The sequence below is a fragment of the Agrobacterium sp. DSM 25558 genome, from assembly GCF_900100825.1.
Taxonomy (GTDB): Bacteria; Pseudomonadota; Alphaproteobacteria; order Rhizobiales; family Rhizobiaceae; genus Agrobacterium.
Genome location: NZ_FMUD01000007.1, coordinates 1 through 113,640 on the forward strand (window position 1 = coordinate 1; position 113,640 = coordinate 113,640).

Annotated in this window: 107 protein-coding genes (1 of these 107 only partly in view); 51 read left to right on the forward strand and 56 right to left on the reverse strand. The window is 57.4% G+C overall.

What is annotated here, in order from left to right; translation table 11 throughout:
• Positions 1–234 precede the first annotated feature (234 nt).
• A complete protein-coding gene (locus DSM25558_RS07830) occupies positions 235–2,067 on the forward strand; it encodes a HAMP domain-containing methyl-accepting chemotaxis protein (protein ID WP_077103503.1) in 1,833 nt (610 codons plus the stop codon).
• A gap of 15 nt (positions 2,068–2,082) precedes the next feature.
• Here DSM25558_RS07830 and DSM25558_RS07835 read toward each other — a convergent pair whose 3' ends face one another.
• Entirely contained in the window at positions 2,083–2,736 is a 654-nt protein-coding gene (locus tag DSM25558_RS07835; RefSeq protein ID WP_077103505.1) for a ribonuclease HII, read from the reverse strand.
• 288 nt (positions 2,737–3,024) lie between these two features.
• A complete protein-coding gene (locus DSM25558_RS07840) occupies positions 3,025–4,182 on the reverse strand; it encodes a PA0069 family radical SAM protein (RefSeq protein WP_077103507.1) in 1,158 nt (385 codons plus the stop codon).
• A 201-nt stretch (positions 4,183–4,383) separates the two neighbouring features.
• Between DSM25558_RS07840 and DSM25558_RS07845 the strand changes: the two genes are divergently transcribed.
• Positions 4,384–4,902, forward strand: a complete 519-nt coding sequence (locus DSM25558_RS07845; RefSeq protein ID WP_077103509.1) for a glycosyltransferase family protein — start codon at positions 4,384–4,386, stop codon at positions 4,900–4,902.
• On the opposite strand, the gene moaB is transcribed toward DSM25558_RS07845, so the two are convergent.
• From moaB to DSM25558_RS07865, 4 genes are all read right to left on the reverse strand, one after another.
• On the reverse strand, positions 4,903–5,448 hold the full coding sequence (gene moaB / locus DSM25558_RS07850; protein ID WP_077103511.1) for a molybdenum cofactor biosynthesis protein B: 546 nt from the start codon (positions 5,446–5,448) through the stop codon (positions 4,903–4,905).
• Positions 5,445–6,335, reverse strand: coding sequence for a 4-(cytidine 5'-diphospho)-2-C-methyl-D-erythritol kinase (locus tag DSM25558_RS07855; RefSeq protein WP_077103513.1), 891 nt, complete (start codon positions 6,333–6,335; stop codon positions 5,445–5,447). The genes moaB and DSM25558_RS07855 overlap by 4 nt, the downstream gene beginning before the upstream one ends.
• A gap of 6 nt (positions 6,336–6,341) precedes the next feature.
• On the reverse strand, positions 6,342–8,183 hold the full coding sequence (locus DSM25558_RS07860) for a tetratricopeptide repeat protein (RefSeq protein ID WP_077103825.1): 1,842 nt from the start codon (positions 8,181–8,183) through the stop codon (positions 6,342–6,344).
• Positions 8,184–8,444: 261 nt separating this feature from the next.
• A complete protein-coding gene (locus tag DSM25558_RS07865) occupies positions 8,445–9,461 on the reverse strand; it encodes a polyprenyl synthetase family protein (protein WP_077103827.1) in 1,017 nt (338 codons plus the stop codon).
• A gap of 116 nt (positions 9,462–9,577) precedes the next feature.
• Between DSM25558_RS07865 and DSM25558_RS07870 the strand changes: the two genes are divergently transcribed.
• The 5 genes from DSM25558_RS07870 to DSM25558_RS07890 all read left to right on the forward strand — a co-directional run bounded on the left by DSM25558_RS07870 (position 9,578) and on the right by DSM25558_RS07890 (position 12,812).
• The gene (locus DSM25558_RS07870; RefSeq protein ID WP_077103515.1) at positions 9,578–9,808 is read left to right on the forward strand and encodes a putative signal transducing protein; all 231 of its coding nucleotides are present in this window, start codon (positions 9,578–9,580) and stop codon (positions 9,806–9,808) included.
• 6 nt (positions 9,809–9,814) lie between these two features.
• The gene (locus tag DSM25558_RS07875; protein WP_077103517.1) at positions 9,815–10,630 is read left to right on the forward strand and encodes a tRNA1(Val) (adenine(37)-N6)-methyltransferase; all 816 of its coding nucleotides are present in this window, start codon (positions 9,815–9,817) and stop codon (positions 10,628–10,630) included.
• A 201-nt stretch (positions 10,631–10,831) separates the two neighbouring features.
• A complete protein-coding gene (locus DSM25558_RS07880; RefSeq protein WP_077103519.1) occupies positions 10,832–11,137 on the forward strand; it encodes a GIY-YIG nuclease family protein in 306 nt (101 codons plus the stop codon).
• A 608-nt stretch (positions 11,138–11,745) separates the two neighbouring features.
• Positions 11,746–12,603, forward strand: coding sequence for a S49 family peptidase (locus DSM25558_RS07885; protein ID WP_077103521.1), 858 nt, complete (start codon positions 11,746–11,748; stop codon positions 12,601–12,603).
• A gap of 14 nt (positions 12,604–12,617) precedes the next feature.
• On the forward strand, positions 12,618–12,812 hold the full coding sequence (locus DSM25558_RS07890) for a hypothetical protein (RefSeq protein ID WP_077103523.1): 195 nt from the start codon (positions 12,618–12,620) through the stop codon (positions 12,810–12,812).
• A gap of 20 nt (positions 12,813–12,832) precedes the next feature.
• Here DSM25558_RS07890 and DSM25558_RS07895 read toward each other — a convergent pair whose 3' ends face one another.
• The 4 genes from DSM25558_RS07895 to DSM25558_RS07910 form a co-directional block, all read right to left on the reverse strand.
• Complete coding sequence (locus tag DSM25558_RS07895) at positions 12,833–14,749, reverse strand: DUF2207 domain-containing protein (RefSeq protein ID WP_077103525.1); 1,917 nt, start codon at positions 14,747–14,749, stop codon at positions 12,833–12,835.
• 20 nt (positions 14,750–14,769) lie between these two features.
• Entirely contained in the window at positions 14,770–16,032 is a 1,263-nt protein-coding gene (locus DSM25558_RS07900) for a 3-phosphoshikimate 1-carboxyvinyltransferase (protein ID WP_077103527.1), read from the reverse strand.
• 43 nt (positions 16,033–16,075) lie between these two features.
• Positions 16,076–16,627, reverse strand: a complete 552-nt coding sequence (locus DSM25558_RS07905; protein ID WP_077103529.1) for a LemA family protein — start codon at positions 16,625–16,627, stop codon at positions 16,076–16,078.
• 87 nt (positions 16,628–16,714) lie between these two features.
• Positions 16,715–17,677, reverse strand: coding sequence for a glycine--tRNA ligase subunit alpha (locus DSM25558_RS07910; protein WP_077103531.1), 963 nt, complete (start codon positions 17,675–17,677; stop codon positions 16,715–16,717).
• A gap of 415 nt (positions 17,678–18,092) precedes the next feature.
• On the opposite strand from DSM25558_RS07910, the gene glyS reads away from it, so the two are divergent.
• Entirely contained in the window at positions 18,093–20,318 is a 2,226-nt protein-coding gene (glyS, locus tag DSM25558_RS07915) for a glycine--tRNA ligase subunit beta (RefSeq protein ID WP_077103533.1), read from the forward strand.
• A gap of 235 nt (positions 20,319–20,553) precedes the next feature.
• Complete coding sequence (locus tag DSM25558_RS07920; RefSeq protein ID WP_077103536.1) at positions 20,554–21,057, forward strand: 2-thiouracil desulfurase family protein; 504 nt, start codon at positions 20,554–20,556, stop codon at positions 21,055–21,057.
• Positions 21,058–21,120: 63 nt separating this feature from the next.
• On the opposite strand, the gene DSM25558_RS07925 is transcribed toward DSM25558_RS07920, so the two are convergent.
• The 3 genes from DSM25558_RS07925 to purD form a co-directional block, all read right to left on the reverse strand.
• Positions 21,121–22,950, reverse strand: coding sequence for a methyl-accepting chemotaxis protein (locus DSM25558_RS07925; RefSeq protein ID WP_077103538.1), 1,830 nt, complete (start codon positions 22,948–22,950; stop codon positions 21,121–21,123).
• A gap of 269 nt (positions 22,951–23,219) precedes the next feature.
• Complete coding sequence (locus DSM25558_RS07930; protein WP_077103540.1) at positions 23,220–23,687, reverse strand: plant virulence effector HPE1-like domain-containing protein; 468 nt, start codon at positions 23,685–23,687, stop codon at positions 23,220–23,222.
• Between the two features lie 99 nt (positions 23,688–23,786).
• Complete coding sequence (gene purD, locus DSM25558_RS07935) at positions 23,787–25,064, reverse strand: phosphoribosylamine--glycine ligase (protein WP_077103829.1); 1,278 nt, start codon at positions 25,062–25,064, stop codon at positions 23,787–23,789.
• A gap of 172 nt (positions 25,065–25,236) precedes the next feature.
• Here purD and DSM25558_RS07940 point away from each other — a divergent pair, with 172 nt between their 5' ends.
• The 3 genes from DSM25558_RS07940 to ubiA all read left to right on the forward strand — a co-directional run bounded on the left by DSM25558_RS07940 (position 25,237) and on the right by ubiA (position 30,205).
• A complete protein-coding gene (locus DSM25558_RS07940) occupies positions 25,237–27,549 on the forward strand; it encodes a Tex family protein (protein WP_077103542.1) in 2,313 nt (770 codons plus the stop codon).
• 378 nt (positions 27,550–27,927) lie between these two features.
• Complete coding sequence (locus tag DSM25558_RS07945) at positions 27,928–29,184, forward strand: SAM-dependent methyltransferase (RefSeq protein ID WP_077103544.1); 1,257 nt, start codon at positions 27,928–27,930, stop codon at positions 29,182–29,184.
• A 67-nt stretch (positions 29,185–29,251) separates the two neighbouring features.
• The gene (gene ubiA, locus DSM25558_RS07950) at positions 29,252–30,205 is read left to right on the forward strand and encodes a 4-hydroxybenzoate octaprenyltransferase (protein ID WP_077103546.1); all 954 of its coding nucleotides are present in this window, start codon (positions 29,252–29,254) and stop codon (positions 30,203–30,205) included.
• A 63-nt stretch (positions 30,206–30,268) separates the two neighbouring features.
• On the opposite strand, the gene DSM25558_RS07955 is transcribed toward ubiA, so the two are convergent.
• From DSM25558_RS07955 to DSM25558_RS07970, 4 genes are all read right to left on the reverse strand, one after another.
• On the reverse strand, positions 30,269–30,835 hold the full coding sequence (locus tag DSM25558_RS07955; RefSeq protein ID WP_077103548.1) for a DUF6101 family protein: 567 nt from the start codon (positions 30,833–30,835) through the stop codon (positions 30,269–30,271).
• 586 nt (positions 30,836–31,421) lie between these two features.
• A complete protein-coding gene (locus tag DSM25558_RS07960; protein ID WP_077103550.1) occupies positions 31,422–32,852 on the reverse strand; it encodes an FAD-binding oxidoreductase in 1,431 nt (476 codons plus the stop codon).
• Between the two features lie 17 nt (positions 32,853–32,869).
• Complete coding sequence (locus DSM25558_RS07965) at positions 32,870–33,847, reverse strand: L-threonylcarbamoyladenylate synthase (protein WP_077103552.1); 978 nt, start codon at positions 33,845–33,847, stop codon at positions 32,870–32,872.
• A 102-nt stretch (positions 33,848–33,949) separates the two neighbouring features.
• A complete protein-coding gene (locus tag DSM25558_RS07970; protein WP_077103554.1) occupies positions 33,950–34,558 on the reverse strand; it encodes a DUF6656 family protein in 609 nt (202 codons plus the stop codon).
• A 326-nt stretch (positions 34,559–34,884) separates the two neighbouring features.
• On the opposite strand from DSM25558_RS07970, the gene DSM25558_RS07975 reads away from it, so the two are divergent.
• The 4 genes from DSM25558_RS07975 (at position 34,885) to DSM25558_RS07990 (ending at position 38,531) form a co-directional block, all read left to right on the forward strand.
• On the forward strand, positions 34,885–36,129 hold the full coding sequence (locus tag DSM25558_RS07975) for an aromatic ring-hydroxylating oxygenase subunit alpha (RefSeq protein WP_077103831.1): 1,245 nt from the start codon (positions 34,885–34,887) through the stop codon (positions 36,127–36,129).
• 5 nt (positions 36,130–36,134) lie between these two features.
• Positions 36,135–37,214 (forward strand): FAD-binding oxidoreductase, encoded by a 1,080-nt coding sequence (locus DSM25558_RS07980; protein ID WP_077103833.1) that lies wholly within the window; start codon positions 36,135–36,137, stop codon positions 37,212–37,214.
• Between the two features lie 106 nt (positions 37,215–37,320).
• Positions 37,321–37,809 (forward strand): BA14K family protein, encoded by a 489-nt coding sequence (locus DSM25558_RS07985; RefSeq protein WP_077103556.1) that lies wholly within the window; start codon positions 37,321–37,323, stop codon positions 37,807–37,809.
• A 227-nt stretch (positions 37,810–38,036) separates the two neighbouring features.
• Complete coding sequence (locus DSM25558_RS07990) at positions 38,037–38,531, forward strand: BA14K family protein (protein ID WP_077103835.1); 495 nt, start codon at positions 38,037–38,039, stop codon at positions 38,529–38,531.
• A gap of 61 nt (positions 38,532–38,592) precedes the next feature.
• Here the strand turns inward: DSM25558_RS07990 and DSM25558_RS07995 are convergent, their stop codons facing one another.
• Positions 38,593–39,588: a transporter gene (locus DSM25558_RS07995; RefSeq protein ID WP_077103558.1), complete on the reverse strand. Its 996-nt coding sequence runs from the start codon at positions 39,586–39,588 to the stop codon at positions 38,593–38,595.
• Between the two features lie 203 nt (positions 39,589–39,791).
• Between DSM25558_RS07995 and DSM25558_RS08000 the strand changes: the two genes are divergently transcribed.
• The 3 genes from DSM25558_RS08000 (at position 39,792) to DSM25558_RS08010 (ending at position 42,751) form a co-directional block, all read left to right on the forward strand.
• Positions 39,792–41,576, forward strand: a complete 1,785-nt coding sequence (locus DSM25558_RS08000) for an acyl-CoA dehydrogenase (RefSeq protein WP_077103560.1) — start codon at positions 39,792–39,794, stop codon at positions 41,574–41,576.
• A gap of 9 nt (positions 41,577–41,585) precedes the next feature.
• Complete coding sequence (locus tag DSM25558_RS08005) at positions 41,586–42,344, forward strand: crotonase/enoyl-CoA hydratase family protein (protein ID WP_077103562.1); 759 nt, start codon at positions 41,586–41,588, stop codon at positions 42,342–42,344.
• A gap of 95 nt (positions 42,345–42,439) precedes the next feature.
• Positions 42,440–42,751, forward strand: coding sequence for a hypothetical protein (locus tag DSM25558_RS08010; RefSeq protein ID WP_077103563.1), 312 nt, complete (start codon positions 42,440–42,442; stop codon positions 42,749–42,751).
• Between the two features lie 140 nt (positions 42,752–42,891).
• On the opposite strand, the gene DSM25558_RS08015 is transcribed toward DSM25558_RS08010, so the two are convergent.
• Complete coding sequence (locus tag DSM25558_RS08015) at positions 42,892–44,142, reverse strand: class I SAM-dependent RNA methyltransferase (RefSeq protein ID WP_077103565.1); 1,251 nt, start codon at positions 44,140–44,142, stop codon at positions 42,892–42,894.
• Complete coding sequence (locus tag DSM25558_RS08020) at positions 44,139–44,891, reverse strand: TlyA family RNA methyltransferase (RefSeq protein ID WP_077103567.1); 753 nt, start codon at positions 44,889–44,891, stop codon at positions 44,139–44,141. Before DSM25558_RS08020 ends, DSM25558_RS08015 begins: the two co-directional genes overlap by 4 nt.
• A 269-nt stretch (positions 44,892–45,160) precedes the next feature.
• Here DSM25558_RS08020 and DSM25558_RS08025 point away from each other — a divergent pair, with 269 nt between their 5' ends.
• Positions 45,161–47,188 (forward strand): methyl-accepting chemotaxis protein, encoded by a 2,028-nt coding sequence (locus DSM25558_RS08025; RefSeq protein ID WP_077103569.1) that lies wholly within the window; start codon positions 45,161–45,163, stop codon positions 47,186–47,188.
• Positions 47,189–47,256: 68 nt separating this feature from the next.
• Here the strand turns inward: DSM25558_RS08025 and DSM25558_RS08030 are convergent, their stop codons facing one another.
• From DSM25558_RS08030 to DSM25558_RS08065, 8 genes are all read right to left on the reverse strand, one after another.
• Positions 47,257–48,033, reverse strand: coding sequence for a dioxygenase family protein (locus tag DSM25558_RS08030; RefSeq protein WP_077103572.1), 777 nt, complete (start codon positions 48,031–48,033; stop codon positions 47,257–47,259).
• Between the two features lie 86 nt (positions 48,034–48,119).
• Positions 48,120–50,039 (reverse strand): 1-deoxy-D-xylulose-5-phosphate synthase, encoded by a 1,920-nt coding sequence (dxs, locus tag DSM25558_RS08035; protein WP_077103573.1) that lies wholly within the window; start codon positions 50,037–50,039, stop codon positions 48,120–48,122.
• 92 nt (positions 50,040–50,131) lie between these two features.
• Positions 50,132–51,055, reverse strand: coding sequence for a pirin family protein (locus DSM25558_RS08040; RefSeq protein ID WP_077103575.1), 924 nt, complete (start codon positions 51,053–51,055; stop codon positions 50,132–50,134).
• A 253-nt stretch (positions 51,056–51,308) separates the two neighbouring features.
• Positions 51,309–51,563: an exodeoxyribonuclease VII small subunit gene (locus DSM25558_RS08045; RefSeq protein WP_042618153.1), complete on the reverse strand. Its 255-nt coding sequence runs from the start codon at positions 51,561–51,563 to the stop codon at positions 51,309–51,311.
• 2 nt (positions 51,564–51,565) lie between these two features.
• Positions 51,566–52,501 (reverse strand): histone deacetylase family protein, encoded by a 936-nt coding sequence (locus tag DSM25558_RS08050; RefSeq protein ID WP_077103577.1) that lies wholly within the window; start codon positions 52,499–52,501, stop codon positions 51,566–51,568.
• Between the two features lie 27 nt (positions 52,502–52,528).
• A complete protein-coding gene (locus DSM25558_RS08055; RefSeq protein WP_077103579.1) occupies positions 52,529–53,092 on the reverse strand; it encodes a biotin transporter BioY in 564 nt (187 codons plus the stop codon).
• A gap of 19 nt (positions 53,093–53,111) precedes the next feature.
• Positions 53,112–53,732, reverse strand: coding sequence for a CbiQ family ECF transporter T component (locus DSM25558_RS08060; protein WP_077103581.1), 621 nt, complete (start codon positions 53,730–53,732; stop codon positions 53,112–53,114).
• Positions 53,729–54,409, reverse strand: a complete 681-nt coding sequence (locus DSM25558_RS08065; protein WP_077103583.1) for an energy-coupling factor ABC transporter ATP-binding protein — start codon at positions 54,407–54,409, stop codon at positions 53,729–53,731. The genes DSM25558_RS08060 and DSM25558_RS08065 overlap by 4 nt, the downstream gene beginning before the upstream one ends.
• Before the next feature lie 111 nt (positions 54,410–54,520).
• On the opposite strand from DSM25558_RS08065, the gene DSM25558_RS08070 reads away from it, so the two are divergent.
• A complete protein-coding gene (locus tag DSM25558_RS08070; RefSeq protein WP_077103584.1) occupies positions 54,521–55,711 on the forward strand; it encodes a winged helix-turn-helix domain-containing protein in 1,191 nt (396 codons plus the stop codon).
• Between the two features lie 5 nt (positions 55,712–55,716).
• Here DSM25558_RS08070 and DSM25558_RS08075 read toward each other — a convergent pair whose 3' ends face one another.
• A complete protein-coding gene (locus tag DSM25558_RS08075; protein ID WP_077103837.1) occupies positions 55,717–56,256 on the reverse strand; it encodes a TetR/AcrR family transcriptional regulator in 540 nt (179 codons plus the stop codon).
• Between the two features lie 164 nt (positions 56,257–56,420).
• On the opposite strand from DSM25558_RS08075, the gene DSM25558_RS08080 reads away from it, so the two are divergent.
• Positions 56,421–57,275, forward strand: coding sequence for an alpha/beta fold hydrolase (locus DSM25558_RS08080; protein WP_077103586.1), 855 nt, complete (start codon positions 56,421–56,423; stop codon positions 57,273–57,275).
• A gap of 47 nt (positions 57,276–57,322) precedes the next feature.
• Here the strand turns inward: DSM25558_RS08080 and ribB are convergent, their stop codons facing one another.
• The 3 genes from ribB to DSM25558_RS08095 form a co-directional block, all read right to left on the reverse strand.
• Positions 57,323–58,423 carry a 3,4-dihydroxy-2-butanone-4-phosphate synthase gene (gene ribB, locus DSM25558_RS08085; RefSeq protein WP_077103588.1) on the reverse strand — a complete coding sequence of 367 codons (1,101 nt, stop codon included), beginning with the start codon at positions 58,421–58,423 and terminating at the stop codon, positions 57,323–57,325.
• Positions 58,424–58,437: 14 nt separating this feature from the next.
• Positions 58,438–59,535: a chorismate synthase gene (gene aroC / locus DSM25558_RS08090; protein ID WP_077103839.1), complete on the reverse strand. Its 1,098-nt coding sequence runs from the start codon at positions 59,533–59,535 to the stop codon at positions 58,438–58,440.
• 172 nt (positions 59,536–59,707) lie between these two features.
• The gene (locus DSM25558_RS08095; RefSeq protein ID WP_077103590.1) at positions 59,708–62,857 is read right to left on the reverse strand and encodes a bifunctional diguanylate cyclase/phosphodiesterase; all 3,150 of its coding nucleotides are present in this window, start codon (positions 62,855–62,857) and stop codon (positions 59,708–59,710) included.
• A gap of 284 nt (positions 62,858–63,141) precedes the next feature.
• On the opposite strand from DSM25558_RS08095, the gene DSM25558_RS08100 reads away from it, so the two are divergent.
• Positions 63,142–63,402, forward strand: coding sequence for a DUF1344 domain-containing protein (locus tag DSM25558_RS08100; RefSeq protein WP_077103841.1), 261 nt, complete (start codon positions 63,142–63,144; stop codon positions 63,400–63,402).
• Between the two features lie 3 nt (positions 63,403–63,405).
• On the opposite strand, the gene DSM25558_RS08105 is transcribed toward DSM25558_RS08100, so the two are convergent.
• The 4 genes from DSM25558_RS08105 to DSM25558_RS08120 all read right to left on the reverse strand — a co-directional run bounded on the left by DSM25558_RS08105 (position 63,406) and on the right by DSM25558_RS08120 (position 66,818).
• Positions 63,406–64,008 carry a histidine phosphatase family protein gene (locus DSM25558_RS08105; protein ID WP_077103591.1) on the reverse strand — a complete coding sequence of 201 codons (603 nt, stop codon included), beginning with the start codon at positions 64,006–64,008 and terminating at the stop codon, positions 63,406–63,408.
• Between the two features lie 113 nt (positions 64,009–64,121).
• Positions 64,122–64,940 carry an enoyl-ACP reductase FabI gene (fabI, locus tag DSM25558_RS08110; RefSeq protein WP_077103593.1) on the reverse strand — a complete coding sequence of 273 codons (819 nt, stop codon included), beginning with the start codon at positions 64,938–64,940 and terminating at the stop codon, positions 64,122–64,124.
• Positions 64,941–65,103: 163 nt separating this feature from the next.
• Entirely contained in the window at positions 65,104–66,195 is a 1,092-nt protein-coding gene (locus tag DSM25558_RS08115) for a DnaJ C-terminal domain-containing protein (RefSeq protein WP_077103595.1), read from the reverse strand.
• A gap of 218 nt (positions 66,196–66,413) precedes the next feature.
• Entirely contained in the window at positions 66,414–66,818 is a 405-nt protein-coding gene (locus tag DSM25558_RS08120; protein ID WP_244554141.1) for an RT0821/Lpp0805 family surface protein, read from the reverse strand.
• A gap of 102 nt (positions 66,819–66,920) precedes the next feature.
• Here DSM25558_RS08120 and pdxH point away from each other — a divergent pair, with 102 nt between their 5' ends.
• Both pdxH and DSM25558_RS08130 read left to right on the forward strand, forming a co-directional pair.
• The gene (gene pdxH / locus DSM25558_RS08125) at positions 66,921–67,541 is read left to right on the forward strand and encodes a pyridoxamine 5'-phosphate oxidase (protein ID WP_077103598.1); all 621 of its coding nucleotides are present in this window, start codon (positions 66,921–66,923) and stop codon (positions 67,539–67,541) included.
• A 91-nt stretch (positions 67,542–67,632) separates the two neighbouring features.
• Positions 67,633–67,938, forward strand: coding sequence for a pyrophosphohydrolase domain-containing protein (locus DSM25558_RS08130; RefSeq protein WP_077103600.1), 306 nt, complete (start codon positions 67,633–67,635; stop codon positions 67,936–67,938).
• Positions 67,939–67,950: 12 nt separating this feature from the next.
• Here the strand turns inward: DSM25558_RS08130 and DSM25558_RS08135 are convergent, their stop codons facing one another.
• From DSM25558_RS08135 to DSM25558_RS08150, 4 genes are all read right to left on the reverse strand, one after another.
• A complete protein-coding gene (locus DSM25558_RS08135; RefSeq protein WP_077103602.1) occupies positions 67,951–68,616 on the reverse strand; it encodes an HAD family hydrolase in 666 nt (221 codons plus the stop codon).
• 6 nt (positions 68,617–68,622) lie between these two features.
• The gene (locus tag DSM25558_RS08140) at positions 68,623–69,060 is read right to left on the reverse strand and encodes a bleomycin resistance protein (protein WP_077103604.1); all 438 of its coding nucleotides are present in this window, start codon (positions 69,058–69,060) and stop codon (positions 68,623–68,625) included.
• A gap of 103 nt (positions 69,061–69,163) precedes the next feature.
• The gene (tldD, locus tag DSM25558_RS08145; RefSeq protein ID WP_077103605.1) at positions 69,164–70,579 is read right to left on the reverse strand and encodes a metalloprotease TldD; all 1,416 of its coding nucleotides are present in this window, start codon (positions 70,577–70,579) and stop codon (positions 69,164–69,166) included.
• A 65-nt stretch (positions 70,580–70,644) separates the two neighbouring features.
• Entirely contained in the window at positions 70,645–71,187 is a 543-nt protein-coding gene (locus DSM25558_RS08150; RefSeq protein WP_077103607.1) for an invasion associated locus B family protein, read from the reverse strand.
• Positions 71,188–71,581: 394 nt separating this feature from the next.
• Between DSM25558_RS08150 and coxB the strand changes: the two genes are divergently transcribed.
• The 12 genes from coxB to DSM25558_RS08205 all read left to right on the forward strand — a co-directional run bounded on the left by coxB (position 71,582) and on the right by DSM25558_RS08205 (position 81,032).
• Positions 71,582–72,388, forward strand: a complete 807-nt coding sequence (gene coxB / locus DSM25558_RS08155) for a cytochrome c oxidase subunit II (RefSeq protein WP_246670349.1) — start codon at positions 71,582–71,584, stop codon at positions 72,386–72,388.
• Between the two features lie 17 nt (positions 72,389–72,405).
• Complete coding sequence (ctaD, locus tag DSM25558_RS08160) at positions 72,406–74,100, forward strand: cytochrome c oxidase subunit I (RefSeq protein ID WP_077103609.1); 1,695 nt, start codon at positions 72,406–72,408, stop codon at positions 74,098–74,100.
• A gap of 119 nt (positions 74,101–74,219) precedes the next feature.
• Positions 74,220–75,173, forward strand: coding sequence for a heme o synthase (locus tag DSM25558_RS08165; RefSeq protein WP_077103611.1), 954 nt, complete (start codon positions 74,220–74,222; stop codon positions 75,171–75,173).
• Positions 75,173–75,304: a hypothetical protein gene (locus DSM25558_RS29640; protein WP_045231343.1), complete on the forward strand. Its 132-nt coding sequence runs from the start codon at positions 75,173–75,175 to the stop codon at positions 75,302–75,304. Before DSM25558_RS08165 ends, DSM25558_RS29640 begins: the two co-directional genes overlap by 1 nt.
• A gap of 27 nt (positions 75,305–75,331) precedes the next feature.
• Positions 75,332–75,934, forward strand: a complete 603-nt coding sequence (locus DSM25558_RS08170) for a cytochrome c oxidase assembly protein (protein ID WP_077103613.1) — start codon at positions 75,332–75,334, stop codon at positions 75,932–75,934.
• Between the two features lie 101 nt (positions 75,935–76,035).
• Complete coding sequence (locus DSM25558_RS08175; protein ID WP_077103615.1) at positions 76,036–76,911, forward strand: cytochrome c oxidase subunit 3; 876 nt, start codon at positions 76,036–76,038, stop codon at positions 76,909–76,911.
• A gap of 85 nt (positions 76,912–76,996) precedes the next feature.
• Positions 76,997–77,380, forward strand: coding sequence for a DUF983 domain-containing protein (locus tag DSM25558_RS08180; protein WP_077103845.1), 384 nt, complete (start codon positions 76,997–76,999; stop codon positions 77,378–77,380).
• Positions 77,349–78,125, forward strand: coding sequence for an SURF1 family protein (locus DSM25558_RS08185; RefSeq protein ID WP_077103617.1), 777 nt, complete (start codon positions 77,349–77,351; stop codon positions 78,123–78,125). Before DSM25558_RS08180 ends, DSM25558_RS08185 begins: the two co-directional genes overlap by 32 nt.
• A gap of 26 nt (positions 78,126–78,151) precedes the next feature.
• Positions 78,152–79,198, forward strand: a complete 1,047-nt coding sequence (gene ispH, locus DSM25558_RS08190; RefSeq protein ID WP_077103619.1) for a 4-hydroxy-3-methylbut-2-enyl diphosphate reductase — start codon at positions 78,152–78,154, stop codon at positions 79,196–79,198.
• A gap of 36 nt (positions 79,199–79,234) precedes the next feature.
• On the forward strand, positions 79,235–80,203 hold the full coding sequence (locus DSM25558_RS08195) for a homoserine kinase (protein ID WP_077103621.1): 969 nt from the start codon (positions 79,235–79,237) through the stop codon (positions 80,201–80,203).
• The gene (gene rnhA, locus DSM25558_RS08200) at positions 80,200–80,640 is read left to right on the forward strand and encodes a ribonuclease HI (protein ID WP_067651561.1); all 441 of its coding nucleotides are present in this window, start codon (positions 80,200–80,202) and stop codon (positions 80,638–80,640) included. Before DSM25558_RS08195 ends, rnhA begins: the two co-directional genes overlap by 4 nt.
• 83 nt (positions 80,641–80,723) lie before the next feature.
• Positions 80,724–81,032 (forward strand): Dabb family protein, encoded by a 309-nt coding sequence (locus DSM25558_RS08205; RefSeq protein ID WP_077103623.1) that lies wholly within the window; start codon positions 80,724–80,726, stop codon positions 81,030–81,032.
• Positions 81,033–81,073: 41 nt separating this feature from the next.
• On the opposite strand, the gene DSM25558_RS08210 is transcribed toward DSM25558_RS08205, so the two are convergent.
• From DSM25558_RS08210 to DSM25558_RS08230, 5 genes are all read right to left on the reverse strand, one after another.
• Positions 81,074–81,970 (reverse strand): metal ABC transporter substrate-binding protein, encoded by an 897-nt coding sequence (locus DSM25558_RS08210; protein ID WP_077103625.1) that lies wholly within the window; start codon positions 81,968–81,970, stop codon positions 81,074–81,076.
• Positions 81,971–81,986: 16 nt separating this feature from the next.
• Positions 81,987–82,859: a metal ABC transporter permease gene (locus tag DSM25558_RS08215; protein WP_077103627.1), complete on the reverse strand. Its 873-nt coding sequence runs from the start codon at positions 82,857–82,859 to the stop codon at positions 81,987–81,989.
• Positions 82,856–83,599, reverse strand: coding sequence for a metal ABC transporter ATP-binding protein (locus tag DSM25558_RS08220; protein WP_077103629.1), 744 nt, complete (start codon positions 83,597–83,599; stop codon positions 82,856–82,858). The genes DSM25558_RS08215 and DSM25558_RS08220 overlap by 4 nt, the downstream gene beginning before the upstream one ends.
• A gap of 300 nt (positions 83,600–83,899) precedes the next feature.
• On the reverse strand, positions 83,900–84,385 hold the full coding sequence (locus tag DSM25558_RS08225) for a peroxiredoxin (RefSeq protein ID WP_077103846.1): 486 nt from the start codon (positions 84,383–84,385) through the stop codon (positions 83,900–83,902).
• Positions 84,386–84,463: 78 nt separating this feature from the next.
• Positions 84,464–85,312, reverse strand: a complete 849-nt coding sequence (locus DSM25558_RS08230) for a protein-disulfide reductase DsbD domain-containing protein (RefSeq protein WP_077103631.1) — start codon at positions 85,310–85,312, stop codon at positions 84,464–84,466.
• Between the two features lie 159 nt (positions 85,313–85,471).
• Between DSM25558_RS08230 and DSM25558_RS08235 the strand changes: the two genes are divergently transcribed.
• The 3 genes from DSM25558_RS08235 to DSM25558_RS08245 all read left to right on the forward strand — a co-directional run bounded on the left by DSM25558_RS08235 (position 85,472) and on the right by DSM25558_RS08245 (position 87,642).
• Complete coding sequence (locus tag DSM25558_RS08235) at positions 85,472–86,077, forward strand: YqgE/AlgH family protein (RefSeq protein ID WP_103584884.1); 606 nt, start codon at positions 85,472–85,474, stop codon at positions 86,075–86,077.
• A gap of 94 nt (positions 86,078–86,171) precedes the next feature.
• Positions 86,172–86,363 carry a CsbD family protein gene (locus tag DSM25558_RS08240; protein ID WP_077103633.1) on the forward strand — a complete coding sequence of 64 codons (192 nt, stop codon included), beginning with the start codon at positions 86,172–86,174 and terminating at the stop codon, positions 86,361–86,363.
• A 142-nt stretch (positions 86,364–86,505) separates the two neighbouring features.
• Positions 86,506–87,642, forward strand: coding sequence for a zinc-binding metallopeptidase family protein (locus tag DSM25558_RS08245; RefSeq protein WP_083716363.1), 1,137 nt, complete (start codon positions 86,506–86,508; stop codon positions 87,640–87,642).
• On the opposite strand, the gene DSM25558_RS08250 is transcribed toward DSM25558_RS08245, so the two are convergent.
• The 4 genes from DSM25558_RS08250 to thrC are packed head-to-tail and all read right to left on the reverse strand — an operon-like array spanning position 87,621 to position 93,893.
• Positions 87,621–90,533 carry an EAL domain-containing protein gene (locus tag DSM25558_RS08250; RefSeq protein WP_077103635.1) on the reverse strand — a complete coding sequence of 971 codons (2,913 nt, stop codon included), beginning with the start codon at positions 90,531–90,533 and terminating at the stop codon, positions 87,621–87,623. The two genes, DSM25558_RS08245 and DSM25558_RS08250, sit on opposite strands and share 22 nt — an antisense overlap.
• Before the next feature lie 5 nt (positions 90,534–90,538).
• Positions 90,539–91,129, reverse strand: coding sequence for a GNAT family N-acetyltransferase (locus DSM25558_RS08255; protein WP_077103637.1), 591 nt, complete (start codon positions 91,127–91,129; stop codon positions 90,539–90,541).
• Positions 91,130–91,177: 48 nt separating this feature from the next.
• Positions 91,178–92,476, reverse strand: a complete 1,299-nt coding sequence (locus DSM25558_RS08260; RefSeq protein ID WP_077103639.1) for a M16 family metallopeptidase — start codon at positions 92,474–92,476, stop codon at positions 91,178–91,180.
• A 16-nt stretch (positions 92,477–92,492) separates the two neighbouring features.
• Positions 92,493–93,893: a threonine synthase gene (thrC, locus tag DSM25558_RS08265; RefSeq protein ID WP_077103641.1), complete on the reverse strand. Its 1,401-nt coding sequence runs from the start codon at positions 93,891–93,893 to the stop codon at positions 92,493–92,495.
• Between the two features lie 229 nt (positions 93,894–94,122).
• Here thrC and DSM25558_RS08270 point away from each other — a divergent pair, with 229 nt between their 5' ends.
• Positions 94,123–94,668 carry a PilZ domain-containing protein gene (locus DSM25558_RS08270; RefSeq protein ID WP_153366661.1) on the forward strand — a complete coding sequence of 182 codons (546 nt, stop codon included), beginning with the start codon at positions 94,123–94,125 and terminating at the stop codon, positions 94,666–94,668.
• 24 nt (positions 94,669–94,692) lie between these two features.
• Here the strand turns inward: DSM25558_RS08270 and DSM25558_RS08275 are convergent, their stop codons facing one another.
• From DSM25558_RS08275 to DSM25558_RS08285, 3 genes are all read right to left on the reverse strand, one after another.
• A complete protein-coding gene (locus DSM25558_RS08275; RefSeq protein ID WP_077103643.1) occupies positions 94,693–95,007 on the reverse strand; it encodes a BrnA antitoxin family protein in 315 nt (104 codons plus the stop codon).
• Entirely contained in the window at positions 94,992–95,267 is a 276-nt protein-coding gene (locus tag DSM25558_RS08280; RefSeq protein WP_077103645.1) for a BrnT family toxin, read from the reverse strand. Before DSM25558_RS08280 ends, DSM25558_RS08275 begins: the two co-directional genes overlap by 16 nt.
• Before the next feature lie 71 nt (positions 95,268–95,338).
• A complete protein-coding gene (locus tag DSM25558_RS08285; RefSeq protein WP_077103647.1) occupies positions 95,339–96,028 on the reverse strand; it encodes an HAD family hydrolase in 690 nt (229 codons plus the stop codon).
• A 146-nt stretch (positions 96,029–96,174) separates the two neighbouring features.
• On the opposite strand from DSM25558_RS08285, the gene DSM25558_RS08290 reads away from it, so the two are divergent.
• The 3 genes from DSM25558_RS08290 (at position 96,175) to DSM25558_RS08300 (ending at position 98,058) form a co-directional block, all read left to right on the forward strand.
• Positions 96,175–96,855 carry a GntR family transcriptional regulator gene (locus tag DSM25558_RS08290; protein ID WP_077103649.1) on the forward strand — a complete coding sequence of 227 codons (681 nt, stop codon included), beginning with the start codon at positions 96,175–96,177 and terminating at the stop codon, positions 96,853–96,855.
• A gap of 181 nt (positions 96,856–97,036) precedes the next feature.
• Positions 97,037–97,615 (forward strand): biotin transporter BioY, encoded by a 579-nt coding sequence (locus DSM25558_RS08295; protein WP_077103651.1) that lies wholly within the window; start codon positions 97,037–97,039, stop codon positions 97,613–97,615.
• Entirely contained in the window at positions 97,612–98,058 is a 447-nt protein-coding gene (locus tag DSM25558_RS08300; RefSeq protein ID WP_077103653.1) for a DUF1284 domain-containing protein, read from the forward strand. Before DSM25558_RS08295 ends, DSM25558_RS08300 begins: the two co-directional genes overlap by 4 nt.
• On the opposite strand, the gene DSM25558_RS08305 is transcribed toward DSM25558_RS08300, so the two are convergent.
• Positions 98,048–99,133 (reverse strand): hypothetical protein, encoded by a 1,086-nt coding sequence (locus tag DSM25558_RS08305; RefSeq protein ID WP_077103655.1) that lies wholly within the window; start codon positions 99,131–99,133, stop codon positions 98,048–98,050. The genes DSM25558_RS08300 and DSM25558_RS08305 overlap by 11 nt on opposite strands.
• 201 nt (positions 99,134–99,334) lie before the next feature.
• Between DSM25558_RS08305 and DSM25558_RS08310 the strand changes: the two genes are divergently transcribed.
• A complete protein-coding gene (locus DSM25558_RS08310; RefSeq protein WP_077103656.1) occupies positions 99,335–100,480 on the forward strand; it encodes a site-specific DNA-methyltransferase in 1,146 nt (381 codons plus the stop codon).
• Between the two features lie 407 nt (positions 100,481–100,887).
• Here the strand turns inward: DSM25558_RS08310 and DSM25558_RS08315 are convergent, their stop codons facing one another.
• A complete protein-coding gene (locus DSM25558_RS08315; protein ID WP_077103658.1) occupies positions 100,888–101,499 on the reverse strand; it encodes an HAD family hydrolase in 612 nt (203 codons plus the stop codon).
• Positions 101,500–101,551: 52 nt separating this feature from the next.
• A complete protein-coding gene (gene mutY / locus DSM25558_RS08320) occupies positions 101,552–102,655 on the reverse strand; it encodes an A/G-specific adenine glycosylase (RefSeq protein WP_077103660.1) in 1,104 nt (367 codons plus the stop codon).
• Between the two features lie 80 nt (positions 102,656–102,735).
• Here mutY and DSM25558_RS08325 point away from each other — a divergent pair, with 80 nt between their 5' ends.
• The 5 genes from DSM25558_RS08325 (at position 102,736) to ppdK (ending at position 112,971) form a co-directional block, all read left to right on the forward strand.
• Positions 102,736–103,245 (forward strand): DUF721 domain-containing protein, encoded by a 510-nt coding sequence (locus DSM25558_RS08325; protein WP_077103662.1) that lies wholly within the window; start codon positions 102,736–102,738, stop codon positions 103,243–103,245.
• Between the two features lie 137 nt (positions 103,246–103,382).
• Positions 103,383–104,063 (forward strand): DsbA family protein, encoded by a 681-nt coding sequence (locus tag DSM25558_RS08330; protein ID WP_077103664.1) that lies wholly within the window; start codon positions 103,383–103,385, stop codon positions 104,061–104,063.
• A 261-nt stretch (positions 104,064–104,324) separates the two neighbouring features.
• Complete coding sequence (smc, locus tag DSM25558_RS08335; RefSeq protein ID WP_077103666.1) at positions 104,325–107,789, forward strand: chromosome segregation protein SMC; 3,465 nt, start codon at positions 104,325–104,327, stop codon at positions 107,787–107,789.
• Positions 107,790–108,145: 356 nt separating this feature from the next.
• Positions 108,146–110,050: a HAMP domain-containing methyl-accepting chemotaxis protein gene (locus DSM25558_RS08340; RefSeq protein ID WP_077103853.1), complete on the forward strand. Its 1,905-nt coding sequence runs from the start codon at positions 108,146–108,148 to the stop codon at positions 110,048–110,050.
• Positions 110,051–110,244: 194 nt separating this feature from the next.
• Positions 110,245–112,971 (forward strand): pyruvate, phosphate dikinase, encoded by a 2,727-nt coding sequence (gene ppdK / locus DSM25558_RS08345; protein ID WP_077103668.1) that lies wholly within the window; start codon positions 110,245–110,247, stop codon positions 112,969–112,971.
• Between the two features lie 8 nt (positions 112,972–112,979).
• Here ppdK and DSM25558_RS08350 read toward each other — a convergent pair whose 3' ends face one another.
• Positions 112,980–113,249 carry a hypothetical protein gene (locus DSM25558_RS08350; RefSeq protein ID WP_077103670.1) on the reverse strand — a complete coding sequence of 90 codons (270 nt, stop codon included), beginning with the start codon at positions 113,247–113,249 and terminating at the stop codon, positions 112,980–112,982.
• Between the two features lie 245 nt (positions 113,250–113,494).
• On the opposite strand from DSM25558_RS08350, the gene DSM25558_RS08355 reads away from it, so the two are divergent.
• Positions 113,495–113,640, forward strand: partial view of a DUF1499 domain-containing protein gene (locus DSM25558_RS08355; protein ID WP_077103672.1) — the 5' end (the start) only. The gene runs 775 nt beyond the window's last position; only the first 146 of its 921 coding nucleotides appear in the window; it begins with the start codon at positions 113,495–113,497; the stop codon falls past the right edge of the window.

Genomic DNA, 113,640 nt, shown 5'->3' on the forward strand with positions numbered 1-113,640 from the left:
CTATAGTTGTATTAATGGATACATAATATAGCTTTACAAATTTAATAAATTTTAAACTATAGTAATAGATCATATCTATTAGAGTATGGGTCGAAATATATTGGCCGTGAGCAAGTTTCTTCAATGTCTTGCGGCTGAGAGCCAATTTCAATCTCCATACATATTATGCATGCAGCAATTTATATCTGAAAATACAATTTGGCGGTTGGAATATTCCGCATCGGGAGGTCATTCATGAAGATATCCATAGGTGTTGTTCTAGCCGGTCTGTCGGGTATCATGTTGCTCGTCGCAGGCGTGCAGGGAAGTTTCTCTATTTCCTCGCTTAACCAGATCAGAAGCGGCATCGACACCATCGTCGGTGATCGCGTTCCGGCTTTCATTCTGCTGGGTAAGGTCAGTGCGGAAGTCAGCAATGTCCGTGATGCGCAGGCCTCCATCGTGAGCGCGACGCCCGATAGCTGGCCGCAATTTGAAACGCAGATGCAAAAAGCCCGCACCGCATTGGATGCTGACTTTCGTCAGTACCAGGAATACATCGTGGACGAAGCAGACCGCAGGCTCTTCTTGGATTTCAGCGAAAAGTGGCGGGTCGCGGATGGCCGCTGGAACGATGTGAAGACATTGCTGACAAGCGGCAAAATCGACAAGGCAAGGTCCAGCTTTGTCGGTGAAGCACTGACAGCCTTTAACGATGCCAAGACTGTTCTCCAAAGCGCCGTTGACGATATGGAGAGCGACGTCCGGAATGAAGGGGCGTCAACGACTGATATTGCGGAGACCGCTGCCGAACTCAACTATATTTCCCTTGCTGCCGCCCTCGCCATCGGTGCGGCTGCCGCGCTCTTTGGAAATTTCCATCTCGCAAGACCGCTGGTGCGGATGACGAATGTCATGCGACGCCTGTCGGACGGTGACTCGGATATCGTCGTTCCCGCACGCGGACGAAAAGATGAAATCGGTGCCATGGCCGAAGCCGTGGAAATATTCCGCCTCGCTGCCATCGAAAATAAGCGTCTCGGGGCGCTGGCCGAGACTGATCGCACGCGGGCTGAGGTCGAGCGACTGGCTGCACAGCAGAAGGCTGAAGCCGATGCAGATGAACGATTGAGAGCTGCAACGTCTGGACTGGCGGATGGGTTAAAGCGTCTGGCATCTGGCGATCTGGCTTTTCAGATCAACGACGTCTTTGCGCCGGATTTCGAAACTCTGCGACACGACTTCAACCGTTCGCTGAAGCAGCTGGGTGCCACACTGTCTGAAATCTCGCATTCCATCGATACCATGAATGATGGAACCCGTGAGATTGCCCACGGCTCCGTGGACCTTTCGAAGCGCACGGAGCAGCAGGCCGCAACGCTTGAAGAGACGGCTGCTGCGCTTGATGAGATAACGGTGAACGTCGCCAGCTCCACCAAGCGTGTCCATGAGGCAAGAGGGGCCGCGACGGAAGCAAACCGCGCCGCCAAACTATCGGGAGACGTAGTGGCCACCGCAGTGGATGCCATGCAGCGTATCGAGCAATCATCCGGGCAGATTTCCAACATCATCGTGGTGATCGACGAGATTGCGTTCCAAACCAATCTTCTGGCACTGAACGCGGGTGTCGAGGCAGCGCGTGCGGGTGAGGCGGGCAAAGGCTTCGCGGTCGTCGCACAAGAGGTGCGCGAACTCGCCCAACGTTCGGCAAAGGCCGCCAAGGAGATCAAGGAACTCATCAGCAAGTCATCGGTGGAGGTTGAAAATGGTGTCAAGCTCGTGCAGCAGACGGGCGAAGCGCTGAAAACCATCGAAAGCCATGTCACCGTGATGAACGAACACATGGGAGCGATTGCGACCTCCGCTCAGGAGCAGGCGACAGGCCTTGCGGAACTGAACACCGCCGTCAACCAGATGGACCAGACGACTCAGCAGAATGCTGCGATGGTCGAAGAAACGACATCTGCAACATCGGCGCTTGCCAGCGAAAGCGATAAGCTGCGCACCTTGCTGCAAAAATTCCAGCTCGTCGCACAGGGATCGCACGGGCGGGATAACGGTGCCTACGAGATGCGGCGCGCCAGCTAAGTCTGGGCCTTCCCGTCACTCTGTCCGCATGGGCCTAAAGCTCATGCGGTGCAGCGGGCAGGGGCCATTGGCCTCGATGGCACGCAGATGCGTCGGTGTGCCATATCCCACATGGGCTTCGAAACCATAGGCCGGGTGAATCAATCCGGCCCTTTCCATCATCCGGTCTCTGGTGACCTTGGCGATGATGGAGGCGGCGGCAATGGAGACGGAACGACCGTCACCCTTGATAACAGCCTTCGCATCACACAAAAGACCCGGAGGAATATCGCGTCCATCGGCCAGTACGAGGGCAGGTGTTAGGTGAAGTCCGAGCACGGCACGACGCATGGCATCCAGGCTAGCCCGCAATATGTTCATGCGGTCGATCAGGACTGGACCGGATGAGGCGACAGACACGATGGATGTTTCCAGGATTTTCTCGAACAGAACCTCTCTTCGGGCTTTGGAAAGCTTTTTCGAATCATTCAGTCCCTCAGGAATATTCTCAGGATCGAGAATGACAGCAGCGGCAACCACAGGACCGGCCAATGGCCCACGTCCTGCTTCATCCGTGCCAGCCACCGGCCACTGACCGCGTTTCCTGGCCTCACGTTCCAGACTGAAATCCGGGCCGGTATCGATCATGTCAAAAAGTGCAGGAGAATCGGATGCTGTGCGTTGCTTCATGCGGCGGAAACTCGCACAGGCAACCGATCTCCCGCAAGCCCCCGGTCGCAGGGCGTTCGCAACAGCCACGGGGCGGAGGCCGTTACATGAGGTCTTATGACCTCTGGCTCTTTAAATTGGGGCAAAAGAGCAAAACGCATGCGAGGCGGCAGATTACCGGGGGCATAATCCGTAGCGCAGGGCATAGACGCTACGGATATTCTTGAAACATCAGCCCTCATGGCATGATGCCTTTTTCGTATTCCAGTCAGTCGCGACTGTTCGGGTCGAACAAACTGGTAGGGCTCGTCAAAGCAATGAAAGCTGCACGCCTGCACCTCCCGGAGCGATGAACAGATCATCGCGAAGGTGGATTCCGCGGCGGATCAGGCCAAGCCTTTTCGTTGCCATCTCGAAGCGGCGGCCAATCTGCCAGGCATAGGGTCCGGCCCCTTTCATCCGCTTTCCGAATTCGGCGTCATAATCCTTGCCATCGCGCATGGAGCGCACCAGTGACATGACATGCTGGTAGCGATGCGGATAGCTGCGCAGCAACCATTCGCGAAACAGCGGACTGACTTCCAGTGGCAGACGCAACAGTACATAGGACGCCTCTGTCGCACCGGCTGCCTTTCCAGCCTCCAACACCCGCTCGATCTCGTGGTCGTTAAGGGCCGGAATGACCGGAGCCATCATCACGGCAACCGGAATACCAGCCTCCGTCAGTGTCTTGATCGCTTCCAACCGTTTGGTGGGTGTCGATGCGCGCGGCTCCATGCTGCGAGCGAGCTTGCGATCCAGTGTCGTCACCGAAATACCCACCTTCACCAGCCCCTTGGCGGCCATGGGCGCAAGAATGTCGATGTCGCGGGTGATCAGCCCGGATTTGGTGACGATGGCGACGGGATGCTCGGCCTTTGCCAGCACTTCGAGGATCTGCCGCATGATGCGCCATTCCCGCTCGATCGGCTGATAAGGATCGGTATTGGTGCCGATGGCAATCACCCGCGCCTTGTACCCCGGCTTGCCCAGTTCCCGTTCCAGAAGCTTTGCGGCATCCGGCTTGGCAAATAGCTTCGCCTCGAAATCCAGACCAGCAGACAGGCCCATATAGCTATGGCTTGGCCTTGCGAAACAATAGATGCAGCCATGCTCGCAGCCGCGATAGGGGTTTATGGAGCGGTCGAAGGGAATGTCGGGTGAATCGTTACGGGTAATGATGGTGCGGGGTTTTTCCACCTGCACTTCGGTGCGAAACTCCGGCAGTTCCTCAATGATCTGCCAGCCATCATCGACAGGCTCGTGCTGCAAAGTCTCAAAGCGTCCACCGGGATTGATGCCCGCGCCACGTCCACGACGTCGGTCGATCTCAATCCGCAGGCCCGATGCATCGGCCAGCGCATTGGCGATATCTGGCGTATGGCCCGGCTGAAAAGCAGCCTGCCCGGAAAGCACATGTTGTCTCATCTGGATGCTCCTGACCGGCATGAACCGGCTTGGTGGATGCATCGATTCTTAAACCACGAATGAGAACATTACAAGAACAAAATGTCGAAACGCGCGATAGCTATTTCTTTTGCATTGCGGTAGGAATTTTATCGATGAAATGTTGTGGCGGCGCAGGCTTTGCTATTTTATCGATCATAGGGATCACAAGCAGATAGACATATGCTGACAGTCATCATGGAATGCCGGGATCAGGAGCCGGAGCTTGCTCATACCCTTTCCACGCTCGTTTCGGGTGCCGTGGAGGGGCTGATCAGTGACGTCATCGTGTTGGATCACGCCTCCAGCGACGGCTCGGAGCGTGTGGCTGAAGCCGCTGGCTGCCGGTTTTATACGGAATGGGACATCAGAGATATCATCGCCTCGGCACGCGGCGAGTGGATATTGATGATGGAGCCGGGCAGCCGCCCGCAAAGCGGCTGGATCGCTGACATCAGCGAATATACGGCGCTTGGTAAGATGCCGGCACGCTTTGCTCCCTCGCGCCACTACCGCCCATCGTTTCTGTCGCGTTTCATACGGCGTAGGCCGCCGCTGGAATATGGCCTGCTGTTAGCCAAGCAGGAAGCGCTGTCGATCGCCAAGTCCGGCATGCCGCTCGATCATTTCCCCAAATCGCAGAAAACCCGTCGCCTCAGCGCCGAGCTCATACCCTCATGGGTGCTGCGCGCGGCGCGGTAGTTAGCCTTGCGCCTTGCCGCGCTTCAGGTGCTCGTCCAGACGCGGCATGATTTCCACGAAATTGCAGGGCATGTGGCGGTAATCCAGCTGCGCCTTCAAGATTCCGTCCCATGCATCCTTGCAGGCACCGGGAGAGCCGGGCAGCACGAAAATGAAGGTAGAGTTGGCAAGTCCAGCCGTTGCGCGCGACTGGATGGTGGACGTGTTGATCTTGTCATAGGAGATGCGGTGGAAAACGGCAGAAAAGCCATCCATGCGCTTCTCGAACAGAGGCTCCAGCGCGTCCGGCGTCACGTCCCGCCCGGTAAAGCCGGTGCCGCCGGTGGTGATGACGACGTCTATCTCGTCGGATAGCGTCCAGTCCCGCACCTGTGCCTGAATGGCTGCCGTGTCATCCGCCACGATGGCGCGGTCCACCAGAAGATGACCAGCCTCGGTAATGCGAGCGACAAGGGTATCGCCGGATTTGTCGTCTGCCATCGTGCGGGTGTCGGAGACGGTCAGAACCGCAATGCCGACGGGAATAAATGCTCTTTCAACAGTCATCTCAAAGGTCCGCCCATGGTTTTCGTTGCCTGAACATACCAGCCGGGACGGTATTGGCGAAGCGTGTTGGCCGCAGTTTCAGCATCCTGCACCGTCGCGAAAAGCCCGAAACAGGTCGCACCGGAACCGGACATACGCACCAGTTCAGCACCGGCCTGTAACAGCAGGTCAGATGCCTCGCCGATTTCGGTCAAAACCGCCCGCGCTGGCGGCTCGAGATCATTGCGGCTTTTGCCGATAAAGGCCATCCATGGTGCATCGCCACGTTCTTCCAAAGTAGGATTCTTCTTGCTCGTCAGGCGCTTGAAAATCTCCGGTGTCGAGACACCTTTTAGTGGATTGACGAGAACGAGGTTCAGCACCGGCATGTCATGGAGCATTTCGATGTCTTCACCAATGCCGCGTGCAATCAGCGGCTGACTGGCAAGGCACATCGGCACATCGGCCCCCAGTTTAAGGGCGATCTCAGCGAGTTTTCCGGGTGCTAATGCGATGTTCCAGTGGCGACACAGACCACGCAAAGTGGCAGCCGCATCCGCCGATCCACCACCGATTCCCGATGAAACGGGCAGATTTTTCTCAAGATGAATGGCAACCGGCCGAAATTCGGGCCCGGATGCCTGACGCAGCAAATCCCGCGCCTTGAGCACCAGATTGTCTCCGGCATCGCTTTGCATGAGAGTGTGGGAGAATGGTCCGGAGATGGAAAAACGATCTTCCAGCGCGTCTTCAATGTGAACGACGTCGCCCACTTCAGTAAACGTCACCAGCATTTCGAGCAGATGATACCCATCTGCCCGCTGACCTGTCACATGCAGTGCGAGATTGATTTTGGCAGGAGCGGCCTCTGTCGTTTCGACCGCTCCTATAGGCTTATGCGAGAGCATAACGCCTCAGGATTTCTTATCCGGGGCAGGGGCCGGTGCCGCGGGTGGCTGTGGTGTGGCCTGATCCTTCTTGGCGGTGTTCTGCGCGTCTTTTTCCAGCGGCGGCAGACCGTTGGCGATCTTTTCCTTCACCTTGGCCTTATCCACATCGTCGCTATCGCCGATCAGCGCCCGGTTCCACTGATAGACCGCTTCGATCTTGCGGCCCACACGCCAATAGGCGTCGCCCAGATGATCGTTGATGGTCGGGTCGCCAGCGCGCAACTCGATAGCCCGCTCCAGTTCCGTCACTGATTCATCGAATGCGCCGAGGCGGAAATGCGCCCAGCCAAGCGAATCGACGATGTAGCCATCATTCGGACGAAGCTCGACGGCACGGCGGATCATGTCGATCCCCTCATCGAGGTTCATATTCTTGTCCACCCAGGAATAGCCCAGATAATTCAGGACCTGGGGCTGCTCAGGGTTGAGTTCCAACGCCCGTTTGAAGTTGGGTTCCGCCTTGTCCCACTGCTTCAGGCGCTCATAGGCAATGGCACGCTGAAAAAAGATGGTCCAATCGGTCTTCTTCGGCACGGCACCGATGACCTCGACGGCCTTGTCATAATTTGCAGCCATGGCTGCGTAGTCCTTGGCATCGGACAAGACCGAGCCGTAGGCAAGGTAGGAGCGAATGTCGGTTGGATCGGAGTCGAGCAATGATTTGAGGTGCTTGCGCGCCTCTTCCACCTTGTCCGTCTGCGCCAGCGTCAGGCCAAGCTGCAATTCGGAGATGCGGTGCATCGGCGAATCCGCCGGCACTTCGCGGTAGAACGCAATGGCGCGGTCCGGCTGCTTCTGCGCTTCGGCAAGACCACCGAGCAGGATCAGCGTATCGGCGCTTTTCGGATCGAGCGCACGCGATGTCTGAAGGTAAAGGGTGACGATTTCTTCCGCGCCTTCGCGGTTTAGAGCGCCAGCGATGGAGAACATCACGGATGCCGCACCTTCTTCAGCAGTTTCAACCTGCTGATCGGGCTTTTCACCCTTTTCGATGCTCTGGCGCAAAGCCTTCAGCGGCGCATAGTTTGGCGCGAATGTATCGCCAACGGCAATGGTGTCCAGCGCCTTCTGCTTGTTGCCAGCCTTGGCCTCCAGCCGGGCCAATGCCATCACGGCGCGCATGTAAGTATCAGTCGCGGTCGCACCACCTTCGCGGTCCGCCACGGCATCGTTCAGGCTTTTGCGGGCAGCTTCGGTGTTACCCGTAACCAGCGCGATGGCACCGGCGTGGTATTTCTGGAAGATCGAAATCCAGCCTGGTCCCTTCATACCGTTGACGAGAGCCAGGGCTTCCTTGCCTTTGCCAGCACCGGCACGCGCCCATGCGGTCAGCAGCGTGTTGACCATGCGGTCCAGATCGTTGGGGCCGGTATATTTCAGGATTTTTTCCGCAGCGGAAAATTCCTTGTGCTTGATGGCAGCCAGAGCACGAATGATGGTGGTCACGCGCTCTACGGACGAATCGTCCTTTAGCGAATCAGCAATCTTCGCACCGGCTTCGAAATCACCACTCAGCAACTGTGCGATCATCAGGCGCTGACGAATTTCCACATTGGCCGTGTCGAATTCCAGGGCTTTTTGGTAGAGCGTGATGGCGGTGGCGAAATCCTGATCCACATCGGCTGTGCGGGCTGCCAGAAACGCGCCGGAGAAAGTGTTGACCTTTGCGGGGTCGAAAGTCACCGTTTCCTGAGCCTTTTCGGCAGGTTTCGTCTCGGCAAAGGCGGCGGTTGGGCCAGCGCTTATGGAGAGTACGGCAATGAAGGCCGCGCCACAGAGAAGACGAAATGCTGGTTTGCGCCGCATAAAGGAACCTTTGCTTTTGTGCATATGCACCGAAATTTCCGCTGCCGCCTTACAGTTCGGCGCAAGCGGATGCACCTTGACGCTGTAATGCTTGAACTGGATTGTCCTGCCCGAACCGAAACGATTCAGGCGATGACGCACCACGTCACGACAGAATGGCTTTTTTGAAGCAAGCCCGCAAGAAATTCTGCGCCTGATATTCGATTTGTGAGATGTTGGCATCGCGAAATGGATGAATGGTTTCGCGACGCCTGAAAGCCTTCAATTCACCCGGTCGATGCAGAAGTCGATTACTTCCATCAGCGCGTTTTTCCAAGGGCTCTGCGGCAGAGGTGCCAGCGCATCACGGGCAATGGTGCCGTAATGGTTGGCGCGCGTAATGGTATCCGCAAGACCATTATACTTCCTGATGAGGCCGAGTGCCGTCTCCAGATTTTCATCAGTGCTCTCGCCGTTTTCAATCGCCCGCTTCCAGAAAGCGCGCTCTTCCACCGTGCCGCGACGATAGGACAGGATAACGGGAAGCGTGATTTTGCCTTCGCGGAAATCGTCGCCGGTGTTCTTGCCCAGATCGGCGGACTTGCCGCCATAATCCAGCACATCATCCACCAGCTGGAAGGCAAGGCCAAGATTCATGCCGTAGGATTTCAGCGCGCTGCGGGTCGCCTTGTCGGTTTTGGCAACGATGGGGCCGACTTCGGCGGCGGCGGCAAACAGCGCTGCGGTCTTGGCGCGAATGACCTGAAGGTAGTCGTCTTCGGTCGTTTCCATGTTCTTGGCGACGGAAAGCTGAAGAACTTCGCCCTCGGCAATGACGGAGGCCGCTGTGGACAGCACATCCAGTGCATCCAGCGAGCCGACTTCCACCATCATCCGGAAGGCCTGGCCGAGAAGAAAGTCACCGACCAAAACGCTGGCCTGATTGCCCCAGATGGTGCGGGCCGTGGATTTACCGCGGCGCAGATCACTCTCATCCACCACGTCGTCATGCAGCAGGGTGGCGGTGTGCATGAACTCGACGCTGGTCGCCAGCTTGATGTGGTGGTCGCCCCTGTAATCGAACATTGCGGCGGATGCGAGGGTCAGCATGGGGCGTAGACGTTTTCCACCCGATGAGATCAGGTGGTTGGCCACTTCGGGTATCATCTGGACATCTGAACCGGCCTTGGAAAGAATAAGCTGGTTAACCCTTTCCATGTCAGGAAGGGTCAGGTCGACAAGCGGCTTGACGGATGCGAGTTTGTTTTTGCTTTCTTCAAGCGGTATGACGACGCCCAACGGTCCGGACTCCTGTTCACTATTGGGGCCGACAATAGAAAGCGTCGATGGAAGCGGCAAGGGGCGAATTGCCTCACACCGTTCAAAAAGATGGGATTTAGGGTGGAAACTGACCTATGCGTGAACTGATCCGTACAAACAATGCCGTTCTTCTGTCCTTCTCGGAGAGCCTGATGAAAGACGCCGGCATCCACTGCCTCATCGCCGATCAAGGCATGAGCATTCTTGAAGGTTCGCTCGGGCTTCTTCCCCGCCGTTTTCTGGTCGAGGAAGAGCGCGGCGACGAGGCACGCCGCATTCTGACCGATGCCGGGCTTGCCGACGAGCTTCGCGACGAAAAGGCTTGAAAACCCATGGCAGCCACCGTTTCCGAAACAGTCGATGCGTTTCATCGCGGTCGCTTTCAGATTTTACAGCCAAAGGGCAGGGGCCACAGGGCAGGCATGGATGCCATGCTGCTGGCCTCTCTCGTAGCCGATGACGCGCCGTGTCGTGTTGCCGACCTGGGTGCCGGTGCCGGTGCCGCAGGGATGGCGGTGGCGTCACGTCTTTCAAAAGCTGACGTCACGCTGTTTGAGTTTTCGCCGGAAATGGTCGATTTTGCGCAGCGAAGCCTACTGCTTTCGGCGAACGCTATTTTTGCAAATCGTATCCGCGTCCAACAGGCGGATGTCACCCTGCGCGCCAATGCCCGCAGGGAAGCAGGGCTACTCGACAACCATTTCCACCACGTCATCATGAACCCACCCTATAACGACGCAGGCGACCGCAAAACGCCCGATGCGTTAAAAGCCGCAGCCCATGCCATGACGGACGATCTGTTCGAAAACTGGCTGAGAACCGCCGCCGCCATCATGGTGCCAGGTGGTCAACTCTCCCTGATCACCCGCCCTCAATCCATAGCCGACATCATCACCGCCTGCGGTCGCCGCTTCGGCGGCCTGGAAATCACCCTCATCCACCCAAGGGCCGGCGAAGACGCAGTGCGAATGCTCGTCACCGCCATCAAGGGCTCCCGAGCACGCCTCACTTTCCGCGCGCCGCTGACCATGCACGTAGATGAGAGCCACGCCTTTTTGTCGGTGGTGGATGATTTGAGCAATGGGCGGGTGGGGTATGGACGGAATGATGCAAGCACGCCAGGCAAGCGGCAGCTAGCCTCATCCTGAGTTCCGTAGCCTAGCCGCGGAGTAGCATCCGCAGTTGTGTCCTAAGAGGCAGGGCTCGACGGTAGCAGCCCTCATCCTGAGGCGCGGAGGCAAAGCCGGAGCCTCGAAGGACGAGGGTTGCGGGCTATCCACTTCAATCGTTGCAAATACCCATAGTTTTCAGTGTTGAAATGGTTTTGCAGACACAGCAAAATTCTCGCTATGGAAGTAACCGTATATATCGTTCGTTGCTGCGATGGATCATATTATACCGGGCTGACCAAGCAGTCCGTTGAAGCCCGCGTGTGGGAACACAATGCCGGTATCTATGATGGTTATACCTCGAAACGACGCCCGGTTGAACTGGTGTTTACTGAGACCTCCGACCGCATTGTCGATGCCATCGAGCGTGAGCGCCAGATCAAAGGCTGGTCTCGGCGCAAGAAGGAAGCTTTGATCGCGATGGCCTATGAGTCTCTGCCGGAGCTTTCGCGCAGGGGACCGGCGGTCGCTAAGCAATCATCTTAAAACAGTGGCCGCCCCCGATGGTTCGAGGCTCCGCCCTTCGGGCTGCGCACCTCACCATGAGGGCGGAGAGACGTTGCGGCACCCGACCGCCCCAGTCCTTCGAGGCCCCTGCGGGGCACTTCCTCCTTCAGCAAGCTCAGGATAATGGGTGAGGGCTTCTACCGTGGCGTAACGACTACTTAAGTCGACGGAAACTCATGTAATAAACATCAACATGAAGCCGAGCCACAGACTCAACGCAGCAATCCTCATCCTGAGGTGCGGAGGCGAAGCCGGAGCCTCGAAGGACGAGGATTGCGGGCAAGCAGTATGGGCGGAGAGACGCTGCTTCATCTCAGTCAGCGGTGTCGTAACGCTAGTACTCAGCTGATGCGAGTTCGACGGTAGTAACCCTCATCCATCATCCTGAGCTTGCCGAAGGAGAGGTGCCCCCGCAGGGGCCTCGAAGGACGAGGGTTACGGGAGGTAGTGCATTGGTACACGCATTCCTCACATCGGTGAGGCGCGTGTTACCCAGCCACCCCTCACCAAATTATCACCACGCCCACCATTGTCTTTACCCCCGCCATACCCACATCGGTTCACATAGGAATGACGATGAGGATAAGATGGCTGGATTTTTGAAGCGACTGGTGCCGAAGCGGTTTCGTAAGACGGAGCTGATCATTCCGGTCGTGCGCATGCACGGCGCCATTATGGCAGGCGGCAGTCAGTTTCGTCCGGCGCTCAATCTGGCGTCTTACGCGCCGTTGCTGGACAAGGCTTTCGGCATGAAGGAAGCGCCCGTCGTCGCCATTACGCTGAATTCGCCCGGTGGTTCGCCGGTTCAGTCGCGGATGATTTATAACCGTATCCGCCAGCTGGCCGAGGAAAAGAACAAAAAAGTCCTGATCTTCGTGGAAGATGTGGCGGCATCCGGCGGTTACATGATTGCGCTGGCGGGCGATGAGATCATTGCCGACCCGACCTCTATCGTCGGCTCCATCGGCGTCGTCTCCGGCGGCTTCGGCTTTCCAGAAATGCTGAAGAAGATTGGTGTCGAGCGCCGCGTCTATACCGCAGGACAGAACAAGGCCATTCTTGATCCCTTCCAGCCGGAAAAGGAGGGCGATATCGAATATCTGAGGTCGCTTCAGCTGGAAATCCACAATGTTTTCATCGACATGGTCAAGCTGCGCCGCGGTTCAAAGCTGAAGGACGATCCGGCGCTCTTCTCCGGTCTGTTCTGGACCGGTATGCGCGGTCTTGATCTTGGCCTCATCGATGGTCTTGGTGATATGCGCGATGTCTTGCGCCGTCGTTACGGCGATAAGGTCAAGCTTCAGCTTGTCAGCGGTGCACGCAATTTCTTCGGCAAGAAATTGCCGGGCGTCGATCTGTATGCCCAGTCAATCGCCGCATCCGCCGCTTCGGGGCTTGCGGAAGTGGCGGAAGAAAAGGCATTGTGGGCGCGTTACGGATTTTGATGGACAAACGATAGATGGCCCAATTGATAACGCTCGCCCTGCTCATGTTCGGGGCGATCATTCTTTACAAACGCTTTGTCGGCGATGCGAAAAAACTGTCCGAGAAAACCAAACGGCAGGAAAAAGAGCGCGAGACCGGTGCCACCGGCACGCTGATCAAAGACCCGACGACCGGCGAATACCGCGTCAAGAAGGAAGACGAGGTCTAATCAGACCTCAATTGGCTGGCCTACCAGCCACCGCCTCCACCACCCCCGCCGCCAGACCCAGACGAACCGCCGCCGCCGGAAAAACTCGATGAAGACGAGCTTACCGGTGCCGGTATCGTTGAGGCGATGGTCGATGCCATGGTGGAAGAGAAGCCGCCGATGCGGGTTCCGAAATTGCTGTAGTTACCGCTGTACCATCCAGGCGAATATTCTCCCGCTTTGGCATTCGCCAGCCACGTTTCGAACGTCTCGCTCCAGGGTTTCTCGACGCCTAGCGCCACCGCGTAGGGCAGCAGGGTTTCGAAATGCTGCGGCGACATCTGCGGCGCGCCCTGCATGTTCATCCGGTCTTTTTCAGCAACCGTCAGGTAGAGGCGCAGTCCTTCGATTCCGTCCATAAGCTTGCGCCCCAGCGGTGTGGGCGCGCCCATCAGCATCAGGAACACGAGGTTGGTGGCGATGATACCGGCGACGGACATGATGGCTGGCAAATGCAGCGCCTCTAGCGCTTCCAGCGAGAAGATACTGATCGCACCACCAATACCGGAAATCAGCATGGACCCCACCAGCGCAAGAACGATGATCATCCCCATACGCTTGAGCAGAGAGCCGCCACGCGTCAACGATTTCCCGAAGACAAGTGAAAAAATCGTTCCGACGAAGGACAGGATGCCGATAACGAACATCGCAACGAGGGCTTCAGGTTCGAAATTGCCGAACACGACAACGCCGAAGATGACAATGATGGACAGGACAAAACCCAGCGTGATGAAGCCGGCATTGGCATGGTAATATTTACCGCTGTGCTCCGACTCGATTGCTTTGCGAAAAGCATTGCCGAGCGACACGACCCGTGAGCCATTTTCCTTGTTGATCTCGAATGCCGTGCCCGGTTGATCAACCGTATTGATCAGCGATGCCTCACCCGCCTGTAACTTGCCCTCGATTGGCTTTTTGGTGCGGCGAATGATGAGGGAATTTTTCAAATCCTCCAGCACGACATAGCCTTTGACCGCAAGGTTGAGCGATGCGGCGGAAAACGCCGTCCAGCCACTATCCGAAAACCCGTGATTATCGACGTAGTTGACGAGCGCAGGCGACAATCCCTCCGGCGCATCCCAGCGCGGCACGATAATGCCTTTGGCGGGATCGCGGCCAACGGCTGACCAGGCCCGGTAATAATAAAACAGGATGAGAATGAAACCGGAAACGCCCAGCACCGAGCCCAGATGGTCCTGCAACCACCAGCTCCGCGCCTGCGCAGCCGTCGGCGCGTCGATCGCGCCCTTCGGCAGTTTCACCGCAATCGTCATGCCCTCGCCCTGATAAAAGGGGCGAGTGGAGGCGAAGAAGACCTCGTTGCCCTCGGTCATGATGCGGGCATCCTTGCCGGTCGCGCCAAGCTTTCCGGTAAACACAGCGGTGTCGGTGGGTGACACGTTTTCAGGCAGGGAAACGGTTGCCGAGATGTCGCGCATGGGAAACTGCCAGCCATTGCCGGTCACGTTCCAGGTCAGTTCGTCATAGGTGTCGAAATAGCGGATTTGCCGGTTGGTGGTGTAAGTGATCTGGAAAACATGATCGCCGGTCTGCAAAAACCGGTCGGCGTTGCCGGTATAGATGCGAATGCCGCCATCAATGCTTTCGGTACGCCAATCTTCCGCCGAGCCATCCCGCTCCACCGACAGAACCTTGAAGCCGACCTTGGTGCGGCTGCCGTTCTTGTCCAGCGCATAGAGCGGGAAATCCCGAAAAATACCGCGCTTGATCCTGTTGCCTTCGGAACGAGCCGTGATCGTTTCCGTCACCGTCAGCTCACCGCTTTTGGCGACATCCACCACCGAATGATAGGAGCTGATGAACTCTTCAGCCGCAACCGGCAGGGCCGCGAGCATGAAGACGAAAAGTGCGAGACATCTGGCAGCAATGGTCTTCACGGTCGGCGCGCTCCCTAAAATCAATCCTGTCCGGTTTCGCTGTAATCCACACCTAGTGAAGCCAGCGCCTTCCAGTAACCCGGATAGGTCTTGCCCACGCAAGACGGGTTCTGAATGGCGATGCCGCCGGTCTTCAGGCCTGCCAGCGCAAAACTCATGGCAATGCGGTGATCGTGGAACGTGTCGATGGAAGCAGATACCGTCTGCCCCGCAAGGTCAGGATCAGCATGCACGATGAGGTCGTCTCCGTCTTCCTCGGCCAGCCCTTCGCGGATCGCGTTGAGGCCAAGCGACAGCGCACGAATGCGGTCGCATTCCTTTACCCGCAGATTGGCAATGCCCACGAAGCGCACCGGCGTTGTGTTGTAAGCGGCCAGCACCGCAATCGTCGGAATGGCGTCCTGCATCTGGCTGCCATCGATTTCGGCAGGAAGGTTCGGAAACTGCGCCATGACCGCATAGGCCTTGGCATCCGGCTGGGTGAACTTGTCGGATGGCGTGCCGATATCGATCTGGCCGCCCGTCAGCAGTTCCGCACCCCATAGATAGGTTGCCGCAGAGGCATCCGGTTCGATGTGGAAATCGGTGGCCTTGTAGCCTGTCGGGTGCACGCGCCAGATGGTGTTGCTGACCCGCTCCACCGTCGCGCCGAAAGCTTCCATGGCAGACACGGTCAGGTCGATATAGCCCTTGGCGCCGATATCCTCTCCCGCCAGAATGATGTCCAGCGGCTGTGCGCCGCAGGGTGCGGCCATGAGAAGAGCTGAGACATACTGGCTGGACAGATTGGCATCGATGGTGACGCTGTCCTTGGTGAAGCCCTGACCATTGCCCTTCACCGTCACCGGCGGGCAACCCGTTGCCGCTTTCGCTTCGATGCCCAGCGCGTTCAGCGCCTCCACCAACGGCAGAATAGGCCGCTTGCGCATATGCTCATCGCCATCGACAACCACAGTACCATCCACGGAAGCAACTGCCGCGGTCAGAAACCGTGTTGCCGTTCCCGCGTTGCCGAGGAAAAGCGGCTTGTTGGGTGCGGTCAATACGCCGCTGCTTTCCACCACGAAGCTCGTCGCATCCGGCTCGGTCACATCAACGCCCATGGCGCGCAAAGCGTCTGCCATATAGAGCGTATCATCGCTTTTCAGCGCGCCGGTGAGAAGGCTGCGGCCCTTGGCAAGACCCGCCAGCAGCAACACGCGGTTGGTGATGGATTTGGAGCCGGGCGGCTCCACCTTGCCGGAAAGCGAATGGTTGGGCGGGGTGATGGTCAGTTCGATCATGGCGTTATCGTTTTCTCAACCAGCCAGATGCCGGTTTTTAGTATCAGAATTTCACGGAAGGAACGGCGCGGTCCGCCTCGTTGGTGATCTCGAAAAACGGAGCTTTGATAAAGCCGAAATTGCGCGCGACGAGGTTGGAGGGAAAGCTCTCGACTTTGACGTTCAGATCCCGCGCTGACCCGTTATAATAGCGGCGCGACATCTGGATTTCACCTTCGATGGTTTCCAGCGATTTCTGCAATTCCAGAAAGCCCTGATTGGCCTTGAGGTCCGGGTAGGCTTCCGCCAGCGCAAACAGCTTACCCAGCGCTTGGCTCAACAATCCCTCGGCCTGCGCACGCCCCTCGACATCACCAGCGGGCACGGCTTGAGCGCGATTGCGCATGGCAACCACTTCCTCAAACGTGCTTTTCTCGTGAGCGGCATAACCCTTCACGGTCTCGATGAGGTTGGGAATAAGATCGGCGCGGCGCTTCAGCTGCACATCGATACCGGACCACGCTTCCTCCGTCATCTGCCGCGCTGAGACGAGGCCGTTATAGATGAAGACGACATAAACCGCGATTGCCGCGATGATTGCCAGTGCGATAAACATGTCCCAGTCCCCCTCATGAAACCCTATGTGCAAGGCGGGACGATAGTCGTTCCGCCCGGCCATGTCATCGCCTGTCGAAAAAAGTCGTCAGGCCGCCTTGTTCCAGTTCGCGCCGCCAGCATCCGTCATCAAAAACGCTTCGCCGCATGCCTTGGACAATGTGCGAACGCGCAGGATGTAGCTCTGCCGCTCGGTCACGGAAATCACGCCGCGCGCGTCCAGAAGGTTGAAGACGTGGGATGCCTTGATGCACTGGTCATAGGCTGGAAACACGCATTTGTGCAGCATCTGGTTGGCATTCTCGCCCGGCGCTCCCGCCGCCAGCAGCGCCTGGCATTCCTTTTCCGCATCGATGAAGTGGCGGTGCAGCATGGCGGTGTCGGCATATTCGAAGTTGTGGCGGGAATATTCCTGCTCGGCCTGCAAAAACACATCGCCATAGGAAATCTTCTCGTCGCCTTCGCGGCCGTTATAGTTCAGGTCGTAAACATTATCGACGCCCTGCACATACATGGCCAGACGCTCCAGACCATAGGTCAACTCCCCCGCAACGGGAGAGCATTCAATGCCGCAGACCTGCTGGAAATAGGTAAACTGCGACACTTCCATGCCATCACACCAGCACTCCCAGCCCAGACCCCAGGCACCCAGTGTCGGGCTTTCCCAGTCATCTTCCACAAAGCGTACGTCATGCAGCAATGGGTCGAGACCGATTGCCTTCAGCGAACCCAGATAGAGTTCCTGCAAATTGGACGGGTTCGGTTTGAGAATGACCTGATACTGGTAATAATGCTGCATGCGATTGGGGTTTTCGCCGTAGCGCCCATCGGATGGACGGCGCGACGGCTGCACATAGGCGGCCTTCCATGGCTTCGGCCCCAACGCTCGCAGTGTTGTCGCCGGGTGAAACGTCCCCGCGCCCACTTCCATATCGTAAGGCTGCAACACCGCGCAGCCCTTGTCGGCCCAGTAATTGTGCAGCGTCAGGATCAGCGCCTGAAAGGAACGCTTCGGGTTCATATGGTCTGGAACGTCGGTCATTGCAGTCATCACGGTTAAAAGAGGGCAGGTAGGTTTAACCTACATCGGTTGCGGACAGGTGCCATGGGTAGGGGCTACGGGTCAAGAACTTCTGTGCGGGGGAGGGGTGCCTTGCGGCGGACAACGATAGCAACCCTCATCCATCATCCTGAGCCTGTCGAAGGAGAGGTGCCCCGCAGGGGCCTCGAAGGACGAGGGTAGCGGGATGAGACCACAGAGTGCGCGGCGGATGCTTCGAGGCTTTGTCCTTCGGCCAAAGCACCTCAGCATGAGGGCGGTGGGCGTGGCAGCCACGAAGACAACGGGTATAAGCCACACCCGCAAACGCCAACAGCAGAACCCCACCCGATATTAACAATTGTGCACCAGCCCCAAATTTTGCTAGCAGAGGCCAACCGAAAATCCATCAGACCGGAAAATAGATATGCCTGATCTTCTGCTCGAACTTCGCTCCGAGGAAATCCCCGCCCGCATGCAGCGCAAGGCGGCGGGTGATCTGAAGAAGCTTGTTACCGATGCGCTGGTGGAAGCAGGCCTGACCTATGAGGGCGCGCGCGAATACTGGACGCCGCGCCGTCTGACGCTGGATATTCGCGGTCTCAATGCGCGCTCCGCCGATGTGCGCGAAGAAAAGAAAGGCCCACGCACCGACGCCAACGAAAAGGCCATCGAGGGCTTTTTGCGCGGTGCCGGTCTGTCGTCCGTCTCGGAAGCGCAGGTCGTCAACGATCCGAAGAAGGGTGATTTCTATATCGCCATCATCAACAAGCCGGGCCGTCCGGCGGAAGATATCATTGCGGATGTGATGCCCGGCATTATCAGGGGTTTCCCGTGGCCGAAATCCATGCGCTCCGGCTCGGCTTCCATGCCGAAGGGTTCCAGCTATGGCGGCATCGAGGGCAAGGGGTCGGAAAGCCTGCGCTGGGTGCGTCCGCTGCAATCCATCGTCTGCCTCTTCGGCCCCGAACATGACGAGGCGAAGATCATTCCCTTCGAGATTGACGGCATCGTTGCATCCAACATCACCTATGGCCACCGTTTCCACGCACCGGATGCCATCACCGTGCGCCGGTTCGAGGATTATTCCGCCAATCTGGAAAAGGCCAAGGTCATTCTGGATGCCGAGCGCCGCAAGGACATCATTCTGCACGACGCCAAGGATCTGGCCTTCGCGAACGGTCTCGATCTCGTGGAAGACGAGGGCCTGCTGGAAGAGGTCTCCGGCCTGGTGGAGTGGCCGCAGGTGCTGATTGGCACATTCGAGGAGGATTACCTCGAAATCCCCGCCGAAATCATCCGCCTCACCATCAAGACCAACCAGAAGTGTTTCGTCACCCGCCCACAAGGTGCGACCGAAGGCCTCTCCAACCGCTTCATTCTGGTCTCTAACATCGAGGCGAAAGATGGCGGCAAGGAAATCATGCACGGCAATGGTAAGGTCGTGCGCGCGCGTCTATCCGACGCCAAGCATTTCTGGACCCGCGACCAGGGCGACCTGCCGGACCTGGAAACGCTCAAAGATTCCGCTGCGAAGTTCGACCTCGACCTGAAAAAGCCGCTGGACCAGCGCATGGCCAAGCTGGATGCGCTGAACGTGACCTTCCACGCCAAGCTCGGCACGCAGGGTGAGCGCGTTGCTCGAATCCGTGAACTGGCCAAGCAGCTTGCCCCGGTTATCGGTGCCGATGCCGCCCTCGTGGACCGCGCCGTGGTTCTGGCCAAGGCCGACCTGCGCACTGAGGCGGTTGGTGAATTCCCCGAATTGCAGGGCCTGATGGGCCGCAAATATGCGACGCTGCAAGGCGAAAACGAAAGCGTCGCCGCCGCCATCGAAGACCACTGGAAGCCCAATGGTCCTTCTGACCGTCTGCCAGAAGATAAGGTTGGTCTGACCGTAGCACTCGCCGACAAGCTCGACACATTGGTCGGCTTCTGGGCCATCGACGAAAAGCCGACGGGTTCGAAAGATCCGTTCGCGCTGCGTCGTGCTGCGCTGGGTGTGGTCCGGATGATTTTGGAGCGGAATGTTCGTGTTCGCTTGGCTAAAGACGTTTTCGCGGCGGCTTATAATAAAGAAATTTATTCTTCTGAGGCACAAACGGAAGAAGAGATTGCAGAAAGAATTTATAAGCCTGATCTGCTTGCATTCTTCCACGACCGCCTGAAAGTCTACCTCCGTGATCTCGGCGCGCGCTACGATCTCATCGAAGCCGTTCTCACGCCCGAGACCGACGATCTCCTCATGGTCGCCCGCCGCGTCGAAGCGCTGACGGCCTTCGTGACGGATCAGGATGGCATCAACCTTCTGGCCGGCACCAAGCGCGCCACCCAGCTTTTGGCTGCGGAAGAAAAGAAGGGCACCGTGGTGGCTGACAGCGTCTCGGAAGAGTTGCTGAAGCTCGACGCCGAAAAGGCGCTCTACGCTGCCATCAAGACCGCCTCTGCCGGTGCCGCCAAGGCGGTTGAGGCGGAAGACTTCCGCTCCGCCATGCAGGCGCTGTCTACGCTTCGCGCGCCAGTCGATAAATTCTTCGAAGACGTGCTCGTCAACGATGAAGACAACGCCATCCGCGCCAACCGTCTGGCTTTGCTCAAGGCCATTCGTGAGGCGACGGGAACGGTTGCGGATTTTTCGAAGATCAGTGGGTGAGGTGGACAGGGGGCGTAGAGTGCGCGGTTTACCCCCCTCTTTCCTGCCGGACATCTCCCCCACAGGTGGGGAGATCGACTCGCAGATAGCCCTCGACCATCTTTAGCGTTGACCATCTTGAGCGTTGTGGAGATGATCTGTGATGACGGTGCGGATGAACCATCGAGCTTGCGCCCAGCTAATCTCCCCACCTGTGGGGGAGATGCCCGGCAGGGCAGAGGGGGGCTAGCCACGCATGAAAACATTCAACGACCAACCCTCCAAAATCCTCATCAGCGCCTGCCTGCTCGGCCATGCCGTCCGTTATGACGGCAAAGGCAAGCCGCTTGCTCATCCTGCCATCGAGCGCTGGAAAACCGAAAGCAGGCTGGTTACGATCTGTCCGGAGATGGCGGGTGGCATGGCTGTTCCGCGTCCACCTGCGGAAATAGAGAAGGGTGCGTCTGGTCTCGATGTGCTGGAAGGCCGCGCTCGCGTTTTCGAAATTACCGGTGGTGATGTCACGACACAATTTATCGCCGGGGCTCAAAAGGCGCTGGCATTCGCTCAAGCCAATGATTGCGCCTATGCCCTGCTGATCGACGGCAGCCCCTCCTGCGGATCGGTTGCGATTTATGATGGCTCCTTTTCGGGCCGCAAACATGCGGGAAGCGGGGTCACCGCAGCATTGCTTCAACAGGCCGGTATCGCGGTCTACTCCGACCACCAGATCGATGATCTCGCCAGCCTTCTCAACTAATTCATAAAAAAAGCCGGAGATGTCTCCCCGGCGTTTTCCTGTGTTTCATGATGTCTGCGCGGTTCAGCTCGCGCGGCGCATGTCCTGTGCCATGCCGTGCAGGCTGCCGTTCTGGGAGCCGGAAACACGGAAGGTGCGGATGAGGTTGAGCAACTCTTCGGTATCGACGGAGAGCGATTCTGCCGATGCTGTAGTTTCTTCGGCCATGGCGGCATTGTGCTGCGTTGCCAGATCCAGCTGGTTCACCGAGGACGAGATGGAGCGCAGGGTCGTGTCCTGTTCGGATGCCGAATGCGCGATCTTGCCGACGATTTCGTTGGCCGATTTGATCTGGTCGGAGATGCGCTTGAGCGCTTCGCCAGCCTCGCCAACAAGGCGAACGCCGTTCTGCACCTGGGTGGAGGAGCGGGCGATCTGGTCCTTGATTTCCTTGGCGGCAGCCGCGGAGCGCTGGGCCAGTTCGCGAACTTCCTGGGCAACCACGGCAAAACCCTTGCCGGATTCACCGGCACGTGCGGCCTCGACACCGGCATTCAGCGCCAGAAGGTTGGTCTGGAAGGCAATTTCGTCGATCACGCCGATGATCTTGGAAATTTCGGCAGAAGACTGCTCGATACCTGTCATCGCGCCGATGGCCTCTTCCACCACGCGGTCGCTGCGGGTGGCTTCGGTGCTGACGGCACCCACGCGCTTTGCGGCTTCATGCGCGCCGTCTGCGGTCTGGCGCACGGCAACGGTCAACTCGTCAAGGGCGGCAGAGGTCTCTTCCAGATTGGCAGCCTGACGTTCGGTGCGCTGCGAAAGCTCGCTGGACGCCTTGCGGATTTCATCCTTGGAACCGCCAATGTCGATACCCTTGGAATTGACCCGCGCCATGGCGGCATCCAGATGCGCCAGCGCTTCGTTGAAGTTGTCGCGCAGATCTGCATAGCGAGTGCCAAGGTCGCGGCAGCGAACGGTCAGATCGCCCTGTGCCAGTTTTTCCAAGGCTTCGCCGATAGTGGCCACCACGCGTGCCTGAAGTTCGGCTTCGCCGCGCTGGGTGTCCAGGTTGGCCTGGCGCTCCGAGTTCATCTGTTCCTGCTGTTCGTCCTGATGGCGCTGCATCGCGTGGCGCTCCCGGACTTTTTCCTGCAGAGCCTTCGTCGCATTGGCCATCATGCCGATTTCGTTTTTCATGCCCGTATGGGGAACGGTCAGGTCGATGTTTTCATTGGCGACTTCGCCCAGCGCCTTGTGAATATCATTGAGCGGCTTGGAAATTCCGCGAATGACGAGATAGGCGGCAATGAGGCCCAGAACGAAGACGAACAGCCCGATGGACAGCGCCTTGACGATGGTGGAACGCACCTGCGCCTGAAGGTCATCGACATAGACGCCGGTCACGACAGCCACCTGCCATGGCTCGAATGCCATCGTGTAGGAACTCTTTCGGAAATTGTCGCCCTCAAAGCCCGGCTTTGGACCGTAGAAGCTGGCTTCACCGCCACCTGCGCGGGCAAGCCGCACCAGTTCGTCGCGGTAAGCGAAGCCCTGGCTGTCCGTCTTGCCCTTCAAGCTTTGTCCAACGCGCTTGGCTTCCGGATGGAACACTACCTTCACGTCGTAATCATAGCCGAATATATAGCCATCCGGTACGTAACGCATGGCCGAAACCGTTTCGAACGCCTGGGCCATGGCCTGTTCGTGGGTCAGCGTGCCAGCCTTTTCCTTGTCGTAGAAAGACTGGAAAATGGCAATGGACGACTGCACCTGTGTGCGCAGCATGTTGTAACGTTCCTGATAGATCGCATCGACGGACGATTTGATCTGGACGTAGGTGGCCAGCGTAAAGGCTGCCATCAGCGCAACCACCAGCAGGATGAGTTGGCGGGAAATCGGCAAGTTCTTCATGAGTGCTCACAGAGGTACTGCTCCGCAGCTGAACGGCGACGGGCGATTGAAATGCATTTTCAGAAGGAGCGCATGATGCGCGATACATGTGCACTCATCGCACGGCCTAATAAAGTCATAGCTTTATAAATTTGAATAAATATTTAAGTTTCAGCCAATGAAAGTGATCTGCAAGAATTATTGTAGGATTTATATCTTGCAGCGCTGCTGTTCTCTATCGTCGGTTGCTTGCGAGGATGAAGAGTAACTCGAGAACGCAGCGGTAAGCCTTATTGCGACTGTCGCAACATTACACCGTCAAGCACCAGCGGGGCAGACATATTCGCCGTTAACGGTGGCGCAACGTCTTTTTCAACGACATTCTCAATCGCCGACGTCTTCACCAGCGTATCGATCGTGGGTGTTTTTTCGGCACCTGCCGTTGCGGCGTCCTCAGCGGGAAGCCAGGCCGGATTGTTACTGACATAGGTGACAGGCGAACCGCCGAGCCACGCTTCCGTGCGCACAATCTGTTTCTTGCCGTTCACATCACGAATGGAAATATCTTGCGTGCCCGGTGTGAGAGAAGGGGCAATATTCGCGGTTTTCACCTTTGCTTTGAACGGTGGACACGCCTCGCATAAAACGGATACGACGCTGTCGTTGCCGGTGCGATTTCCCTTAATGACTTCGATGGACGAGGCCATGGCAGAACCGCTTGCGAGTACAATCGCTATTGTCAGCAAAGTCCTGCCCATGAAAACACCCGTTTCGTCGCTTGAATACAGGTGCAGTTTTACCGAAACTTCCTTTCCAAGCGGTCAGGAATTTTGGTAAATATTGAACGAAATCCGGCGTTAGCGACTTTGCTTTTCGCGGGCCACGGCCTGCCAGCCAATATCGCTGCGGCTGAAACCATTGTCCCACTTTACCTCTTTGGCGAGGGCATAGGCGCGGCTCTGCGCCTCGGTCACGGTCTTGCCGAACGCCGTCACGTTCAGCACCCGCCCACCGGTGGCGACAAGCTGGCCGTCCTTCAGCGCCGTGCCTGCATGAAACACCTTAGCGTCTTCACGCGCTTCGGGAATATGGTCAATCGGCGTGTTCTTGTCGTAGGATGCGGGATAACCCTTGGAGGCCAGAACCACGGTCAGTGCAGCATCGTCGCGCCACTCGGCCGTGACCTGAGCCAGCGTGCCGGTGGCTGTGGCATAGAGAATGGGCAGCAGGTCGCTTTTCAGGCGCATCATCAGCACCTGGCATTCGGGGTCACCGAAGCGGACGTTGTATTCGATCAGTTCCGGGCCTTTTTTCGTAATCATCAGACCAGCAAAAAACACGCCGGAAAACGGATTGCCGTCCTTCGCCATGCCCTTGATCGTCGGCTCGATGATTTCCTTCATGGTCCGTTCGACCATCTCATGCGTCATGACCGGGGCAGGTGAGTAAGCACCCATGCCGCCCGTATTGGGGCCGGTGTCGCCATCGCTAACGCGCTTGTGGTCCTGCGCGGTGGCCAGCGCCAGTGCCGTTTTGCCATCGGAGAGGCAGAAGAAGCTGGCTTCCTCGCCATCAAGAAAAGCTTCCACCACGACTTCAGCACCGGCGGCGCCGAAAGCACCATCGAAACAATCATCTATGGCAGAAAGTGCTTCGGCCTCGGTCATCGCAACCGTCACGCCTTTGCCGGCAGCGAGACCATCAGCCTTGATGACGATAGGCGCGCCCTGTTGGCGCACATATTCTTTGGCTGGCTCGGCAGCTTTGAAGCGCTGGTAAGCACCGGTCGGGATATCGTAACGGGCGCACAGATCCTTGGTGAAACCCTTGGATCCCTCCAGCTGCGCTGCCGCCTTGGAAGGGCCGAAGGTGGCGATGCCAGCCGCGCGCAGATCATCCGCGAGACCAGCAACCAGCGGTGCCTCCGGGCCGACGATGACGAATTCGATGTCGTTTTCTTTGGCAAAGGCAATGACGGCGGCGTGGTCTTCGACATCGAGCGTCACAAGCGTCGCATGTTCGGCAATGCCGGGATTGCCGGGGGCGGCAAAAAGCTGGGTGAGGCGGGGGGACTGGACGATTTTCCACGCCAGTGCATGTTCGCGTCCGCCGGAACCGATCAACAGAACTTTCATGGTCGACACCCCTGTCATCTCGCGTTTTATCGTGTTGTTGGGGCGTTAAGGGCCAAGGGCTGAAAGGTCAAGCGCGGCGCATGCTTTTCTGTGGAATCGCGGAACCTTCTTGTTGTCATGCCATAATCAGTATCTATGTTCGGGCAGATTTCAAAACAGTTCAGAGAACCTTATGTCCGCAGATAATGCCCGCCTTGCTCCCCTTATTGCTTCCGAGATCAACGCCCGTGCCGAACAGGTGACTGCGGCGATTGCGCTTCTGGATGAAGGCGCAACCGTCCCATTTATATCGCGCTACCGTAAGGAAGTGACCGGCGGTCTTGACGATACGCAGCTTCGCACGCTGGCGGAACGGCTGTCCTATCTGCGCGAACTGAATGCACGCCGGGCGTCGATCACCGAATCCATCAATGGTCAGGGCAATATGACCGATGAGTTGTTGCGCAAGATCGTCTCAGCCACGACGAAGGCCGAACTCGAAGACCTTTATCTTCCCTATAAACCTAAGCGCCGCACCCGCGCCGAAATTGCCCGCGAGCGTGGCCTTGGACCGCTGGCGCAAGCGATCTGGGACAACCGCAGCGCTGACCCAGCCGCTTTGGCGCAGGCTTATGTTCAGGGTGAAGTGGCAGATGTGAAGGCAGCGCTCGAGGGCGCGCGTGACATCGTGGCCGAAGCCATGACTGAGAATGCCGATCTGCTGGGCCGTCTGCGTGATTACATGCGCCGCAACGCCACCTTCCGCGCCAAGGTCGTTGAGGGAAAGCAGGCGACAGGCGAAAAATTCTCCGACTATTTCGACCATTCCGAAAAATGGGCGACGGTGCCGGGCCACCGCGCCTTGGCCATGCTGCGCGGCTGGAACGAGGAAGTTCTGACGCTGACCATCGATGTCGATGCGGATGACCCGTCGCCGGTCAAACCGGCGCAGCGCACTATTGCCAGCGCCTTCGATATCCGCAGTGGCGGTCTGGCGGATGCATGGTTGATGGAGGTCGCGGGCTGGACGTGGCGCGTAAAGCTTTCGATGTCGCTGTCGCTCGACCTGATGCGCGAATTGCGCGAGCGTTCGGAAGAAGAGGCGATCCACGTCTTTGCTCGTAACCTCAAGGATCTGCTGCTGGCGGCCCCCGCCGGTTCGCGCGCGACCATGGGTCTCGATCCCGGCATCCGCACCGGCGTCAAGGTCGCCATCATCGATGGCACCGGCAAATTGCTGGAAACAACCACTGTCTATCCGTTCCCGCCGAAGAACGACATTCGCGGAACGCAGGCGGAGCTTGCGAGCCTCATCAAGAAACACAATGTCGAGCTGATTTCCATCGGCAACGGCACCGGCAGCCGCGAGACGGAACGGCTGGTGGCAGACATGCTGGGGCAACTGACCGGCGCAAAGCCCACCAAGGTCATCGTGTCGGAAGCGGGCGCGTCGATCTATTCGGCCTCGGCCAGTGCCGCCGCGGAATTCCCGAACCTCGACGTAACCTTGCGTGGCGCGGTTTCCATTGCCCGCCGTCTGCAAGACCCGCTGGCGGAATTGGTGAAGATCGAACCGAAATCCATCGGCGTCGGCCAGTACCAGCACGATGTCGATCAGGGCAAGCTGTCGCGCTCGCTGGATGCTGTCGTGGAAGACGCGGTGAATGCGGTCGGTGTCGATCTCAACACGGCATCCGCCCCGCTTCTCTCGCGCGTTTCCGGCCTTGGAGCCTCCATTGCCGACGCTATCGTGTTGCATCGTGACCAGACGGGACCCTTCGCCAGCCGCAAGGAACTGCTGAAAGTACCGCGCTTGGGGCAGCGCACATTTGAACAGTGCGCAGGCTTTTTGCGCATTCCCAACGGCAAGGAGCCGCTGGATTCATCTTCCGTGCACCCGGAAGCTTACGGCGTGGCCAAGAAGATCGTCGCCGCCTGCGGTCGTGATCTGCGTTCTGTCATGGGCGATAGTGCCGCGCTAAAATCGTTGGACCCGAAACAGTTCATCGATGAGCAATTCGGCCTGCCGACCGTCAAGGACATTATCGCCGAACTGGAAAAGCCGGGCCGCGACCCGCGCCCGAGCTTCAAGACCGCAACCTTTGCCGATGGCGTGGATGAAATCACCGACCTGAAACCCGGAATGTTGCTGGAAGGCACGGTCACGAATGTTGCCGCTTTCGGCGCTTTCGTGGATATCGGCGTGCATCAGGATGGCCTCGTCCACGTCTCGCAGCTTGCAGACCGCTTCATCAAGGATCCGCATGAGGTGGTAAAGGCCGGTGATGTGGTGAAGGTGCGTGTGGTGGAAGTGGACGTGAAACGCAAACGCATTGGCCTGACCATGCGCAAGGATGGCGGCGAGGCCGCACCCCAGCCGATGCGCGAAAAGGGCAACGCCAATGCTATGCGCCATGCCAGTGCCAAACCGCAGCCGCGCAATGAAACCGCGCAACCCGGCGGTGCATTGGCCGCGGCTTTGGCTGAGGCGATGAAGAAACGGTGAGTGGTGAAACGTTTTTGATGTTTCGGTGTGCGTATTCCGGTGGTTGGTTTTAGACGGCGGTGTGTGGGGCTTACCCCCCTCTGTCCTGCCGGACATCTCCCCCACAAGGAGGGAGATCGGCTAGACGCCTGCTCACCTTTCCGCAGCCTTCAAGATGGCCGAGCGGTTTCTACGAGTCGATCTCCCCACCTGTGGGGGAGATGTCCGGCAGGGCAGAGGGGGGTAAGCCACACCCACCGCCGTTCCCACTCTATCAAACCCAAAAAACCAATCTGAAATCATTCAATATTTTTGAAAATAGAGTGGCTTGAAACTTTGTATGAAAGGGATAGCTTAATTCCAAATTGATAAGTGAGACTTAGCTTATTAGGGGATGAAATGGCCTCGTCTTTGCATGCTTTACTTGGAAAAATAGTCAAAACCGGCAATCTGGTCGTTACCGGCCCGGGAGGGCTGCATGTTTACGGCGATGGTACCGGGAAACCGGTTGCCCTCAACTTCACCGATGATGCGGCGATGGATGAAATTGCCGCCGATCCGGCGCTGAAGCTGGCGGAAATGTTCATGGAAGGGCGCATGGCTGTCGTTGAAGGCGACATCTATGACTTTCTGGCGTTGATCAAAAGCAACACGCTGAGTGAAGCGCTGACGATCGGCATGATCTGGCGCGGCATGGCGCGGATTATTGCAGCCCGCATCAAGATGCATCTGCCGGTCAATCACAACAAGGACAACGTCGCCCACCATTACGATCTGAGCGCCAAGCTGTTCGATCTGTTTCTGGACGAAGACTGGCAATATTCCTGCGCCTACTTCAATCCGCCGGGCATCAGTCTCTATGAAGCGCAGGTTGCCAAGAAGCGGCACATTGCCGCAAAACTGATGCCACAGCCGGGACAGCGGGTGCTGGAAATCGGTTCCGGCTGGGGCGGAATGGCCATGTATCTGGCCGAAAGCGCGGATGTGGACGTCACCGGCATTACGCTCAGCGAGGAACAATTGAGGGTTTCGCGCGACCGGGCGCAAAAGCGCGGGCTGGCGGATAAGCTGCGTTTCGAATTGCAGGATTATCGCTATCTGTCTGCCGCGCGACCTTTCGACCGCATCGTTTCGGTCGGCATGTTCGAACATGTCGGCCCGACGCACTACCGGGAATATTTCACCAAGGCGGCGGAGTTGCTGGACGATAACGGCGTGATGGTGATGCACTCCATAGGCCAACCCTATCCGGCGCTGGCGACCAATCCCTTTATCGAAAAATATATTTTCCCCGGCGGTTATATTCCCTCGCTGGCGGAGGTTCTGCCCGCGGTGGAAAAGTCAGGCTTGCTGGTGCGCGACATCGAGATCCTGCCGATGCATTATGCTCACACACTGCGCAAATGGCGGGAGCGTTTCGTCGCCAACAAGGCAGAAGCCATCGCGATCTACGATGAGCGCTTCTTCCGCATGTGGGAGTTTTATCTGGCCGGGTCGGAAATGGCGTTTACGCACGAGAATTTCTATATTTTTCAGATACAGCTGACAAAACGCGGGAATGTAGTGTCAGACAATCGCGATTACATCGCAAAGAACGAAGCGCGATTGCTGGACTTCGAAAAGACACGACCGCCTTTGGAAAAAGTTCTGTTTTGATAGGGTAGGTCACTGTGCCGAGGTCTTTTGCTTGACGCTTCGTAAATGCCAAGCGTAGAACGCTGGCATGGTTGACCAAGGTGATCTTTCCGGCCGCGTTTCCGACGCGCCATCCAACAATTGGGTCTATCGGATATTGCCGAGGACCCTTTGGCCCTATGCGCAACTGGCCCGTTGGGACCGCCCCATCGGCTGGGAATTGCTGATGTGGCCGTGCTTCTGGTCAGCGGCGATGGCGGCCAATGCGGCGCAGCATCTCGGCACGTTCTCCTGGGGCCTTCTGCTCTTCCATCTCTTCCTGTTTTTTGCCGGTTCGGTTGCCATGCGCGGCGCGGGCTGCACCTATAATGATCTCGTCGACCACGAGATCGACATGGCGGTGGCGCGCACCCGCTCGCGTCCTCTGCCGTCGGGCCGGGTCAGCCGCAAACAGGCGAAAATCTTTATCGTCATCCAAGCAATGGTCGGACTTGCGGTGCTGTTGTGCTTCAACGGATTTGCGATTGTCGTTGGCCTGTCATCGCTGATCTTCGTGGCAATCTATCCCTTCGCCAAGCGCTTCACCAACTGGCCGCAGTTTTTTCTCGGCCTTGCCTTTTCATGGGGCGCGCTGATGGGCTGGGCGGGTCAATTTGGGTCGCTGTCCGTCTCGCCGGTGCTGCTTTACGTCGGCGCGATTACCTGGACGATCGGTTATGATACGATTTACGCCCATCAGGACAGGGAAGATGACACGGCCGTCGGCATAGGCTCCACCGCGCTGTTGTTCGGAGATAAGACACATGGCTGGCTGATTGGTCTTTATGGCACAGCTCTCGCCTTCATCTTTCTGGCTTTCCTGACAGCGGGCGTTAACTGGACTGGCTACCTAGGTCTGGTCATCGCGGCATTTTTGCTGTTCCGGCAGGTGAAGGTGCTGGATATCAACAATGTGGAACAGTGCCTCGCTCTGTTCAAATCCAACAATCGCGTCGGCGTGCTGATCTTCGCTGGCCTGCTAGTCCCTTTGCTTGTTCGCTGATACGATAAACCCGGCTGCGTTTTTCAACGCGCCGGGTTTTGCCGTTTATCCGCAGGTGGTGGATCAGCTGCGGGCGATGATTTCCTTGCCCTGAATACGCATGGTCAGGCCCAGCGAACCGGTGCTGCGACGCACGAGGAAGCGTGGGCGGCGGTCTGCAAAATAGGAGTGGCGGCGGCGCGGGCGAGTGGCCTTGGTGCTGATATGGCCGAGATGATCTTCCAGCGGGCGGGCGATGCCATCAGCTTCCACCATCAACATGGGAATGCGATACTTTTCCGACCAGCTGCGCCAATCGGCAGCGATGTCGCACAGATCATGCGCCACCAGCAGCGGAATGCAGAGGTCTGGATCGTCGTGGTGAAGTTCGAGCGTAACGGTAACCTGTCCGTCACCATGGTCGATGGCGCGGGCGGCAACGCCCTTGAAGGCGCGTGCCGGAAGGGCAAAGGACAGCGGAAGACCGCTGGAATGGAGAACCTTGCGGAGAACCGCGCCGCGCTCGTCGAGCGTGATAGCCACATCGGCTGAACCTTTGTCCTTGCCGTAGGTGATCTGCTGCGGAAACCGCGTAGGGTCTAGCCGGAGTGTTGCGCCTGCCCATTCGGGCTTCAGAACAGTGTTGGTCATATCATGCTATCCTTGTTTTACCTGAGAGCCGTTTCATGGTCTCGTCCGGGACTTTTCGTCCTCTGATAGGGAGAAGATAGCGGCCGCATCTTCGTGACAGCTTAAAAATCGAGGTTAAGAAAACTTTGCATTCCCAAATGGTTAGCAAAACGCAGACCGATAGGGTTTCGAATTCCTGAATTGGCACGTGCGCCATTGCGCAAGCGTTTGTGCCAACATCACATTTCCGGATCGTATGAATTCGGAGAAAACACGCTGGCTGTCCCCGCGCGTATCGCCTTGAAGACAGCTTGCGCAGGGCAAGTTGCTCCGGACAATTGCCAAAGGTGCGAAAACCAAAAATGGGTGGGGATTACGCTTGTATGCAGCGTTCTAGATATGTTGGACGTCACTGTTGGCTGTCTTCTCCCCGCCGGGGAGAAGGTCGCGGCAGCGGGATGAGGGGGCAAGGGCATACGGGTGCGGAAAGCTTGCCCCCTCATCCGACCCTCCTGAGTTTATCGAAGGGGGGCCACCTTCTCCCCGACGGGGAGAAGAAAAACGCGGCACCGTTGTACCATCTCGGTACCGCTGATTCGCAGAATCCCTACATTTTAACGACTTTGCCCGGGTTCATCACACCCGCCGGGTCGAAGGCTGTCTTGATTCGGCGCATCAGTTCCATTTCGATACCGGGGCGGATGGCGGCCAGCTCGTCACGCTTTAACTGACCGATACCGTGCTCGGCAGAAATCGAGCCGCCATGCGACAGCACGATGCCGTGGACGATGTGGTTGATCTCGCGCCAGCGGCCGATGAACTCTGCCTTGTCGGCACCAACGGGCTGGGAAATGTTGTAATGGATATTGCCATCGCCGAGATGGCCGAAGGCGCAGATGCGCGCGCCGGGCATGGCTTGCAGAACACCGGCCTCTGCTTCCGCCATGAATTCCGGAATTTTTGAAACCGGTACGGACACGTCGTGCTTGATGGAACCGCCCTCCGGCTTTTGCGCATCCGACATGCTCTCGCGCATGTGCCACAGGGCCTGACGCTGCGCTTCAGAGGACGCGATGACCGCATCCTTCACGATGCCAGCCTCGAAGCCTTGCTCCAGCAGGGTCTCGATCATTGTCTGCGCTGTCTCTGCCGTATCGGAGGTCGAGACATCGATTAGCGCATACCACGGGTGCGGCGTTTCCAAGGGGTCGCGGACGCCGGGGATGTGCTTTGCGGTGAACTCGATGCCGATGCGGGGCATTAGTTCGAAGCCGGTCAGAGCTGCGCCGCAGAGTGTCGATGCGCGGTCGAACAGGGTTAAGGCGTCTGCAGGCGAGTTGAGACCGGCAAAGGCGACTTGGTGCCCCCTCGGCTTGGGAAACAGTTTTAGCACCGCGCCGGTGATGATACCAAGCGTGCCTTCGGAACCGATGAACAGATCACGCAGATCGTAACCCGTATTGTCTTTCTTCAGCCGACGAAGACCGTTCCAGATTTCGCCAGTCGGCAAAACGACCTCAAGCCCAAGGCAAAGCTGGCGCATATTGCCATAGGCCAGAACGGCGGTGCCGCCCGCATTGGTGGCAAGGTTTCCGCCGATGCGACAGGAGCCTTGTGAACCCAGCGACAGCGGAAACATCCGCTCCACCTTGTCAGCTGCTTGATGGACGGTATCGAGAATGCAGCCACCATCCACGACGATGACATTGGCGACGGGATCGATATCGCGCACACGGCTCATCCGTTCCAGAGAAAGAATGAGATCGCTGGCATCGCTGCGCGGCGTCTGCCCGCCCACGAGGCCGGTGTTACCGGTTTGTGGCACGATGGCCGTACCGGTTTCGCTGGCGAGGGTCATGATGGCAGAAACCTCTTCCGTCGATGCCGGCTTCAACAGCAGAGGTGAGGCACCTTTATACAGGCCGCGATTTTCCACCAGATGCGGGGCAAGATCGGCCTGATCGCGCACGGCATTCTTTTCACCGACGATGGTGACGAAACGCTGGATCAGATCATCGGGCAGAGCAATCGTCGTCATGTAGTCCTCGTGGTGAGTCAGGGGCGGGGGGCAGCGGCGCGCGCCAGCCGATCGTTGATGGCTTCACCTAGCCCTGTTGCCGGGATGGGCGCGATGGCGATGCTAACAGCACCGCTGGCATCGGCGGTTTTCAGGTGATCGAAAAGATTGGTTGCCGCTTCCGCAAGATCGCTGGTTGCGCTGAGATTGAGAACGATTGCGGCGTTCTCTTCACCAGCGACGCGCTCGCCACCGAAGCGGATCAGCGCTTCACCCTTTTCCACGGATACCGCATTCAACCGCACGGATGCACCGGGCGCATAATGGGAGGCCAGCATGCCGGGTGCCTCGATGGCGGCAGATGCCTTTTCTGAGCGGATGAGCTTGAGGCCGATGACCTGTTCAATATCGTCTGCAACGAGCCCGCCGGGCCGCAACAAGCGCACGGTGCCATCACCGTTGACCTTGACGATAGTCGATTCCACGCCAACCGGTGCCGAGCCGCCATCCAAGATAAGGCTGACCTTCTCACCCAGATCCGCCTCCACATGGGCAGCACTTGTGGAACTGATCTTGCCGGAACTGTTGGCGCTGGGGGCGGCGAGTGGTTTGCCGAAGGTGGCGATCAGGTCGCTGGCAAAGCCCTTGGGAATGCGGATGCCGACAGTATCGAGACCAGCTGTCGCCAGCGCATGGATCGTGCTTCCGGGCTTCAATGGTAGAATGAGCGTGAGTGGCCCGGGCCAGAAAGCTTCTGCCAATTTGCGCGAGATGGAGTCGAAAATCGCATAATCTTCCGCCATCGCGATGCTGGCCATATGGCAGATGAGCGGGTTGAACTGCGGGCGGCCCTTGGTTTCGTATATGCGGGCAACGGCAGCGGGGTTCGTCGCATCGGCTGCAAGGCCATAGACCGTTTCGGTAGGAATGGCGACGGGATGGCCGGACGACAGGACATCGACAGCCTCGCGGAGAGCCGTTTCCCGGTCCTGTTCGATGTGAATATGACGCGCCATGAATGCTGCACCTTATGAGGCGCGCCGCTGACAAGCGCCGCACAGTTTTGCGCGACTGCTTTAGAGCTTTTCAGCTTGCTTGGAAAGCCGTTTACTCCGGACTCAGAGCGTGCGGATCAACTTGCGCATTTCGTTGGAGCGGGTGCCGAGCATCAACACGTTCTTGAGTGCGATCTTCGGATCGTGTGTGCGAAAAAGCAGGCCATCGCGGTGCATGGTCTTGTCGATCTGCACGGTTTTGTCACCGTTCATATCCATCGCGACCGCGAAATACATGCGGGAATGGCGCGGGTCGATATTTTCGAAGAACTGCTCGTCTCCGCACAATTCCGAAAAGAAGTTGGCGAAGTAGAACGACCACATGACCTGCTTTCGCAAGTCGAAACTGGTGCGTGATGCCGTGACGTGACAATAGCCCAGATGCGGGCTTGCCTCGATGGTGCGGTGGAACACCATCTGTGGAAAGTAAATGGAACGGTGAAAGGAGTTGAGCCGCGAATGGGTCATCTCACCGGCGGTCTGAAGCTTGCGACCGGTCATTTCGGCGACTTGGTCATGTGTCAGATAGCGCGGTTCGCGAGGAACCCACTTCTCCTCATAACGGGCAATTTTACCGGTGCGCAGAAAATCCGAATGGGCCGTTTTCGAGCGTGGGGGTGCCGCCATACGTGCATTCGCATCGAAGTAGCGGATTGGCGTTCCCTTCTGCATCGGGTGAGCTCCTGTTGCCGATCCACAGGTTTTTACCGCAAGGGGGTTAAGATTCCCTTGTCGTGCGGTAGCGGATGTTAAGGATTGGCTGCACCGGCGTTTGTGTCATATTGCGACTGCTTCTCCCGGAAACGGAAGAATAAGCCGCTGTTTTCGAAACAAAATTAGAAACTATTGCATTTATGCGGCATGTCGCAAATTGTCGCCAATGCGGAAGCCGATGTCGCTGTATGTGGTGCTGAAGATCGGCGTGAATGGTTAGATCATTCCAGCTAAACGCGGAAAGATGCTTTGGAAGCGCACCGCGACTTTTCGAGGACATGGCCATGGATTTGCGTGAAACCGTATTGCGCCAACTGAAAAACCGTCGTGAAGGCTTCACGCTGGACCAGCCTTTCTATGTGGACCAGGACTATTTCCAGCTGGATATGGAAAACATCTGGTACCGCGATTGGTTGTTCGTGGCGCATGATTGCGAAGTGCCGAAGACCGGCACCTATCTCACGGTCCAGATTGGCGATTACTCGGTCGTCATCGTGCGCGGCAAGGACGGCACCATCCGTGCCTTCCATAATTCCTGTCGCCACCGTGGATCACGCGTCTGCACCAGCCAGAAGGGTCAATCCGCTCGCCTCGTCTGTCCATACCACCAGTGGACCTATGATCTGGATGGCAAGCTTCTGTTTGCGCGCCATATGGGGGATGACTTCAACAAGGAAAACTTCGGCCTGAAGCCGATCGCCTGTGAGACCGTCGCCGGTTACGTATTCATCTGTCTGGCGCAGCAGCCGCTGGACTTTGCGCCGGTGCGTGCCGAAATCGAAGCCTATATGGCACCGCACCGCATCTGGGAGGCCAAGGTCGCCCATGAAAGCACCATCATCGAAAAAGGCAACTGGAAGCTGGTGTGGGAGAACAATCGCGAGTGCTACCACTGCGCCGCCAACCACCCGGAACTCTGCCGCACCTACCCTGAAAATCCGAGTGTGACCGGTACCGATGGTGGTGCGAGCGACCCGGAAATCGGCGGCCACTGGGCGCGCTGCGAAGCCGCCGGTCTGCCCAGCCGCTTCAAGATCGACCCCAAGGGCCAGTTCCGCGTGGCGCGCATGCCGCTGATCGGCGAGGCCGAGAGCTATACCATGTCCGGCAAGCGTGCCGTGCGTCGTCCGCTCTCGGATGATGTGACCATCGACCATATCGGTGCACTGCTTCTGTTCCATTACCCCACGACCTGGAACCACTTCCTTGGCGACCACCTGATTTCCTTCCGCGTGCTGCCGCTGGGTCCGCAAGAAACGCAGGTCACAACCAAATGGCTGGTGCACAAGGATGCCGTGGAAGGCGTGGATTACGATCTCGAAGACCTGACCCATGTCTGGAACGAGACCAACGATCAGGATCGCCGTATCGTTGAGGAAAACGCTTTCGGCATTCGCTCGCCTGCCTATGAGCCCGGCCCCTATTCGATGGAGGATGAGGGCGGCGTCATGCAGTTCGTCAACTGGTATGCCGATTTCATGATCGACCGTCTTTCGGGCGATAAACAAAAACTCTCGGCTGTCGCATGACCGCGATGAACATGAAGACGACATACAAGCATATTGATGAAATGAAGCCGTGGAGCGACAAGCTTCACATGCTGGAATGCATTTCGGTGACGCCCGAAACGCCTGACGTGATGACATTCCTGTTTCGCTCCGAAGGCCCGAACTGGTTCCGCTATCTGCCAGGCCAGTTCGTGACGCTGGAACTGCCGGTGGGCCCAGAACCGCTGTTTCGCACCTATACGCTGTCATCAAGCCCATCGCGCCCCTATGCGCTCGCCGTCACCGTCAAGGCGCAGGCCACCAGTGTCGGCACGCGCTGGATGTTCAACAACCTCAAGCCGGGCATGCGCATCCGCGCGCTCGGGCCGCTGGGGGACTTCTCCTATGTGCGCCATCCGGGCGAAAAATATCTGTTCATTTCGGCTGGCTCCGGCGTAACGCCGATGATGTCGATGGTGCGCGATATGAGCGACCGCGCACCGCAAAGCGATATTTCCTTCATCAACTGCTCGCGCTCCCCCTCCGACATCGTGTTCCGGCACGAGCTGGAATATCTCGCACGCTTCATGCCCAACCTGTCGCTCGGTTTCATTGTCGAGAACTGCGGTCGCACCGATCTCTGGTCGGGCCTGAAGGGCATGGTGGACAAGGCAAAGATCGCGCTGCTCTCACATGATTTCATGGATCGTACCGTGTTCTGCTGCGGGCCGGAGCCGTTCATGGCGGCGATCCGCTCCATGCTGGATGCCTCGGACTTCGACATGGCGCGCTACCATCAGGAGAGCTTCTCCCCGGCCATGCCTGTTGCCGTCGGCGAAAGCGATTTGCCCGATGAAGGCGAAGTGCTGACGAAAATCGGTTTCACGCTATCCGGCAAGGATGTGCCATGTCAGCCGGGCCAGACGATTCTGATGACGGCGCGTGCCGCTGGCGTGCGCATCGGGGCTGCCTGCGAATCCGGCATATGCGGAACCTGCCGTGTTCTGAAATTGTCCGGTGAAGTCGAGATGAACCATAATGGCGGTATTCTCGATGAAGATATCGAGGAAGGCTATATCCTCGCCTGCTGCTCACGTCCTTTGACGGATGTACAAGTAGAGGCCTGATTATACTTGGTTTCATTTTGCACAATGGAACCAAAATCGAATTTTCCCGTTAGTTGGTCATCGAAGCGCGGTCTCAACGCGTAATGTCATAAAACGGAGGAAACTCATGCTGAATTTGCGCAAGACCAGTGTTGCGACAGCTTTTATCATGCTTTTGACGAGCTTTACGCCGTCTCAGGCATTCCAGGTCCCACTTCCAATGCCAAAGCCTGTCCAGTCGACGACCACAACGACAGACAACGTCGTGCAGGTGCAGTATGACGGACGTCGCATCTACCGCGACCGCAATTTCCGCAATCGGGATTTCCGTAATCGCGACCGCGATTACCGCCGCCCATCCTACCGTCAGGGCTATTACAATGGCCACCGAGGCTATCGTGACCGTCGTCCTGGATACCGCCAGCACAACGGCATGTGGTTCCCGCTAGCCGCGTTTGCGACAGGTGCAATCATCGGCGGTGCCATGTCGCAGGGCCGTCCAGCCTACGGCAGCAGCCACCAGCAGGCATGTGCAAGCCGTTACCGTTCGTACCGCGCTTCCGATAACACATATCAGCCAAACAATGGTCCGCGCAGACAGTGCGTGACCAATTAATCAATGATTTTAGAAGAGCCCGGCAGATGTCGGGCTTTTCCTATTGTATTTATTGAGACGCCATCAAGTGACTGTGAACTCACTGTTAATGCTGGGTTCAGCTAGCCATTTATAATCTGAGTTACATATAAATGAGCCCGCAGCTTGTGGGCTGGAATGCCAAGACAAGAAAAATCGTTATTCACAATGCGCCGGCAGAGTACCCGGTCGTGGATGGAGGAAATCAGATGCAAAATTATGTGAAAACCCTTTGGGCTGCCGGGTTCTCGGCGTTGATCGCCGCAGGATCTGTCGTGCCAGCGCAGGCAATGCCGATCTCCGTTGCGCCGCCAGCAGTCGAGAAGGCCGACAACGGCGTCGTGAACGTGCAGTACTGGCGTGATCGTGGTTACAGACGCGACTACGGCGGCGGCTATTATCGCGGCCATCGTGGCTATCGCGACTACCGTCCCGGTTATCGCCATCACAATGGTTACTGGTTCCCGCTGGCCGCTTTCGGTGCAGGTGCCATCATCGGTGGTGCGCTTGCACAGCCGCGTGAAGTCTATCGCCCTGTGCCTGAATACCGTCCGCGTCCTGTTTATCGAGCAGCACCGCGTGCCGGTCTGAGCCAGAGCCACGTCAACTGGTGCTTCGGCCGTTATCGCTCTTACGATGCGTATAGCAACACGTTCCAGCCTTACAACGGCCCACGTCAGGCCTGCTATTCGCCTTACGGCTGATGGACTGACACTTTTGAAATGAGAAACGCCGTCCGGCTCCATCCGGGCGGCGTTTTTGCGTCTAGAGAATACCGGCGCGGCGCAACACGACCCAGGCAAAAAGGATCGATGCGACGATGAAGCTGGCAGCGTAGATCGTACCGCTCGTGCCTTCGGTAAAGGGAAGGGATCCGGTGTTCATCCCGAAAAAGCCCGTGACCAGCGTGGGGGGCAAGAGAAAAGCCGTCATCAGCGACAATATGTAGAGGTGGCGGTTCGTCTCCGACGAGAGTTTCGAGTCCACTTCCTCATGCAGAAGCCTTGCACGGTCCTGTAGCGCATAGACGTCGTGATCGACCGCCTCGAGTCTGCCTGTCAGTCGGGCAGCGACATCCTCGAAACCTGCAGGCATATCCTCTTCGTCGGCAGCAGATGCCCTGCGCATCAGTGTCAAAACCGTGCGCAAATGCCGGTGAAGACGCACCACTGTGCGCCGGACCGGGGCCAGCCGTCGACGCTCATCGCGCGGCGTGCTGTCATAGACGATATCCTCGATGGCGTTCAGCTCTTCTGTCGTTTCCATGACCAGCGTGATCAGAGTACGCTGAAACTCCGCGACCAGTCCTTCAAACACATGGGAAGGCGTTGAATAGCGTTTCGGGTTCTTGTCGATATTGGCACGAAGACGGTCGATGGAGCGCAAGGGTTGCAGGCGCGTGGTAATAATGTAGCGCTCACTGAGCGCGAAATGCAGCCAGCCGATGTCGCGGGTTTCCTGGTCGAATTCCCGCTGGAAATCCACCAGCGTCCCGTAAATCGCACCTTCATCGACAACAATGGATGGGTGCGTTTCGTGGGTCGTCAGACTGGCTTTCACGCTCTCGTCAAGGCCCGGCATCGTTTCCAAGAATCCGACAACACGGGTATCGGCAAGATTGAGATGCAGCCAGAAAAAGCCGTCGTCTGCCTGTAGTTCCGTCAACTCGACCTCAGGCGGTAGCCGGATGCAATTTCCATTGCCCGATTGGAAGCGGTAAGCCCAGACGAGACCGGGAATGGCAGGGTGAGGAATGTCCATGGCGTGTTCCTGAAGCGGCATTCGCGGCGGGCAGCGGTGCTACGTCCCGCTTTTGCGACGACGTCATGCTGATCAGAGTTTTGTGACAGTTTGATTACAATCAACTGATCCGCCAACCGGATTTTTCAAATTGACGTTTACGTAAAAATCAATTAGCCCCGAAGGCTATCGCATTGCAAGCTGACGCTTCGGGAGGAGGCAGGATGTATATCGCACCGGTAGACGATATCGCTTTTACGCTGAAACATGTGGCAGGTCTGAAAGCCGCGCTCGAACAAGGCGCGTTCGGTGATCTCGATGAAGACACCGTCGATGCCATTCTGCACGAAGCCGGTCGTTTCGCCACGGATGAGGTCGCGCCGCTCGCCGAGATTGGCGACAAGCAAGGTTCCAAGCTGGTGGATGGCGCAGTGCGCACCCCGGATGGCTGGGCCGGTCTTTATCGCCGCTGGGCGGAAGGCGGCTGGAACGGCCTGACTGCACCGGAAGAATTCGGCGGGCAGGCCCTGCCACATCTCTTGAATGTCGCGGCACTGGAAATGTGGAATTCCGGTTCTATGGCCTTTGCGCTTTGCCCTACGCTCACCATGGGTGCGGTGGAAGCCGTTGCCAAACACGGCAGCGACGACCTCAAGGCAACCTATCTGGAAAAGCTGGTGTCTGGCGTCTGGACCGGTACGATGAACCTGACCGAACCGCAGGCTGGTTCTGACCTTGCTGCCCTGAAGAGCCGGGCGGAACGCACTGGTGATGGCAGCTACCGGATTTTCGGCCAGAAGATTTACATCACCTGGGGTGAACACGACGCAGCTGACAATATCATCCACCTCGTGCTGGCCCGCCTGCCGGATGCGCCTGCCGGAACACGCGGCATCTCGCTGTTTCTGGTGCCGAAATTCCTGCCCGATGAAGTGGGCAATCCGGGCGAACGCAACGATCTCTTCTGTCACGCGCTGGAACACAAGCTCGGCATTCATGGCTCTCCAACCTGCACGATGATTTTCGGTGATGGTCGTTACGGCACTGAGAAGGGCGCGATCGGCTGGATTGTCGGTGAGGAGAACAAGGGCTTAGCCTGCATGTTCACCATGATGAACAATGCCCGTCTGGCCGTCGGCATGCAGGGTGTCGCGATCTGCGAAGCGGCGACGCAAAAGGCGATTGCCTATGCCAAGGAGCGCACGCAAGGCAAGGCACCCGGCACCAAGGCCACGGGCATGAGCCCGATTATCGAGCACCCCGATATCGCCAGAACACTTCTGACGATGAAAGCGCTGACGCAAGGTTCGCGCGCCATTTCGTTTTCTTGCGCTCACGCCATCGACATGAGCCACGCCAAGACTGATGCGACGGACCGGAAATTCTGGCAGGAGCGTGCGGCCCTTCTGACGCCGATTGCCAAATCTTTCTCCACGGATGCCGGTGTGGATGTGGCCTCGCTCGGCATTCAGGTGCATGGCGGTATGGGCTTCATTGAGGAAACCGGAGCGGCCCGCTACCTGCGCGACGCCCGTATTGCGCCGATCTATGAAGGCACCAACGGCATTCAGGCCATCGACCTCGTCACCCGCAAGCTGCCGCTCTCCGAAGGCGCACAGGTGCGCGGCTTCATTGCAGAGCTAAAAGAGCAGGCCGAGGCAGTGAGAGCGTCGAACACACCGGAGCTTGGCGAAACCGCGCGTTATCTAGACCAGAGCATCACCGATCTTGAAGAGGCAACCGAGTGGCTGCTGGATGCCCTGGCAAAGGGCGAAACATCAGCCGCGCTCGCCGGTGCGACGCCGTACCAGCGGTTGTTCGGACTGGCGCTAACGGGTACCTATCTCGCCAAGGGTGCTCTGGCATCGGTTGACGACGGGCAGGGCGCAAACCGCACGGCCCTTTGCCGTTTCACTGCCGAAAACCTTCTGGCGGAAACATCCACCTTGAAGGACCGTGTGATTGCTGGTGCCGCGAGCCTTGAAGCGGCCCGTGCCGTGCTGGGTTAAGGAGTTCCCATGTCTGCCGATCATATTCTCTTGGAACGTCCGCAAGCGGCACCCGGTGTGCAGGTCATTCGCTTCAACCGCCCGGATAAGAAGAACGCCATCACGGATTCGATGTATCGCACCATGATAGAGGCGTTGCAGGCGGCAGATGCGGATGGTGATATCCGGGCCATCGCCTTTCTCGGTTCTAACGGCTGCTTTTCGGCAGGCAACGACATGGCCGATTTCATGGCCTTTGCCATGTCCGGCGGCAAGGGAAGACTGGCAGCAGGAGATTTTCTGCATGCGCTGGTCGGCGTCGGCAAACCCATCGTTTCCGGCGTCGATGGTTTGGCCATCGGCATCGGTACGACGCTGAACCTGCATTGCGACCTGACGGTCGCCTCCAGACGCAGCCTGTTCAAGACGCCCTTCGTGGATCTGGCGTTGGTACCGGAAGCGGCGTCCAGCCTGCTCGTGCCGCGCATCATGGGTCATCAGCGAGCCTTTGCACTGCTGGCGGCAGGAGAGGGATTTTCGGCGGAACAGGCTCTTCAGGCCGGTTTGATCTGGAAGGTTGTTTCCGAAGCCGATGTCGAAACGGAAACCTTGAAGATCGCTACGTCGCTGGCATCCAAACCACCACAGGCACTGAAGATCGCCCGAGATCTCTTGCGTGGTGACGGAGCGGAGGTGCGCGAGCGCATCGACGCGGAAATCGTTCATTTTGCGGCTCAATTGCAAAGTGCGGAGGCCAGAGCAGCCTTCGAGGCGTTCATGCGTCGTTAAGCGTGGCGGGTGAAAACTGGCAACCTTTACGGAACCGGAAGAGATGGCGGATATTCCTTGTCTGATATCGTCCATCTCGTGAGAAAGCCGCCACCATGCGCAATATCGTTTTCGCAATGCTCGCCTTCATGCCCATCTCCAGCGTGGCGGAGGCGGCAAATTTCCAGCCGCCGCAGCCAGCGCAGAGCGATGTCATCGAAGTTCAGAATTACAACAGTCAGGCCGGTCAATCCAACCGAAACAACAACTCAGACCGTCGCCGTCCGCGCTTCGTCTGCGTGGTAACGCCACCCGATAGCGCCAATCGCTCGCGCCCTTACGTCTGCCCGGTGCAGCAGGGCCGCGTTGGCGGTCGCTGCCGTTGTGATGGTGTGACTGGTAATGGCAATATCGATACGGCCTGGTGAGGATAGCGAGTTCCCTCATTCCTGTCCTTGTGACAGGAATCCAGTCGCCGCGCGTCTGCGCGGCGGGAAGAGTCTTTTCAGCCCAACGACTTGGGCTGGCTGGATTCCTGTGACAAGCACAGGAATGAGGGAGAAATAGCTTACTTCTCCAGCGTCGCAACCGCTTCCACATGCGGCGACCATAGAAACTGGTCGATCGGCGTAACCTTGGTGATGCGGTAGCCGCCCTCGACCAGAATGGCGAGGTCACGCGCCAGAGACAGCGGGTTGCAGCTGACGGCAACGATCTTCTTGACGCTGCTCTTTGCCAGTTCCTTGCACTGAGCTTCGGCTCCCGCGCGAGGCGGATCGAAGACGACGGCGTCGTAGTTCTTCAGTTCCTTGGCGGTCAGCGCATGGCGGAAGAGGTCGCGTTTTTCAATGGTGACCGGCTTCAAACCTTGCGTGTTGCGCGCCGCAAGATCCAGCGCTTTCAGCGCCTTGTCTTCGGCTTCCACCGCATGCACCTTGCCAAGACGTGCCAGCCGCAGGGCAAATGTGCCGGACCCGCAGAACAAGTCGGCAATGCGCTTGGATTTACCCACATGCGCCAGCACCAGTTCGGCCATGGCATCTTCGGCCGGTTTGGTGGCCTGCGCGAAACCGCCGGACGGTGGCGAAATCATCACGCCGTCGAAATCGATCAGCGGCTTTTGCGGCTCGATCAGAATTTCACCAGCAATCGAAACACGCGCAATGGCGCGTGTGGCCAGCGTGATTTCCGTCGCCGTTCTGCGCTGCTTGTCGGTTGGCGCTTTGATGCCTTCGAAGGAAATATCGAGCCCGGTCCGCGTTTCTATGACGGTGATGCGGAACGGCTCGGCATTCGAGACGAGCGGCAGCCCGATGGCACGGATGGCGTCCAAACGCGAGACGATGCCGTCCGACGCGATGGGACATTCCTCAATGGCGACGATGTGGTGGCTGCCTGCCTGGCTGAAACCTAAAAGCAGGCCTTTTTCCGTTTTGCGCGCGGAAAAGACAACGCGGCGTCTGTCTCCGGGGCGACAGTGCACCAACCCGTCGACCTCGGCGTCCAGCCCCTTGGATTTCAAGGCTGCAATGACAAGACTGCGCTTGAAGACGTGATAGGGTTCATCCGCCATATGCTGCAACGAGCAGCCGCCGCAGGTACCGTTCTTACCATCGGGGCCGAAGTGACGGCACGCAGGCTCGCGCCGTTCCGGTGCCGCCTCGGCAATCGACATGATCGTGCCCACGTCCTTGACACGTGCGATGGTCACGGTCTCTCCGGGCAGTGCGAAGGGCACATAGACAGTGCCGTCAGGACAGTGGGCGATGCCGTCTCCCTGGGCGCCAAGGCTTTGTATCTTCACGGTCTGGGCTGTCATGGCTTTCTGCCTCCGAGAAGAAATTCCTCGTTGCCGTCACCACCCGCAATCGGCGAGGGAATGAGGCCGAGGCTGACCCAACCCATGTCTTCCACCAGCCAGCGCTCAAGCTCTGCGGCGACGGCCGGTGCCGTCTCTGGGTCTTTTAGTAGCCCGGCTTTGCTGATCGCGTCGCGCCCGGCTTCGAATTGCGGCTTCACCAGCAATACGGCGAACGCTCCAGCCTCGGCCAGTTCTAGCGCAGGTGCCAGTGCCAGCTTGAGCGAGATAAATGACACGTCCGATACGATGAAGCCGATCGGCCTGTTGTCGATATCGTCGCTGGTCAGGAAGCGGGCATTGAAACCCTCGATGCTGGTGACGCGCCTGTCGTTTTCAATGCGCGGATGAATCTGGCCGTGGCCGACATCGATCGAGGTGACGTGAGACGCACCGCGCTTCAGCAACACTTCGGTGAAGCCGCCCGTTGACGCGCCGACATCAAGACATTCGCGATTGCGCGGGTCCAGCTCAAAATGGTCGAGTGCCGCGACCAGTTTCAAGGCCGCGCGCGATACGTAATCCTGCGCGGGATCGCTGATCTCGAAGACGACATTTCCGGGAAATGTCAGACTGGGCTTGGTGACGACCTTGCCGTTGACGCGTACGGTGCCGCGCGCGACGGCATCACGTGCACGAGAGCGGCTGGCGAACAGGCCGCGGGATACCAGAAGCTGGTCCAGCCGGTGATTTTCAGATGAATTAGACATGGCCGTTTCAATGACTGCCAAACGCCCTGAGCGCAAGCATTTTATGCGTTTGAGCCGACAGTACAAGGCGAGCGCGCCAAATGAATATGCAGCATATATAATAGATCTTGGGAAACTTAAGCGAAAATAAACGGCTTTATTGCATTCTGCGGCACAGTTGAGTTGATCTCACCCCTTCTGCCATGATGGCGGCCCCCGGATCATAATGTGTGATGTCGCAGACTGCTTTCCTATGCAGTCGCACCTGAAGCGTGTCGAAAGAGCCCTCGATGTCTTTGAAGAATCTCCCTATTAACCTCAAGCTGGTTGCCACTTTCGTTGCATTGATGGGTGTCTGCCTCGTAGCATCGGCGGTCGTCTTTCTGCAAACGATTGAAGCCAAGAGCTTGTCGGAACAGCAGACAAACACCGCCAGGATCATGTCGGCAGTCGATGACGCGAAGGCTGCGATGCTGGAGCAGGCGGTCAACCAGCGTGGCTTCCTGCTGTTTCGCAGCGACAGCACATATAATGATGTGTTTGCCCAGCGCGATCTGATGTTGAAAAAACTGGATGAGGCTCGCGGCCTGGCCGTCGGTCAGTCGGAAATCCTGAAGTCCATCGACGACATGCAGGCGACCGCGACCGTGTTCTACACGCAGTTGGCGCAGCCACAGATGGCAGCCCGCAAGAACACCGAGGCACCGATTTCAGACGTCATCGAGATTGGACGCAATCAGGCCAAGGGTCAACTGGATGGCTTCCGCGCTGCGGCTGCCAAAATCAAGGAACAGCTGTCGACCGCTTCCGCAAACCAGGTTGCTGCACAGTCTGCCGCTCATACCAATCTTGAACTCGCCCTCTTGGTTGGCGGTGCTGCCGCTGGCGTTGTTGCCGTGCTGCTGATCTGGGCGCTGTCTCGCGCCATCGTCTCTCCGATTGTCGGCATGACGGACGCGATGAGCCGCCTTGCCGGTGGCGACACGACCGTTGAGGTTCCCGCACTCGACCGCGGCGATGAAGTCGGCAAGATGGCGAAGGCCGTTCTGGTCTTCAAGGAAGCCGGTATCGAAAAGTCCCGCCTCGCGGACGAAAGCGACCGTTTGCGTTCATCGACGGAAGCAGACCGCCGCCGCAACGAAACGGAGAAGGAACGCGCCGACGCGGAACAGACCTTTGCCAGCGAAGAACTGGCGAAAGGTTTGCAGTCTCTCGCCGACGGCAATCTGGTCTATCGCATCGAAACACCATTTGCGGAATCCATGGAGCCGCTGCGCATCAACTTCAACAACTCGCTGGACAAGCTTCAGGAAGCGCTTCGCAACGTTGGCGAAAATGCCTCTGCCATCAACGCCGGCGCGTCTGAAATGCTGTCTTCCGCAGACGACCTTTCCCGCCGCACCGAACAGCAGGCAGCGTCCATCGAAGAGACGGCCGCTGCCCTAGAGCAGGTTACGACGACTGTCCGTGACAGTGCAAAGGGCGCAGAAGAGGCAAGCGCTCTGGTTCAGCGCGCTCGCACCGGTGCAGAAAACTCCGGCATCGTCGTTCGCAAGGCAGTTTCTGCCATGCAGGAAATCGAAAAGTCGTCCGGTGAGATTACCAATATCATCGGCGTTATCGATGACATCGCGTTCCAGACGAACCTTCTGGCCTTGAACGCCGGTGTCGAAGCCGCGCGTGCCGGTGAAGCGGGTAAGGGCTTTGCGGTTGTCGCACAGGAAGTGCGTGAGCTGGCACAGCGGTCTGCCAATGCCGCCAAGGAAATCAAGGCTCTGATCGGCGCATCCAGCGCGCAGGTCGAAAACGGCGTGAACCTGGTGGGCGAAACCGGCAAGGCTTTGCAGGCAATCATTGCCGAAGTCGAGGAAATCAACTCGCACGTCGCGACGATCGTTACCGCCGCCCGCGAACAGGCAACCGGCTTGCAGGAAATCAACACGGCCGTCAACACGATGGACCAAGGCACGCAGCAGAACGCCGCAATGGTGGAAGAACAGACTGCCGCCAGCCACGCTTTGGCACGGGAAGCCGAAAGCCTGAACGAACTGATCGGTCAGTTCAATCTCGGTGGCGGTGCGCGCTCTGCGACGGCGTTCAAGCCGGCACAGCAAAGCGTACCACGGTCAGCCTCTGTACCAGCACCAAAGCCGAACTATTCTGCGCCCGCTCGCCCAGCGGCAAAGATCGCGCAGCCTACCGCGCGTCCAGTCTCGTCGCCAGCGCGTGCGCTTGGCCAGAGCCTGGCGAAAGCCTTCTCACCCAGGACCGAGGCTGTCGCCGCCAAACCGGTAGCTCAGGATTGGGAAGAGTTTTGAGATCAGTCACAGTCTGACATGCACAACCCGCCGGAGCGATCCGGCGGGTTTTCTTTTGTGGCGCAGTCCTAAGATGAAAGCCCGATGGTGATCGTCGCGGACAGGACGCCGCTTTCGAGCTTCTCGAAATCGAAAATATGGTCCGTCGCATCGACTGGGATGATGTTATCGTCACTATTAGCGGTGTCGCGCCGTGGTCTGCCGACATAATCCGGATGCTGGCCATAGACGATATCGCTCAGCGTATCGTCAAAATAAAGCTGGCTGACGAGCAGTTCTTTGCCATCTACCAAGATGCGGCAATGAATGTGAGGCGCGCGACCGCGATACCAGCCTGGATAAGCGGTCAGGAACGTTGCCTGACCATCCGCCTTGGTCAGTTGCCGCCCGCGAAAGGCAAGGCCGCTGAGGGCTTCCGCGTCATTCGCCGTGCACATGTCGGCAGCTTCGCGGCCGGAATAGATGCCGCGGTGGTCAGTATGCCAGATTTCAACGTCCGCATTCTCTATCGGCCGACAATCGGCGCTATGGACAATTCTGACCGCCATGCGCATGGGAAGACCAGACTTACCTTCGGAAACATCTTCTCGCTGCGGCACGTTATTGACGTGGCATGGGCCAACCGTTTGGGCTGCGGTGACGATGCAATTCGGACTGCTTCGAAACACCGGCGGCGGTAGTGTCGCCATGTCGATCGCCTTGGTTCCACCGTGGAGAAAATCGGTTCCCTTCCAGTCGAACTGACGGGCGGCAATGGCTTTATGCTGGCGAGGCCACAGCGATACGCCCGCTGCTGACGCGGCGATAATAACGCCTCCTCCAAGAATAACAGTTCTTCTTTTCATCAATTTTTCCACTCTACAAAATGCTTGTTTGTAGAGGGCGGAAAAGGAAATCCAAGTTAAATCTTGTCCATGCGCGCACGCGGCGGCTAAACGGCGTAACCCACGCCCGCCTGTTTCTGGCCGAGTGCGTTGAATACGGTGGACACGATACCCGCCCGATCAAGACCAGCATTGGCATACATGATTTCCGGCTTGGCCTGCTCAACCCACTGATCGGGAAGCGTCAGGGTGCGGACTTTCAGGCCCGTGTCGAGCAGACCGGCACTGGCCATGAAATGCAGCACATGCGCACCGAAGCCGCCTGCCGAGCCTTCTTCGATGGTAATGAGCACTTCGTGGTGGCTGGCCAGTTGGCGAATGAGATCGAGGTCTAGCGGCTTGGCAAAACGTGCATCTGCAACCGTGGTGGAAAGGCCAGCCGCATCCAGATCTTCCGCCGCAGCAAGGCATTCCGCAAGGCGCGTGCCGAAGGAGAGCAGTGCGATTTTTGTGCCTTCCTTGACGATGCGGCCCTTGCCGATTTCCAGAATTTCGCCGCGCACAGGCATCTCGATGCCAACACCTTCACCACGTGGATACCGGAAGGAAATCGGACCTTCGTCATAGGCAGCAGCTGTGCGCACCATATGTTTCAGCTCCGCCTCGTCCGCTGCCGCCATCACCACCATGCCGGGCAGGGTGGCGAGGAAAGTCGTGTCGAAAGAGCCCGAGTGGGTAGGGCCATCAGCACCAACAAAACCAGCGCGGTCTATCGGAAAGCGCACCGGCAGGCTCTGAATGGCCACATCGTGCACCAGCTGGTCGTAACCGCGTTGCAGGAAGGTAGAATAGAGCGCACAGAACGGCTTGTAACCATCGGCAGCAAGGCCAGCGGCAAAGGTCACGGCATGCTGTTCGGCAATGCCGACATCGAAGCTGCGTGTGGGAAAGAGCTCGGCGAGCTTATCCAACCCCGTGCCGTTCGGCATGGCGGCGCTGACGCCGACGATCTTGTCGTCAAGCGTCGCTTCCTGGATCAGTGCTTCGGCAAAGACGCTGGTATAGCTCGGTGCATTCGGCTTGGCTTTCGCCTGCGCACCGGTGATGACATCGAATTTGTTGACGCCGTGATACTTGTCGGCAGCGGCTTCGGCGGGTGCATATCCCTTGCCCTTCTGCGTCACGACATGAATGAGCACCGGGCCCTTCTGGTTGTCGCGCACATTGCGCAAAACGGGGAGCAGATGGTCGAAGGAATGACCATCGATAGGGCCAATATGGTAGAAACCCAGCTCTTCGAACAACGTGCCACCGGTGACATAGCCCCGTGCGTGGGTCACGGCGCGGGTGATAGCGCGGTCGATGGTCTTGCCGAGATAGGCTGTCAGCTTCTTGCCGAAATCACGGAAGCCCATATAGGTCCGGCCCGACGCCAGACGCGCGAGATAGGCACTCATGGCGCCGGTTGGTGGCGCAATCGACATGTCGTTATCGTTGAGAATGACGATAAGGCGGGCATCCAGCGCACCGGCATTGTTCAGCGCCTCGAACGCCATACCGGCAGACATGGAACCATCACCGATGACGGAAATGACCTTGCGGTTGCTGCCATCCAGTTCCGCTGCCACGGCCATTCCGAGACCGGCGGAAATGGAGGTGGAGGAATGGCCAGCGCCGAAATCGTCATATTCGCTTTCGGCGCGGCGGGTGAAGCCGGAAAGGCCACCTTCCTGCCGCAGCGTACGGATGCGATCGCGACGACCGGTCAGAATCTTGTGCGGGTAGCACTGGTGCCCGACATCGAAAATCAACCGGTCTTCCGGGGTGTTGAACACCTTGTGGATGGCAATCGTCAGTTCCACCACACCGAGACCCGCACCCAGATGCCCGCCGGTTGTGGACACGGCGTCGATCATCTCATCGCGCAGCTCCCTGGCCAGTTGCGGCAGGTCACGATCCTCGATGGACTTGAGATCGGATGGGAATTTCACCCGGTCAAGCAATGGTGTCTCTGGCATTCCGGTCAATCGTTAGGCCTTCGTATTTTGGTGTTCGATCTGCCGCTTCCAGATGGTGTGCATTCTGGTCTTCGACAAGACTAAAATCGTTTTAACGAATTTCAACCCTGCGGCAAAGGGACAAACTCCTCTTCATCCCCCGGTACAATGTCGAAGCGTCCAGTTCTCCACTCTTCCTTGGCTTTTTCTATGCGTTCTTTTGATGACGACACGAAATTCCACCAGATATATCGCTTGGAATTCAGCGCCGCGCCTCCGAAAATCATGATGTGGCAGCCGGCGATGCCACCCTTCAACGTAATATCATCACCAGCGCGAAACACGATCAGTTGATCGGCGGCAAACACATCTCCCGCCACTTCCAGGCAGCCGGAGAGAATGTAGATTGCCCGTTCCTCATGATCGGCTGCGAAGGGGAATTTGACACCCGCACCCAGCGTCAGGTCGACGTAAAGCGTATCCGTGAACGTCTTTACCGGCGACGATGCGCCAGCAAAGGAGCCGATGACGACACGGCCCGATGCACCTTTCACATCGACGACAGGCATTGCGTCCCGCCCGGTGTGGGAAAAATCCGGCGCGATCTCTTCCTTGTTATCGGGCAAGGCAAGCCATGTTTGCAGGCCAGACATGGACAGCGGATGACCACGCAGGTTCTCCGGCGTCCGTTCCGAATGGACAATGCCGCGCCCCGCCGTCATCAAGTTTATGTCGCCAGGACGGATGGTGAGTTCGGTGCCGAGACTATCACGATGCTTGATTTCACCATCGAAAAGATAAGTCACGGTAGACAGCCCGATATGCGGATGCGGCTTGACGTCCAGCGCTTCCCCGGCTTTGAGGATTGCCGGTCCCATGCGGTCGAAAAAAATGAACGGCCCGACCAGTCGCCTATCCCGCGTCGGCAGGGCGCGCCTCACGGCAAATCCGCCGATATCGCTGGAGCGCGGAATGATCAGGTTCTCGATGGCATCGCAGGCAAAGGCATCACCCGCGGCGGGGTCATTTCCGGGAAAAAACGACATGGCAAATCTCCTGCGTGACTGGCCGGTAGATTAGCACGATTTGGGGGACTGTTGAGGGTTCTCTTATGAACGCTGTGTTCTGATTTTGCGGGAGGAGAGAGGGGCGAAGTCTGCATTATCCTTCGCCGTCACCCTCGGGCTTGTCCCGAGGGTCTAACGAACCCCAACATCAAACGTGGTTAGATCCTCGGGACAAGCCCGAGGATGACGACGGTACGGGGTGAGACCGGCGGTCGTTCAAAGGGAGCTACGCCTATTCGCCGTCCAACGGCTCCACGCCGACCGGCTTGCCCGCGCGATCCAGACGAATTTTCTCGATGCGCTTTTCGGCAGCCGTCAGCAGGGTTTCACAATGTTTTTTCAGGGCTTCGCCGCGCTCGTAAATGGCGATGGATTCGTCCAGTGCCACATCGCCGCGTTCCAGACGGGCGACAATGCTTTCCAGCTCGGCGACAGCCTTTTCGAAAGAATAACCGCTGACATCGGCTGTGTTGGCATTTTCCGTCATGTTCAACCCTTCATCATTCTCAAAATATGCATGGCTGCCGATTCCGCCAGCCCTTCCAGATCATAACCGCCTTCAAGCAGGCTGACGACCCGGTTGGCAGCAAATTTGTCGGCCATGTCAAGAATTCGCCCCGTTGCCCAATCGAAATCATCACCCACCAGATTGATCTGCGCCAGGGGATCGCGGTGGTGCGCATCGAAACCCGCCGAGATGATGATGAGGTCGGGCGAGAAATCGGCAAGCGCTGGCAGCACGCGGGACTTGAACGCCTCACGAAAATGATCGCTGCCGGTGTTGGGAGACAGCGGGGCATTGACGACGTTGTTCTTGATGCCGGTTTCTTTTTTATCGCCGCTCCACGGGTAAAGCGGCATCTGGTGTGTGGAGCAGAACAGGACCGAAGTGTCGTTCCAGAAAATATCCTGCGTGCCGTTGCCGTGGTGGACATCCCAATCAACGATCGCAACACGTTCCGCCCCATGCACCTTCTGCGCATGACGGGCCGCGATGGCGGCATTGTTGAACAGGCAAAAGCCCATGGCCTTTTCGGTCTCGGCATGGTGGCCAGGCGGGCGGCTGGCGACGAAGACATTGTCGGCGGCTCCCGAAAACACGTCATCCACTGCCGCCATGGCAGCGCCGATGCCGGTCAGCGCCGCTTGCAGGCTTTTGGGTGAGGCATAGGTATCTGCCTCGATGCGGTTGATCTCGCCGTCTTCCTCCGGAATCTGTCGCATGATCGAAATCAGATGGCTCTCTGGATGCGCCAGCAACACCGAATCTTCGTTGGCTTGTGGTGCTTCTTTCCGCTCCAGCCGCTCGAAATTCGGATGTTCCAGCGCAATGTTGAGCGACCGCAGCCGGTCAGGCCGCTCCGGGTGCCCTGCAGGCGTTATGTGTTCCAGGAATATCGGGTGCTCGTAAAGCCGTGTGGCCATGGCGGTGACTCCTGAAAAGCGGCAGCGTTACGCGCGCTGCGGCAACAGTGGATAACCGGCCATCACGGCGCGGCCAGCCAATGCGGCCAGAACGGCCTTGAGGACATCGCCCGGAATGAAGGCCATGGAGCCGACAAAGGCCTTCTGAAAACCGATGCCAGCTGCAAAGCCCAGATAGGTTATGCCGAACACATACAGAACGATCACACCACCGGCAACGCTGGCCAGAAAGAAGCCCAAGCCCTGTGCCAGAGCCGATTGATCCCTGTTGACCAAACGCTCGGACAAATAGCCCGTGGTAAAGACGGCAGCAATCCAGCCGATCAGGAAGCCGGTGGTCGGCGTGTAGAAAATGGAAAGACCACCGCGACCGCCCGATAGCACCGGCAGGCCGATGGCGGCGATAAGGATTGTGAGAAGAACCGCCAGCGTGCCACGCTTCGTACCCAGCACCACACCGGCCAGCATGACACCGAGCGACTGGGCCGTGATAGGCACCGGAATGAACCCAAGCGGGATGGGCGGCAACAGGCCAAGCGCGATGATGATGGCTGAAAACAGCGAGATCAGAACGAGGTCACGGGTTTTCATTCTCAATAGGCTCCCATCTTTAAATATCAGGAGATGAGGTTTGGCCTCTGAAACCGCGCGCGTCAATGGCATCCGCAATCGCGTCGGCATCCTTCAACGTCATAATGATCAGCGGAACCAATATCGTATGCAGCCTTGTCTTCATTCCGCGGGCGCGGTGCGCATCGCGCAACGTCTCGTAGCGGTTGATGACTTCAGGCACGAAACGCACGACAAGCCCAACCGCCAAGCCGACATCGGCGGCCTTGGCGAGCCCCAGCTTTTCCAGCGGACGCAGCGCAAAAGCGATTTCATCCATGAACTGAGAAATGCTGACACTTGCCGTAATCGCCGTCGCCAGCAGCGTCAGGGCCGTCAAACGCAAAAGAGCAATTGCCGCATCCGCTGCCGAAATTAGCAGAAAACTGAAAGCTGCGATGATGGCAATGGTCAGCAGAACAGGCCGCAGCCGCGCAACGATTTCCCGAAAGCCCAGGTGCGTCTGCCACAGCACCAACCCCGCCATCGAAACGGCGGCGAGGAGGATAAGCGGATCGCGCGTAAGAAACAGGCCGATGCTGAACAGGGCTAGGCTCGCCAGCTTGATGCGGGGCGATAGCTGGTAAAGCCAACTGCTTCCTTCGACATGCAGGCTTTTCATGTCAGTGCCAGCTCTCGGTAAAGCTGGATGGCCTCGGCAGGGGATGCATTGGCATGAAGCCTGTTCTGATGGAACAGAAGCACGCGGTCAAAGCTTTCCAGCAGGGGAAGATCGTGGGTAATGACGATCAAACCCTGCTCCAGCCCCGCCATGGTCCGTTCCACCAGCGCACGGTTCTTCAGGTCCAGCTGGTTGGTCGGCTCGTCCATGATGAGAATTTTCGGGTTGGTGATGGTCAGCGCGGCAAGGGCCGAGAGCTGCAACTCACCACCGGAAAGCTCATGCGCACGACGTTTTGCCAGATGCTGGATATCGAAGCGCTGCAAGGTGGCGTCCACTGCCGCATCGATGGCGGCCTTACTCAGCCCCTTGTTTTTCAGGCCGAACGCAATGTCATCGCGGATGATGGGCAGGATGATCTGGTTTTGTGGGTTCTGGAAGATGAAGCCGACATCCTTCAAGACATCGGACGCATCTTTGACCGTATCCAGCCCGTTGACGCTGACATGGCCACTCGTCGGTTTCGTCAAGCCGTTGATCATCCGCGCGAAGGTCGTTTTGCCCGAACCATTGAGACCGATAATCCCGATGCGTCGTTGGTTAAGCGTCAGCGTAAGAGGCTCGACCGCCGCTCTACCCTCAAACGCCACCCCCGCATCGTTAAAACGAATATCCACTGCCAGTCCCCAAATGCTCTCGCTGTTCCTATAAACGCAGGAGAGGGCAAACGAAACAAGGAACAAAAAAAGAACATTGATTTTTCAGTCTCGCAACCATAGGCTTTTGCCATGGCGATTCTGATTTCGAACGAAGCAGCACGACGTATCTTCCTGGCGCGACAGGGTCTATCCGCATCGCCCAGCCGTGCCATGGGCAAGGCCGATTTGTTGAAACTGATCACGGATATCGGCTTCGTACAGTTGGATAGCATCGCCACTGTAGAGCGGGCGCACCACCAGATCATCTTTTCCCGCAACCAGACCTACAAGCGCCAGCACCTCACGGAGCTGCTGGAGAAGGACCGGGCGCTGTTCGAGCACTGGACGCATGATGCCTCGATCCTGCCAGCGACCTTCTACCCCTATTGGAAACACCGTTTCCGCCGCCGGGAGCCCGTTATTCTGGAACGCTGGCGCAAGTGGCAGGGGGAGGGGTTCGATGCGGACTTCGAGGAGACCTATCGTCGCATTGCCGAAAACGGCCCTGTCATGTCACGGGATATGAAGGCGGAGGGCCATCAGTCCGGCGGCTGGTGGAACTGGCATCCATCGAAGACCGCGCTTGAATATCTCTGGCACACCGGCAAACTGGCGGTGGCTGGCCGCATGAACTTTCAGAAGGTCTATGATCTCGCAGAACGGGTCATTCCGGCTGAACATCACGATAAAGAGGTTCACCACGACGAGTTCGTCGACTGGGCCTGCCGCGAAGCACTGACGCGGCTGGGCTTTGCGACGTCGGGCGAAATCTCCGCCTTCTTCGACATCGTCACGCCGCAGGAAGCCAAGCAATGGGTAACTGATCATCGCGATGAGCTCTGCGAAGTCTCGCTTGCCTCTTCGGATGGTGCCAAGGAGCGTGTCTCGTATGCCTTCGAAGGGTTCGCGGGCGAGGCGGAATCGGAGATCGAGCCACCCAACCGCATCCGCGTGCTCAGCCCGTTCGATCCCCTGCTGCGCAACCGCGCGCGTACCGAACGCCTGTTCGGCTTCTATTATCGCATCGAAGTCTTCGTGCCGGAGCCGAAGCGGCAATATGGCTATTACGTCTTCCCGCTTCTGGAAGGGGACAAACTGATAGGTCGCATCGATATGAAGGCGGAGCGTAAAGGTGGAACGCTGGATGTAAAGCGCCTGTGGCTTGAAAAGGACGTGCGTACGTCTTCGGGGAGGCTTGCAAAGCTCGATGCAGAATTGAACCGGCTGGCGAAATTTACCGGTGTCGAGACTGTACGGTATCTGGATGGTTGGCTGGGTTAAATCATCTAGTCGCGCACCGCAGCCATGACCGCGTCTACGGCCCGTTCCATCGCGCCGGGATCATCGAACACGGCGAGAAGCAACGTCGCTCCTTCGAGGCGGACAAGGGCATCCGTGGCTGTGATGGATGCAATGTCACGTGGCATCGCCTTTTCCAATATGTCGGTCATCCGATCCCGGTGAGCCTGGAAGAAATTCCGTACGGCTTCCTTGGCCATCGGCGTGTCGTCACCCACGCCATAGGCCAGATGAAATCCCACGCAACGCTTGCGGTCCGTCAGGCTGTCGGCAATCGCCCGGACGACCGCCTTGTAGGCCGTGTACCAATCTGAACCGTCGATATCCGGCTGGGTAAAGGTCTCATCCAGCGTCAAGCTGAGAACCTCCGGAACGAGCGCTTCCTTGTTGGGAAATCGCATATAGAGCGAGGCTTTTCGCAGGCCGACTTTGTCCGCCAGATCCTGCATCGACGCGCCGACATAGCCCTTTTCCCGAAATAGCTCACGCGCCTCCCGGATGATCTTTTCTCTGCTTACTTTTGTCATGCGGTACCCACCTCCATCCAAGTCTTCGTCGCAAAGTACGGCGAGCGTTCGAACCATATCAAATATTTTCCCTATTTACAAACGACCGATCGGTAGTATTTTGATCTCGACAAACGAGCTATGGGCTCGTCTCGATGTCAACAAAAACGATTTTGGAGGTCACGATGACCATCATTTACAAAACCCAGACAGTCGGCGACGTGGAGGTGTTTTACCGCGAGGCGGGTGCGAAAGACGCGCCGGTTCTGTTGCTCCTGCACGGGTTTCCTTCGTCAAGCCACATGTTTCGGGAGCTTATTCCGATGCTCGCGGAGCGCTACCGCGTCATCGCCCCTGATTTGCCCGGGTTCGGATACACCAAGGCCCCGGCGCGTGGCACATTCGACTACACCTTCGACAATCTGGCCAAGGTCATCGACGACTTCACCGAGGCGCTGTCGCTGAAAACCTACGCGCTCTATGTGTTCGATTATGGTGCGCCGACCGGATATCGTCTGGCCACCGCACATCCTGAAAGAGTGACGGCGATCATCAGCCAGAACGGCAATGCCTATACGGATGGGTTCAGCGACGAGTGGGGTGCCTGGGAGACCTACTGGCGCAATCCGAGCGAGGAAACCCGTGAGGCTTGCCGCGCTTCGTTATCGGCGGATGTGATTGAAAATTGGCAATACCGGACCGGCACGAACCCGCGCCGGTTGGGCCCTGATGGCTATATGCTCGATATCGCGCTGATGGCGCGGTCAGGTGCCGACGATATCCAGCTCGATCTCATTTTGGATTATCGCACAAATCTGGAACGCTATCCTGAGTTTCAAGCCTATTTCCGCAAACACCAGCCACCGCTTCTCGCGGTATGGGGCCGTCACGATCCCGCGTTCATCCCCGCCGGTGCACTGGCGTATAAACGCGATCTGCCAAATGCCGAAATTCATTTGCTGGATACGGGGCATTTCGCGCTGGAAACCCATTGCGCCGAGATTGCCCAGATCATCAGAAGCTTCTTAAGCGCTCTATGATCTCTCGACACCCCGCGCTTTTTTGCGGGGTGTCCAACACATGGAGATCACCCGATATCCGTCGAGCTGATCTGAATGCCAAAACCCTCTAGCCCGACATAGTGGCGTTCGCGAGAACTCAGCAGCTTGATCGAGCTAATACCGAGTTCCTTGAGAATCTGTGCGCCGAGGCCGATTTCCAGCCATTCGTCGTCGCGTGTTCGGGCTTGGGCGTGCGCTTCTTCCGGGTCGCGGGATTTCCTGCGTCCGGCCACCTGTCCAACGCCGACCGAGCCTTCGCGCAGATAGATGATGACACCGCGACCTTCGGCTGCGATCTTTTCCATGTAATGCTGCACGGGCTGCTTCTTGCCGAAGATGTCGTCGGCCACGTTTTCCGGATGCAGGCGCACGGGAATATCGACGCCATCGCGGATATCGCCGAAAATCACCGCCATGTGCTGCATCGGGTCCCAGGGCAGGGAATAGGTCTGCGCCTTTGCGGGGCCGAAAGGCGTTTCAAGCGTAAACTCGCTTTCCTTTTCGACCAGCGTTTCCTTCCGCTGGCGATAGGCGATAAGGTCCGCAACGGACACCTGCTTCATGCCGTGCGTCTCGGCAAAGGCCGAAACCTGCGGACCGCGCATGACGGTGCCGTCGTCATTCACCAGCTCGCTGATAACGCCGATGAGCGGCAGGCCTGCCAGCTTGCACAGATCGACAGCCGCTTCCGTATGGCCGGAGCGCATCAACACGCCGCCTTCGCGCGACACCAGCGGAAAGATATGGCCAGGGCGGGTAAAATCTGCGGCACCCGCATTGGGGTTGGCGAGGTTGCGAACCGTCACATTGCGGTCGCTGGCGGAAATGCCTGTGGTCGTGCCGTGTTTGAAGTCTACGGAAACGGTAAAAGCGGTGGTATGGGCGCTATCGTTTTCCGCGACCATGGCGTTGAGGTTAAGGCGCTTTGCCTCTTCCCGTGGCATGGGCGCGCAGACGATGCCGGACGTATGGCGCACGATGAAGGCCATCTTTTCCGGCGTGCAATGCACCGCGGCAACGATCAAATCGCCTTCGTTTTCGCGATCGTCATCATCCATGACAACAACGATCTCACCGGCCTCGAAGGCCCTGATAGCTTCAACGACACGCTTTTGATCATATGTCATGGTGGTTTGTGTTCCTATTTCAGGCGACCGGTCTGGCCGCGGTCTCTCAGATAATGGTCGGCAACCGTGCAGGCCACCATCGCTTCGCCAATCGGCACGGCCCGAATGCCGACGCAGGGGTCGTGTCGGCCCTTGGTGCGCACATCGACATTGTTGCCATCGGTATCGATGGATTGACGTTCCGTCAGAATGGATGACGTCGGCTTGATCGCAAAACGCGCGACGATAGGCTGGCCCGTTGCAATGCCGCCCAGAATGCCGCCGGAATGATTGGAGAGGAAAATCGGCTTACCGTCATTGCCCATCCGCATTTCATCGGCATTTTCCTCGCCGGTCAGTTCAGCGGCAGCAAAACCTTCGCCGATTTCCACGCCCTTGACGGCGTTGATGGACATGAGGTTGGAGGCGATGTCCTGATCGAGCTTGGCATAGATGGGTGCGCCGATACCGGCAGGTACGCCTTCTGCTACGACTTCAACGACAGCGCCGATGGAAGATCCGGCCTTGCGAATACCGTCCAGATACTCTTCCCAGACCGGAACCATCTCGGCATCCGGGCAGAAAAACGGGTTCTGATCGACCTGGTTCCAATCCCAGTTGGCACGGTTGATCTTGTGTTTGCCGATCTGGACGAGGGCACCACGAACATCGAGGCTCGGCACCACTTTGCGGGCCAGCGCACCGGCGGCAACACGTGCCGCCGTCTCACGCGCCGAAGAACGACCGCCGCCGCGATAATCGCGAATGCCGTATTTCAGATCATAGGTAAAGTCGGCATGACCGGGGCGGAAGCTTTTGGCGATTTCGCCGTAATCCTTGGAGCGCTGGTCTGTGTTTTCGATCATCATCGACACCGGTGTGCCGGTGGTGATCATCGTCTCGCCGTCCGCATCCATCATCACGCCGGAGAGAACCTTGACGATGTCGTCTTCGCGGCGCTGGGTTACGAAGCGGCTCTGGCCAGGCTTGCGCTTGTCCATCCACTGCTGAACTTCTGCAAGCGTGAAGCGGATGCCGGGAGGGCAACCATCAATGACGCAGCCGAGCGCTGGACCATGGCTTTCGCCCCAGGTGGAAACACGAAAAAGATAACCGAAGGTATTATGCGACATGTGATCAGACCGAGCGAGCGGCATTCCGCTTGAGGAACGCATTTCTAAAAAGAGGCGGGTTTTTCATAGTGCAAAAGGCACGGAAGGCAAAAGCCTTTCTTTTGCCAATTCCGTTCCCGCCGTGGCGTGTTTCTCAAAAATATCGGTGGGCTGGGATGACACGTCGTGATCGTCACGAAACTTTCAGCCATCTCTCACCACCCGCGAAATCCGAAAATTCCTCTGGGGGGAGCGGTCTGGAAAAAGCGTAACCCTGAAGCATATCGCAACCTATCTGTCGCAGAAGAGCGGCGTGATCATGCGTTTCGACGCCTTCGGCAATGGTCTCGACACCCAACGATCGGGCGATATCCACGATGGAGCGGACAAGCGAGCGTTCCTGCGGTGAGGTGAGGATGGGCATGACCAGTTGGCGGTCGATCTTCAGCCGCTTTGGCTTCAGGCGCAGAAGGCTGATGATCGATGTGTGGCCGGTGCCGAAGTCATCGATTTCGATGTCGATGCCCAGAGCCTTGATGCGTTCGATGTTGCTGGTCGCGATATCTTCGTTCTCATCGAGGAAAATCGCCTCCACCAGTTCGAAGGTGATTTCACCTGGCTTGATGGCAAGCTGTTTGAGACTGTCTATCAGGTGATCGTCGTGCAGGCGTCGGACTGAGACGTTCACGGAAATGCGCGGCACATCGATGCCCTTCATGCGCCAGATTTCCTTGTCTTGCAGTGCATGTTGCAGAACAATCTGGTCTATCATCGATACAACATTGATTTCCTCGGCAATTTTCAGGAACTTGTCCGGGGTGAGAATGCCCCTGACAGGATGACGCCACCGGACCAGCGCTTCCACGCCGGTCAATGCGAGTGTGTTGGCGCAGAATTGCGGCTGATACCAGGCTTCGAATTCACCTCTCTCAAGTCCAGCCAGAATTTCGTCCGCCGTTCGTTTGTGGTTGACGATTTCGGCCTGGAGGTTCTGCGTGAAGAACTCGAAGCGGTTCCGGCCCGTCGCCTTGGCGCGGTAAAGCGCAAGATCCGCGTTGATGAGCGTCCGTCGAGCATCGGCGGAGCCGACGTCTGCAAATGCAATGCCGATGGAGACGCCGCAGCGGCAGGTAAAGCCATCGAAATCGAAGGGATAGCTGAAATCCGAGATGATTTTGGCCGCGATCGACTTGATGTTGTCCTTGTCGTTCAGTTGGCGGATCAGGATCACGAACTCGTCACCGCCGATACGCGCGACGACATCTCCCTCCCGCACGTTCTGGGTCAATATTTGGGCTGCATGGATCAGAACCGCGTCACCGGCGGCGTGTCCCAAAGTGTCGTTGATCTGCTTGAAGCGATCCAGATCGAGATGGAGAATGGCAAAACGCTTGCGCTCTCCTGATGATGGCGATGACAGAGCGTCCAGCTCCTGATCGAGCTTGCGGCGGTTTGCAAGGCCGGTGAGGGGATCGTGAAGCGCGTTGTGCTCGATACGGGTTTTTGCCTGTTCCAGCTCTGTGTTTCTCGCTTCGGCCTCATCCTTGGCGGAGCTGAGCTGTTCCGAAAGCAGAACGTCGGCGGTAACATCGAAAGCGATGCCGACGATCTTTCTGGTTCCATCGCGGTTTTCGTGAAGGCGACCGACCGCCTTTACATAACGAATGCTGCCATCGGCCAAGACGACACGGTGGGTCGAAATGCGATTAGGGTCGTTAGGGTCTCTAAGCCTGTTGATGAGCGCGCTGGGTCTTTCGTCGGGATGGAGACAGTTCAGGTAATCATCCCGTGTAACATGCCGCTCCGGCTCGGGCGGTAGCCCGTATAGCTCGCACATACGCTCATTCCAGACCGCGCTGGAATAGTCATCCGCTGCTTCCCATATGCCGCAATTGTAGGATTCCAATGCGAGTTTCAGGCGTCCGGAAAGCTCCTCCAACTCATGTTCGCGGCTTGAAAGCTCATGCAGAGCGAGCTCGAGTTCCGCGTTCTTGATGTCGCTGTTGTCTTTCGCCTCGCGCAGCTTTTGCGCCATGATCATGTCGGATGTGACGTCCCACAAAATGCCGGTGGTCTGATGCGATCCATCCGGCTTGATGTAGCTGGAACCGGCAGAACGCAGATAGCGCACGGTTCCACCCGGCAAGGCCACCCTGTAGACCTCCGAGGAGGTCTGTTGACCGGAAGAACAGTTGAAGAAGAACCGCGCCGCTTTTGAGCGATCTTCGATTACGAGGGCCGTCAACCACTCGGTCAGCAACGGTCGTTGTTCCTGCATCGGAAACCCGTGCAGGCTTGCTGCACGCTCATCCAGATAGCAGCGAGACGTGTCGTTCTCGATTTCCCATATGCCGATACTGGAAGAGTCCATTGCCAGTTTGAAGCGCTGTGAGAGTTCGAGAAGCTTCGTCTCACGAAGGCGAAGGGTTTTGATATTGCGATTGCGCTCCGACAGCAGCAGCGCCGCCACGATGATTGGCAGCAGCATGGAAATTGCCGCGATCGCAAGCGTCGTGCGCAAAGACCTGTAATAGGGCTTCACCGCATCCCATCCAGACGCGGGTGTCGCCCGGATCTCCCAACGGGAACCGGGTAAATCCACAGACTTGACCAAGGGGTTTTCGTGCAACGGCTCCAAAACCTGGCCCACGATCTCATTGGTCACCGTGTCGCGGATTTCGAACCTGATATCGCCCGACTTACCCTCAAGCGGCGCAAGCGTATCATAGCCGATTGTGTGCAGAAGCTTTCGCCTGTCGACCACGGCCAGAACCAGTTCGTCCTTTTCCGCATTGGTGGCCGTTGCGGGCGGCATCGTGACGATGACCAAGATGGTTCCGCCTGCCGCAGGCTCGAAAATCTGCGCCTCTGGCAGGCGCTCATTCGCGGGAAGGGCAGCGAGTTTGGCCAGTCGTTCGCTCAACATTGCGTTGATCTGTCCCGCGGGAAAGTCAGCCGCAGATTGCGACGTGTAAAGTTTCTCGAGCTGGAAATCGCGCGCAAAGCCAATGGCGATGAAATGATGGGATTGCTGCAACTGGTAATCGGCGATCTTGTCCAGTTCCGTCTGCGCACCCTCTGACGTGAAAGTCGCGTAGTGACCCAGGGACGTCAACGTCGAGACATCGTTGCTCAAGCGCATGACGAGGCTGTCGTGTAAAACGTCGAGCGCATATTTGGCGTGCGTTTCTAGGTCTTCGCGGAGAGATACGGCACTTCGGTGATCGATAAGGTTGAAGGCACCAAGCATGATCCCGGCCATCGCCATAGCCAGCAGGGCGGCAACGATCCTTCGTTTCACGATTTCGTTAAGGCGTTCCCCAATATTAGCCCAAACACTCACGCAATTTATCCTTCGGCAGTATCGAATTTTTCTCTGCTATACAGCTTAAAATACAATATATTCTGAATGCCAGAATATAGTTTTTGTTTTAAATTGTTCTAATTTAACAAGTGCGCGGATTGCACGTGTCTGAAGAGAAAGCGTCTCTAAAGGCTTGATTAAAAGTTAAAATCCATTCATCAATTGGATCGAAAATGTCATGGTTGCGGGCGAATTCCGCCACATTCGGGAGGCAAATCTTGTCGCATATGAAGTTCTTCAGCACCTTTAAGAAAGCCATAGCGATGCGTTTGATGATTGCCGCACTTTTGGCCACAGCCGGTCTGTTTGCTCCCTTTAATGCATTCGCGCAAAGCGTGGATGTCGAGTCGACAATCAGCAAGGTTGACGTCAAAGGGCTGTCGATCACACTGGCCGACGGCAAGAATTACAAGGTGCCGGAAGAGTTCAACTTCGATGGCCTGCAGGCCGGGGTCAAGGTCGTGGTGTTCTACACCGAAGTGGATGGCAAGCGTGTCGTGGATGATCTTGAGGTCATCCAGTAGCGATCACGCTGAGGGATCGATCCACTCAACGGTGCCTTTTTCCGTTTCCACTCTCAATATACGATCCTGCGGAATGGCGATTTCCGCAGCCACATCCTTGTCCACACCGGATACGAGGCGGAACATCGACCGGATGACCCCGCCATGGCAGACGCAGACCGTCGGGCGATCGACCGAAGCCAGCCATGCTCCAATACGCCATGAAAGAATTTCATAGCTTTCGGCATCATGCCCCGGCGGAATGAAATCCCATTTCGTCGCTTTGCGGGCTTTTACTTTTTCGGGTTCGGTCATCTTCAATTCGGGAAGCGTTTGTCCTTCCCAGTCACCGAAGGAAATCTCCACAAGGCGTTCATCCGTGCGGTAGGCTGTTGGCTCCAGTCCCATAGCCCCGCGCAACAGTTCCATTGTTTCGCGGGTGCGGCCCAGTGGACTGGCGATATAGTCGAAATCGTTGAGGGTGGGCCCAAGAATGCGGGATAGGATCTTGCCGTTTTCGGTCGCTTGCGAACGACCGAAGTCATTGAGGGGAATATCCTTTTGACCTTGCAGTCTGCGGATTGCATTCCAGTCTGTCTGTCCGTGACGGATAACATAGACCAGCAATGCGCAACCCCTGTCTTATTCTTTCAACGATGCACCTGAGATAGGGCATGTCGCCTGTGATTGGCATATCTCGCGCAAAACTGCCGTACACGTTTGCGCGAGATATCGTTATGTCAGTCTTTTACAACGGAGATGTCGGGAGCGTCCACCGACTTCATCCCGATCACATGATAACCGGAATCGACGTGGTGCACTTCACCCGTAACACCCGTTGATAGATCGGAGAGGAGGTACAGTGCGGACTTGCCGACTTCTTCGATGGAAACGGTGCGCTTCAGCGGCGCGTTATATTCATTCCACTTGAGAATATAGCGGAAATCACCAATGCCGGAAGCGGCAAGCGTCTTGATCGGGCCTGCCGAAACAGCGTTGACGCGAATACCACGATTGCCAAGATCTACGGCCAGATAGCGTACGCTGGCTTCAAGCGCAGCCTTTGCGACACCCATGACGTTATAGTTCGGCATGACTTTTTCAGCGCCGTAGTAGGTCAGAGTTAGAATTGCGCCACCATCGTTCATCACCGGCTCGGCGCGTTTTGCAACGGCGGCCAGCGAGTAAACCGAAATATCCATGGTGCGGTTGAAATTCTCACGACTGGTGTCGAGGTAACGGCCTGTCAACTCGTCCTTGTCGGAGAAGGCGATGGCGTGAACGACGAAGTCGATCTTGCCCCAATGCGCCTCGATGTTTGCAAAAACACCATCGATCGTTCCAAGGTCGGTCACATCGCAGTGTCCAGCCATAAACGCGCCCAGTTCCTGAGCCAACGGTTCCACACGCTTCTTGAGAGCGTCACCCTGCCAGGTGAAAGCAAGCTCAGCACCGGCATCGGCACACGCCTTTGCAATGCCCCAGGCGATGGAGCGATTGTTTGCGATGCCCATAATGAGGCCACGCTTGCCAGCCATGAGGCCAGATGTCTGAGCCATTGTTTGCTCCCTATCCTTAAATCGAACTTGCCTATGGCATAGGCAGAACGCCTGTTCAAGCAGGGCTGCATCATCTCATGTTAGGGAACGTAACAATGGGTGCGTTGTTCACGGCTTTCGCGGTGACCGAACCGAAAAGCCGCTCAGAAACTTTGTCGTGGTCTTAGAGATAGAGCCCTTCACGCATATGGCGCATGAGATCCATCACCTTCGCATCCGGCGTATCCAGCAGAATGATGCGCAGTTCCACGACAAAATCGCCGTATCCGCCAGATCCGTCCTTCAATCCCTTGCCGTCCACACGGACGGCACGATCAGAACCCGACCATGCGGGGACCGTGACTTTCAACTCGCCATGCGGTGATTGGACAGTGGCTTCGCAACCGAGCACAGCGTCCGCCAATGAAATCGGGAAAGTGGTGTGGATATCGAAATTGCGGATGGAGAATGTATCGTCCCGCGACGCCAGAAGCGTGACCACGAGATCGCCACGGGCGGATTCGGGTAGTTTCAACCCCTGACCCTTCAACCGAACCACATGACCGTCGGTCATACCAGGCTCCAGTTGGAAGCGAACTTCCCGCTCTTCCGGCATACCGATCGTCACCCACTTCTGCTCGATAAGATCGGAAACGGTGACGATGGCCTCGGCGGTAATATCGGGAGCCTTGTCTGGAACAACAGTCGTGCCGCGTATGCGGCGCAAAAGGGCACTGAAGAAGCTGCTGGCCTGCGCTGCACGCGCTTCCATCTTCTCACTCTGTGCTGTCGCCTGTTCCTCTTCGGACATGTTGGCATTGTCGGAAGCAGCACCGGGCTTGGCCGCTGCGACTTTGGCTTTTGCGTCCGCGCCGAAGATACGCTCCAGCATATCTTCGGCGGATTCCGGCTTGGCGCTCTCTGGCTGTGGTTCGGCTTTGCTGGCGCGTGATTGCGCCTTGGCGAGCTCTTCCATTAGCTTTTCTGCAGCCTTGGCGCGTTGCGCGGCTTCTCTGGCGGCGGCGCGCTGTTGCATGATGGTCTGGTCGCGTTTTTTGGTTTCCGCCACGCGCCGAGCCTGATCATAAAGCCCGCGCTTTTGCGGATCCTTCAGCAGGTCATAGGCCTGGCCAATCTCGGCAAAACGCGCGGTCGCGTCAGGGTCTGTCTGGTTGTGATCAGGATGCACGGCTTTCGCCTGCGAGCGCCAGGCTGCTTTTATTTCATCTGATCCGGCATCTCTTTGAACGCCGAGAATAGAGTAAGGATCACGCATCCGAACCTCCAATCATCCCAGTCGGTTCAGGCCGTATTCTTTCGTCATGAAAAGCCTGCAACACGAAAACCACCCGTCTTGAACGTGCATGCAGTCTTTGCGTTGCATCGTTCGTTTGAAATCGGATTTGACTGTCGCAAGAAGTTGCTAATCAGACCTTTACAGCAGGCGTCGCAATGCATGTCGCGACAACTGTAATGGTAGACAGGGTAAATGCTTTATTTCTGGCTGAAGCGGGTCATCAACCATTCGCCGGTCTCAGAGAGACAAGCTTGGCCGCTATAGCTGGCAACGCCTTCGAAGGAATGGCGTGTGGTATCGAAGTCGCGGCATACGAAACCGGTGTTTCTGTCTTCGCGTATCGCGGTCACGACGCCTGCGCTGCCTGTCGCTGCATTGGCCCAAGGCAGGGGGGAGTCTGAAATTTTGGCGAGATCGGCAGAGGTAACAGCATTGCGGATCGTCGCATCATCTGAAAGTGTCTGTGTGGTCTGCTGGTTGGGCACGGAGGCGGTGGACAGGGACTTGTCGACCTTTTCTCCGCCAAACAGGTCGAGACTGACGCAACCTGTCAACATGACGAGCATGCATGCAGTGGCGGAAACATCCACGACTGACGACAAGAAGCTCTTTGTTCGACTGTTCGACTTTGCTATGACGATCACCATCTCTAGACCAGAACACATCTCTGGTACGCAAATCAGCTCAGGAGCATTTAATTCAATATGTCGGAAAGTGGGTTAACATCCAGTGACTTTACAGAGGAAAATCAACCTTTCGCACTTTTTGCGGATTGGTTGCGTGATGCGACGGCCTCTGAAATCAACGATCCAAACGCCGTGGCGCTCGCCTCGGTGGACGAAGACGGCATGCCCAGCGTCCGCATGGTTCTGCTGAAACATGCCGATGAGCGAGGCTTTGTTTTCTACACGAATTTCGAAAGCCGCAAGGGCATTGAGCTGCTTGGCCAGCACAAAGGTGCCATGTGCTTTCACTGGAAAAGCCTGCGTCGGCAGGTGCGAATTCGAGGTTCCGTCGAAGTCGTCAGTGATCATGAAGCGGATGAATATTACGCATCGCGTCCACGCGGAAGCCGCATCGGTGCCTGGGCCTCCAAGCAGTCGCGCCCGCTCGAAAGCCGGTTTGCGCTGGAAAAAGCCGTGGCCACCTACACTGCGAAATACGCGATCGGCGACATTCCCCGCCCACCGCATTGGTCTGGTTTCCGCATCCAGCCTCTGACCATAGAGTTTTGGCAGGACGGCAAGTTCCGTCTGCACGACCGCGTCGAATTTCGTCGCGAAACGCCTGAAGGTGAATGGTCGAAGGTGCGGATGTATCCTTGAGGGCATCCATGCGGCATGTCGAATGCCGCATGGCTCCTGTCGACACGACCGGGGAATCATGGTGAATTGCGCATGAACAAAGGAGGAACGAATGCTTTCTCAACTCATGTTGCAATTTGAACAGGCCTCACAAAAATATGCGAACGAAAATGGTATCGAGCGAGACCCGGACTGGTACGTGCTCAAGCTTCAGGAAGAGGTGGGAGAGGTTACCCAGGCCTGGAACAGGTTGAGCGGTCGCGGGCGCAGCAAAGGCAAAACGCAAGAGGAAATGCGCCAGGACCTTTCAGACGAAACGGCCGATTTGTTGGGTCATGTGCTGCTGCTTGCGCACAATAGCGGCCTCGACCTTGAAGCGTCGATCAAGCGCAAATGGCGTTTCGAGCCGGGCGTTTAGTTTAAAACGAAATTACGCAGATTTTAGAAGTTTTGCGACATCAAAAAGGCTGTCGCAGATCGCCACGCATTTTTCTCGCATCGCATCCGTTGCAGGCGCGACATCCGGCACCATCACGGTCTGTGTGCCCGCACTCCATGCGGACTGGACACCGTGATAGGAGTCTTCCAGCGACAGGCAATCCTCCGGCACAAACCCTAAACGTTTGGCGGCGGTCAGATAGGGAAGGGGAGACGGTTTCGGCTCGGCATAGTCTCCACGTGCCAGAATATGATCGAACCGTGGTGTGAGATCGAAAGCCCCCAAATGGCGGTTGACGGATTCGTGGCCGGACGAAGTGGCAATGGCGCGGGGTATTTGCAGTTCATCCAGCAGATCGAGAATTTCGATAACGCCGGCTTTCAGCGCCACGCCATCGGCCATCTGGATCGCCAAATGTCGAAGCCACGCCTCTCGAAATGCCTCCATCGGAAAATCATCACCATATTCTGAGCGAATGGTTGCAGTGATAACGTCCCACGGACTGCCGCAAACGCGTTGATACACTTCCACTGCCATGCCGTGCCCGCCCTCATCCGAGGCGGCCAGAAACGAATCCCGGTAGTGTTTTTCGCTTTCGATCAGAACTCCGTCCATGTCGAAAATGACGGCTTTTGGCCTGCGCAGAAGTTGAGCCATTTCTGTTTAGCCGAACCGGAACTGGCGTTCGCCAAGGCTTTCGAAGGGTCGGATCAGGTAGCCATCGGGGTCAGCGACGATGAATTGTCGGTTGCCGACTTCAGTTTCGCCCTTGCGATACCATTTTTCTTCCATCGGCAGAAACAACTCCACACCCGCCCGTGTCAGCCTGTCGAGAATGGGCTCCAGTGACGGAACAGCCAGTTGCAGGTTCATGCCGCGTCCATAGGGATAATCCACCGGCGCATTTTCCTGCTCGAATGTTCGCCCCGCTCCAACCTGATCGATCATCAACTGCGCATCCCCCAGCGCCAGATAGGTAAACCCTTCCTCCGGTCGCTCATAGACCACATGAAAGCCGATCAGATCGCAATAAAACATGCGGCTCTTCGGCCAATCGCTGACGGCAAGTTCGGGAACGAGAGCGTTCGCTGTAAAGGTCATGATGTCCTTAGGTTAAAGTGGATCGTGCTAAACCGAATAGTCCCAGCAACTGTCAGAGATGACAAACACTTTGTTTCAAAGACGTTGAAACACTCTGGCGGTATCAGGCCTTCGTTCCCCCAACGGTAATCTGATCCATACGCAGATGCGGCTGGCCGACGCCGACCGGTACCCACTGGCCTGCCTTGCCGCAATTGCCGATGCCGGTATCGAGCTTCATGTCGTTGCCGATCATCGTCACGCGTTTCATCGCATCCGGACCATTGCCGATCAGCATGGCACCCTTGACCGGCGCGCCGATCTTGCCGTTCTCGATGAGATAGGCTTCCGTGCAGCCGAAGACGAATTTACCCGAGGTTATATCCACCTGACCGCCGCCGAAGGAGACTGCGTAGATGCCCTTCTTGACCGACGCGATGATTTCTTCCGGCGTCTTGTCGCCACCCAGCATATAGGTGTTGGTCATGCGCGGCATTGGCACGTGCGAATAGCCTTGGCGGCGTCCGTTGCCGGTGGCTTTCATGCCCATCAGCCGCGCATTCTGCCGGTCCTGCATGTAGCCGACCAGCTTGCCGTTTTCGATCAGCACATTATAGGCGGAAGGCGTGCCTTCGTCGTCCACCGTCAGTGAGCCGCGACGATTGTCGATGGTGCCGTCATCCACCACGGTCACGCCAGGTGCTGCGACCATTTCACCCAGAAGTCCTGCGAAAGCAGAGGTTTTCTTGCGGTTGAAATCGCCTTCCAGCCCGTGGCCGACAGCTTCATGCAACATCACGCCCGGCCAACCGGCACCCAGCACCACATCCATGGTGCCAGCGGGGGCATCGATGGCTGTGAGGTTCACCAGCGCCTGCCGCAACGCCTCATCTGCACCGCGCTGCCAGTTTTCCGTGGTGATGAAGTCGCCAAAACCGACGCGTCCGCCAATACCGTAGGAACCGCTTTCCTGGCGGTCGCCTTCACCGGCAATCACCGAAATATTGATGCGGGTCATCGGGCGGATGTCACTGACGCGATGACCATCGGCGCGCAGAATGTCCACGATCTGCCAACTGGCGGCAACACTTGCCGTAACCTGCCGAACCTTCGGGTCCTTGTCGCGAAGGTAGGCATCGATTTCGGTCAGAAGCTTGACCTTCTCCTCGAAGGTCGGTGCACCAATCGGGTTTTCGTCGCCATAAAGCTTCTTGTTGGTGCGCTGCGGGGCGGCTGCATAGGAGCCGGAATAGCCTTTCGTAACAGCGCCGACGGCATCGGATGCGCGCTTCAGAGCAGCCAGAGAGAGCTCGCCCGCATGGGCATAACCCACCGTTTCGCCTGCTACGGCGCGCAGGCCGAAGCCCTGATCCGTATTGAAGCTGCCGCCCTTCAGGCGGCCATTGTCGAACGTCAGTGATTCCGCTTGCGCGTGTTCAACGAACAATTCACCATCGTCAGCACCCGAAAGCGCATCGGCAATCTGGGCGCGCAACTGTCCTTCATCGCAATCGAAAAGGGTCAAAAGGTCTTGGGTCATCGCGGGCTCCAGTCGTGGCTGTTAACAGCGCATTTAAGTGCTGGAGCCCAACGGCGCAAGATTGATCAGGGAAGCGTGTCGTAGCCTTCGGCAAAGCCGCGCAGTTCGATTGGAATGCCGACGCGGTCCTGATCAACTGATTCACGCAGCGCGAACACCGCGTTTTTACCGGCGCGCAGAACCTTCAACAATTCGTCATCGATATCCACTTCCACGTAGCAGCCTTCGGAGAAGCAGCGTGTGAAATAGGCCCGACCGATATTGTTATTGTCGATGTAGAGCTCCATCCCGTCTTTCAGCAGAACGCCGAGCGGAGCGAGAATACGAAGAATCCGGGATTTGCGGTCCGCAGTTTTCAAGATGACCACGGAAAGACCGACTTCCGGACGGTCGTCCGCAATCACGTTCTGCATCAGAGCGCACTGCTCTCCGGAAGCGCCGGCAGGTTTGTCACAGATGACCGACCACGCGCCATGCGTCGATTTAGGCGTCCCCGGCTGCTGCGGCTGACCCGGCACCGGCTGCTGCTGCGCAAAACCCGCAGCGGGAACGATAATGGAAAGACCGGCGGCGATAAAAAAAGCGCGCGCAATCGGAGACAGACGCATGGATACCTCAGGATTCGAATCAGTGCGGCTATTTTGACGTCCCGACCGGGAAATGAAAGAGCCAGCCACCTCAATTCCAAGCGAGTGCGGCCAAAATAGGACTTTGCAGCATGCGGCGCTGCACGAATGCAGCTTCTGAGGCTTCGATACGTGCCGACCGGGAGGCGGGATAGCCTTAAAAATCGGACCAATGCCAACCAAGGCGATATTGCGGCGAAAGGCAAACTATGATTTGAGTCATAAGTATAAGCATGGATTCTGCGTTTGAGATTGATCATGATCAAACGCGTGAGGGAGAGGTACCGTGACTAACAGAATTTACGCAAGCTTGGTGGGCATAATCTGTCTGCTCACGGCTGTCGGCGCTCGCGCCGACCAGCCGAGGGAATGGCAGATGGGATTGCAGGAGGCGGCAACGCCCATCATGCATGAAATTCGCTGGTTCGAACAATATACGCTTTGGTTTATCGTTCCGGTCACGCTGTTCGTGCTCGCATTGTTGATTATCGTGGCGGTTAAGTTCCGCGCATCGAAAAATCCGGTCGCATCCAAGACCAGCCATAACACGGCCATCGAAATCGTCTGGACGCTCGCTCCGGTTCTGATCCTGATGTTTCTGGCATTTCCATCGTTCAATCTGCTCAACGCGCAGCTGACGCAGCCGGAAAATCCGGATTTGACGCTGAAGGCAACGGCGACGCAGTGGCAGTGGAACTATGAGTACACGGCCGCGCAAGGCGCTGAGCCACTGGCTTTCGACAGCTACCTTCTGAAGGACGTCGACCGCGCAGCCGCTGGCAAGAATGACAAGGCTGTTTATCCACGCCTTCTGGCCGTCGATAACGAAATGGTCGTTCCTGTCGGTAAAACCGTGCGCCTGCTGGTCACATCAGCGCCGACGGATGTCATTCACGCTTTCGCGATGCCAGCTTTCGGCGTCAAGATCGATGCCGTTCCTGGCCGTTTGAACGAGACATGGTTCAAGCCTGAAAAGGAAGGCCTTTATTATGGTCAGTGCTCCGAGCTTTGCGGCAAGGACCACGCCTACATGCCAATCGCCATACGGGTGGTTTCCGAAGAGCAATATAAAACCTGGTTCGCCGCTGCCGCCTCAGATTTGAGCGGTGCGAACCGGGCGCTCATGGCCTCGGTGGATGGTGCGTCTAGTACTGTTCAGGTCGCCGAAAACGAAACCAAATAACGTAAGGAGTGAGGACAATGGCTGGACATTCCACACACGACGATCATCACTCTGTCGAGCGCGAAGCGCACCATGATGATCACGCGCACCATGCGCATACACCGAGCTTCGCTCAGCGCTGGCTCTTTTCGACGAACCACAAGGATATCGGTACGCTCTATCTGATCTTCGCGATCATTGCAGGCATCATCGGCGGCGGCCTTTCGGTCGTCATGCGTATGGAGCTTCAGGAGCCCGGCATTCAGATTTTCCACGGCCTCGCAGCCATGGTCTATGGTTTTGAGGGCGATGCCGCCATTGATGGTGGCAAGCACATGTACAATGTGTTCACCACTGCGCATGCGCTGATCATGATCTTCTTCATGGTCATGCCTGCCATGATCGGCGGCTTCGCCAACTGGATGGTGCCGATCATGATCGGTGCGCCTGACATGGCGTTCCCGCGCCTCAACAACATTTCGTTCTGGCTGATCGTACCGGCTTTCATCCTTCTGCTTCTGTCGCTCTTCGTTGAAGGACCGGCTGGTGCTTATGGTGTCGGCGGGGGCTGGACCATGTATCCGCCGCTCTCTACCAGCGGCATGCCTGGGCCTGCGGTGGATCTGGCGATCTTTGCGCTTCACATCGCCGGTGCGTCTTCCATTCTCGGTGCTATCAACTTCATCACCACGATTCTGAACATGCGCGCGCCGGGCATGACCCTGCACAAGATGCCGCTGTTTGCCTGGTCGGTTCTGGTCACGGCATTCCTGCTGCTCTTGTCTCTGCCAGTTCTGGCGGGTGGCATCACCATGCTTCTGACAGACCGCAACTTCGGTACGTCCTTCTTCGCGCCTGAAGGCGGCGGCGACCCGATCCTGTACCAGCACCTGTTCTGGTTCTTCGGTCACCCGGAAGTTTACATTCTGATCCTGCCCGGCTTCGGCATCATCAGCCACATCATTTCGACCTTCTCGAAAAAGCCGATCTTCGGTTATCTCGGAATGGCTTACGCCATGGTCGCCATCGGTGCGGTCGGCTTCATCGTGTGGGCACACCACATGTATACGGTCGGTCTGTCGCTGGAAGCGCAGCGTTACTTCGTTTTCGCAACCATGGTCATCGCGGTTCCGACGGGTATCAAGATTTTCTCCTGGATCGCGACGATGTGGGGCGGCTCGCTGACCTTCACGACACCGATGATCTGGGCGATTGGCTTCATCTTCCTCTTCACCGTCGGTGGCGTAACGGGCGTACAGCTGGCCAATGCCGGTCTCGACCGTTCGCTGCATGACACCTATTATGTGGTCGCACATTTCCATTACGTGCTGTCGCTGGGTGCTGTGTTTGCAATCTTTGCCGGCTGGTACTACTGGTTCCCGAAGATCACCGGCTACATGTACAGCCAGAAAATCGGCAATCTGCACTTCTGGGTCATGTTCGTCGGTGTCAACCTGATCTTCTTCCCACAGCACTTCCTCGGACTTGCCGGTATGCCGCGCCGCTATATCGACTATCCCGATGCCTTTGCTGGCTGGAACTATGTTTCCTCCATCGGTTCGTATATCTCGGCCGTTGCCGTCCTCATTTTCCTCGGCGGCGTATGGGAAGCTTTCGCCAAGAAGCGTGTGGCTGGCGACAATCCATGGGGTGAAGGTGCGACGACGCTGGAGTGGCAGCTGTCTTCGCCGCCGCCATATCACCAGTGGGAACAGCTTCCCCGGATCCGCTGAGGCATTTTGTCAGAGCGTCTATCTCGACTGAACATGATAGATGTCAGTTTCACGCTCAGACAAAAGACGTAAAAGGAGCGCCGCATATATGCGCGGCGTTTCCTATGAAAGCAGGAAAAATGACTGTTATCGACAATCGCGACACGCTGGACATTGATAGCTTCACGCTATCAGAGGCGAGTGCGCGCGATTATTTCGAGTTGCTGAAACCCCGCGTCATGTCGCTGGTAGTGTTCACCGGTTTTGCTGGCCTCGTTCTGGCACCCGGCAGCATCAACCCGTTTTTGGCATTGGTTTCCATCCTCTGCATCGCAGTGGGTGCCGGTGCCTCCGGCGCACTGAATATGTGGTATGACGCCGATATCGACGCGATCATGACACGGACCGCCAAGCGGCCAATACCTTCGGGACGCATTCAGCCGGGTGAAGCGCTTGCTTTCGGTCTGATACTGTCCGTGTTTTCGGTCGCCATTCTTGGTTTGGCCGTGAACTGGTTTGCCGCTGGCCTGCTGGCTTTCACGATTTTCTTCTATGCCGTGGTTTACACGATGTGGCTGAAGCGTTCGACGCCGCAAAATATCGTCATCGGCGGTGCGGCTGGCGCGTTTCCACCCATGCTTGGCTGGGCCTGCGTCACCGGTGGTGTGTCGCTTGACAGCACCATCCTGTTCCTCATCATCTTTCTTTGGACGCCAGCGCATTTCTGGGCTCTCGCGCTCTTCAAGATGCGCGATTATGGTTCGGTCGGCATTCCCATGATGCCGAATGTTGCCGGTGAACGCTCCACCAAGAACCAGATGATTGCCTACGCCGTCCTGACCGCTTTCGTTGCAGTGGCGCCGTACTTTACCGGACTTGCCGGTCTTGGTTATGGTATATTTGCAGCCGTTCTCAGCATCATTTTTATCTACTGTTCCATCTCGGTCCGCCGTATGCCTGACGGAGATGAGCGGATGGTGCAGGCGAAAAAGATGTTTGCCTATTCGGTCTTCTATCTGTTCGCGATTTTCTCCGGCCTTCTGGCCGATCATGTCGCGCCGTCGTTTCTGACATTGATCCAAGGGGCTGCGTGATGGAAACGATCAAGCTGAACGATGCGCAGAAACGCTCGCGCCGAGGTCGAAACATCGCTCTCGGCGTCGTGTTGGCGGCGCTGGTGGTTCTTTTCTACATCATCACCATCATAAAAATCGGCGGCTTCTGAGCCCCGGGCGACAAGAGGGGGAGGGATATGACAGCAACAGGAACATCCACGAAGAAAACGAGCAACAGTTCGATTCTTGTGCTGTGTCTGGTTTTTGTCTGCGGCATGGTCGGCATGGCCTATGCCTCGGTCCCGCTGTATCGACTGTTCTGTCAGGTCACCGGCTATAACGGTACGACACAACGCGTCGAGCAATATTCGGATGTCATTCTCGACAAGACGATGAAGGTGACATTCGATTCCAACACCTCCAACGGTTTGAACTGGGATTTCCAGCCGGTTAACAAATCCGTGGAGCCGAAAATCGGCGAAACGGTGCAGGTCATGTTCCGGGCGACCAATCGTTCTCCGGTGGCGACCACCGGAAGTGCGGTCTTCAACGTGACGCCAATGGAAGCGGGTGCCTATTTCAACAAGGTGCAATGTTTCTGTTTCACGGAAACGACTTTGCAACCGGGTCAGACGCTTGAAATGCCGGTCGTTTTCTTCATCGATCCGGAGATCGTCAAGGCTCGGGAAACGAAGAACATCCATACACTGACACTGTCCTACACATTTTATCCGTCGAAGACGGAAAAACCGGTTGCGTCCTTGCCGGTAAAGACTGAACGTGACGAAACGAAACTATGAGAGAGGGAGGTGCGACCGGTTCCGGTCGCGCTGCATGAGTGGCCTTTTAACAGGTGCCGCTTTATTGAATGACTAGGGAAGAGCCTGCGGGGATCGTTCACATGGCAGACACACATCAGAAGAAACATGACTACCATATCATAGACCCCAGCCCGTGGCCGCTTTTAGCCTCGGTCGGTGCGTTCTTCCTTGCCTTCGGCGGCATCTGTTACATCAGATATCTGAATGGCGGTTCGTTCAAGCTGTTCGGTCTGGAATGGGCCAACCCATGGCTGTTCTATGTCGGTCTGGCCATCATCCTTTACGTGATGTACGCCTGGTGGGCAGATACGGTGAAGGAAGGGCATGAGGGCCACCACACCCGCGTCGTGGCGTTGCACCTGCGCTATGGCATGATCATGTTCATCGCGTCCGAAGTCATGTTCTTCGTTGCATGGTTCTGGGCCTATTTCGATGCCAGCCTCTATCCACACGAGGCCATTCAGGCGTCACGCCTTGCATTCACCGGCGGGCAATGGCCACCAAAGGGCATCGAAGTTCTCGATCCCTGGCATCTGCCGCTCTACAACACCGTCATCCTGCTGCTGTCGGGCACCTGCGTAACATGGGCGCACCACGCGCTGCTGCACAATGACCGCAAGGGCTTGATTTCCGGTCTGGCTTTGACTGTCGCACTCGGTGCATTCTTCTCCTTCGTGCAGGTCTATGAGTACATGCACGCGCCGTTCGACTTTAAGAATTCCATCTATGGCGCGACCTTCTTCATGTCGACAGGCTTCCACGGCTTCCACGTTTTCGTCGGAACGGTGTTCCTGCTGATCTGCCTGCTGCGCGCCATCAAGGGCGATTTCACGCCCAAGAACCACTTCGGTTTCGAGGCCGCCGCCTGGTACTGGCATTTCGTTGACGTCGTCTGGCTGTTCCTGTTCTTCGCTATCTACGTCTGGGGCGGCTGGGGCGCGCCTTTGGCGGGTTAAGCCTGACGCATTGGTTTTGAAAAGGGCGGCGCGTGCCGCCCTTTGCTTTTCTGACGTCCCGGAGCAGAGTGAAAACGAGACGACGATGCAAGATGATGAAACGCTTTATCCACCTGTCGATCCCGTGAAAGTGGGCTTGCGCGGCTGTTGTCCGCGATGCGGCCACGGTCGGCTTTTCGATGGTTTCCTGACGCTGAAACCTCGGTGCAGCGCCTGCGGTCTGGACTATGCCTTTGCCGATGCGGGGGAGGGGCCTGCGGTTTTCGTCATGCTGATCGTCGGTTTTCTCATCATCGGCATGGCGCTGTGGCTCGATGCCCGTTTTGCACCGCCCGTCTGGGTGCATGCGTTGATCTGGATACCTGCTGCGATTATCATCTCTCTGGTTTTGCTGAAGAAGATGAAGGGCATCATGATCGCCTTGCAATATCGCAACAATGCACGCGAAGGCAGCCTTGATCGTGACTGATACCAAGACCACCACATCCAGCCAGCGAAACCTCTGGTTTGCCGCTCCTTTCGTGCTTCTGGTTCTCGTCCTTCTGCTGGCGCTCGGCACATGGCAGGTGAAACGCCTGTACTGGAAAGAAGCCCTGATGGCGGATATCGAGCAACGCATTCATGCTGCTCCCGTTCCGCTTTCAGATATCGAGAGATTGGCGGCATCTGGCGGCGATATCGAGTATCGCACCGTTGCGCTGTCGGGCACGTTCGACCACACGAAAGAACAGCATTTTTTCGCGACGTTTCAGGGCCAGAGCGGATATTACATCTACACGCCTCTGCGCCTTGGCGATGGCCGCACGATTTTCGTCAATCGCGGTTTCGTGCTTTACGACATGAAAGACCAGGCAAAACGGACGGCGGGCGACGTTTCCGGTGTCGTTTCTATCGAAGGGCTGGCGCGGGCTCGTCTGGCGGCCAAGCCGTCCAGCCTGTTGCCAGACAATGACCGCGCGAAGAATATCTATTACTGGAAAGACCTGACCGCGATGACCGACAGCGCGGGTATCGAGCCCGGGAAAGTCCTGCCATTCTTCGTGGATGCCAACGACGCACCCAATCCCGGCGGTTGGCCGAAGGGCGGGGTGACGTTGATCGATCTGCCGAATAATCACCTTCAATATGCGATAACATGGTACGGATTGGCGCTCGCCCTTGTCATCGTTGCAGGTTTTGCCTATGTCCGGGGCGTAAGAAATTCCAGAGAATGAAGCACCGGGAGGCTGAAGGAGAAGGAATGAATATCGCCGTTTCCAAACCGCCTCTGACGATCAGGCTCTGCGGGCCGCGCGGCTTCTGCGCCGGTGTCGACCGCGCCATCCAGATCGTCGTTCTGGCTTTGAAGGCCTATGGTGCCCCCGTCTATGTTCGCCATGAGATCGTCCACAACCGCTATGTGGTCGAAGGCCTCGAAGCCAAGGGCGCGATTTTCGTTGAGGAACTGAACGAAATCCCCGCTGAGCATCGCCAGCAGCCTGTGGTCTTTTCCGCCCATGGCGTGCCGAAATCCGTGCCGGAGGACGCACAGTCCCGCAATCTTTTCTATCTGGATGCGACATGCCCGCTGGTGTCCAAGGTCCATAAACAGGCCATGCGCCACCAGCGCCTCGGCCGCCACGTCGTCCTCATCGGCCATGCCGGCCACCCGGAAGTCATCGGCACCATGGGGCAATTGCCCGAAGGTGCGGTATCTTTGGTCGAAACGGTTGAGGATGCAGCCCGATACGAACCTGCGGACACGCAAAATCTGGGCTTCGTGACGCAGACGACCCTGTCTGTGGATGACACGGCTGGCGTTATCGCCAAGCTTCAGGAACGCTTTCCGGCCATGCAAGCACCGGCAGCGGACAGCATCTGCTATGCCACCACCAACCGTCAGGATGCCGTCAAGCAGGCGGCACCCGGCTGTGACCTGTTCATCGTCGTCGGCGCGCCGAACTCCTCCAATTCCAAACGTCTTGTCGAAGTCGCGTTGCGTGCAGGTGCCAAGCGGTCCGTGCTGGTTCAGCGCGCCGCTGAAATCGACTGGGACCAGATTGGTGACGTGCAGACAGTCGGTCTTTCCGCGGGTGCGTCTGCGCCGGAAGTCATCGTTGACGAGATCATCCAGGCTTTCAAGGCTCGTTTCGAGACCACACTCGATCTGGCTATCACGGTTGAAGAGACCGAGCATTTTCTGGTGAACCGCGAACTGCGTGAGATCGAGCTGACCACGCAGGACATGGCCTTCGTCAATGGCACCGCAAGTGACGCTCTGCCGCCGAAGCCAGCGTCCGGCTTTTGATTGTAAACACTTCCGCATTCTTCAAGAGATCAGACATTGGCAGTTTATACAGATATCAGCGAAGACGATCTGAAGCATTTTCTCGGGCAATATGACGTCGGAGAGCTGACGTCCTATAAGGGCATTGCCGAGGGCGTGGAAAACACCAATTTCCTGCTTCATACGACCAAGGACCCGCTGATCCTGACGCTCTATGAGAAGCGCGTGGAGAAGTCGGACCTGCCGTTTTTCTTAGGCTTGAAGCAGCATTTGTTTGCAAAAGGCCTGTCCTGCCCCTTGCCGCTCCCCCGTCACGACGGTGAATTGCTGGGCGAACTGTCGCAGCGGCCTGCCGCTCTGATTTCGTTTCTGGAAGGCATGTGGCTGCGCAAGCCGGAAGCCAAACACTGCCGGGAAGTGGGCAAGGCTCTGGCCGCCATGCATCTGGCCGGGGAAGGGTTCGAGCTGAAACGTCCCAACGCTCTGTCAGTCGAGGGATGGAAGGATCTCTGGGATAAATCCGAAGCCCGCGCCGATGAGGTCGAGGCTGGTTTGCAACAGGAAATCCGTGCCGATATCGATTTTCTCGCTGCCAACTGGCCGCAGGATTTGCCCGCAGGCGTCATCCATGCCGATCTGTTTCAGGACAACGTCTTTTTCCTGGGTGACGAGCTATCAGGCCTCATCGACTTCTACTTCGCGTGCAACGACCTGCTGGCCTATGACGTCTCCATCTGCCTTAACGCGTGGTGCTTCGAGAAAGATGGCTCCTACAATGTCACCAAGGGCAAAGCTCTTCTGGAAGGCTACCAGTCCGTGCGGCCAATGAGCGATGCGGAGCTTAATGCCTTACCGCTTCTGGCGCGGGGCTCGGCGCTGCGCTTCTTCCTCACGCGTCTCTATGACTGGCTGACGACGCCGGAAGGCGCGCTGGTCGTCAAGAAAGATCCGCTGGAATATTTGCGCAAGCTGCGCTTCCACCGCGCCATTGGCCACTTTACCGAATATGGGCTGGTGGAGCGATGAAGCACGTCGAGATTTATACCGATGGTGCCTGTTCCGGCAATCCCGGGCCGGGCGGCTGGGGCGCTGTTCTGCGCTATGGCGAAACGGAAAAGGAACTGTGCGGCGGCGAGGCGGAAACGACCAACAATCGCATGGAACTGATGGCAGCCATATCATCGCTCAACGCGCTGAAATCCCCTTGTGAAGTCGATCTCTACACTGATAGCGCCTATGTGAAGGACGGAATTACCAAGTGGATTTTCGGCTGGAAGAAAAAAGGCTGGAAGACCGCTGACAACAAGCCGGTCAAGAATGTGGAGCTGTGGCAGGCGCTGGAACTGGCGCGCGAGCGCCACAAGGTGACTTTGCACTGGGTCAAGGGCCATGCGGGCCACCCGGAAAATGAACGCGCCGACGAACTTGCCCGCAAAGGCATGGAGCCTTTCAAACGGCGGTAACAGACAGGTGCTTTACTGGGGTTTGCGGATTGCGCTTCCCGGCCTATCTTCACCAAAAAACATAAAGCAGAAGAGGGACACCCATGATCTTACATTGTGTTTTCGTGCGCTTCAAATCCGCGACCGCGACGGCGGAAAAACAGGCGATCTATGAAGCCATCACGGCGCTGAAAGATGTCATTCCCGGTATCATCGACGTGAAATGCGGACAGAATGTTTCATCCGAGGGTCTGAACGGCAATTTTCTGGACGGCTTTATCGTAACGCTGGAAAGCCTGGAAGCACGCGATGAATATCTCGCTCACCCCCAGCACGTCGACGTCGGCGAACGCCTGATCGGGCTGACCGACGGCGGCGCGGCGGGCCTTTTGGTTTTCGATATGTCAGTCTAAGAGATGACTGCGGCGGTAAGCCGCCGCAGTCATCGCATCCATCAGCTTGATTTGCTGATGGCGGCAGCTATCTGCTCAACATTGTAGCGGAACATCTTCTCATAGGTCGAAGCAGGGTCCTTGGCCTTGGAAAGCGCTTCGACATACAATTCGCCGCCCGGCTCTGCGCCAGTGGCCTTGGCAACCTGCTTCACCAAACGCGGATCATTCGAGTTCTCGAAGAAATATGTCTTCACATGCTCGGCCTTGATCTGCTCGATCAGCTTGCCGACATCTCCGGCAGAGGCCTCGGTCTCGGTGGACACGCCCAGCGGTGACAGGAACGTCACCTTGTATTCCCGCCCGAAATAGCCGAATGCGTCATGGCTCGTCAGCACCTTGCGGCGATCTTCTGGAATGGCATCGAACTTCGCATGCGCGAAGGCGTCAAGGCCTTCCAGCGTCTTGAGATAGGCCTCGGCATTTGCCTTGAAATCTGCCTTGTCGGCCGGGTCTGCGGCAGAAAGCGCCGTTTCGATGTTCTTGACCCAGATTTTAACATTGAGCGGGCTGTTCCACACATGCGGATCGGTCACGGTCTTTCCGCCTTCGTCCATCTCTCGCGTCTTGATACCATCGGAAACCGTCACGGGTGTTCCCTTGTAGCCAGACGCCGAAATCAGCCGGTCCATCCATCCTTCGAGGCCCAGCCCGCTAACGAAAACGACGTCTGCCGCCTTCAGGCTTTTGGCATCGGCGGGCGAAGGCTCGAATTCATGTGGGTCGCCATCCGGCTTGACGAGGCTGGTTACGGTCACATGCTTGCCGCCCACCTGCTTAACGACATCGGCAAGCACGGTGAAGGAAGCGACGGCCTTCAGTTCTGCCGCAGATACGGGAGCCGAGAAGGCGATAAGGGCAGAGATGGCAGCAGAGAAAAGTAAAGTGCGAGATAACATTGGCACGTCTCCAGATTTAGCCCTTCAAATGCGGGCGGGTGAAATAGCGGCCTGCAAGTCCTGCCGGTGCTGCCACGATGGACAGCCCGTAGAGGCAGGTTGCAGCCATGATGATGGTTGGGCCTGAAGCGAGTTCGAAATGGTATGAGACGACAAGGCCGACATAGCCGGAGATGGCGGCGCTCACAGCGGCAACCACCAGCATAGAGGGAAGATTGCGCGTCCATAATTGCGCAATGGCCGCCGGTAGCATCATCAACCCCACCGCCATCAGCGTGCCGAGCGCCTGAAAGCTGGCTACCAGATTGATGACGACAAGCACCAAAAAGATGACGTGATAGACCGGACCCCGCCCGCCCACGGCTCTCAGAAAGCCGGGATCGAAGCATTCGGTTACCAACGGGCGATAGATGAGGGCGAGGACGACGAGTGTCAGCGAGGTGATGGCGCCGATCTGGTAGAGCGCTGGCGCGTCGATGGCGAGGATGGTGCCGAACAGCACATGCAGAAGATCGACATTCGACCCGTGCAGGGAAACGATAAGAACCCCAAGCGCCAGTGAAGCCAGATAGAAACTCGCAAAGCTCGCATCTTCCTGCAACGGCGTAATGCGACTGACAATACCCGAGAGCAGCGCCACCGAAAGTCCGGCGACAAGTCCGCCGACGCCCATGGCGGTCAGCGATAGTGAACCGGCGATGAGATAGCCGATGGCCGCGCCCGGCAGAATGGCATGGCTAAGCGCATCTCCCATCAGGCTCATGCGCCGCAACATCAGAAAAACGCCAATCGGGCTGGCACCGGCTGCAAGGCAGAAACAGGCAATCAGCGCGCGCCGCATAAAGCCGTAGTCCTGAAACGGCGCAAGGAAAATGTCATAGGCGGTCATGCTGCTGGCTCACATACATCGCTGGTGTCATCCCAACGTTCGGCCATGATACGGGCGCGCAACAGATTGACGGGCGACATGACCTGATGTGTCGGCCCCCATGCGATGAGTTCGCGCGCGATCAGCAGAGTCTCTGGAAAATGAGCACGCACCTGCTCGAAGTCATGCAACACGGCAACCACCGTGCGGCCCTCAGCATGCCAATGCGTGACGATATCCAGAAGGTCGCGCGTCGTGCGCGCATCGATGGCGGTAAAGGGTTCATCCAGCAGAATGACGCTGGCATCCTGCATCAGCAGGCGGGCGAACAGAACACGCTGGAACTGCCCGGCAGACAGCGCGCCTATAGACCTGTTTTCGAAACCAGAAAGGCCAACCGTTGCTAGCGCCTCTTCCGCCCGCTTTTCATCTTTTTGGGTGACGCTGCCAAATGCACCGGCGGTCTTCCATGTGCCGAGTAACACCGTTTCCAAAACAGAAATCGGGAAACGCCGGTTGATGTCTGTCGCTTGCGGAAGATAGCCAAATTCTGCGCGCTTGAGCGCGTGATCGACAGACCCCTGTGAGGCTCTAATGTCCCCGATGATCGCCTTCAGCAGCGTCGATTTGCCAGCGCCGTTTGGGCCAGCAATTGCCGTCAGGCTTCCCTTGGCAAAACTGCCAGAGATGTGGTGCACCGCCGGGTGGCGGTCGTAAGCCACCGTCAGATTATCGATTGTCAGCACCGCAGCATTGCTCATGGCAACACCACAGCCCAGTGGATGGCGAGCCAGAGCGGAACGAGAATGACAAGCGCGATGGTGAGGCGTGTAGATATGGATTGTTGCAGGAGGCGGCGAAAAGAGAAGGCATGCAGCATTTGGATGCTCACAATAATGTTATACAATTACGGTAATAGTATAACAATTGCGGCGGAAGAATGGCGTGAGAATGGGATTGGCAGAGGAGGATTATGCTGCTCAACGGCATGCGTGGCGCGTCACGAAGAGCGAGTGGCAGTCAATCCTGGGCTCTACGCCCAGGATTACATCAAGAGCAGATTAAAGTTGCTCGATCATCGTCGCAGCGGACGAAACCGTTGCCTGGCCGGGATTTTCTTCAACGTTCAGCGACTTGACCACGCCGTCTTCCACCAGCATGGAGTAACGCTTGGAGCGCACGCCGAGGCTGCCAGCGGAAAGGTCGGCATCGAGGCCGAGCGCCTTGGTGAAGGATGCATCCCAGTCTGCCAGGAAATGAATTTTGCCCTGTCCGCCGGACGATTGCGCCCACGCGCCCATGACGTGCCAGTCATTGACGGCGATAACGGCGATGTCGTCGACGCCGCGCGCAAGAATGGTGTCGCGGTTTTCGAGATAGCCGGGAAGGTGGTTCAGCGAGCATGTGGGTGTGAACGCGCCGGGTACAGCGAACACAACGACCTTCTTGCCGTTGAAAAGAGCGTCTGTCGTTGTTTCAACCGGGCCGTCAGCCGTCTTTTCCTTGAAGGTCGCGGATGGAAGTTTGTCGCCGATCTTGATGGTCATGATGTCGCTCCTGTGGCAATGATCCGGCGCGACTATAGAGGATGATTTCGCAATGTCGCCAGCGAATTTCATCGTCCTTCACTGCGGAAAATCAAGCGGAGCTTCCATCACCTTCTCACCGGATTTCACCAGAATGGTCCAGCGCTGACCCTTGGGATTATAGGACTTCGGAAGTCCTTTTATGTTCATGTAGAAAGACAGCTTGCGCTTGTCGCGCACCATGTTCTGCGGCTCGAAATAGGCGTAGCCGGAAGGGCCGGCAACGAAGATTTCGGTCTCCTTCGGCGCATCCTCCGGTAACCGCAGCTCAACGCCGAGCAAGGTCTTGTCGGGCGTGATGTGAAAACTCTGCACCCGAAAATCGTCGTTGGCCGGTTCCGGCAGGGTCAAATTTGCGGTTTCCACGGCCTGCGTTTCTTCTTCCGTGGCCGCTTTTCCGTGATCCTTGCGGATGTCGAAATTGGCTTCGAATGGAATGCAGATATTCAGGCAGACACCGATGAAAGCCGTCAGCCGCGCTTTGTCTTCATCGGAGCCGGGCTGAGACTGCAATGTGAAGGGCAGGCTGACCGGCGTGTCATAACCGATGTCGCTGATCTCGTCGTTTTTGATGAGCTTGGGTACCGGAAACGCCAGAGAGGTCAGGGTTGCGCCACTGGAGGGGTCGAGCTTGATCTTGGGCGGAATACCGGCTTCACCAGGCTCGCGCCAGTAGGTAATCCAGCCGGGCTTGAGCTCGATCTGCAAAACCGCGTAGATGCGGCCAGTGGCGTCGGCAGGCTTGCTGACGACGCGCATGCGCCCGCCTTCGCTCGTTTCCCAGTTCGTTACATCGGCCTGTGCGAGCTTGGGGGGAGATGCCAATGCGAGCGTGAGAGCGAACAATGGCAGGGATGCGCGTAAGAAAAGAAAGAGCGTAGCGTTCATGTCTTCGGTCTAGCCTAACATCTATCAGGGGGCCAGTTGCGATTTTCACCCCTTCATCATTTTCGGTTGATTGATCGGCCTCTATGTCGCATCCTTCGCCTATGACCAACCCTTATGCCGTACCTCTTTCCACGAGAATATAGCAGACCGGAGGCGCCAGTGACCTTTTCGACCCTGATGGACAAAAAAGAGCGTGGCTTTCTGGATGGCCATTTTCTCATCGCCATGCCGGGACTAGAGGGTGGTTCGTTCGAGCGCTCCGTGGTCTATATTTGCGCCCATTCCGATGCGGGTGCCATCGGCTTCATCATCAACCGCGCCCAGCAGATCACCTTTACCGATGTGCTGCTGCATCTGAAGATGATGGATCAGAACGACGCCATTATGCTACCTGACCGCACCCGCGAATTTCCCATTCAATGCGGCGGGCCTGTCGAGTCCGGCCGGGGTTTCGTGCTGCATTCGGATGATTACAGCAGCGAGTCCAGCATCCCTGTTAGCGACGATATTTCCCTGACGTCGACGCTCGATATCGTGCGCGCCATTTCCGGCGGACGGGGGCCGGACAAGGCAACCATGCTGCTGGGTTATGCCGGCTGGGGACCGGGACAGCTTGAAAACGAGATGGTCAACAATGGCTGGCTCAACTGCCCCGCATCCGAAGAGCTGATCTTCGATCGCTTCCTCGACAACAAATACGAGCGCGCCCTTGGTTTGATGGGTGTGGACCCACGAATGTTGTCGGCGCAGGCGGGTCATGCTTGAGAGACTTAAATTTTAGCGGAACTAAAATTTGATCCTGACGTTTTTACCTCGGTCGCCAGCGCCACGTCTGGTTAAAAAACTAGGGAGAAATATCATGGGTAGCACATCCGATAAAGTCGCTGGCAAGGCCAACGAAATTGCAGGCAAGGTCAAGCAGGGCGTAGGCAAGGCAACCGACAACGACAGCTTGCGCGCCGAAGGTGCAGCGCAGGAAACCAAGGGCAAGATCCAGACCACGACTGGTAAAGCCAAGGACGCCGTCAAGGGTGCGGTAGACCGAGCCTAATCTGTCTGCCAATCAGCAAAGTTGCTGACAGCAGTGAAATCAAAGCGCATGTGTTCTTGAAACACATGCGCTTTTTTATCTGTCATCTTACATTTCCCCTCAGCTCAGAGCCGATTTTGCGGTTCGTTTCCAGGAGCGATACATGCGCCTATTTTCATGCGCTGCTTGCGGTCAGCCCGTTCATTTTGACAATCGCTCATGTGTCAAATGCGGTCACCGTCTGGTCTTTGTGCCTCAGACGCTTTCCATGGAAGCGATTGAGCCTGCAGGTGATCCGAACTGGTCGCTGGTGGCGCACCCGGAACGCCAGGTCCGGTTTTGTGCCAACGAAGTCAACGACATCTGCAACTGGTCTGTGCCAGCAGAAAGCAACAGCAATTTTTGTCCGGCTTGCAGCCATAACAGGCTGGTGCCAGATGCTTCGACCGAAGAGGGAATCGAACAATGGCGCAGGCTGAGCCAAGCCCAGCGACACCTGTTCTACTCCATGCTGCGCTTGAAGCTGCCGCATCCCAACCGCGACGTTGATCCACAAGGCGGTCTCGTCTTCGACTTTCTGGTGGATGAAGTGGCACCGGATGGCTCCATCATTCCGGCCATGACCGGTCACGACGAAGGCCTGATCGCTATCCGTGCTGCCGAGTCTGATGATGCGACGCGCGAGCAGATCAAGAGCAACATGAATGAGCCCTACCGCACTATGCTCGGCCATTTCCGCCATGAGGTCGGTCACTTCATCTGGAACAAGCTGGTGCGCGACGCAGACCGGCTGGAAGCGTGCCGCGCCGTGTTTGGCGATGAGCGCGAGGACTACGGTGAAGCGCTAAAGCGCAATTACGAGCAGGGACCACGCCTCGGTTGGCAGGAAACATTCATCAGTTCCTACGCCTCAGTCCATCCGTGGGAAGATTTCGCTGAGTGCTTTGCCCACTATCTGCACATTGTCGATACGCTGGAAACCGCACACGCATTCGGCATCGCCATCGAGCCCGAGGGACATCAGGAGCTGGAAACGGATGTCGCCTTCGAGCCATACAGCGCAAGAAGCGCGCAGCAATTGGTCGATGCGTGGATCCCTCTGACGGTTGCTCTCAACTCGATGCAGCGAAGCATGGGCGAGGCGGATCTCTATCCCTTCGTGCTGGCCCCCGCAGTCGTGGAAAAGCTGGAATTCATGCACAAGCTATTGCACGACAAAATTCCAGCGAACCAGCAGACCGATTGGCAGCAGGGGTTTCAGCAGCAGGCGCATCAGGATCAGGCCCTTTTGACCACCTGAAAACGCTCCCGGAGAAGCCTTAGCGCTGCATCAGGCGTATCAGGCGTACCGAATAGGAAGCTTTGCCCGTAATGACAATTCATGCGGGCAAGCTCCGCCGCATCTTCCGGTGTTTCGATACCTTCGGCAACCACCTGCATTTCCAAGGCACGTGCCATTGCAATGATGGAACGTAAAAGCACATTGCGCTTGTCGCTGGTGTTGGCGACCAGCGCCTTGTCCAGCTTGATCGTGTCGAACGGGAAGCGTGTCAGATAGGCGAGCGAGGAATAACCCGTTCCGAAATCATCCAGTGCAAGGCTTAGGCCGGTTTCCTTGAGCTTGGCGAGAACGAGCCGCGCCTGTTCCGGATTTTCCATGACGACGGATTCGGTCAGTTCCAGCTTCAATTGTTTCGGGTTGCAGCGGGTCCGCTGTAACATGCTGCGCACATCGGTATAAAGCTCGTTATTCAGAAGCTGTGCGCTGGAAATATTCACAGAGATGAAGATCGGCAGCTTGTCGATGGCGTGTTGCCAGTCCATCAGATCCGTCGCCGCCCGTTCCAGAGCGAACATTCCCAAAGGCTCGATCAAGCCGGAAGCTTCCGCCACCGGGATAAATTCGCTCGGCGGAATGGTGCCGCGCTTGGGATGTTCCCACCGCATCAGCGCTTCGAAGCCTGCCAGATCGCCATTATCAAGCTTGATGATGGGCTGGTAGGCAAGCGACAGTTCCTTGCGCTCGATGGCGCGGCGCAGATCGCTTTCCATTTGCAGACGGTCGGTACCGGATGTGCGGAAGGCCGGGCGGAACGGCTCCACACGGTTGCCGCCAGCGCGCTTGGCGCGGTACATGGCAAGCTCGGCATCGCTGAGCAGGCCAGCGGCATTTTCCTGTTGATCGATCCACGAGACGAGGCCGATGGAAGCCGTCAGAATGATTTCGCGATTGGCGAAGTTGATCGGCACCATGATGGCTTTGTTCACGGCATCGGCAAAATCCGCTACGCGCTGCGGGTCTCGCTCCGAAACCAATATCAGTCCGAATTCGTCACCCGAAAGGCGCGCCAAGGTGTCTTGCGGCTTCAGAAGACGACGCAGACGGCGTGTGAGCGCGATCAGAATATTGTCACCGGCGGCAATGCCCAGCGTGTCATTGACCAGCTTGTAACGATCGATATCGATCGCCATCACCGTCGGGCGGACCGTTTCACCCTCGGGTGCGAGGTTAAGAACCGATTGCAGGCGGTCGAGGAAAACCTGGCGGTTTGGCAAGCCGGTCAGATTGTCGCTCAGCGCATCCTGCAACAGCCGCTCGATGGAGTTTTTCTGTTCGGTAATATCGGTGATCGTGCCGACGCAGCGAATGATTTCACCGTTCGAGCCAAGCACTGGCCGCGCCCGAATTTGCAGCCAGTGGAAATGCCCGTCTTCGGCGCGAATACGGAATTCGTGGTTGAGACGTCCTTTGCGATGGTCCAGCAGAACGTCCAGCGTCGCCTTGAAGCGGTCGCGGTCATCAGGGTGCAGGCGCGGGATCCAGTTTCTAGCCGCGCCATGCATGGTGCCGGGATGAAGCCCAAGCTTGACCGAAACATCGGGCGTCGTGACGATGCGGTCGCGCGTTACGTCCCAGTCCCACACAGTATCGCCGCTGCCGGTCAGAGCCAGCGATTGCCGCTCCAGATCGGAAAACAGTCCTTGCTGGTAGGCGCTACCTGCAAAGGCGTGTTGGATAACCGTAAAGCCGATCAGTAGGACGATCAGCACCAGACCGCCACCAAGGGCTGGCTGGACAATGTCGTTGTCCAACTGTCCGGTGACCGTCAGCCAGCTTCCAAACAGCCAGACGATGATCAGCGCCCAAGACGGCACGAGCAGGATGGCGCGGTCATAGCGGTTGAAGCCGAGATAGATGATCAGCACGATACCGGCGGTCGCCGTCAGTGCAAACGACAGGCGGGCGATGCCCGAAGCGATGGACGGATCATAGATCGCTACGCCGAACAATGCTCCAAGGCCGATGATCCATGCGAATGTCGCGTAACCCAGATGCGCATGCCACCGGTTCAAGTTCAGGTAAGTGAACAGGAAGACCACGAAACTGGAAGCGAGCGCCACTTCGGCACCCGCGCGCCATATTCGCTCGTCGCTGGAGGTAACGGTGATCAGCTTTTCCAGAAATCCGAAGTCGACGCAGATATAGGCCAGAACCGCCCAGGACAGCGCCGCCGACGCGGGTAGGACAGAGGTGCCTTTGACGACGAAGAGAATGGTCAGAAGAACCGCCAGCAGGCCGGCAATGCCCAGAACAATGCCACGATAGAGCGTAAACGCGTTGATCGTGTCCTTGTAGGCCTCGGGTTCCCAGAGGTAGATTTGCGGCAATTGCGGCGTCGACAGTTCCGCCACGAAGGTGATCACCGCGCCGGGATTGAGCGTGATGCGAAACACGTCCGCGTCGGCGCTTGGTTGCCGGTCCAGCGCAAAACCTTCACTGGGGGTAATGGCAATTATGCGTTGGGAGCCTAGATCCGGCCAGAAAATTTTCGAGTTTACCAGCCGAAAATGCGGCGCGACGATCACGCGTTCCAGCTGCTCTTCGGACACATTGGCGAGTGCAAACACCGCCCAATCGCCCTGATGCGCGGGAGAGGAGGCACGCACCTCGATACGACGACGAATACCATCGGGACCGGGGGCGGTGGAAACCTGAAAAGCCTCGCCCTGATTGGCGTAGATATCCGTTGTTGCGGTCAAATCCAACGCTGTATCGTCGCGAGAAATCTTGACCGGCTCAAACGCATGCGCTTGTGCGGTAAACAGCACGAATAAAAACAGCAGAGGCGTAAAGCGCGCTGCGGCCACAAGACGTCCAACGAGGCGCGACGCAAGGCTAATATATTTCATCTATCCTACTGCGTCCCGGCGGGATTTTGCTTATCGGAAATGAGGGAGAACATGACGTGGTCCCGCCAATTGCCGTTTATTTTCAGATATTCCCGCAAGAGACCTTCCCGCTGAAATCCGGCATTTTCAAGCAGCCGTATGCTTTTGAAGTTTTCTGGAATACAGGCTGCCTCAATACGGTGCAACTGAAGTCCGTCGAAGATGTAGGGTATTACCAGCTTTAATGCGGCAGACATATGGCCTTGGGCCGCGTAAGCCTCACCTATCCAGTATCCAATCATGCAGCTTTGCGCGGCACCGCGCCTGATATAACCGATGGTGATGCCGCCCAGCAGCGTTCCATCCCGGGTAAAGAGCAGCAGCGATATCGCCATGCCCGAGGAAAATTCCTGGCCGTTGCGGGTCACGCGCACGCGAAACGAACTCTCGGTCAACTCGTCGGCGCGCCATGTCGGCTCCCATGACTGGAGGAATTGCCTGCTTTCCGACCGCAGCTTGTACCACTGCCTGTAGTCGGAATAGCGCGGCAATCTCAGCAGATATTGGGCGTTACGAAGTTCCGGTGTATCGCTGTTGCGGGAAAGAAAACGCAGCATGTAAGGTCAGACCTCATCCCCACTTGCCGCGGACATATGCCCTTGCCGTCAGCCGTTAGCCTGTATTTTGGTGGATGGCGTTGCCGAAAGCTCAGCCGTAATGTCCGAAAGCGGCAGCAGGTTTTCCAGCGGGCCGATGGCGGACAATGTTGGAACTGTATCGAAAAACAGGCGGCCTGCAAGATCGGTTAGACGTTCTGTCGTGATATCACCCAGACGCTGCATCATCTCGTCATTGGGAATAGGGCGGCCATACAACATCATCTGACGGGCGATCTGCCCGGCACGCGCCGCGGGGCTCTCCTGACCCATCAAAAGCTGAGCACGGATTTGTGCCCGGGCGCGGTCAATTTCTTCCTGATGGATGGTCTGCGACGATTTGCGAAGCTCATCGAGAATGACGGGAACCAGTTCCGCCAGGTCGTTGCTGCCGGTCGCGGCATGAATGCCGAAAATGCCGGTATCGGAAAAGCCCCAATGGAACGCATAGACCGAATAGCAAAGGCCGCGAAATTCACGGACTTCCTGAAACAGCCGAGAAGACATGCCGCCGCCCAAGATATTGGCGAGGATCTGCGAGCAATAGAAATCACGGGCGTGATAGGCCTTGCCTTCGAAGCCCAGCAGGACCTGCGCATCCATCAGATCACGCGTCTCGCGAATTTCGCCGCCGGTATAGATCGCTTTTTCCATAACGGGGGTCGCGACCGGAAGCTGCGGCAGACCGGCGAAACGCTCTTCAACCTGCTTGACGAAGCTTTCGTGATCCACAGCACCTGCGGCCACCACGAACATGCGGTCGGTGGTGTAGTTGCGTGCCAGATAGTGGCGAATTTGGCCTGTCGAGAAGGACTGCACCGTATCGGGCGTACCCAGAATAGGGCGACCGATGGTCTGGTCACGATAGGCGACACCGGAAAAATTATCGAAGAGAACGTCGTCTGGCGTATCAGTCGCAGCACCGATTTCCTGCAGGATGACGTTCTTTTCACGCTCCAGTTCCGCCTCGTCAAAGGCGGACTCCGTCAGGATATCGGCGAGGATATCAACTGCCAGCGGAACATGATCTTTCAGAACACGGGCGTAATAGGACGTGGTTTCGGTGGATGTCGCGGCGTTGACTTCGCCGCCGACATTCTCGATTTGCTCGGCAATTTGCCGCGCAGTGCGACGGGCAGTGCCCTTGAACGCCATATGTTCGAGAAGATGCGCGATGCCATGCTCGTCATCGGTCTCGTTGCGGGAACCGGATTTGATCCAGACCCCGAGAGCGACGCTTTCAAGGTGAGGCATTCTTTCGGTAACAACCGTCAACCCGGAGGAAAGCCGGGTTACATTCACACTCATATCAAGTCTTTCCGCGTCACTCACCCTTGGCGCGAGCATGTTTGCCGATGAATGTTTCTACGGCGTCCAGCTCAGCATTCAGGATATCGAAACGCTCCTCCCGGTTCATCAGATCAGCAAGCCATACTGGAAGCGCTGGATCGATTTCGCAAGCGGATTTTACAGCTGCAGGAAATTTCGCCGGATGCGCAGTGGACAAAGTGACCATTGGAGTGTTTGATTTTTCGTGCTTTTTCGCCACGAAAACAGCAGAGGCCGTGTGTGGATCAAGCAGGTAGCCACTTTCCGCCAACGTATCGCGAATGGTCGCAGCAACCTGTTTTTCCGTAGCGCGGCCTGCGCGGAAATCGCGCTTGATGAACTTCATCGCCTTGTCGGAAATATCGAAAGCGCCAGATTGTTTCAGGCCATCCATGGAGCGTTTGACGGCACCAGCATCACGATCATAGGCTTCGAACAGAAGCCTCTCGAAGTTGGATGAAATCTGAATATCCATGGACGGCGACGTGGTGGCGTGAACGCCGCGCATTTCGTAACGACCGGTCTTCAGGGTTCGCGCCAGAATGTCGTTGTCATTGGTGGCAATCACCAGCTTGTCGATGGGCAGGCCCATCTGCTTGGCAACGTAACCTGCGAAAATGTCGCCGAAATTGCCTGTGGGGACAGTGAAGGACACCTTCCGGTCAGGACCACCCAGCGAAAGCGCTGCCGTAAAGTAATAGACGACCTGCGCCATGATGCGCGCCCAGTTGATGGAGTTCACGCCCGACAGCTTGACGCTATCGCGGAACTTGCCGTCGTTGAACATCTCTTTGACGAGGGTCTGGCAGTCATCGAAATTGCCGTGAACGGCAATCGCATGCACGTTGGATGCCGTCGAGCTGGTCATCTGGCGCTGCTGCACCGGCGAAACCTTGCCATGTGGGAACAGAATGAAAATATCGGTCCGCTCACGGCCCGCAAAGGCATCGATGGCAGCGCCACCGGTATCACCCGATGTTGCGCCGACGATGGTGGCGCGTTCGTTGCGCTCTGTCAGCGTGTAGTCCATCAGGCGGGCGATAAGCTGCATCGCCACGTCCTTGAAGGCGAGCGTCGTGCCGTGGAAAAGTTCCAGAATGAACGAATTGGGGCCGGTCTGCACCAAGGGAACGACGGCCGGGTGGCGGAACGTGGCGTAGGCATCATCGATCATCGCGCGGAATGCATCGGACGGAATCTCGCCGCCGGTAAAGCGGTAGAGAACCTCGAAGGCGACTTCCTGATAGGTTTTTCCGCGAAGCGCGCGAATTTCTTTTTTCGACATGTTCGGCCATTTGCGGGGAACGTAAAGTCCACCGTCACGCGCCAGACCCGCCAGAAGCGCGTCGGAAAAACCAAGAGATGGGGCGCTGCCCCTGGTCGATACATATTCCACGAGATAGTCCCTTATCGTCGGCGTCGTCTGCGCTGGAAGCCCGTGTTTGGCAGCGTTGTGAAGGATTTTGCAAATTTAGAGCAAATCCGAACGCAACCAATCGATTTTTTCCAGCGCCGCTGCTATAGACCATCGCCGACGGGCATGAAAGGCCAATAAACGGGTTCTACGGTCCTATATCGGTGTAGTTTTTGAAGGGTTGAACAGAGTGACAGGGAATATTTTGCGTTTGTCCGCCGCCATATCGCTTCTGGCTGTGATCAGCGGTTGCAACTCTTCCAATCCATCGGACTCGATGGCGGTGAATGCACCGACCGCTGAGGCTGTGTCACCGGTTGTTCAGGCGAATTGCCCGGGCATCACGATTCTCGACTCCAACGCCGTACACCGCGTTTACGCCGGTGGTGGGAGCGATCCGACGAAGCTCGTCTATCAGGCATCGCTTTCCGATACGACGCGTTCCTGCAGCATGAGCAACGACACGTTGACTGTGAATGTGCTGGCGCAGGGCCGCCTTGTTCCCGGCCCGCTCTCCAAGCCCGGCCGCATCAACCTTCCTATCCGCGTGACGGTGAAGGACGGCAACGGCGAAATCTTCTCGCAGGTCACGAATTTCCCTGTCGATCTTCCAGCAGGCGATGCGGGCACGCAATTCATCTTCAACAACCCCAACGTTGCCATTCCCAACGGACCCGGCGGCGCATCGCGCCAGACCAATGTTTTCATCTCGTTTGATGAGGGCGGTGCTGGCACGAAGAAGGGTCGGCGCGGGTAGGGTAGCCAGGATGTTTGCTTGGCTCTAGAGCCCTGCGGCTTTGCGTAGGGCTTCGTTCATGCGGCCCTGCCAGCCTTTTCCGCTTTGACGAAACCTGGCAATAACGTCCTCATCCAGACGCAACGTGATTTGTCTCTTCGGGTTTTCCAGCGCAGGGCGTCCGCGGGACACGCGCTGTTCGTCCATGGCCTTGAAAAATTCTGCGGGTAAAACCTCTGCAGCAGGTCGCGCACGCTTTAGCTCAGCTTCAGGGATTTCGGGAAAGTCTACGGCGTCCCAATCGGCTTCGCTATATCCACGTCCGGCTTGGAAGGTCTTTGCTTTTAAGGTCTTGGCCAAGGCAGCCTCCTTCGTTCCTTTTCGCTCGCCTGCCGGAAGCTTACAATGGAGATCGCTTCCGCCCCGAGCGTCGCAAAGATGACTGCAGCGGTTCCCTCGCGGAAATATCCTACCGCCTTGAAGCGCCGCTGGTTTCGCTCACTGACCAGGCTTTCTTCAACGATGGCATTTCCCCAATCAAACTCGCCGATATCGGCAAAGTCAAAACCATGCTTGTCGATATTGGCGAGTCGCTTTGGCTCGTCCCAGATAATCTTCATGAATTAATGTAGCTACATTTATTAAAATATCAATGTCGTTACTCAAATCAGGAAAATATCTGCATGGCAACTCAAGCCACCCCAGCCCATTCCGACAGCGCTTCGATCGTCGCAGGCAAGTCCTGCATCCGGGCGATCACGGTTTCCGCACCAGCATCCGTCAGGCGATCCGCGTGGCTGGGGTAGGTGTGGGATGCGCCGGTAAAGCCGATGACGCGCATGCCTGCGGCGCGTGCGCCTTTTATGCCGTGAACGGAATCTTCGATCACCACAACGCGGTCCGGTGAGACGTTGAACTGTTTCGCGCCATGCAGGAAGATATCAGGCTTCGGCTTGACGCGGTCAGCTCCCAGATCCTTGGCGGAATAGATATGGCCTTCGAAGTAAGGCTTCAGGCCAACCTTGGTCAGCATCATCTCCAGACGGGCGCTGGAGGAGTTGGAGCAGATGCAGCGTGGCAGGGTCAGGCGCGACAGTGCTGTCTTGACGCCTTCGATCACCTTCACGTCACGCTCGAGCCGCGCATCCAGAAGTTTTTCGGATTTTTCCAGCAGCGATGCGGATAGGGGAATGCTCGCTTCGCGCTCGACTTCGAGAAGAATGTTCTTCCACGTCATGCCGGAGAAGCGCTCGCCCATTTCCTCGGTCGAGATGGGGTAGCCGGCATCCGTCAGCAGGCGAGCTTCAACCTGGGCGGCGATGATTTCGGAATCGACGAGAACGCCGTCGCAGTCGAAAATGATGAGGTCAAAGCCGCTCATGGGCTCTCCTTAGCGATTGGGTATGGAGGAAACGGTTGATACGGAAATATTCGGGCGCTTTTAGACCATGTGGACCATAAGCTCAACCGATGCCATTGCAGACGAGCCTTGCTCGACAAGTTTCGTGCCGCGCTTTATGTCATGCCATGGCCAAAACTCCGAAAACCAAACCCGAAGACACTATCGCCGCAAAAATCAGCCGAACCCTGGCAGACCGTATCGTGCGTGGGGAACTCGCCCCCGGCGAGCGGCTGCGGCAGGATCATGTCGCCGAGGAGTTTGGTGCCTCGCATGTTCCGGTTCGCGAGGCGTTTCGTCGTCTGGAGGCGCAGGGGCTTGCCGTCAGTATTCCGCGCCGCGGTGTGCGGGTGGCCGATTTCGGCTTGCCCGATGTGCAGGAAGTTGCCGAGATGCGGGCGGCACTGGAAGTGCTGGCGCTGCGCCACGCCATTCCTAATATGACGCCAGCCATTCTGGACGAAGCGGAAGCGGCAACGCTGGCGGGTGACAGGGCCATGGATGTGCGCCAATGGGAGGAAGCCAACCGTCGCTTTCACCGGCTTATCACCGCGCCATGCGCCATGCCGCGATTGATGGAAGCGATCGACGGACTGCATGCGGCGAGCGCGCGTTTTCTGTTTTCGGCGTGGCGGGCAGGATGGGAACGGCGCACCGACACCGACCACCGCGCCATTATCGATGCCCTGCGTGGCGACCGCGCGGAGGAGGCGGTGCGCATTCTGGATGGGCATGTGCAGTGGATTGGCCGCACGGCAATCCGGACCTCGACTGGCCTGACCCGCGACGCCTTCGTTATCGTCGGATAAATTATAGATAATTTTAAATAGCACTAAGCTGCTGATTTAATAAGATTTATGTGAAGTCTATCCACATGGTGTGATTATCCGTGAATAAATTTTGATACCCGTCTCTGGCTTCCCATGGGTTTTTCGTTATCAATCATGCCGTCTTTATAGGAATTATCTATAATTTGAAAAGGAAGACACTATGACGGCTCAGATTCGCAACGCTCCCTCCGGTTTTCTCGATCTCTCATCAAAATCCTTTGTCCAGCAGGCCCTATTCGTGGTTGCTGGAACGTTGGTCTTGGCATTGGCCTCGAAACTCTCAGTCCCGATGATCCCGGTTCCGATTACCATGCAGACTTTCGCTGTCACGATGATCGGCGCGCTCTATGGCTGGCGGCTCGGGACGTTGACAGTGCTTGCATGGTTCGGTGAAGCCATGCTCGGCCTGCCGGTTCTTGCTGGCGGTTCATCCGGTCTTACACCCTTTGTCGGGCCGACCGCCGGTTACCTCGTTTCCTTCCCCATCATGGTGGCGCTTGTGGGCTTCATGACGGAAAAGGGTATCAACGGTCATCGTCCGGTTGGCAGTTTCCTGCTGCATCTCTCCGCAAATGCGTTGGGTCTCACTCTCGGTTGGGCATGGCTCGCAGGTCTGTTGGGTGCTGAAAAAGCCTGGATCGCGGGCGTTGCGCCTTTCATTTTGGGTGCCGTTGTGAAATCCGCTCTTGCCGCTGCCGTTCTCAAAGTCGTCGCGCTACGTGCAGAAGCCTCTAAATGACGGTTCGTCTCAGGGCACATCATTTGCTCTGCATGCTGACCTATGTCGGCAAAGGTTATACGCCCGGCTTCACAGTCAATTACGACCGTGTGGCCGAGCGGTTGAATGGCGGAGAAGAGATTGAAATCGTATCCGGACCGGACGACATCTGCGCACCCCTGCTGGGCGATGATGCCGCACACTGCTTCAAGGAGAGTGTGAATAGACGGGACGCAAACGCCTTGGCCGTCGTGGCAGAGTGGCTTGGCGAAACGCCTAAAACTGGCGACCGCATCAAGCCGGATAAAGCCTTCATCGATAAGCTTCGGTCCGGTTTCCAACAGGGCCATCTGAGAAAGGCATGTTCGGGCTGCGAATGGACGAGCCTCTGTGACCGCATCTCTGAATCCAATTTCTGCGGCGTAAAAATCGCGCCGCAGATGGCTTCCAAGGTTATTCGGTGATGTTCAGTTCGGTACGTTCAGCGGCGGTTACCGTTGCGTTGACTTCCTTCGGTTCACGCTTGGATTTATCGTCATAGGTAACTTTCACCACGTAATTGCCTGGACGCAGGGTTTCCTGATGCTTGGTGTCGTAGCGCCCTGAAATTTCCTTCTGGGTTCCCTGAATGTCCTTGGTCGTTTCGAGAATGTCGATGCGCTGTGCATCCGGCGCGGAAACAGCCAAAACGCCAGCGTTCAGATTGACGGTCAGGTTCGTGCGCTGTCCGGCGGTCACGGTAAAGGGTGTGTCGACACTAACCTGTCCCAGCCGCGCACGCATGATGAAGTTGCCGGCGGGCATCTGCATCATCTTGCCTACACCGTAGGTGCCGGTCAGGGTTTCACGCGTGCCATCCAGCGTTTCGTCAGGGGAAAGGGTCTCGAAGCGGATATTGTCTGTTTCCACCGCGCGGCCACCTTCTTTGTAGACCGCGTTGGTGACCACGACACCGCTTGGAATGATGATATCGTGGCTGATGGTCTCACCCGCCTTGACGGTAATCTTTTCTTGCGCACGGGCAGGGCCAATCCGGCCCTCCAGTGTCAATTCACCGGCAGGCACGAAGATTTGCTTTGATCCATAAATGCTGTCGCTGAAGCCGGCACCGTGTTTTACCTCGACCCGTGCAAGCGGCTCGGCTTCCTTGCTGTCTTCGCTACGCTTAGGCACGATGGTCAGTTGCGCCGCATTGAAATCAACCTTCACCTCCGCAACAGCACCGTCTTTCACATCGACGGGTACCTCGCGGCTGATATTGCCGAGGGCAGCCACCGCCACATATTTGCCGACCGGTATTTTCTCTTCGAATGTCGCGTCGTAGGCGCCACCGACATTCTCATCGCTCCGTCCGCCGATGCTGTCGGCCTTGTAGAAATCCCAACGCACCTTGTCGCTGTTGCCCAGAGAAGGTCCACCCTGAACGAGGACTGCATCCGTCTTGACGTTGATCTGCGGTTTGATAACCGGTGGTTTCGCTTCCTGTGAAAAAGCAGTCGTCGCGAAAAGCGTGGAAACGATAATCAGTGAAACGCGCATCTAGTATTTACCCCTGCAACCCATACCCTTGGCTCCATCTGCTAGATGGCGCGCAAAATTCCGAAATCACAACGATAATCATATGCATCTTGTTCCACCGACTGTTTTTTTTGATTTTTCTGCCACGCGTTCAGCCTTTGATAACCATCTTCGGTAACCATAGCGTCAGTTCAGTCGAGTAAGCGTATGGAGCGAGTACCTATGGCATCAGTGTTTCCGCTGGCCGATTTTCGGCACGCCGGTTTTGATCTTGCAGGTGAAAGCGATGCCTGGAAAGACAGTATCATAAAGGGCGATTGCGTTGCCGCTCTCGAGGCTCTGCCCAGCCAGTCAATCGATGCGATCTTTGCCGATCCACCGTATAATCTTCAGCTGGGTGGCACGCTTCACCGTCCGGACCAGTCGCTGGTCGATGCTGTCGATAATGATTGGGACCAGTTCGCATCTTTCGAAGCTTACGATGCCTTTACCCGCGCCTGGCTTCTGGCCTGCCGCCGCGTGCTGAAGCCCAATGGCACCATCTGGGTTATCGGCTCGTATCACAATATCTACCGCGTCGGCTCCATTCTTCAGGACATGAATTTCTGGATTCTGAACGACATCGTCTGGCGCAAGACCAACCCGATGCCGAACTTCAAGGGGCGCCGGTTCCAGAACGCGCATGAAACCATGATCTGGGCCAGCCGCGATGCAAAGGCGAAAGGCTACACCTTCAATTACGAAGCGTTGAAAGCCTCCAACGATGACGTTCAGATGCGTTCCGACTGGCTGTTTCCCATTTGCAGCGGCGGAGAGCGACTGAAGGGCGACGACGGCAAGAAGGTCCACCCAACCCAGAAGCCGGAAGCACTGCTTGCCCGCATCATCATGGCCTCCACAAAGCCAGGCGATGTCGTGCTCGACCCCTTCTTCGGCTCCGGCACGACAGGTGCAGTTGCCAAGCGTCTCGGCCGTCACTTCGTCGGCATCGAGCGTGAGCAGGACTATATCGACGCCGCCTCTGCACGCATCGCCGCCGTCGAGCCTCTGGGCAAGGCGGAACTCACCGTCATGACTGGCAAGAAGGCCGAGCCGCGTGTTGCCTTCAACGTGCTTCTCGAAAGCGGTCTGGTTCGCCCCGGTCAGGTCCTGACGGATGCGAAACGCCGTTACAGCGCCATCATCCGTGCGGACGGGACCATTGCCTCTGCCGGTACCGCCGGTTCCATTCATCGTCTTGGTGCAAAGGTGCAGGGACTGGATGCCTGCAATGGCTGGACGTTCTGGCACTATGAAGATGGTGAGGCTTTGAAGCCGATCGACGATCTGAGAACGCTGATCCGTAATGAAATGGCAAAGGCTGGATAAAGCGATCCACCGCTTTGCCCTTGTCAACACAAAGGCGGTCTTGCCGCCCCACATACTTCATCCGGTTTTAGTACCTTCAGTCCCGGGTGAAGAGTAACAGACGCCCGGCGTTCCCTGAACGTCGGGCGTCTGTGTATTCGTTATTAATCATAGCAGAATTTTCTTAAATATATCAATTGCATGGCAAGCCTGGAGCAAGTATGGCTCTGTAGCTGTGTGTCCAAGGGAGCCACAGCAAGCCGCCAACGGGTCTGGCCGGAAATCAGAATTGATTTTCGGCAAAACATGATTCGCAAATAACGAAGGCGGCAACTTTCCCGGATATGAGATTTACAAATCTGGTCGCTTGCGACCAGACTGGTGCAGGTAGAAGACCGCCATTTTCGCCTGCACCAGCCATTCTCATCTTACATGGCGATGCCATATGTGGCCAAATCGGCTCTCAATTTCTCCGCACCGGTAAAATGCACCGCCTGCCACCCGGCAGCTTTCGCCCCTTCTACATTCGGCAGCGAATCGTCGATGAAAATGCTGCTGGCAGGGTCGAGGTCAAAGGTCTGCGCATGCAATTCATAAATGGCCACATCGGGCTTGATCAGACCGACATTGCCCGAAACCGTTACGCCGCGAGACAGCGTCAGGAACGGGTACATTTTCTGCGCTTCGCGAAACGTATCGGAGGCGAAATTGGTGAGCATCGTCACGTCGTGACCGGATGCGATCAGGTCTTTCAGAATGTCGACCGAATCATCATAGGAATGCGACACCATTTCATGCCAGTGCAGGCGAAAGGCGCGGATCGTCTTTTCGTGGTCGGGGTGATCCTGCAAAAGCAGCGCTTCGGCCTCATCCCAAGTCCGTCCACGATCCTGCTCCAGGTTCCACTCATGGGTGCAGACGTTTTCGAAGAACCATACCCGCTCGTCAGCGTCGGGGATCAATCGGCTGTAGGGAATGTTTGGGTCGTAATGGATCAGAACCTTGCCAATGTCGAAAACGATGTGATTGATCTTTGTCATCAATTTTTCCTGCTACTTTCTTGCATAAGCATCGGGTTATCCGAAAACCGCGTCACACTTTTCGGCCCGGTGCTTTGAAGGCCGAAGGAATAGCCTGAGAGATGGCTTTTTTCATCACCGTTGGCAGAGCCTGAGCTTCAAGATTTGTGACTGGCTCCCACCATTCGTCATTAGCACCGGGTTGCACGCGTCCTGAAACTTTACCCCGGAAAATGGAAAGCCGAAGTTCGAAATGCGTGAACACATGCACGATAGTGCCTGCCGGTTCCCACTCCGCGTCGAAGGGCGCATGCTCCGTGCCGGTTCCGCCATCGATGCGGGCCGTCCATGCCGTGGTCGGCACCTCCGTCATGCCGCCGAGAAGCCCGGTTTCGATACGGCGGCGAAGCAGAATTTCACCTTTGTCATTTACCGCAACGAAGGCCGCGCCGACGCGCACCGGCTTCTCCTTCTTGGCCGCCTTCATCGGAAAGCGTTCCGGTTCATCCTGCGCCAGGGCCAGACAGTGGCTGTTGAACGGACAGAGCGCGCAGGCCGGGCGCTTTGGTGAGCAGATCGTCGCCCCAAGGTCCATCATGGCTTGTGCGAAATCACCGGGTCGGTTCGCAGGGGTGATCTCCGCCACCTTCGCCCGCATCACACCCTTGGAGCCGGGTAGGGGAGCGTCGATGCAAAACAGGCGGGAAATCACTCGCTCCACATTGCCATCCAACACCGCCGCCTGCCGGTTGAAGGCAATGGCGGCGATGGCTGCCGCGGTATAATCGCCAATGCCCGGCAGGCTTTTCAAACCCTCTTCGGTATCGGGAAACACACCGCCGTGCGCGTTGGCGACGGCTTCGGCGCATTTCTTCAGGTTGCGTGCACGGGCATAATATCCAAGCCCGGCCCACGCAGCCATCACGTCATCGCTGGGTGCCGCCGCCAAATCTTCGACGTTCGGCCAAAGGGCCAGAAACTTGGCGAAATAAGGTTTTACCGCCTGCACAGTGGTCTGCTGCAGCATCACTTCCGACAGCCAGACATGGTATGGATTGGCCCGCAATCCCCTGGCCGTCATGGGCGGCGACGTGCGCCACGGCAGGTCGCGGTGGTGCCGGTCGTACCACGCCAGCAGCATATCCGCATAAGGCGGGTGTTCGATTTTATGAAGCATGGTTTGCTGTGGCCCTCGTATTGCGCCTATACTTGGTTCATCCGCTTGCGCCGATCAAGCCACCAGTTCACGAGTAGAGAATGAAAAAGCCCCGCAAAGGCGTTATCCAGATTGCCGAAATCGCAAACGGCATTATCGATCCGGTTCTGGCAAAACGGGCCGGTATCAGCACCGCCTTGCTCGGTTCGTGGGACGAAATTGCAGGTGCCGACTTTGCCGATTGTACCCGCCCGGAAAAAATCACATGGCCGCGCCGTGATGAGGGGCCGGACCGTGGCGGATATCAGGCGGGCGTTCTGACCATTGCGTGTGAAGGCGCGCGCGCGCTGTTTCTGACCCACGCACAGGGCGAGTTGATTGCGCGTATCAATGGATTTTTCGGCTTTCCGGCGGTTCGGCAGATCAGGATCGTTCAGAAACCGGTATCGCAAACGCTCAATCGCCGCCCCAAGCCGCAGCCCTTGCGTGGCGAGGCTGCAAAGCGCCTGGAAGGCATGATGGACGGCATTGAAAGCGAGGCTTTGCGCAAGGCCGTGGAGCGCCTTGGAACCGCTGTTTTGCAAAAGCGTGTTCGTCGCGGCACGATTTGACGCAGCCTAAAGACGCACACTGTCCTTGACTGGTCACAATTCTTTGACAAGAAGAAAAGAAATGGCCGCTTGTTCTCAACAGGTGGCCGCTATATCGCAATTGTAGACAATTTCAGTCTTTCACAAACAGGTGCTTGATGCATTTTCCCGAATTCAATATCACCCGCCGCAATCTTCTTGGTGGTGTCGCCCTTGCCGCAGTTGCCGCCGCCTTGCCATTTGCATTGACGCCGGGTGTCGCCCTTGCGCAGGATTTGCCGGAATCTTCCGGTAATGTCGATATGGCCGCCGTCATGAAACCCGGCCCGCTTCCAGACCGTGGTCTTGGAGACGTGAATGCACCGGTAAAGATCGTCGAATACATGTCCATGACATGCCCGCACTGCGCGAATTTCCATAATAAGACGTTCGATGAAATCAAAAAGAAGTACATCGATACGGGCAAAGTTTATTTCGTGATCCGTGAGTTCCCGTTCGATCCGCGCGCTGCGGCTGCCTTCATGCTGGCCCGTTGCGCACCTGAACAGCAGTACTACCCGTTCGTTTCCATGCTGTTCAAACAGCAGCAAAGCTGGGCAACGGCACAGGACGCACGTGCTGCTTTGCTGCAAATGTCGAAAATGGCCGGTTTTTCACAGGAGACATTCGAGGCCTGCTTGACGAACCAGAAGCTTCTGGATGATGTGAACGCAACGATGCAACGCGGTGCGACGGAATTCGGCGTCAACTCGACCCCGACCTTCATCATCAACGGAAAGCGCTACGCTGGAGACATGTCTGTTGAAAACATGTCGGCTCTTGTCGACAGCCTGCTGTAAATCCTTCCGTTTCGATATGACGGGCGGCCCTAATAGGCTGCCCTCATTCCTGTGCCTGTCACAGGAATCCGGTGCGCCCAAGTCCTTGGGCGCGAAAGACTCTTCTCTTAAAGAATATGGTTCATTCACGGCGCAGACGCACCGTGGCTGGACTCCTGTGGCATCCTCGGACTTGATCCGGGGAACAGGAATGAGGGCGGCGGGGATCACCGCTTTCCAGCCCAATAGGCCCATTTCTCTCTTGGAAAAGGGTACGGCAGCATGAAGTTCAACAAGCTGCGCCTACTCGGCTTCAAATCTTTCGTGGAGCCTTCCGAATTCATCATCGAGCCGGGACTGACGGGCGTCGTCGGCCCCAACGGCTGCGGCAAGTCCAACCTTGTCGAAGCGCTTCGCTGGGTCATGGGCGAAAACTCCTATAAGAACATGCGCGCATCCGGCATGGATGACGTCATCTTCTCCGGCTCCGGCAATCGCCCCGCCCGCAACACCGCCGAAGTCGGGCTCTACCTCGACAATTCCGACCGCACGGCGCCTGCAGCCTTCAACGATGCCGACGAAATTCAGGTCACGCGCCGTATCGAACGCGAAAACGGCTCGGTTTACCGCATCAATGGCAAGGAAGCCCGCGCCAAGGATGTGCAGCTTCTGTTTGCCGATGCCTCCACCGGCGCACGTTCGCCCTCCATGGTGGGGCAGGGACGTATCGGTGAACTCATCAACGCCAAGCCGCAGGCACGTCGACAGTTGCTGGAAGAGGCGGCGGGCATTTCCGGCCTGCATTCGCGCCGGCATGAGGCGGAATTGCGCCTGCGCGCCGCCGAAACCAACCTGGAGCGGCTGGAAGATGTCACGGCGCAACTGGAAAGCCAGATCGAAAGCCTGAAACGGCAGGCGCGGCAGGCCAACCGCTTCAAGATGCTGTCGGCGGATATCCGCGCCCGCGAGGCGACCTTGCTGCACATCCGCTGGGTGGAGGCCAAGCAGGCCGAAGGTGAGGCGGAAAGCGCGCTCAATCAGGCAACCAACGTGGTCGCGGAAAAGGCGCAGGCACAGATGGAAGCGGCCAAGGCGCAAGGGCTTGCTAGCTTCAAGCTGCCGGAACTGCGTGAAAACGAGGCCAAGGTCGCCGCTGCTCTGCAACGCCTGCAAATCGCCCGCACGCAGCTGGATGAAGAAACCAACCGCATCCTGCGCCGCCGTGACGAGCTTGCCCGTCGTCTGGCGCAACTGGGCGAGGATATCGAGCGCGAAGAGCGCATGGTTTCCGACAATGCTGAAATTCTCGCGCGTCTGGATTCGGAAGAAGCCGAAATCATCGAAATTCTGGCCGACTCCGGCCGCTATTCCGAGGAAACCCGTGAGGCGTTCGACGAAGCCGCCACCAAGCTGGCCGAGAGCGAACGCGTTTTCGCCGCCCTAACCGCAGAACGCGCCGAGGCCTCAGCCAGCCGCACCCAACTGGAACGCACCATCCGCGATCTGGCGGATCGGAAAGCGCGGCTTGACCGTCAAGCGTCGGATGCTGCTGCCGAAATCGAAAATATCGATGAAAAACTCTCCGGCCTGCCGGACCCATCTGAAAAGCGCGAAAGCGTGGAGGCGGCCGAAATCGCCGTCGAAGACGCGTTGATTGTCGTGGAGGAAGCCGAATCGGCGGTGGCCAATGCACGTTCGGCGGAAGCGCTGGCGCGTGGACCGGTGGATATGGCGCGCAACCGTCTCAACGCGCTGGAAACCGAAGCGCGCACCATATCCAAAATGCTGGCCGCCGGTGCCGTCTCCGGTTCGTTCACGCCCGTGGCAGAAGAATTACGGGTGGATCGCGGCTTTGAAGCAGCCCTCGGTGCCGCCTTGGGCGATGATCTCGAAAGTCCGCTGGACCCTGCCGCCCCGGCCTATTGGACCGCAAACGGCGAAGGTGCCGCAGACCCGGCGCTGCCGGAGGGCGTTGCATCCCTGCTTGCGCATGTCGCAGGGCCGGAGGCGCTGAAACGCACGCTGCGTCAGACCGGTATCGTTTCAAACGTTGATGACGCCAAGCGGCTGATGCCCACGCTGAAACCCGGTCAGCGACTGGTCACCAAAGACGGTGCGCTGTTTCGCTGGGATGGCCACATCACCAGCGCCGATGCTCCCGGTAACGCGGCGCTTCGGCTTGCCCAGAAAAACCGCCTTGCCGAGCTGGAAGGTGAGGTCGAAGAGGCACGCTACGCATTGGAGGAAGCGGAAGAGCAGCTTGCCGCCAGTGCCGACGAGATTCGTCTGGTGGAAAGCCAGCTTGCCAACGCGCGGGAACGCAGCCGCATCGCGTCGCGCCAACTTGTCGAAGCCCGCGATGAACTGTCCATGGCCGAACGCGCCTCCGGTGATCTTCTGCGCCGCCGCGATATCGTTTCCGAAGCGATCAACCAGATCAGCGGCCAGATCGAGGACATTGCCGTTCAAGAAGAGAATGCCCGCATCGAACTGGAAGACGCTGCCGATCTCTCCGATCTCGATCTGCGCCTGCGCGAAAGCCAGCTTGAGGTCGCAACCGATCGCAGCCTTCTGGCCGAAGCCCGCGCAAAGCATGAAGGCCTGAACCGCGAGGCGGAAGCGCGCCAGCGCCGTATCAACGCCATCGCGCAGGAACGTGCCACATGGCAGGGCCGCGCCGCCAGCGCCAGCGGCCATATCGCAACGCTGCGCGAACGCGAAGACGAAGCCCGCGATGAGCTTGCAGAGCTCGATATCGCGCCGGAAGAATTCGATGAGAAGCGTCGCAATCTCTTGACGCAACTACAAAAGACCGAGGAAGCAAGGCGACAGGCTGCCGATCAGTTGGTTGAAGCGGAAAGCCTGCAACGTGAGGCAGACCGCACTGCTACCATCGCCCTGTCGGAGCTGGCAGAAGCACGCGAAAAACGTGGACGCGCCGAAGAACGCTTGGTTTCCGCCCGCGAAAAACGTGGGGAAGGCGAACATCGCATCCGCGAAGCGTTGAATGTCGAGCCGCATCTGGCCTTCAGGCTGACAGGTCTGGCGGTCGATGCCCCGATGCCAGACATGCGCGAGGTCGAGCGTGATCTGGACCGGCTGAAAATCGAGCGCGAACGCTTGGGCGCGGTCAACCTGCGCGCCGATGAGGAGCAGGCGGAGCTTTCCGAAAAGCTGGCAGCGCTGATCAAGGAACGCGACGACATCATCGATGCGGTGCGCAAGCTGCGCGCTGGCATCCATAATCTCAACCGCGAAGGACGCGAACGTCTGGTTGCCGCCTTCGATATCGTCAACACGCAGTTCCAGCGGCTGTTCACCCATCTCTTCGGTGGCGGCACGGCGGAACTGCAATTGATCGAATCCGACGATCCCTTGGAAGCAGGCCTCGAAATCCTCGCCCGCCCGCCGGGCAAGAAGCCGCAGACCATGACGCTGCTTTCGGGCGGCGAGCAAGCGCTGACGGCGATGGCGCTGATCTTCGCAGTCTTCCTCACCAACCCCGCACCCATCTGCGTGCTGGATGAGGTCGACGCGCCGCTGGATGACCACAATGTGGAGCGTTACTGCAATCTGATGGACGAAATGGCGGCGACCACGGACACGCGCTTCGTCATCATCACCCACAACCCTATTACCATGGCGCGCATGGATCGCCTGTTCGGCGTCACCATGGCCGAGCAGGGCGTTTCGCAGCTCGTTTCGGTCGATTTGCAGATGGCTGAACGGCTGATTGAAGCCGTCTGACCCGTCAACCTCGATTTTTTACGAAAATTACTGCAAAGGCAGCTCGAACTCCCGTAACGTGAAGTATAGTTATTCATCTATCCTGATGATGTGTTGCCTTATATTTTCTCTTGAAAGTTGGCTTCGTCATATCGTCAGATGAATATTGCTCATCCCTGAGTTGGTGTTTTTTCTTGCATGCGAGCAATGATGATCAAGACGCGAGCAATTTGATGAATTTTTCGGCAGAATGGTTATGTTTCACATCTAATTAATTGTTCAATAGCATTCTTTTTGTGCGTGTTCTGGAAACTACCCGTGTGTCGTTCCGAATAGCCTGCGATTTTATGGTGAATGCGTCGCTCAAGAGGATTTCCATGTCTATTCGGTCCAAACTTTTGTCGTGCATATTTTTCCTTGTGGCAATACTTGCGGTTACCTCCGCATTCTCTTTTTACGCTTTGAATGAAGAAGCACGGCTTCTGCGCAGCATCGTCGCGGATCGGGTCATGCCGATGGCCCAGCTCAAATCCATCTCCGATGATTATGCCGTGAAGATTGTCGATACTGTCCATAAGGTCAGCGGTGGTTCCCTAAGTGTCGATCAGGGCATTCAGAACATTCGTGATGCCAAGCAGAATATCGACAAGTCATGGGCCGCCTATAGCGGCACTTATATGGAAGACGATGAGAAACGCCTTGCGGATGATTTTCAACGCATGCGCCAATCGGCTGATGAGAAAATCGAAGGCATTGTGACGCTTCTCAGAGGCGGCGATATCGAGGAAATCGGTAAATTTGCAGATGGCAAACTCTACGCAATCATTGACCCGTTGGGCGAAGCCGTTTCCAAACTGATCGCGATTCAGCTCGACGCAGCCCGTGACGGCATGACGGCTGGCGAAGAGCTCAAGTCGTTCATCTTGCACACTTTGCTCATTCTTGGCGTGATTGCCGTTGCTTGCGCTGCCGCCTGTGTCTTCATCGTCCTGCGCGGTGTCATCAGGCCTATTCAGGTCATGACCGGCTCGATGTCATCGCTCGCATCCGGCAATATCGATCTGGAAATTCCAGGCGCTGAGCGCAAAGACGAGATCGGCAAAATGGCGCAGAACGTGGTTGTTTTCCGCAACAATGCCATCGAGCGTCTGCGTCTTGAACAGGAAACGGAAGCCAATCGCAGCCTGTCCGAAAAAGAGCGGATGGCACGTGAAGAGCAGAAGGCGAGAGAAGCAGCCGACACCAGCTTTGCCGTCGATAATCTCGCAGATGCTCTGTCGCGCCTGTCGGATGGCGATGTCTCGTTCCGCATCAGCCAGCCCTTTGCCGCACATCTGGACAAGGTCCGCGAGAACTTCAACGGCTCTGCCGAAAAACTTCAGTCGGCGCTCAGCCGTGTGGCCGAAAATGCGCGTGGTATCGATGCCGGTGCCAATGAAATCCGCTCCGCTGCCGATGATCTGGCAAAGCGCACGGAACAGCAGGCCGCATCGGTGGAAGAAACCGCAGCAGCGCTGGAAGAAATCACCACGACGGTGAAGGATTCGACCAAGCGTGCTCAGGAAGCCGGCCAACTCGTGGCCAAGGCACGCACAGGTGCGGAACAGTCTGGCGATGTCGTTCGCAAGGCGGTTGTTGCCATGGAGCAGATCGAGAAGTCCTCGTCGGAGATTTCCAACATCATCAGTGTCATCGATGAGATTGCCTTCCAGACCAATCTGCTGGCGCTCAACGCCGGTGTGGAAGCGGCCCGTGCCGGTGAAGCCGGCAAGGGCTTTGCGGTGGTGGCGCAGGAGGTGCGTGAACTGGCGCAGCGCTCTGCAAAGGCTGCGAAGGAAATCAAGGCGTTGATCACGACGTCGAACGGCCAGGTTCAGCAGGGCGTGCAGCTGGTCGGCGAAACCGGCCGCGCTTTGGAAACCATCGTGACCGAAGTTCAGGAAATCAACCGTCACGTGGTGGCGATCGTGGATGCGGCGCAGGAGCAGTCCTCCGGCCTGCAGAAGATCAACACCGCTGTGAACCAGATGGACCAGGACACGCAGAAGAACGCAGCCATGGTGGAAGAGCAGACGGCGGCAAGCCATGGTCTTGCCCGTGAAGCCGCTTCGCTCAACCACCTGCTGGGCCAGTTCAAGCTGGGCGGCGGTTATGAGGCCCCAGTTCGTGCCGCAACGCGCGTCGAGCGCCCGGTTCAGTCTCCAGCCCGCGCATTGGGCCGCAAGATTGCATCCGCCTTCAGCGGCAATGCCGCCGTCAAGGCTGACTGGGAAGAATTCTAAGCCGACGCATCTGAACGAATTGTTGGGTGTCACGCCGTCCGCGTCTGTCGCGGGCGGTTTTTTTGCCGCTGGAGCGGCTAACGCCGCATTTATGCTGCACTGCGGTGGCATCGTGGAACACAGGCCGTTTCCAACACTGTGACAATGCTGTAAAGGGTTGAAAAATAATAACGCTTCTGGGTGGAGAGCGTAGAATGAAAAAGTGGGTTTATACCTTCGGCGACGGTGCTGCCGAGGGCCGCGCGAGCGATATCGCCATATTGGGCGGCAAGGGTGCAAACCTTGCCGAAATGGCGAGCCTCGGCCTGCCCGTTCCCCCCGGTCTGACCATCATCAGCGAAGCTTGTGCCCGTTATCATCAAGGTGGTCGCTGCCTGCCCGAAGAGCTGAAATTACAGGTCACCAGCGGCATTTCCGGCATGGAAGCCATCACCGGTCGCACCTTCGGCTCCGGCTCTCAACCCCTTCTCTTGTCAATCCGCTCCGGCGCGCGCGCGTCCATGCCTGGCATGATGGACACGGTTCTCAACCTCGGTCTCAATGACGAGACGGTACAGGCGCTGGCCGATAATTCCGGCGATGCGCGTTTCGCATGGGATAGCTACCGCCGTTTCATCCAGATGTATGCCGATGTAGTCATGGGGCTGGACCACGAAATCTTCGAGGAGATTCTCGAAGACGAGAAAGGTCGTCTCGGCCACGAATATGATACCGAGCTTTCCGCACCCGAGTGGCAGCATATCGTCTCGCTCTACAAAAGCCTGATCGAAGAAGAGCTTGGCGATCCCTTTCCGCAGGATATGCAGGTGCAATTGTGGGGTGCCATCGGTGCCGTCTTTGCCAGCTGGATGAACACCCGTGCCGTCACCTATCGCCACTTGCACAATATTCCCGGCGATTGGGGCACGGCAGTCAATGTTCAAGCCATGGTGTTCGGAAATCTCGGCTCGTCCTCGGCCACCGGCGTTGCCTTTACCCGCAATCCATCCACTGGCGAAAAAGAGCTTTACGGCGAGTTCCTCGTCAACGCCCAGGGTGAGGACGTCGTGGCGGGCATTCGCACGCCGCAATCCATCACCGAAGAGGCGCGCATCACCTCTGGCTCAGACAAGCCGTCCATGGAAAAGCTGATGCCGGAGGCATTCGCAGAATTCATCAGCATTTGCGGACGGCTGGAAAGCCATTACCGCGATATGCAGGATATGGAATTCACCATTGAGCGCGGCAAGTTGTGGATGTTGCAGACCCGGTCCGGCAAACGCACCACCAAGGCGGCGATGAAGATCGCCGTCGATCTGGTGGAGGAAGGGCTGATCACCACCGATGAGGCGATCTGCCGTATCGAGCCTTCTTCGCTCGACCAGTTGCTGCATCCCACCATTGATCCATCCATCGAGCGCCCCATCATCGGTTCCGGCCTTCCGGCCTCGCCGGGTGCGGCATCCGGCGAGATCGTCTTCAGCTCCGATGAGGCCGTTGCGGCGAAAGCAGAAGGGCGACGCGTCATTCTCGTGCGCATGGAAACCAGCCCAGAAGACATTCACGGCATGCATGCCGCCGAAGGCATTCTGACCACGCGCGGCGGTATGACCAGCCACGCAGCCGTCGTGGCGCGCGGCATGGGCATCCCCTGCGTTTCCGGCGCTGGCTCCATGCGGGTGGATGTGCGCAACAACGTGCTGATTGGCGTTGGCTGCGTGTTGAAGAGGGGTGATGTCATCACCATTGACGGCTCGTCCGGACGCGTGATGCGCGGCGAGATACCGATGACCCAGCCCGCTTTGTCCGGCGATTTCGGTAAGCTCATGGAATGGGCCGATAGTACACGGCGCATGAAGGTGCGAACCAACGCCGATACGCCTGCGGATGCGCGTGCCGCCCGCGCTTTTGGTGCAGAAGGCATTGGGCTGTGCCGTACCGAACACATGTTTTTCGAGGGGGACCGCATTCAGGTGATGCGCGAGATGATCCTTGCCGAACATGAAGCCGGCAGGCGGGTCGCGCTCGATCAACTCTTGCCGATGCAGCGGCAGGATTTCACCGAACTGTTTTCCATCATGCACGGCCTGCCGGTGACGATCCGTCTCCTGGATCCGCCCTTGCACGAATTCCTGCCAAAGACAGATGGCGAGATCGTGGAGGTGGCAGCGGCCATGGGCATGTCGCAGACACTGTTTCGCCAGCGGCTGGATGCGCTGCATGAGTTCAACCCGATGCTTGGCCATCGTGGTTGCCGTCTGGCAATTTCCTATCCTGAAATCGCTGAAATGCAGGCCCGTGCGATTTTCGAAGCCGCCGTCGAAGCCGCACGTCAAACGGGCGCACCCGTGGTGCCGGAAATCATGGTGCCGTTGGTCGGTCTGCGCTCGGAACTGGATTATGTCCGCGCCGTCATCGACCGGGTGGCCGCAGCTGTGGCACAGGAAACCGGCATGACGCTGGAATATCTGACTGGCACGATGATCGAGCTGCCGCGTGCGGCACTTCGCGCCCATGTCATTGCCGAGGCCGCAGAATTCTTCTCTTTCGGCACCAACGACCTGACGCAGACGACATTCGGCATATCGCGCGATGATGCCGCCCGCTTCATAGAGACCTATCAGCGCAAGGGTATCATCGAGCGCGACCCGTTCATCTCGCTCGATTTCGACGGCGTAGGCGAGTTGATCCGCATTGCGGCCGATCGTGGCCGTCAGACGCGCCCGGAACTCAAGCTCGGCATCTGCGGTGAACATGGCGGCGACCCGGCCTCCATTCATTTCTGCGAGGATGCGGGTCTCGATTACGTCTCCTGCTCGCCGTTCCGTGTGCCGATTGCGCGGCTGTCTGCGGCGCAGGCCACGCTTGCCATGGCGGAAAAGCGGGAAACCGATACCACCTCGAAGGTCGTACCATTGAGAGCCATTCCGGCGAAGGTGTAAGGCCAGTCTTATTTGTTCTGCACGATGATGCGGCGTTCGACCACGACCGGGCGATAGAACATGTCGCGGCTGGATTGCGCCTGCCATGCACGGGCATCGGCCCGGCGATCCAGGTCCAGATCCAGCAGGCATCCGGCCATCTGGTCGGTGTTGGGGCGGAAGCCATAACCACGGCAAGTGGTCTCGTCACGCGCTCGCCGTTCCTCCGGGCTCAATGTCTGGCAGGATGAAAGCGCCAGCATTGTCGCAACTGCGCCAAGAACGATGGAAACACGCATGATGTAAACTCCCTATAGTGCCAGCTCACGCTGATCTTGCTGCCTGCTGATTACGCTGGTTTAGCCGCATGGAAAAGCCCGTCATGCGCCAAAGGTTGCACGTGCTGCACACCCTATTTCGTGCGAACAGATTCCATTCGACGTCGAAACCCATTATGACACGGTAGATGAGCGATTCCCGCGAGTCTTGACCCTATCTGCGGAATGTCTTCGTTGCAAAAACTACAGCATCCGGGTGCCGCTTCATGACTGTGCGTTTCGTTCGGCCCGTGTCCCATGCGGCCTATCTTTCCCGATATCTCGGCTTTGCTGCGCTGGCACTCTTCCTCATTGCAGCGCCGTTGCACCGTTTCGGTCCGTTGACGACACCCGATTTCGTTTCGCTGACGCT

What these genes read in the sequence shown, in the direction of transcription:
- DSM25558_RS07830 (WP_077103503.1), top strand. Translation starts at nt 235, where the DNA reads ATGAAGATATCCATAGGTGTTGTTCTAGCCGGTCTGTCGGGTATCATG.
- DSM25558_RS07835 (WP_077103505.1), bottom strand. Translation starts at nt 2,736, where the DNA reads ATGAAGCAACGCACAGCATCCGATTCTCCTGCACTTTTTGACATGATC.
- DSM25558_RS07840 (WP_077103507.1), bottom strand. Translation starts at nt 4,182, where the DNA reads ATGAGACAACATGTGCTTTCCGGGCAGGCTGCTTTTCAGCCGGGCCAT.
- DSM25558_RS07845 (WP_077103509.1), top strand. Translation starts at nt 4,384, where the DNA reads ATGCTGACAGTCATCATGGAATGCCGGGATCAGGAGCCGGAGCTTGCT.
- moaB (WP_077103511.1), bottom strand. Translation starts at nt 5,448, where the DNA reads ATGACTGTTGAAAGAGCATTTATTCCCGTCGGCATTGCGGTTCTGACC.
- DSM25558_RS07855 (WP_077103513.1), bottom strand. Translation starts at nt 6,335, where the DNA reads ATGCTCTCGCATAAGCCTATAGGAGCGGTCGAAACGACAGAGGCCGCT.
- DSM25558_RS07860 (WP_077103825.1), bottom strand. Translation starts at nt 8,183, where the DNA reads ATGCGGCGCAAACCAGCATTTCGTCTTCTCTGTGGCGCGGCCTTCATT.
- DSM25558_RS07870 (WP_077103515.1), top strand. Translation starts at nt 9,578, where the DNA reads ATGCGTGAACTGATCCGTACAAACAATGCCGTTCTTCTGTCCTTCTCG.
- DSM25558_RS07875 (WP_077103517.1), top strand. Translation starts at nt 9,815, where the DNA reads ATGGCAGCCACCGTTTCCGAAACAGTCGATGCGTTTCATCGCGGTCGC.
- DSM25558_RS07880 (WP_077103519.1), top strand. Translation starts at nt 10,832, where the DNA reads ATGGAAGTAACCGTATATATCGTTCGTTGCTGCGATGGATCATATTAT.
- DSM25558_RS07885 (WP_077103521.1), top strand. Translation starts at nt 11,746, where the DNA reads ATGGCTGGATTTTTGAAGCGACTGGTGCCGAAGCGGTTTCGTAAGACG.
- DSM25558_RS07890 (WP_077103523.1), top strand. Translation starts at nt 12,618, where the DNA reads ATGGCCCAATTGATAACGCTCGCCCTGCTCATGTTCGGGGCGATCATT.
- DSM25558_RS07900 (WP_077103527.1), bottom strand. Translation starts at nt 16,032, where the DNA reads ATGATCGAACTGACCATCACCCCGCCCAACCATTCGCTTTCCGGCAAG.
- DSM25558_RS07905 (WP_077103529.1), bottom strand. Translation starts at nt 16,627, where the DNA reads ATGTTTATCGCACTGGCAATCATCGCGGCAATCGCGGTTTATGTCGTC.
- DSM25558_RS07910 (WP_077103531.1), bottom strand. Translation starts at nt 17,677, where the DNA reads ATGACTGCAATGACCGACGTTCCAGACCATATGAACCCGAAGCGTTCC.
- glyS (WP_077103533.1), top strand. Translation starts at nt 18,093, where the DNA reads ATGCCTGATCTTCTGCTCGAACTTCGCTCCGAGGAAATCCCCGCCCGC.
- DSM25558_RS07920 (WP_077103536.1), top strand. Translation starts at nt 20,554, where the DNA reads ATGAAAACATTCAACGACCAACCCTCCAAAATCCTCATCAGCGCCTGC.
- DSM25558_RS07925 (WP_077103538.1), bottom strand. Translation starts at nt 22,950, where the DNA reads ATGAAGAACTTGCCGATTTCCCGCCAACTCATCCTGCTGGTGGTTGCG.
- DSM25558_RS07930 (WP_077103540.1), bottom strand. Translation starts at nt 23,687, where the DNA reads ATGGGCAGGACTTTGCTGACAATAGCGATTGTACTCGCAAGCGGTTCT.
- purD (WP_077103829.1), bottom strand. Translation starts at nt 25,064, where the DNA reads ATGAAAGTTCTGTTGATCGGTTCCGGCGGACGCGAACATGCACTGGCG.
- DSM25558_RS07940 (WP_077103542.1), top strand. Translation starts at nt 25,237, where the DNA reads ATGTCCGCAGATAATGCCCGCCTTGCTCCCCTTATTGCTTCCGAGATC.
- DSM25558_RS07945 (WP_077103544.1), top strand. Translation starts at nt 27,928, where the DNA reads ATGGCCTCGTCTTTGCATGCTTTACTTGGAAAAATAGTCAAAACCGGC.
- ubiA (WP_077103546.1), top strand. Translation starts at nt 29,252, where the DNA reads ATGGTTGACCAAGGTGATCTTTCCGGCCGCGTTTCCGACGCGCCATCC.
- DSM25558_RS07955 (WP_077103548.1), bottom strand. Translation starts at nt 30,835, where the DNA reads ATGACCAACACTGTTCTGAAGCCCGAATGGGCAGGCGCAACACTCCGG.
- DSM25558_RS07960 (WP_077103550.1), bottom strand. Translation starts at nt 32,852, where the DNA reads ATGACGACGATTGCTCTGCCCGATGATCTGATCCAGCGTTTCGTCACC.
- DSM25558_RS07965 (WP_077103552.1), bottom strand. Translation starts at nt 33,847, where the DNA reads ATGGCGCGTCATATTCACATCGAACAGGACCGGGAAACGGCTCTCCGC.
- DSM25558_RS07970 (WP_077103554.1), bottom strand. Translation starts at nt 34,558, where the DNA reads ATGCAGAAGGGAACGCCAATCCGCTACTTCGATGCGAATGCACGTATG.
- DSM25558_RS07975 (WP_077103831.1), top strand. Translation starts at nt 34,885, where the DNA reads ATGGATTTGCGTGAAACCGTATTGCGCCAACTGAAAAACCGTCGTGAA.
- DSM25558_RS07980 (WP_077103833.1), top strand. Translation starts at nt 36,135, where the DNA reads ATGAACATGAAGACGACATACAAGCATATTGATGAAATGAAGCCGTGG.
- DSM25558_RS07985 (WP_077103556.1), top strand. Translation starts at nt 37,321, where the DNA reads ATGCTGAATTTGCGCAAGACCAGTGTTGCGACAGCTTTTATCATGCTT.
- DSM25558_RS07990 (WP_077103835.1), top strand. Translation starts at nt 38,037, where the DNA reads ATGCAAAATTATGTGAAAACCCTTTGGGCTGCCGGGTTCTCGGCGTTG.
- DSM25558_RS07995 (WP_077103558.1), bottom strand. Translation starts at nt 39,588, where the DNA reads ATGGACATTCCTCACCCTGCCATTCCCGGTCTCGTCTGGGCTTACCGC.
- DSM25558_RS08000 (WP_077103560.1), top strand. Translation starts at nt 39,792, where the DNA reads ATGTATATCGCACCGGTAGACGATATCGCTTTTACGCTGAAACATGTG.
- DSM25558_RS08005 (WP_077103562.1), top strand. Translation starts at nt 41,586, where the DNA reads ATGTCTGCCGATCATATTCTCTTGGAACGTCCGCAAGCGGCACCCGGT.
- DSM25558_RS08010 (WP_077103563.1), top strand. Translation starts at nt 42,440, where the DNA reads ATGCGCAATATCGTTTTCGCAATGCTCGCCTTCATGCCCATCTCCAGC.
- DSM25558_RS08015 (WP_077103565.1), bottom strand. Translation starts at nt 44,142, where the DNA reads ATGACAGCCCAGACCGTGAAGATACAAAGCCTTGGCGCCCAGGGAGAC.
- DSM25558_RS08020 (WP_077103567.1), bottom strand. Translation starts at nt 44,891, where the DNA reads ATGTCTAATTCATCTGAAAATCACCGGCTGGACCAGCTTCTGGTATCC.
- DSM25558_RS08025 (WP_077103569.1), top strand. Translation starts at nt 45,161, where the DNA reads ATGTCTTTGAAGAATCTCCCTATTAACCTCAAGCTGGTTGCCACTTTC.
- DSM25558_RS08030 (WP_077103572.1), bottom strand. Translation starts at nt 48,033, where the DNA reads ATGAAAAGAAGAACTGTTATTCTTGGAGGAGGCGTTATTATCGCCGCG.
- DSM25558_RS08040 (WP_077103575.1), bottom strand. Translation starts at nt 51,055, where the DNA reads ATGTCGTTTTTTCCCGGAAATGACCCCGCCGCGGGTGATGCCTTTGCC.
- DSM25558_RS08045 (WP_042618153.1), bottom strand. Translation starts at nt 51,563, where the DNA reads ATGACGGAAAATGCCAACACAGCCGATGTCAGCGGTTATTCTTTCGAA.
- DSM25558_RS08050 (WP_077103577.1), bottom strand. Translation starts at nt 52,501, where the DNA reads ATGGCCACACGGCTTTACGAGCACCCGATATTCCTGGAACACATAACG.
- DSM25558_RS08055 (WP_077103579.1), bottom strand. Translation starts at nt 53,092, where the DNA reads ATGAAAACCCGTGACCTCGTTCTGATCTCGCTGTTTTCAGCCATCATC.
- DSM25558_RS08060 (WP_077103581.1), bottom strand. Translation starts at nt 53,732, where the DNA reads ATGAAAAGCCTGCATGTCGAAGGAAGCAGTTGGCTTTACCAGCTATCG.
- DSM25558_RS08070 (WP_077103584.1), top strand. Translation starts at nt 54,521, where the DNA reads ATGGCGATTCTGATTTCGAACGAAGCAGCACGACGTATCTTCCTGGCG.
- DSM25558_RS08075 (WP_077103837.1), bottom strand. Translation starts at nt 56,256, where the DNA reads ATGACAAAAGTAAGCAGAGAAAAGATCATCCGGGAGGCGCGTGAGCTA.
- DSM25558_RS08080 (WP_077103586.1), top strand. Translation starts at nt 56,421, where the DNA reads ATGACCATCATTTACAAAACCCAGACAGTCGGCGACGTGGAGGTGTTT.
- ribB (WP_077103588.1), bottom strand. Translation starts at nt 58,423, where the DNA reads ATGACATATGATCAAAAGCGTGTCGTTGAAGCTATCAGGGCCTTCGAG.
- aroC (WP_077103839.1), bottom strand. Translation starts at nt 59,535, where the DNA reads ATGTCGCATAATACCTTCGGTTATCTTTTTCGTGTTTCCACCTGGGGC.
- DSM25558_RS08100 (WP_077103841.1), top strand. Translation starts at nt 63,142, where the DNA reads ATGCGTTTGATGATTGCCGCACTTTTGGCCACAGCCGGTCTGTTTGCT.
- fabI (WP_077103593.1), bottom strand. Translation starts at nt 64,940, where the DNA reads ATGGCTCAGACATCTGGCCTCATGGCTGGCAAGCGTGGCCTCATTATG.
- DSM25558_RS08115 (WP_077103595.1), bottom strand. Translation starts at nt 66,195, where the DNA reads ATGCGTGATCCTTACTCTATTCTCGGCGTTCAAAGAGATGCCGGATCA.
- pdxH (WP_077103598.1), top strand. Translation starts at nt 66,921, where the DNA reads ATGTCGGAAAGTGGGTTAACATCCAGTGACTTTACAGAGGAAAATCAA.
- DSM25558_RS08130 (WP_077103600.1), top strand. Translation starts at nt 67,633, where the DNA reads ATGCTTTCTCAACTCATGTTGCAATTTGAACAGGCCTCACAAAAATAT.
- DSM25558_RS08135 (WP_077103602.1), bottom strand. Translation starts at nt 68,616, where the DNA reads ATGGCTCAACTTCTGCGCAGGCCAAAAGCCGTCATTTTCGACATGGAC.
- DSM25558_RS08140 (WP_077103604.1), bottom strand. Translation starts at nt 69,060, where the DNA reads ATGACCTTTACAGCGAACGCTCTCGTTCCCGAACTTGCCGTCAGCGAT.
- tldD (WP_077103605.1), bottom strand. Translation starts at nt 70,579, where the DNA reads ATGACCCAAGACCTTTTGACCCTTTTCGATTGCGATGAAGGACAGTTG.
- DSM25558_RS08150 (WP_077103607.1), bottom strand. Translation starts at nt 71,187, where the DNA reads ATGCGTCTGTCTCCGATTGCGCGCGCTTTTTTTATCGCCGCCGGTCTT.
- coxB (WP_246670349.1), top strand. Translation starts at nt 71,582, where the DNA reads ATGGGATTGCAGGAGGCGGCAACGCCCATCATGCATGAAATTCGCTGG.
- ctaD (WP_077103609.1), top strand. Translation starts at nt 72,406, where the DNA reads ATGGCTGGACATTCCACACACGACGATCATCACTCTGTCGAGCGCGAA.
- DSM25558_RS08165 (WP_077103611.1), top strand. Translation starts at nt 74,220, where the DNA reads ATGACTGTTATCGACAATCGCGACACGCTGGACATTGATAGCTTCACG.
- DSM25558_RS29640 (WP_045231343.1), top strand. Translation starts at nt 75,173, where the DNA reads ATGGAAACGATCAAGCTGAACGATGCGCAGAAACGCTCGCGCCGAGGT.
- DSM25558_RS08170 (WP_077103613.1), top strand. Translation starts at nt 75,332, where the DNA reads ATGACAGCAACAGGAACATCCACGAAGAAAACGAGCAACAGTTCGATT.
- DSM25558_RS08175 (WP_077103615.1), top strand. Translation starts at nt 76,036, where the DNA reads ATGGCAGACACACATCAGAAGAAACATGACTACCATATCATAGACCCC.
- DSM25558_RS08180 (WP_077103845.1), top strand. Translation starts at nt 76,997, where the DNA reads ATGCAAGATGATGAAACGCTTTATCCACCTGTCGATCCCGTGAAAGTG.
- DSM25558_RS08185 (WP_077103617.1), top strand. Translation starts at nt 77,349, where the DNA reads ATGCACGCGAAGGCAGCCTTGATCGTGACTGATACCAAGACCACCACA.
- ispH (WP_077103619.1), top strand. Translation starts at nt 78,152, where the DNA reads ATGAATATCGCCGTTTCCAAACCGCCTCTGACGATCAGGCTCTGCGGG.
- rnhA (WP_067651561.1), top strand. Translation starts at nt 80,200, where the DNA reads ATGAAGCACGTCGAGATTTATACCGATGGTGCCTGTTCCGGCAATCCC.
- DSM25558_RS08205 (WP_077103623.1), top strand. Translation starts at nt 80,724, where the DNA reads ATGATCTTACATTGTGTTTTCGTGCGCTTCAAATCCGCGACCGCGACG.
- DSM25558_RS08210 (WP_077103625.1), bottom strand. Translation starts at nt 81,970, where the DNA reads ATGTTATCTCGCACTTTACTTTTCTCTGCTGCCATCTCTGCCCTTATC.
- DSM25558_RS08215 (WP_077103627.1), bottom strand. Translation starts at nt 82,859, where the DNA reads ATGACCGCCTATGACATTTTCCTTGCGCCGTTTCAGGACTACGGCTTT.
- DSM25558_RS08220 (WP_077103629.1), bottom strand. Translation starts at nt 83,599, where the DNA reads ATGAGCAATGCTGCGGTGCTGACAATCGATAATCTGACGGTGGCTTAC.
- DSM25558_RS08225 (WP_077103846.1), bottom strand. Translation starts at nt 84,385, where the DNA reads ATGACCATCAAGATCGGCGACAAACTTCCATCCGCGACCTTCAAGGAA.
- DSM25558_RS08230 (WP_077103631.1), bottom strand. Translation starts at nt 85,312, where the DNA reads ATGAACGCTACGCTCTTTCTTTTCTTACGCGCATCCCTGCCATTGTTC.
- DSM25558_RS08240 (WP_077103633.1), top strand. Translation starts at nt 86,172, where the DNA reads ATGGGTAGCACATCCGATAAAGTCGCTGGCAAGGCCAACGAAATTGCA.
- DSM25558_RS08245 (WP_083716363.1), top strand. Translation starts at nt 86,506, where the DNA reads ATGCGCCTATTTTCATGCGCTGCTTGCGGTCAGCCCGTTCATTTTGAC.
- DSM25558_RS08250 (WP_077103635.1), bottom strand. Translation starts at nt 90,533, where the DNA reads ATGAAATATATTAGCCTTGCGTCGCGCCTCGTTGGACGTCTTGTGGCC.
- DSM25558_RS08255 (WP_077103637.1), bottom strand. Translation starts at nt 91,129, where the DNA reads ATGCTGCGTTTTCTTTCCCGCAACAGCGATACACCGGAACTTCGTAAC.
- DSM25558_RS08260 (WP_077103639.1), bottom strand. Translation starts at nt 92,476, where the DNA reads ATGAGTGTGAATGTAACCCGGCTTTCCTCCGGGTTGACGGTTGTTACC.
- DSM25558_RS08280 (WP_077103645.1), bottom strand. Translation starts at nt 95,267, where the DNA reads ATGAAGATTATCTGGGACGAGCCAAAGCGACTCGCCAATATCGACAAG.
- DSM25558_RS08285 (WP_077103647.1), bottom strand. Translation starts at nt 96,028, where the DNA reads ATGAGCGGCTTTGACCTCATCATTTTCGACTGCGACGGCGTTCTCGTC.
- DSM25558_RS08290 (WP_077103649.1), top strand. Translation starts at nt 96,175, where the DNA reads ATGGCCAAAACTCCGAAAACCAAACCCGAAGACACTATCGCCGCAAAA.
- DSM25558_RS08295 (WP_077103651.1), top strand. Translation starts at nt 97,037, where the DNA reads ATGACGGCTCAGATTCGCAACGCTCCCTCCGGTTTTCTCGATCTCTCA.
- DSM25558_RS08300 (WP_077103653.1), top strand. Translation starts at nt 97,612, where the DNA reads ATGACGGTTCGTCTCAGGGCACATCATTTGCTCTGCATGCTGACCTAT.
- DSM25558_RS08305 (WP_077103655.1), bottom strand. Translation starts at nt 99,133, where the DNA reads ATGCGCGTTTCACTGATTATCGTTTCCACGCTTTTCGCGACGACTGCT.
- DSM25558_RS08310 (WP_077103656.1), top strand. Translation starts at nt 99,335, where the DNA reads ATGGCATCAGTGTTTCCGCTGGCCGATTTTCGGCACGCCGGTTTTGAT.
- DSM25558_RS08315 (WP_077103658.1), bottom strand. Translation starts at nt 101,499, where the DNA reads ATGACAAAGATCAATCACATCGTTTTCGACATTGGCAAGGTTCTGATC.
- mutY (WP_077103660.1), bottom strand. Translation starts at nt 102,655, where the DNA reads ATGCTTCATAAAATCGAACACCCGCCTTATGCGGATATGCTGCTGGCG.
- DSM25558_RS08325 (WP_077103662.1), top strand. Translation starts at nt 102,736, where the DNA reads ATGAAAAAGCCCCGCAAAGGCGTTATCCAGATTGCCGAAATCGCAAAC.
- DSM25558_RS08330 (WP_077103664.1), top strand. Translation starts at nt 103,383, where the DNA reads ATGCATTTTCCCGAATTCAATATCACCCGCCGCAATCTTCTTGGTGGT.
- smc (WP_077103666.1), top strand. Translation starts at nt 104,325, where the DNA reads ATGAAGTTCAACAAGCTGCGCCTACTCGGCTTCAAATCTTTCGTGGAG.
- DSM25558_RS08340 (WP_077103853.1), top strand. Translation starts at nt 108,146, where the DNA reads ATGTCTATTCGGTCCAAACTTTTGTCGTGCATATTTTTCCTTGTGGCA.
- ppdK (WP_077103668.1), top strand. Translation starts at nt 110,245, where the DNA reads ATGAAAAAGTGGGTTTATACCTTCGGCGACGGTGCTGCCGAGGGCCGC.
- DSM25558_RS08350 (WP_077103670.1), bottom strand. Translation starts at nt 113,249, where the DNA reads ATGCGTGTTTCCATCGTTCTTGGCGCAGTTGCGACAATGCTGGCGCTT.